Here is a 115,343-nt window from a genome sequence, read left to right as displayed (position 1 = left end):
CTCCTGATTCCCGAGTATAATCACCAATGATCTTTTGCAGGGTAGTGTCAGAGAAAACAATTTGTTTATCCGTCAAGCCATGATCTCGAACTTGCTTAGGGACTAAATAGCGTTTTGAAATCTCAATTTTTTCTTCTTCCGTATAACCAGGAATATTAATAATTTCGATACGATCTAGCAGAGGGCGAGGAATGGTATGCATCACATTCGCCGTTACTACCCATAAAACTCGGGAAAGATCATAAGGCACTTCAACATAATGATCACTAAAAGTATTATTTTGTTCCGGATCTAAAACTTCTAACAAAGCAGCAGACGGATCACCTCTAAAATCTGCACTCATTTTGTCAATTTCATCTAGCAAAAATACTGGATTTTTCGAACCTGCAGTACGGATTCCTTGAATAATTCGACCGGGCAAGGCTCCAACATAAGTACGACGATGACCGCGAATTTCGGCTTCATCTCTTACACCACCTAAAGAAACTCGAACAAATTTTCGATCCATTGCTTTAGCAATCGAACGAGCCAGAGACGTTTTTCCTACTCCGGGAGGTCCCACAAGGCAGAGAATTGGTCCTTTCATCGTTTCTGTCAATTTGCGAATCGATAAATATTCTAATATGCGTTCTTTTACTTTTTCTAGACCATAATGATCTTCATTTAATATTTTTTCAGCGTTATTAACCTCTAGCATATCTTCAGTCTCTTTGGTCCAAGGTAATGCCAATAAGCAATCAAGATAGGTACGGATAACAGCGCTTTCTGCTACCATTGCCGGCATTTTTTCAAGACGTTCAATTTCTTTATTAATTTTTTCTGCAACTTCCTTAGGAAACTCTTGCTCTTTGAGTTTATTTCTATACTCTTCCACCTCAGCTGCACGATCGTCTTTTTCACCTAATTCTTTTTGGATTGCCTTTAATTGTTCGCGCAAATAATATTCTTTTTGCGTTTTCTCCATTTGTTTACGAACACGAACGCTGATCTTCTTTTCCAGTTCAAGAATCTCCATTTCACGCCCGAGAATTTCACATAACTTTTCCAAACGCTCTTTCACATCAACTGCATCAAGTAATGCTTGTTTGTCTTCAATTTTCAAAGATAGATGGCTGGCGATTAGGTCTGTTAAACGACCTGGCTCTTCAACCACTACAACTGAAACCAATGTTTCCGGTGGAATCTTTTTGCTCAGCTTCACCCATTGCTCAAAATGCGCAATGGCTGTACGAGTTAAGGCTTCTATTTCTAAAGTACGTATTTCTGGCTCATCAAATTCCCTTACTTCTACTTGATAAAAGTTCTCCGAATCCGTATACTTTATTATTTCAGCACGGTGTAATCCTTCTACTAGTACTCGAATCGTACCTCCAGGCAGCTTTAATAATTGCTTAACCTCGGCTACTGTTCCAAATGTAAAAATCTCCTCAGGCGTTGGTGCATCATTTTGCGCATCCTTTTGTGTAGCAAGCATAATGAAACGGTCATTTACCATGGCTTCTTCTAATGCGCTAATTGACTTTTCACGCCCCACATCAAGATGGATAATCATATATGGGAAAACTAAGATGCCTCTAAGGGGCAGTAGCGGTATGGTGCGTACTTTATTTAGCATAAAATTAATCTCCTTTAAATTGTCCTTATCCTATTACTATTATTTTCATCCTTAACATTTATAAATATTCTTATTTACTCTGCAAAAATCCTTTTTGTAGAAAATAAAAAACGTATAAAATAGTAGAATTTTACCTTTTACACCATTTGTAATCAATAGTATAATATATTATGTTAACTAGATATTCTTTATTCACTAATTTAGCCCAATAGCTAAGTCAGATGCTCGTATCAGAACACAAGGCATGGATTTGAGAGGGGAAAAATATATGAATTGGCAAAAATATAATTGGTCAATTATTATCATCAGTGTCCTCTTCACCTTCGCAGCTGCCAGCAGCAGCTATTATTTTTGGCAGCAGCACACAATGACAAAACCATTAATATTGGCCATAGAAGACATTGAAGGTGTAGAAGCTGTAACCTTAAACAACCAAGACAAATCCCAAAGCATTTTAGAAATTCATGTGACTCTTAGCAATCTCAATAATCTGCAAACAACTTACGAGACTATCAATCACGCCATTAGGACGAATATCGGAGCTAAGCAATATAAACTCATCCTTCATGACCATAAGACTCCCTCCTTAGAGAATTTTTATTATTCTATTCATCATCAAATATTTGAAGGGCTCGCCACAGGAAACTTTAGCAGCATGCATAACAGTATTCAAGAAAAAGCCATTGCTGCTGATATAAAAGCACAGGTATATATAGATACGAATTATCTATATATACAGCTCACCACTGCAACAGGGAATCTCTACCAAGTAATTCCCAGACAATTAGAGGATAAAGAGGTGAGATAGATGTATTTAACGGAGTTGGGTATAGGTGTAACCACAGGTCTTCTCCTTTTTATGCTTTGGCAGGGATATGACAGCATCCTACTATTTTTTATTGTTGTACTCGCTGTTACTGGAATCTACTTTTATTACGCTAATGGTACTAAGAGGTCTTTTGCTGTGAATAAGAAGAAACGATCTGCCTCTACCCTCATTCAATTTGATGATATTGGGGGCCAAGAAGTTGCAAAGCAAGAATTGCGGGAAGCTGTAGAGTTTATAAAAGATTCATCTCGTCTCAGTCATTTAGGCATCCGCCCAATAAAAGGAGTGTTATTAAATGGTCCGCCAGGTACCGGAAAAACTCTTTTAGCAAAGGCAGCTGCTCAATTTACAGATTCTGTTTTTCTTTCGGCTAGCGGCTCTGAATTCGTAGAAATGTATGTCGGAGTTGGTGCTCAGCGTGTTCGTGAATTGTTCCAATCTGCCAAATCTCTCGCTAAGCAGCAACGCAAAGATAGTGCAATTCTTTTCATTGATGAACTGGATATTCTGGGAGGAAAACGGGGGCAGAATGCAGGAAATGCAGAATATGACCAAACCCTAAATGAACTTTTGGTGCAAATGGACGGACTATCTTTTGATGACAGCATTAAGATATTAATTATTGGCGCTACCAATCGTATAGATATTCTAGATTCGGCCTTACTGCGCCCAGGACGTTTCGACAGACACGTAAAAGTAGAACTGCCTGATAAAAAAGGACGTTTGCATATCCTCAGACTGCATACTAAAAATAAGCCCTTAGCATCAGACGTCTCATTAGAAACACTTGCCAGAAATACCTTTGGCTTTTCAGGAGCCCATTTAGAAAGCTTAACGAATGAAGCAGCCATTCTGGCTCTGCGTGAAGAAAAGGTAACCATCACATCTGAACACTTTCAAAGTGCAATTGATAAAGTCATCATGGGTGAAAAATTAGATCGAAGGCCAAACACACTTGAAAAAGAACGTATTGCTATTCATGAAGCAGGACATGCATTAGTAAGCGAAATCACACGGCCTGGTTCTGTAGCGACAATCAACATTGCCTCTCGCAGTAATGCCTTAGGTTATGTAAGGCAAACAACATTAGATGATACGTATTTATACACATTAGATGTAATTAAAAATAAAATTGCAGTAGCACTAGCTGGTGCCATCGCTGAAGAAATAAACTTAGGCAATCGTAGTACAGGCGCATCCAATGATTTTAAGCAGGCAATCGACTTAGCAAAAGAAATTATTCATAATGGCTTGTCAACATTAGGCATCATATCCGCAGAAGATCTCGCAAAAGATCTTTTACATGCTACTATAACAAGCATTTTAAAGGAAGTAGAACGTTATGTTTACACTCTTCTTTTAACTCACCAAGCCACCCTACAAGCTGCAGTCACCTTATTGTTAGAAAAAGAATATCTGGATGGTGATGACTTTAGATTATTATTGGCAACAACATCTTAATTTTAATAGCAAGATAGCCTTCTTTATTTAGAAGGCTATCTTGCTAACTTGCAATATCTTATGCTGACCTTCTACCTCTATTTAAAAAGCTGATGGACCAGATGCCTGATAAGCCTACTAGTACATAGATAATACGACTTAAGAAAGAAGTCTGCCCACCAAAAATCGCAGCTACTAAATCCACTTTAAATAACCCAACTAACAGCCAATTAAGAGCACCTACAATGACCAGTATTAAAGCAATTCTATCCATAACCATCCTAACCACCTTTATAAACTTAAATTTCCATGCCTGCCGCTGCTAAAATTTCGGACTGAGGCATTATGGCATCTTTGTGAAGTCTATCAACTGTTTTTAATAAAGCGTGCTCGATAGCTTCCTCAAGGGATTCAATTGCAATGACTTGGACTGATAACCCCTGATAGGACTCTTGCCAGTTGTCTTTTGGTATTAATACCCTGGATGCTCCGGCCAATTCTGCTGCATAGATCTTGGCACTTACTCCACCCACAGGTCTTACTAATCCTCGAATAGAAAGTTCTCCTGTCATAGCTATTTTGTTATCAACTGGAATCCCTTTAATGGCAGAATAGATTGCAACTGCCATTGTTACTCCTGCTGAAGGACCATCCACAGGACCTCCACCTGGGAAATTCACATGGATATCATAGCTATGTATATCCATTTTAAAACAATTAGAAAGTACAGTCATAACATTTTCCAAAGAACATTTTGCCATACTTTTACGCCGTATGGTACGCCCTGGTACATCTAATTCTTCTTCATCAACTACTCCGGTTATAGTAAGTTTACCCGTCCCTGAAACAGCCGTTACCTCTATTTCTGTAATTGCCCCTATATCAGCCCCATGCACTGCCAATCCATTCACGAATCCCACTTGGGGAGCATCAGGAACTTTCTTTTCTGGTCGTTTGCTATAATGTCCAAAATTTATGACCCATTCCACATCCTTACAAGTGATAGACTCTCGGCACTCATTAATTGCAACACTTGCCGCGATTTGTACAATATTAACACCATCACGCCCATTGGTAGAGTATTGTTTAATTACTTCAACAGCTTTATCCTCAATCGGAAAATTAAGTTTTTTAGCAGCATTGTATACAATTCTACTTATTTCTTCCGCTAGTATTGGACGGAAGAATATTTCTACACATCGAGAGCGGATAGCTGGAGGGATATCCTGAGGCATGCGTGTCGTTGCACCTACTAACCGGAAATCAGCCGGCAAACCATTCTGGAAAATATCATGGATGTGACTTGGAATGTTGGTATCCTCACTATTGTAATAGGAGCTTTCTAAAAATACTTTGCGATCCTCTAGTACTTTTAGCAGCTTGTTCATTTGGATATGATGTAACTCACCAATTTCATCAATAAATAATAATCCGCCATGAGCTTTCGTTACCGCTCCAGCTTTTGGCTGAGGAATGCCAGCAACCCCTAAAGGACCTGCACCTTGATAAATAGGATCATGAACTGTACCAATTAACGGATCTGCAATTCCACGTTCATCAAATCGAGCGGTCGTTGCATCCATTTCAATAAATTTTGCACTAGACGAAAAGGGTGACAGACTGTTGCGCTTGGCCTCTTCTAGTATCAATCTTGCTGCTGCTGTCTTACCAACCCCAGGCGGCCCATACACTAATACATGCTGAGGATTAGGCCCGCATAAAGCTGCTCTTAATGCCTTTAAACCATCTTCTTGCCCAACAATTTCAGCAAAAGTCGTAGGTCGAGTTTTTTCTGATAAAGGTTCCGTTAAAGAGATTGATCTTAATTTCTGCAACTTGTCAATTTCTTTTTTTGATTCTCGTTCAACTGCTACTCGGTTTCCTTGCTGTGATCGCAGTAAATTCCAAAAATACAACCCGATAACAACTGCAAAAAAGAATTGTATCACAGTGACAATGTTTATCGCATAATCCACTGATTCAAAAACCTCCTCCCCAACAATTCTGATTCTAATTTTAGTATAGGCAAACAACCTGATTTTATCCTGTAAAAAACAGTAAATAAAAAAGGAGAGACATTGTCTCCCCTTTGCATTCGCTATCTTTATGCGGACTCTTCTTTTTTCTTAGACTTACGGTCAACCGTAACTAATATCGGCTCTTCTTTATTTAAAACCACTTCTTTTGTTACAGTGCATTTAGCAACATCAGCACGAGACGGTACTTCGTACATCACATTGCACATAATACCTTCAATGATCGCTCTAAGCCCCCGTGCTCCCGTATTACGCTTCAAAGCTTCTTTAGCAATCGCATCTAATGCATCTTCTTTAAATTCAAGCTGCACATTATCAATCTCTAAGAATTTCTGATATTGCTTTACTAGGGCATTTTTAGGCTCTAACAATATACGTACCAGCGCTTGTTCATCTAGAGCATCTAATGTTACCACTACTGGCAAACGGCCAACAAATTCTGGAATAAGACCAAACTTTAAAAGATCTTCCGGTAGAATTTGCTGCAGCAAATCACCGATGTTCTTTTTACCTTTACTTCTTATTTCAGCACCAAAGCCCATATTCTTCTTACCAGTGCGAGCACTGATCAACTTATCAATGCCATCAAATGCACCACCACAAATAAACAGAATATTGGTTGTATCAATTTGAATAAACTCTTGATGAGGATGCTTACGTCCTCCTTGTGGAGGAACACTCGCTACTGTACCTTCAAGAATTTTTAAAAGTGCCTGCTGCACACCTTCTCCAGATACATCACGCGTAATTGACGGATTCTCCGATTTACGGGCAATTTTGTCAATTTCATCAATGTAGACAATTCCTTTTTCTGCTTTCTCCACATCATAATCAGCCGCTTGGATAAGTTTTAATAAAATATTTTCTACATCTTCTCCAACATATCCAGCCTCTGTAAGTGATGTAGCATCAGCAATAGCAAAAGGTACATTTAGTAGTTTAGCTAATGTTTGCGCCAATAGTGTTTTACCACTACCAGTTGGTCCAAGCATTACAATGTTGGATTTTTGTAATTCTACATCGTCCATTTTACTGCCAAAATTGACACGTTTATAATGGTTATACACCGCTACAGCCATCGTTTTTTTAGCAGCATCCTGACCAATTACATACTGATCAAGAATATCTTTTATTTCTTTAGGTTTTGGAACATCACGAAGCTCAATATCAATTTCTCCGCTTAGTTCTTCCTCAATAATCTCATTACACAGTTCAATACATTCATCACAAATGTATACACCAGGACCAGCTACCAATTTTTTAACTTGTTCCTGCAACTTACCGCAAAAAGAACATTTGAGTTGACCTTTGTCATCCCCAAATTTTAACATACTATATCACCTCTTTATTTGGGACTTTCATGACGTTTTTCTCCACGGACAACTACAGCATCAATAAGACCATATTCTTTAGCCTGCTCAGCAGACATAAAGAAATCACGTTCTGTATCATGCTCAATTTTATCTTTTGTCTGTCCAGTGTGTTGAATAAGAATCCCGTTAAGAAGTTCCCTAAGTCGCAATATTTCTCTAGCATGAATTTCAATATCGGTAGCCTGCCCTTGAGTACCACCCAAAGGCTGATGAATCATGATACGGGCATAAGGAAGTGCATAACGCTTTCCTTTTGCACCTGCAGTAAGCAAAAGAGCCCCCATACTTGCCGCTGAACCGAGGCAAATAGTAGAAACGTCTGGTTTAATATACTGCATGGTATCATAGATAGCCAATCCAGCTGTCACTACACCACCTGGACTGTTAATGTACACATGAATGTCCTTTTCAGGATCTTCCGATTCCAAAAACAGTAATTGGGCAATGACAAGATTCGCCACATTATCATCAATGGGACCACCAATAAATATAATTCGATCTTTTAGAAGTCTGGAAAAAATATCATAGGACCTTTCCCCGCGACTTGATTGCTCTACTACTATTGGTACAAAATTCATAGCATAACACCTCTATTGATTTATTATTCTATTACTCTTTTTCTACACTGTCAATAATCAGTTGAGCTGCTTTTTTACGTAATATAGAATCAAATACAGTAGACATCTTTCCTTGTCCGTTGATAATCGCTTTTACATCTTCGATTTCAGCGCCGTATCCTTTAGCAATCGTAGCAATTTCAGCATCAACTTCTTCAACACTTACCTCTAATGCTTCAGCTTTTACAATAGCTTCAAGCAGTAAATCAGTTTTAACATTTGCTACAGCTGATTCATGATAATTTTGACGTAATGCCGCTATATCTGTATTCATGTACTTCATATAATCATCCAGCTTCATTCCGCGACTTTCTAAGTTGGCACCTAAGTCTTCAATCATCTTTGAAATACGGTCTTCTACCATAACGTCAGGAATCTCCACTGTGGCATTTTCCACAGCTTGCTTAATCGCTTCATTACGGAAATCACGATCCGCTTTATCACTAGCAGCCTTTTCTAATTTATTCTTAATATCAGCCTTTAATTCCTCAACTGTATTAAAATCGCTTACATCTTTAACAAATTCATCATCTAATGCTGGCAGTTCTTTGCGTTTTACATCGTGAACTTTTACTTTAAATACAGCTTCTTTGCCTGCCAAATCAGCAGCGTGATACTCCGCAGGGAAGGTTACATTTACATCAATTTCAGAACCGGCTTTTGCACCAATTACTTGTTCTTCAAAGCCAGGAATGAAAGTGTTCGATCCAATTTGCAGCGGATAAGCTTTGCCGTCTCCGCCAGGGAAAGCCACACCATCTACAAACCCTTCAAAATCAATAATAGCAAAATCACCATCTTCAATAACCGCATCTTCTGCTACTACCATTTTTGCATGGCTATTACGCATCGTTTCTACTTCTGCGCTGATTTTTTCTTCTGTAACTTCTTCTACTGCTGCAGCAATCTTCAATCCTTTATATTGTCCCAAAGTAATTTCTGGTTTTGCCACTACAGTAGCTTTAAATAGTAAATCTTTATCTTCAGCTAAAGTAACAACATCAATATGAGGACGGCTTACTGGTTCAATTTTATTATCTTCAAGAGCTTGAGCATACGCAGGGCTAGCCATGATTTCAAAAGCTTCATCCAATAAAGCTTCTTTACCAATATGCATTTCTAAAATGCGACGAGGTGTTTTTCCTTTACGGAACCCCGGAATATTCACTTTATTAGATAATTTACGATATGCCTTTTCAACTGCTTTTGCTACTTCCACTTGAGGTACTTCAATTTCAAAGACCACTTTATGATTGTCTATTTTCTCCATTGTTGCTTTCATTTCGTATTGTATCCTCCCTATGTAATTAGTTGGCGACATTATGTGTAACGCCAAAAATAGTATTACCATTTTTAACATGTTTTCTATGTTAGTTCAAATAAATTCCTTACTTTAGACATAAATCACTACACTTTAGAATGTCATACCCCATATGATACCATAAGTAAATAACAAAAACAAGATATATGCAAAAAACCCAGCAATAACTGCCGAGTTCAAAATTTCTATGGAGCGGAAGACGAGATTCGAACTCGCGACCCTCGCCTTGGCAAGGCGATGCTCTACCACTGAGCTACTTCCGCATATTATATTTAACTTTAATTAACAACGTTGTTAATTATATATGTAATCTTATTCTTTGTCAACATTCGATTGTTTTTTTGAAAGATGGCACACACCAAGATACCGTTTTTTGCATATTATGTAATAAATCCATAAAAGGAGGCTGATCTGTTGTATTATAACTTACAAAAACACTGCAAATTAGTAAAAGGTGCTACTCGTGCTGCAATCTACGACTTTAAAACAGGAAAGGTTCATTCCATTAACCAAAGTGCAGCCGGGCTACTCAGTGCCTGCCAGAACAACGCATTGGAAGATCTTTGGGATATGTCTTCTAGCGAAAGCACTCAATACATGACTTTCTTAAATAAATTAGAACAAAAAGATTTAGGATTCTTTGACGAAACATCTTCCGCATCTTTGCCAGAGCGCTCCTTGCCAGACTCCCCCGTCAAACTTGAGTTTCTGTGGTTAGAACTAACAGCAGCCTGCAACAGCAAGTGTTTGCACTGTTACTCTGAAAGCGGTCCTTCACGCAAGGAATTAGATCTCGTACCTCATCACCGCTGGCTTTCCTTAATAGAAGAGGCAAAAGCAGCAGGAGCTACCGATATTCAATTCATTGGCGGTGAGCCATTACTATATCCAAAATGGCGTGACTTAGTCATCAAAGCTTATGAAATCGGTTATGACTACATCGAAATCTTTACAAATGCTACATTAGTTGATGATGACTGTATCGATTTCTTTAAGCAATATAATGTAAGCATCGCCACAACTATTTATGCTAATAACGCCTCCGTCCATGACAGCGTGACCTTGCATCCTAATAGTTTTACAAAAACCATGAATGCTATCAAGAAACTACTAGAAGCCAAGATTCCTTTGCGCATCGCTTCTATTATTATGAAAGCTAATGAACATGAAGTGCCTAATATCCTTAAGTTATATGAAGAATTGGGTATGCCTGATGCATATCCCGATGTGATTCGCCCCACCGGCAGAGGGGACGATCAGCATTTACTTCCAACTACTTATACCAAGCCGCCTATTAAGCCACCTTTTTACACCGATGAAACTTCTTTTATGGCTTCTCAAACTTACTGCCAATGCCTGGCAGGAAAACTTGCGATTACCTCCACAGGTGATATCATACCTTGCATCTTTGCAAGAAATCAAGTATGCGGCAATATTCTCACACATTCATTAGCTGAGGTACTTACAGATTCGCCATTACAACAATGCTGGCACACGAATAAAAATCAAATTGAAAAATGTAAGGATTGTGAATATCGCTATGCTTGCACGGATTGTCGTCCGTTAGCTCAAGGCAACGATCCTAATAAGTCATGGCTGGCCCCTCCTGCTGCCTGCTCTTATAACCCTTATACCGGCGAGTGGTAACCTAGATATAGCGAATATCATTAATTTAAAAAGGAGAATATGCATATGTATTATGACGATGATGATGATGATTTCTATGATAATGAACAAAGACCTAAATGGGATCGACCAGAAATGTCTGAGTGGGATGATGATGACGATGATGAACGAGTTGTTATTATAGGGTGCGGTCCGTCATCTTCTTGTTGGCCCCGTCAGCAGCAGTGCTGGCCTCGTCAACAATGCTGGCCTCGTCAGCAATGCTGGCCTCGTCAACAATGCTGGCCCCGTCAGCAATGCTGGCCTCGTCAGCAATGCTGGCCCCGTCCTTGCAATCCAAATTCTTGCTGGCCTCGTCGCGATTAGAACTTCTTAGCAAAGCTTTCCCACTCCCTTAAGCATATACACTTTAAAGGCACTGGATACCTCCGGTGCCTTTAAATTTAGATATTTAGAACTTTTTCTACATTTTACTGCCCTATTTGCATCATAATTGTTGTAAATAGAGCTAAACAAAAGAAAATAGTCTTAATCTCAAGGATATTGATGATAGCTATTTTATTTGGTATAAATTATTGTTATTTATTACTAAATGGTTCAAAATCGTCCTTTCCTTTTACTATAACTACTGTATAATTGATTCTATGCCAAATAGCCTATCATCCCTCAGCCAGCTACAATCAAGAATCTTATGGCATTATTATTCGCACTTATCCTTTGGACTTAGCCGCTTTAGCTCCCGTTTATAGAAGACGGGATTCTTAAAGCGGTTTAGTAGTCATCGGATAAAACACATTTCACAATAAATATCGGAGGTAGATTCAACTATGATGCGATTCGTTCGACGAATCCTTATTGGCAAACCATTACACAATCAAGAGATACATAATGAAAAACTTCCAAAATGGAAGGCTCTGTCCATTTTTTCTTCTGATGCCTTATCCTCTGTAGCTTACGGCCCAGAACAAATTATGCTCATGCTAACTCTTCCTGGTATGTTAGCTTACGGCTATTTGGCACCTATATCTCTGGCTATTCTTGCCCTCTTGGCGATCGTTACCATTTCGTATGTACAAGTAGCTAAGGTTAATCCGGGAGGCGGAGGTTCGTATTCTGTTGCCATTACGAATTTAGGAGAAATGCCAGCGCTCACCGCAGCAGCTGCCTTGTTTGCGGATTATACACTTACGGTTGCTGTAAGCGTCTCTGCCGGAACTGCTGCTATTATCTCAGCTTTCCCCAATTTTGCTCAACACGAAGTTGCAATGGATTTATTTATTCTTTTTGGAGTCCTAATGTTAGTAAATTTACGCGGCATCCGCGAATCTTCCACCGCATTTGTATTTCCTACCTACGGTTTCATCCTTGGCATTATCGCATTAATTGGTACAGGAATTTATCAATCACTTACGAATCAAGCACCTATTTTCCCTCCTGCATCACTCGAAAAACAAATGGATTGGACGATTCTGGTTCTTGTTCTTCGAGCCTTTGCAAATGGCTGTAGTTCCATGACAGGACTTGAAGCAATTTCTAATGGTGTTCCCATGTTCCGTTCTCCAGGAGCACGCAATGCTACAATCACTACTTATTGGATGTCAGGAATCCTTGGCATCATGTTTATTGGCACTTCATTTTTAACTATGCATTTTCACATTTTGCCTTTACACGATATAACAGCCTTATCCCAAATTGCCGAACTCACTTTTGGTCGTGGCTGGGCATATTATTATATACAAATTACCACTATGTTAGTCCTCTATCTGGCTGCCAACACTTCTTTCAACGGATTGCCTCTTTTATTATCTATCCTTGCTAGAGACGGCTATATGCCGCGTTATCTGGGAGTAAGAGGAGAACGGTTAAATTTCTCTAATGGAATTGTGCTACTTAGTATTGTTGCTGGTATTTTAATCCTAATTTATCAAGGAAATACAGAACATTTGATCTCATTATATGCTATTGGTGTTTTTCTTTCCTTTACGATTGCGCAAATAGGCATGGTGGTGCATTGGAAAAAAGAAAGAACTCGTGGTTGGCATCTACGCGCTACAGTGAATACCATAGGTGCCACCGTTACCGGAATCGTTGTCTTAATTATTGCTATTACTAAGTTTTTTTATGGCGCGTGGCTTGTCTTAATATTTATTCCCATTATGATTTGTATTTTTAAAAAAATTCGCTCTCATTATAATGATATGGCCGATCAATTACATCTCCCCCTAGAAGATTTCAATCCAAATATTAAAGCTAATCTAAAAACAGGCAGAAATGTAGTAATCGTCCCCATCGCAACCCCCACCAGTGTTGTAGCTGAAACACTTAAGTATGCTAAAAGTATTAGCAACGACGTAGTAGCACTGCACATTGCAACAGACGAGGAAATCGGAAGAAAAGTAGAAGACAAATGGCGCGGCTGGAATCCTGGAATTGAACTTGTAACTGTATATTCTCCTTATCGTTTGGTAATCCAGCCCATACTAGACTACATTATCAATTTGGAACGTCAAAAAAATCCAGAAGATTATATTACAATTCTAATTCCTGAGTTTCAAACAAAAAAATGGTGGCATCGCTTATTACACAACCAAACAGGTTGGATACTTCGCACACTATTAATTTTAAGAGAAAATGTTATCGTAACTACTATTCCATTCCATTTGCAAAAATAAATATAGATCTTAAACAAATAGTACGGCATCAAAACAGATACGCATTATTAAGTACCACAGAGAGTACAACGAATATATATATATTCGTTGTACTCTCTGTGTCTTTTTATAGTTTTCCTTACTTTTTGCAACTATGAATAAAATTGAAGTTTTGAAACAAAATACTAAAAGGAGGTGATATATATGACACTGCAATTAACCCCAAAAGAAAAATCTTTGTTAGAAGATCAAAAGAAGCATGAGCAAATTTGTATAGAAAAATACCAATCCTATGCAAACCAAGCCCAAGACCCTACTCTAAAACAGTTATTTAACTCCTATGCCGGACAAGAACAGCAGCATCTAAACACTGTAAACCAAATGTTAAACGGTCAAATTCCCAACATGACTTCACAACAAAATCAGCAATCCAGCCAAAGTACCTCAACAACAACTCCATCATCCTCACAAGGAGCTGTTGCCAATAAAAACGATAGCACTCTCTGTACGGATATGCTAATGACTGAAAAATTCGTTTCTGGAGCTTATGATACAGCAATCTTCGAATTTGCTGATCCCAATGTACGTCAAGCTCTCAACCACATACAAAAAGAAGAACAAGGACATGGTCAAGGGATCTTCCAATACATGCAAAGCCACGGTATGTATAATACACAATCCTAATACTATACACTACATAAAAGGAGACAAATCATTACCTTACAGTTATGATTTGTCTCCTTTTATGTTAGCAGAAATACGATACAGGCACTCTAAAGGGTGTAGAGGTATAAAATACGCAGATCGTCTACACAAAAAAAGACTCCAGAAAATTCTGAAGCCTTACATCTTTGAATGGTGCGGGAGAGGAGACTTGAACTCCTACACCTTGCGGCGCCAGATCCTAAGTCTGGTGCGTCTGCCATTCCGCCACTCCCGCATAATTAAGTTAAATGGTGGCTCACCCGCGGCTCGAACGCGGGACACCCTGATTAAAAGTCAGGTGCTCTACCAACTGAGCTAGTGAACCATAATGGCAGGGGTAGCTGGACTCGAACCAACGCGTGCGGGAGTCAAAGTCCCGTGCCTTACCAACTTGGCTATACCCCTATATTGTTACTAGAGTTAATGAATGGGGTGGCTGAAGGGGATCGAACCCTCGAATAACGGAACCACAATCCGCCGTGTTGACCGCTTCACCACAGCCACCATATATCTGCGATATTTCCTCTTAACATCCCCTAGCGACAAGATTTATTGTATCATGTCTACCTTGTTATGTCAAGCACTTTTTAAAAGTTTTTTTCTTTTAATCAGTTAACTCGCTTATCGCCTCTCAACAACTTCATTAGTATATCAAATCATTTATAGATATACAATTGTTACATTAGGTTATTTTATTTGATTATATTAATAAATTATCCTATTTCTCTTCTTTTCTCTTTATTTCTCATGTTTACTATATTTTTTTTAAAAAATAAGCTTTATCTTGCAATCTCTTATAAAAAATGGATTAATAAGATAAAGGTACAATGCGACATAATAGAAGCATCGTACCTTGCCAATTTTATACTTTAAATTTATGAACAACTTCTTGCAGTTCACTAGCCATGGTTGCTAAACCAGAAACAGCTGTTACGATTTCATGCACAGAAGCATTTTGTTCTTCACTAGCTGCTGCAACTTCTTGAGAGCTCGCAGCATTCGTTCTTGATGCATCTGCAATACCAGTAATCGATTGACCAACTTGTCCACTTCCAGTTAACTGCGAATCCATTAATGCTAAAATACTGTCTACTTGCCTTCTCATTTCCTTTACATCTACGTAAATTTCCTCAAATGCTACTTTTGAAGCAGAGACCACTTTAACGCCTTCTCCTACCTCTTTACTTCCTTTATCCATTGCATCTACCGCTTGTACTGTCTCACTTTGGATTGCACCGATAATCTCAGCAATTTCTTTTGCTGCTTCCTGCGATTGTTCAGCTAATTTTCGCACTTCATCCGCTACCACTGCAAAACCTCGTCCTTGTTCTCCAGCTCTTGCAGCTTCAATCGCAGCATTTAACGCCAACAGATTCGTTTGTCCTGCAATATTTGTAATTACTTCAACGATTTGTCCAATCTGCCTTGACTTTTCACCAAGAATATTTATTTTTTCTGCTGCATTCCCCACATCTTGACGAATATTATTCATCAACTGTACAGCCTGATTGACTTGTTTTAATCCACCTTCAGCTGACTGTTCACTTCTCTCTGAAACGCCAGCCACTTCACAGGCCGCTTGGACTGCATCCGCAATACCCGCTTGCATTTCTATCATTATAGTAGAGGATTCATCCGACAACCGAACTTGAGTCGTAGCACTTTGCGCCACATCCTGAATTGTGGCCGTAACTTCTTCCGAAGCTCTTCCCACTTCTGTAGCTGATGCCGTTAACTCTTCGGCAGAAGCAGCTACAGATTCAGCAACGGAAGCTGCATGCAGAATAATTTTTCGTAAAGCAACTGTCATTTGATTTACACCTTGCACCAACTGATTTACTTCTAAAACTCCATCGGCAACTAAAGTATGCGATAAGTCTCCTCCGGCTACTAATTCAACAGAATGAACTACTTTCTGCAGCGGAGTAACGATGCTACGAGCTATATAAAATGCTGTAACTGCAGCTAATATCAAAGAAATAAGTAAAATTCCAATTATAATATAGGATGCTGTGATCGCTCCATCATAAACATCTTTAAGCGGTTCATTTACAATAACGCCCCATTGATACTTAGCTACTGGTATAAAAGCACTAATCGTCTTGTCACCACGACTAGAAACAGCTTCTATTGTTCCAGTTTGACCTTCTATTACTTTTTTTACATATTCAACTGCTGCAAAGCTTTCCTTTTTTAGTACCTTTTCATGATCCGGATAAGCAATCACGACACCATTGTGATCAACAATTTCAACATATCCATTTTTACCTACCTTAACATTATCAGCAATTGCCCAGAGGCTTTGCAAGCCAATATCTGCAGCAAATACACCTAGAACTGTTCCTGTAGGACTCTTAATGGGAACAGAAATCGTTATACTTGGAGCATTTGTAAAAGAAGATATGTAAATATCAGTAAAAAAAGTACTTCCCTTCATCGCTTCTTTAAAATAAGGCCTATCTGCACGATTTGCTAACGTACCAGCTGTTCTTGCAACTTGCATACCACTTGCATCCATTACATAGATCAATTCAAATTGAGGGTTTTTTTGTTGGAAATTTATAATCATATCACGTAAGGCAATCCCGTCTAGAGAACGTGCTGTCGGACTTGCGGCCAACCCCTCAGTCATCCCTATAGAGTCATCTAACATAATTTCAATTTGTTTGGCAATTTGGGAAGCGGTATTATTATTGCTATGTATCACTGCCTCTTTCGTCGTTATTACGCTTTTATAAATACTGATTGCTCCACCAATTGCCGCAGGAATAACAGCAAATAATATAAAGAATATAATCAACTTGGTTCTTAAACTATTTCCCTTAAACATAATAATCCCCTCTCTACATTCTACTTATTTAACAATAGCTCTTCTTTCTTCTATGCAATGAGAGCTTTATAACCACTACTACTATTCTAACTTTTTTTCCCATTTCCTGCCTATTCTTATAAAAAAAGAAGATTGCTTACAAAATTTGATATTGCTCGTTATTATAACATACCAACTTCTGTAAAACTACAAAAAGCAACGACAATTATTATTCAATTCACAATTATCACTCATTTTTCTAGTGAATACCATAATTAAAATAAAATCTTAAAGGAAAGTCTTAAGACTAAACTAATTATCTTTCATAAGAATTCCTTATCCTAGCCGAATTCGACCAGTCCACGGCCAAAATAAACCTAATCAAAGAAGCATTCTAATCTCCGCCACACATTTCAGTCGTATAAAACAAAAAAGCTTTACGAAAAATTCGTAAAACCTTCAAATACCTAATGGTGACCCCGGCAGGATTCGAACCTGCGACCTCTTGATTCGTAGTCAAGCGCTCTATCCAGCTGGGCTACGGAGTCATTGTTCAATTACCTTACTTAAATAGTATAATGGTTTTAATCTGTTATGTCAATACTTTTTTATTATCTACAATTTCTGCATAAAATTGTCAAGCTGCAGTTTCATTATCAGCCTATTTTCGCCTGGTCCATATTCATTCTCTCTCAGTTCTATAATTTGAAATCCCAACTTTTTTTCATATATTGCAACAGCTGCAGCATTCTTCGGATCGACTGTTAATTCAATTTCTGTAATATCTTCTCGATACAAACTCTTAAAACTTTCTTCAATCAATCTGGTTCCTAACCCTTTCCCCCGAAAATTTTTATCCGTAGATACACCAACCATATATGCTCTTTGAGGACAATCCCAATCCAGCATATATTGGATCAAACCAACAACCTCCTGATCCTTGCGAATAATAAAAACACGTCCATGCCTTATAAGTGGAACCAAATGCCATTTATTCAACCCACCATCATCAAAAGCGCTTATTTCTAACTCTACTAGCCGCTTAACTAAATCTGGCTCAACATTTTTTACTAATTCAATCATACTATCCCTCTTTTAAATTTCTTTGTTACATAACTAGAATCACTCACCGAAAGCAATCCAGAATAAGATAAGGAAAATTCAACATCGTCTCCTACCTTTATTTCCTTTTCACATTCTGTAATGTCAAGAATTAAATGGTCACTACTTGCCCCTATAATTTTAATACTTTTTTCTACTGGAAATATACCTTCTACATCCACATCTTGTTTTCCTAAAGCTAAAATTGCTCGATTTCGAACTCCTTTATCAATAAATTGAGGTATATTCCCAAATGCGTCTCTACCAATATCTCCAGTCGGTACAGAAGGTTTACATTTTACTTCAATCACCTCAGCTCTAAGAAGAAAAGCATCCTGTAACAGCCAAGGTATTCTGCGATTATGGGTGGTATCCGTACCTAACAAAATTCCCTCACCAATACGCAATTGATTAATTCCCAACGGAACATTGTTCTTCTCTACTAATGATAAACTGGAAGTTCCACCACCAGAAATCACTTCTAGCGCTATTCCGATTTTTTTCTCTATTGCATTAGCTAAAGTAACTAAAACCCCTAAATTCTCCGGACTCGGCAAAATTCCACCAAAACACCCCATATTAGTTCCCAAGCCTAATAAATGTACTCCGCTTAGACTTGAAATTTGTATCACGGCATCAAGAACTTGATCAATCATCAATCCTTCCCTAAGATCTCCTACATCTACCATTAAAATTATATTGTGTTTCTTTCCAACCCTTTTGGCAGTCTCCGATAGAGCTTGGATTACTGCCATTTCCGAATTAATGCTTATATCGGCGTACTGAACAATTGTTTCAATATTACTTAATCTCGGAAGCCTCAATAAGGTTATTTCCTGATTAAAGTTTCGTTTGCGAAGCTCTATGATGTTTTCAAGTCTAGCATCCGCTAATCCATCAACCCCTCCTTCTACCATAGCTGAAACGATCTGATGCATTGCGCTAAATCCTTTAGTTACTCCCAATACTGAGATTCCCAAACGATGGCATCGTGCAACGACTTGAGAGGTATTATATATAATTTTATCTAAATCCACTTCTAGAATTGTAGTATCCATACTATTCCCTCCGTCGCATAACATTACGTGCTTCACAATCAATTACATCATTCATTTATCTATTTAATTTTTTAGATTTTATCTCACCTGCGCAAAATCAAAATAGAAATTATGCTCCCGTTTATCTTTTGTAGTAATTGATAATATAACCGGTTTATCAATTGCTATCTTTTTTTCTAAAAAATATATATAGCATTGTAATCTATATGTAGGTTTCTCAATACTCTTTGCCATTTTTTCTGCCATAGGGGGTATGACAATCTGATACGCCTGAATGGAAGCATCACCTTGTTTTAAACTAGCAATAGCATTCTGCCCAAACTTTTCTTGCGAACCATACAACGTCACACTGAAGGTAAGATAACCATTATAATTTGTTAATATATCTTCACTATCCTCTAACTGAGGGCTTACTCCTCTTAGACTCTTCTCTCTTGCATCTGTAGCCAATAATAAAAACTTTGTATATAGGTACGCTTTCTCAGAAAATTCGTTAAGTCGTGGGGTTTTCTCTTCATAAGAAATCCATGGCATTAAAAACGCTTCCCATTCCATGTTAGCATGCTTCTCACCATATTGCTGCGCTGCTTTAATTTCTTCTCGATTAATAAGGGCTATGGCAAAAGCCTGATTGCATACTAATACCAACAAGACGATAATGGACCCTAGTATTCTCATAATAGTACCTCCTAATGTTTCGATATAATATCTTCCCCTATAAAACCTTGTAAAATCGACATGCTGCCGTCTTTGCTATGCTTCGTTTAAACAAAAAGGCAGAGCCTTCTATACAGACTCCACCTTCCTTTCTTTATCTATATAGATTACTAAGATCTAAAGATATATCTAAGGATAAAATATCAAATTCAACATACATCTCTTGTACTATAAGCTTAATAAATGTACTAACATTATATAGAATATTCAAAATAAAATCAATAGAGTACAATCGAGCAGTATCGCTCATTAATTCTTATTTTTACTTCATTATATTCAGTTGTGAAATTTAAAGCATAACGACTTCTCAACTATTATTCATCACTGCTCTCTTCTAATAACCAAAGTTCATCTTCTGGAACAACAATCAATTTTTTATCATCACCGCATTCAACTAAATATATCCAATTGTAATTAAGAAATCGATAACTAACAATAACCCCTTTCACTAAAGAGCTTCCAAATAATGTTCGCTTCTCAAAAGATACTTTATCATTGTTTTTATATCTATTAATTTTGTTATCCACTACAAGTCCCTCCCTGCTAGCTATTAATCTGCATTTGCATATAAAGCAACTTATTATAAGCATTAAAAAATACTTTTAACAGCATGATCAAACTTTCATTTACAGATATAGTTATTATGACCACTCGATAAAAGAAATATGACCTTCTAATATGGAAGTCTAATTAAATTTAGTTTTTAACTTTACTCTTTTACATCTTGATTTACACATTTATACACTAAAAAAGCTTGCATAAATGTATGCAAGCTTAAACATTTCATGGTGTGCCTGGCACGATTCGAACGTGCGACCCACGGCTTAGAAGTGTGATGGGCGATATTTTTAGACATTTTCACGAACCCTTATATTCCCCATTAGCCATTGATATTACTGGATTAATCACATTTACAGTACAATATTCCACTTGTCGTTGTTATTCATCACACTAGGTTTTCTTGGTTAAATTCGGTGGCGTAGCAGAAACTTTGCAGAAACTTTTTATACTTATTAACCCTTTATTTCCGTAGGTTTTTCCGTGGATTTCTGTAGTAATTCAGATAGTTTTTCAGCGGTTTTCATATCTGTCTCAGGCATTATGTGTGCATAGGTCTGCATTGTGAAGGAATACGAGGAGTGACCTATTCGCTTGGATATATCTTTGGGATTGACGCCCTGTAGAACCATCATAGAAACATTTGTATGACGAAGGTCATGTATCCTTACATGTTTTTCTATGCCAGCCTTCACCAGTAATTTCTCAAAGAATCTATTAAAGTTATGTGGGTCTGGCGTTCCCCTTTTATTATTGCAGAATACATATTCGGTATCACCCATGTATTCCTTATGTTTACTTAAAATCTCAATAACTTCGGATGGTACTGCTATTGTTCGTTTACCTGCGTATGTTTTAGTGTCATCTTCTTGGTAGGCTTTCTTACCAGTAATTTGTAATAACGTTTCTGTAATGGTTAGTATACCATTATCTAAATCAACATACTTCCATTTAAGTCCCATTAGTTCACTACGCCTAAGTCCAGTGTACACAGCGACTACCAATGCAGGATAATAGCTTTGATTCACTTTTTCGTTAATTTCACCGTTCTTCTTGATATTATATAGCCTAGCTGTTTCTAGTAGTTTCACAACCTCTTCGACAGTTAGAATATTAATCTGTGGTTTTACTGCTTTGGGCTTACTACAAGCAGTAGCAGGATTATAGGCTAGTATCCTATGTTTTATAGCATGATTCAGGATATTATGGATTATACGATGGAAATGTATTACTGTATTTGGGCTGATTGGTTCATTCTTCTTTTCTTCAGTTTTGCTATCTCTTTTTCTTTGAGAATTAGTTCCCATCTTTTCACTATAGAAACTATTTAGTTTTTCTGTGGTTATATCCTTCAATGCTATAGAACCCAATGAAGGCAATATATGATTATCCAGGTATAATCTCCAACCTGACAATGTTGTTTCTTTTTTACCTTCAATCTCCTTATCCTTTAGCCATGTATCAGCGAACTCTTTGAATTTCACCTTGTTCGATACTATGTATATTCCTTTGCTGGCTTCTTCACGTTTCTTTTGTAGCCATGCAGAGGCTTCTCTTTTACCTTTGAAGGTCTTGGTGCACCTTTTGTTATTGATCATTATTTGAGCTTCGACATACTTTAGCTCATACTCTTCGCCATTCTTACGTTTCTTCTTGACTACCTTGTCATAGATTGTACCCTCGCCATTCTGCCGGCTTTTGGTTTTCTTCTTTTTGGCTGCTACATCTCCATTATTAACTAAGTCTTCCTTTCTTTTCATAAAATTCCACCGCCTTCCTTAAGGCTATTATATATATTTCTGCAGAAAAAGACAAGGGTCTATATGTTTAAAACTCAGATTACCTTATATTATTAATGTAATCAATAAAATTTTTATAGTCTAGCACTTTAATGGATATTACTTCTTCTACGCTCTGTTTAATGTGATCATTTGTAACTAATATATCAACATCAGCATTTGCAGTTAGTGCAATTATTCGATCTTTTATATCATTTTTAGGATCGCCATCTGGTTTAATGTTCGAGTATAATTTTTCATTCTCAGAAGATATCCACTTAGATTCGTCATAGCCCGATCCTACAACATCATATGCAAAGACTTCTGTTGCAACATTTTCTGTAAACTCATTAAGAAACTTCAATAGCCACTCTTTCTTATCCGTCTTCTCAGGATACCTATTTAAATCTATTGCTTCTAACTCGCCTTCAATAATCTTGTTGCTATATAATTTTATATTCCCTGTTTTGATTTGTTCTATAAGTCTATCTCTGCTAATATCATCCTCAAAGAGTTTATCATAGATATTAGTATCAATCATCATTTTTACGCTTTCCTTATAATTTGTCATAAATATAACTCCTTTTTAAATATAGGCATGACTTTGCTAACAACTAATAATCACTCTGCTCTTACTTCAACTAAATCTCTACCACAATATCTACATACTTTTGCATCAGGCTTGATCATCTCCGCACAAAATGGACACTTCTTCATGCCAGCTTCAAGCATTTCTTTTTCCTTGTGCTCTACTGTAGACTTAATAACAATAGAATGAATCAATGCAACTATGAATAACAGTACTCCATACACGTACCACGAAAAGAAACTACGTCCCTTTGATTTTGCTATGACTCCAGGGATTAGACCAAGGAATAAAGCAGGAATAAATATTTCCATTGTACTGCCTCCAGTTTACATTATTATACAAAGATTACTTAGGCATAAGCTGACATTATTCCTTTATTTTCCCTTTAAATATTTAAAATAATATCTGAACTACAAATAGAAATACGCTAGCCTATACACTTATAACAATGTACAAACTAGCGTTTATATTTAAAGAAAACGATATGAATTGCTTGAAACTAAAATTATTTTTGTCTTATTTCTTAAATTCAGGTGGCATGTACTCTGATGTTATGCTATGGATCTTCTCAACTTCACCACGTTTAATTAAAAACTTCAATGTTGTTTGTCTAGTTTTATCAAAGAATAATCCGTCAATAGCATCGCTATTCCTAGCTTTCTTTAACTTAACATCATTAACAGCAATTAATACATCACCAATCCTTATTCCTTCTTTTTCAAATGCGCCAAATGGTGAAATATCCGTGATTGGAAAACCACCATTTTCTTTTTTGCTACTACAGTTAAAACCAAATAGATACATTCCATTAAAATATCCTTTTACATTTTGCAAATAAGGTATTTCAGTATTTGCAGTACCGACAGGGGTAATAGTAGTCGCTCCATTAGGTGCATGAGAGGTACATGTTTCACTAACAGATAGAATAACATCCTTATCTTTTTGTACAAAAGCAAACCCTAACCTATTTTCGTATGACCAAGTATATTGACCAAATAAACCTGCATTTTGTGTTCTTGTAGCTAATAAAACTAAATTGTTATCACTAGCCTGTTCAATTATCCAATTAGATCCACTGAGTGCCAGTTTTTCAATTATGTAGTTTTTAACTTCCTTTGTTTCCACATCATTAATCACAACATGTGATGCCGCAAAAACCGTTGTATACATACAGCTGAAAACGATACCTAAAATGATAAGTGCTTTTCTAAACATATAATATTCCTCCATTTACAAATCTACCCTTATTACTTAGGCATAAACTGACATTTTCCTTTATTTTCCCTTTGAATATTTCAAATCATCGCTACATCGGAATATAACCACCTATACTTTACTATGGACACACTCTCTAAAATTCAACACAGGCGATTTATGGAGGTCGGATATCCTAAGAACTTAGTAACCCATGGCACACAGTGATAATGCCACAGCTACCTGAGAAACAGTTCCCTCATTAGGCTCAGAATTATCACCGTACCCTATTACAAGGGCATACTAAAACAGTGCATCATATATGCAGGAAAATCAAAAAGGCTTCAAGCATATCGCTGAAAGCCTTGTATTTCCTAGATGATGGAGTTAGACCGACTCGAACTGCCTCTTCAATATCAACGATAGTCTTTAAATGCCTAAGTTATATAGACCACTTTGAAACCTTTGATTACGAGGGTTCCCATTTATTTATCCATGGGAAATTGTATTGATATTTTATACAGTATCGTAGTAGTTCCAGGTAGTCCTTTTACCGACACTGTATGTTTTACTGTATTTTTTGAGGCTTATTAGTACTTTAAATAACTCTTTTCATACGCAGCTAATTCATTGCACAATACCATTCTTTCTTCGAACCATTCTGTAAATTTTTCTTCATCTTCCTTGGATAGATATCTCTCTATTAAGCAATGGTAAATATCACAAAGTAATATCATCGCAAAATTAGTGGTACTAGCAAAACTGTTTGGATGTCTTAACTGAGTCATTTCATATTGATCCCCTACTACTTCTAGTTTATTAAAAGCTGTAAAACCATGAGCACTCATAGACAAATATCCGTAAACAATTCTGCACGTTTCATCATCATTAATAGCCTCCAAGAGTGCATTTATACTCTTACGAGGTTTTTCAATAATATTATACCAATTAGGATGATAACCCTTTTTCTTATACAGCTTTATCCATCTACTATCAATCTCTTTATATTCTGAGCTATGTAGCACCTTAAGCAAATTCTTAATTATTTCTGCATCTTCTTCCTTCTCGCTCACTCCTTCATTGTCAGGTTTCTGAAAAGTATCTATTTGTAAATGAATATGGCAAACCATGTACGCCCTCGCGTTGTTCTCAGAATTTCCTTCTATTATGAGTTTCATTTGAGCGTATAATTCTAATAGTGTTCTAACTAAAGGTTTTGAAGCCACAACACAACTAGATTTTAATAAGATGTTGATTCCATCAACAACTTCTAAAACTTCACGGAACATAAGTCCCAATACCATATCGGCAACCCTAGTTCTACTGTGGTTGCTTTCATAGATTATTTCATATAAATATACTCCATATCTAAGTCCTTCATCAAGTATTTTACTTCCATCAGTGAGTAACTTGGCAATTTCAGGAGTAATCGGCTGCACAACATCTTCAAATTCTTTCATATAAAATTCCCCTACTCTTTATCTTTAAACTGCTACAAATTGTTTTTATTTTTATCAATATATACTTTAAGCTAAAAAGTATGCGTCAAACTCTCCACCTGTAAATGTAAGTAACCTTATTAATTCTTTTCTATGTTCCAGATCTAATTTATTGAACTCGTCGTCCAAATAATCAAAAATTTCTGGGGTTATTTCATAACCATGAATTTGAATCTTCGTAAGAACACCATTATTTAATAATTTTCGAAATTGAGGATTATCCTCCAATTCCTGATGGTAACTTTTTCTTCCTTTTATACTATTTTTTACTTTAAACCAAAATAGCCCCTCATAACATGAAAGGTCTTCTTTTTTCAACCAATCTAACCCCGTGGGTGGCGTACTATTTATTTGATTCTTAATATTACTTGACTCTTGAATTAGATTTGTATTTTGGATATTCAAACTATCTACTTGTATATTGAGCTTGTCCACCTGCCTCAATAAATTAGCATTCTCTTCTTTTACCGACTTAACTTGTTTTTTTAGTGACTTGTTTTTTATACTTAGAAATATGATAAGAACTACTGCGATACTAATTGTAGGGATATACCAATTTTCACGAAGCCACGGAACAGTTATGCTTATTATAGTTACTGTAATTGTAACTAAAGCTCCTTTATTCTCCCAAATAGCAGTAGCAATTATTTTCGACCAAACCGCATCCTTCCAAAACTTGACGATTTTCTCCATATATTTATCTCCATTTAAAAAGTTCTACATCTATCATTTATACATTGTTTTACAAAAAACCTTTATTTTCTAAGACATGTCTATGAATCGTTTCCAAAATTATCCGCAACCAGCCGAGACTCTATTGTGGTTTCATCGTTAGCAACGTTTACGAGGCTACTCATTGACATTCGTTAATGCCATTTGTTTATACATGGATAATTCGCTATGCAACTTTATTACCGTTCATTGTCTTTGTATGTATCCTCTCCCTTGTTAAGGATATCACCGAAACTTTGCCCTCGTCCTATCGTTGCATACCTCCTTTAATAATTTCTGATAAATTTTGATAATTATTGTTATTTAGTATAAACTATTGCAATCATGATTTTCTTAGGCTAAAATTCAAATATGCACCTATGCATTACTATGTAAATCAAAATAAAGCCTCGCTATGAAGCTGCTGCGAGGAGTTCGTCGTTTATAATCATAGAAAATGAAAGGGAGTGATATTATGGAAGTAAAGCCTAAATATGTAAAAGCTATACACATCGCAGAAATCACTGGAATAAAAAAAGCAAGCATACTAAGACTCGCAGGTTGTCATTTAATCCCTGCCTTAAGAATTGGAAGCATAATACGGTTCGATGAAATCAAAGTTCTTAAATGTCTAGAGGAACGGTATTTTACAAATTATATCAGCATGGATGAAACACCTGTTTTAAAAGACAATCTTTACAAAGAAGCTACCTTTATTTATACCAACGCACGACGCATTGCAGACCTTTTATCAACTTCTATAGCTAGCGTCATAAAACTAGCAAATGAAGACCAAATCCCTGCTTTAAAGATTGGCGGTGCTTGGAGATTCAACGAATCAGAAGTGATAGAGTATATCGAGAAAGTTTTTAGTAATTATTATGATAGTACAAGTGGATATACACATAAAATAAATGACCGTCGTTTTCTACACAATCGCCAAAGGAAAAGCAATACATAAGAATTAACATTTAGGAATTTAATAATCACATCATACATAGGAGGAGAATGATGACTACGCAAACTAGAAAGCAACCAATTTATGTAAATGCACAACGCATTGCCGACCTTTTATCCCTTACTCCAAGTTGCATCACTAGACTTGCAAGAAATGGCAAGATCCCTGCAATTAAAATAAAGAACTCTTGGAGATTCGATGAAGCCAAAGTACTAAGATACATAGAAAAGCGTTATAGCAATGCCTACCCCCAAATATAGAATACCTCCAATGTAAAAGGCATATCGAAAAATCACCCAGGGGGGTCTATGTGTGGCATAGGATTCCAGTGATATTTTGGCGTTCACAGTAGGCTGAGGTAATACCGCGCCCCGTACCTTATATAAAAGGGCACTTTGGCGGTGAAATATCACCGTACCCCATCACAGTGTACATATATACTATACATCGAGCACACAGTACACCTATGAGAGCAGAGGACACCAAGTAGAACAGTGCATATCATAGATGTTGCATAGCCTAAACAGTGTACATGCCATAGTATACGAGGCAAGGCATAGCTATTACATAATAAAAGAGTACTACAGTATTAGCCTTTGCTAACCTTTAGTACTCTACGTTTATCTATGATATGCTTATGCTTTTTGTTGTCTCTTCTCACGTATGAGTGTAGATTTACTAATACCAGTTAACTTCTCCACCTGCGTATATGAGTGATCTTCTAATAACTTCATAGCGTTCTGAAGTTGGTACTCTGTATACTTGGGAGGTCTACCGTCTCTGAACCCTGCTTTAGTCTTAGCAATTTCTTTGCCTGCCTGTGTGCGCTCAGCGATCATACTTCTCTCAAGCTCTGCAACTGCTAACAATGTCGTTAAAAAGAAGTTACCCATTGCAGTGTCTTCGAGTAAACCAACGTTTAACACATGAACCTTAACACCTTTGCTAAACAATTGACGTACAACCTCTATACCTTCAGTGACGTTTCTAGCAAAGCGATCTAGCTTAGTAACGACCAACTTGTCACCTGTCTGTAGTTTGTTGACTAGCTCCGAAAACTTAGGTCTGTCTGTAGTCTTGCCAGTGTATTGTTCTTGAATGATAACTTCACAGTTCTCACGTTGTAATTGTTCGACCTGTCCTTCTAATGAATTACCATTGTTCGCTTGATGAACTGTTGATACCCTCGCATATCCATATATCATATCAAAAACCTCCACATCGTTTTGACTATAAGTTTTGACACCGTTCTATATCCTTATTTTACTACAGTGTTTTATCGGTGTCAATAGTCAAGACTTGTGAATATGACGGAGTTTCTTTCTATAAATAGAATTGCATTTCAAAGAATCTTTTATAATTAACATTGGCTTGACTATCCATTTAATATCGAAAATCTAACAATCCTAAAGCAAATACAAAGACGGCTATAGTTGCAATAGTATGTAGCATGATTCGCACCTTCTTTCTTTGTATTTATTATAAAGTAAATATATGACAATGATATGACAACTCATAGAATAAGTGAGGTAATCTTTATGCCAATCAAAAGTCCATTTCTTAATGTCAAAGAAACTGCGGAATATTTGAATATACCATTATCTAGAGCTGCATGGGCAGTTGGAGGTATCAAGTTCCCTGCGATTCAATTTGGTAGTCACTGGAGAATCCATAAAGAAAAACTTGATGAATGGGTAAAAGAAAATCCAGAATTTTTGGCGGAACTTCGAGCCCCACTAAGAGGGAGGGAACAACATGGAGACTAAACAAAGTCCTCTCATGACCGTAAAAGAAACAGCAGAGTATCTTAGATTCTCCAAAGAAACCATATATAGGCTAATTGCTTCTAATGATATCCCTGCGTTAAAGATTGGGCGCTCATGGAAAATACATAAATTTGAACTAGAAGAATTGATCGAATGGGAACTAAAGAATAAGACTATAAAACAATGCTATTAATGGAGGCTAAGATTATGCCATTTGAAAGTCCAGTATTTACCATGAAAGAAGCTGCGGAGTACTTAAAGTCAAATGAATCTACTATGTATTCTCTTGCAAAATCCAAAGGGTTTCCTGCATTCAAAGTAGGTGGACGCTGGAAAATACACAAAGATAAACTCGATAAATGGATACTTGATCAAATTAAGAATAGGAATTACTAATAGGTACTTTGTTAGTTTGGGAATCCCTAGAAACAAAAATAAGCACCAGCCTACCATAGAAAAAAATCTATGATAAACCAGTGCTATTTTATAAAGCTTAGATTCTACTATAACATAAAATAAACTTCTCCTCACTAAAAGGAAAAGTCTTTTGATTGTTCTAAATTATCAGGAGTAATAACAAACTTATACATTGGAATACAATCAATGGTATCAGTTGGCTCATACACTGAATATGAACCACAAATTTCATTGAAACCTTGACGTTTATAGAAAGATAAAGCTTTAGCATCATCTACAGAATACAAAATAATTCCCGATATACCTGCGAACGTTTCACGAATTATTATAATAAAATCCATTATGTTATCAAATAAATAATCGGAAAAATTTAATTCTTCGTAACCTACAATAGGACATTTCTTTCCTTGATAATTTTTATCTATGGCAAAACGGGAAATTTCAATAGCTGGAAGAGCATCTTTAACTTCTTTATTGGTAAATTCATCTTCGTATTCCCATTGTAAGCTAGAACACTTCAATGTAAAATAACCTACTATACAGTCTTTTTCTGTGTCAACTAGAACCTTTGTAATGGCTTCGCCTTTTTTGTGGTGCTTATATGCATAGTTCGTATCTATAAAGAAATCCGTCATAGTAGACTTAGGACTATTACAATCAAATATTTGGATAAGAGATTGTCCAACGTCTGTAATATCACAAATTTGATATGTATTCTGTGTATTCATTTATTAGTTTTTAATGCATTAGCCCTGCGTAGTCGAAGAGCTCTCATATACGTGTCTTCATGATTTCTTTTCTGGTCTGGGGTTGGATTTATAAATTCATCTCTTAGCTTCTTTGCTGCATCTCCACGAATTATTGGAAAGTTACAAATTGAAACTGCCATCGTGGCACCTCCTTTTTCTGTTGTAGATCTCTTATCCTCTTTGTTATCCATATTATATCATTTCCTTTCATATATACAAGCATTATTATGCAAACCATAACTTAATTGCCTGTATTTGATATTTACCCATATACTATAAATATTATACTTTTTTTAAAATATACACCCGTAGTTCAATACTATCTTAATAATTACCACCTTCGTAACTCGCAGTTACTTTAAGGTTCCCTTGATATACGCCTCCGTTTACAATGTAGTGGTATAGATTGCCAAAGCCTTCAGTGATTTCATAGGCTCTAAGAATCTGTGATAATTCATTGATTGTCGGTGGATGCCAAGAGTCATAGACTTCTTTTTTCCCAATGTATATCTTACGCTCTGTATCTCCTACGAATACAATTTTAATCATTCACTTTGCCTCCTGTATTTCACATATAATATTCTGTTCACCATTGCAGTAACATTGACCACAATAAATAACTTTGCATTTGTATTTGAAATAATCTTCTAGGACTGCTTCGGGGAAAGTCTGGCTATACCCACACTTGGGACAAACAACGTTTTTCATCGATCATCCTTTCAAGACAAAGAAAAGAGCACTAGATTTTACACTAGTACTCTTCAGTCTTATGCAGTTTATATAGTAAAACCCTTGATGTACAAGGCTCCAATGATTACTCAATTTACCCAGTGAACACTTAGTATTCAAAGCCTCTTCATATTCGACACAGACGATTTATGATACCTGTGGCAAACCATAGTAGCACCTAATAGCCTTCTGAATAAACTCTGCATCAACGAACTTCAATAGCTTTTTCTCTGTATAACGTTTGTTCAATGCTAAGTACACGATTTTTATCATAGCCTCATAGGATTCTTTATCATGGTTCTCCAGCATATTAAAGACATTGACTTTTTCCAAGAGCTCCATTGCGACTTGAAAGTCTTTAATAAGGTAACTATATGCAATATGTGAATCTCCGTTCCTATCGATAATAGGTGTCCCTGTAGTAATCTCTTTTTCCATAGTTGCCACGTCTCCTTTGTTTGCCTTTATAATCTTATCTAATGCACCTGCTCTATCCAGGGATGCAAGGATAGGCAATGGTGGCATAGGTGGCTTATCCAGACCTAGAACGTGCAATATAACCTTTCTTGCCATGCTTATGTCAAAGGCTTCAACATTGCTACCTTTGGTAACTATACTTAGCATCTCGACCAATGCTGAATATTGTTCATCTAATGTATAAGTACGGCTGCCATAGGAAATCCCTTTATCCTCTAATTGCTGGGTTACCGCTAGCATATCAATAACTTTAGGAAGTAACTGTGTAATTGCCATACTATCCTTTACTATTGGTGGTGTAACTTCGTATGTCACAGAGTTTCTATCAATGATCTTCATTTATCGTTGCCTCCTTCGTTTATCTTAGAAATACTAAAGAGAGCCAAGTAAGGCTCTCTTTTCTACGTATATCCATTGGCTTTCATTCGTTGCATCTGAGCAAACAAGGCTTCATCGGACTGTGCCTGTGGCATAATAATTGGCTGCGTCACAGTACCTTTGCTGTTGCCACTCTGGTTTGCCATGTATGTCATGACTTGCAACTGTTTCTGCATGAGTACGTTGGACTTTTGTAGTTCCGTGACGTGCTCCCTGCTCACCGCTGCATTTTGTGATATCTGCTGCGCTGTATCCATGGTTCTCTGAGAAACGTTGGCAGTTACATGGGTTCCTTGGTGCTGATTAGCATATGCAAGGAGTCCCTTTTGTCTCTTGTCACCTCTTTGGAGTTTTCCAAGGTTAATCACTGCTTCCTTTTCCCCAGTTTCACCAATGAGTGCATTGGTTGGCTTGGATACTACGCCACCATCGGCAAACTTGAATAGCTTAGAGAATTGCCCTATAAGCCCCAAGTAGTCTGTGGTCTTAGGCTTATCTGTGTTGTCTGTGGAAGTTTTCTGAGTAGCACTGGTGCCATAGACTGATGCTGCCATTCCTAGCCAGTCTTTGTTGCTAGGGAATAAGGCTGAGGAAGTGTTGGTTCTGACATTGGAACCGCTGCCAGCACTGGGGGCTTGTGTAATACTCTTTTGTGCATTCAATAGCTGCCCTAGTAGGCTAGTAGGCTGAGACTTTCCATGAGTCGCAATATCTCTCAGTGCATCAACGGCAAGACTACGCCATAACTTTTTCCATATGTTGTTGAATTTCTCGCCTTCAAGCAGTAAGGAATCCAACACATCCACAAAGCTATTGACTATTTTATCTTTGTCTACATTCATGGCTTTTGAAACTTCGTTAGTCAATTCTTGTACGGCAATCTTCTGCTTTTGTAGATCTTCTACTGTGGTAGAAGGCTCATCTTCTAATTCCTTGAGTCTCAGCTTTGCAAGATATAGTTTTTCTGTGACTGCACGAAGTTCTTCCTGTTTCTTGGCGAGTATATCGGGATTGTATCCAAGCTCTGCAATGGCAAGAGTAGAATCACTTTCTACATTAGCCATAGACTTACTATAAGCATCTGCTTTATTCGCCTTGGTATCAGTGATTACCGAAGTACCCAGCTTCGACGCTTCTTTACTGGCAGAGGCTGCATGTTCTCTCAGCTTGTCAACGAGTCCCATGAGTTTACTTATATTTTTCTCATCCTCCACATAACCCTTGTTTTTAGCAAGAAACTCCTTCTGCTCTTCTTTGGTCAAAGAGCTCCACAACACACCTAGATTTTTAAGTTGTTCTTGGAGTTCAGAGTTTCCAGCTATGGTGATATCAATGGTTCTTTGATACTCATTGGCTTGGTCAGTATATTCCATACTTGTCGCTAAGAGGTCTAGGGTTCTCTCATTTTTAAGCTTTAATATAGCATTGTTACGTTCTTCAGTTTTACCAAGAATGGACGACTGTGTATTTAAGAAGTCTAGGGTTTGCTCATACCTATCCCCTGCAACTTTTTGTTCACTAAACATTGCTGCGACTTCCCTGCCTACTTCAAGCCTAAATACCTCATTGGAACTGTCTGGCATTTTAGGTGATGCAATGCCTTTCCCTTTTTTCTTGGTTCCTTCATCGGTATCCACGGTGCCTGTAGATCTCCCAGTATCTATGCCCTTTGTTAACTCTGGGACTATTACGCCTTGTGCCTTGGCTTTCCTGGCGTTCTCTTTATCTATGGCTTCCTGGCGTATTGCATCGGCTTGAGCTTGGGCAGCTTGTGCCTCTTCCTTGGCTTGATCACTGCTGTATATCCCTGTATCCTGTGCCATTTGCTGGTAACCTAACTGTGCATACCAAGGTAAATCCTCGGCTTCTGCGGATTGTAGCATTTCAGCAGTACTATTCATAAGGTCTGCCTTGCCTTGGTAATACTGGTACTTCATTTTACTAAGTCCACCCAATGCTTCTCCAATAGCGTTTATGCATTTTATAGATTCATTGGCTTCGTTGGTCATAGCCTCAATGCGAGCATTTGACATGTCAATCGTATTTTGTGCATTGGCTTTCTGTGCAGCACTAAGATTATCCAGCTCAGTTTGGATAGCTGTGGTTTTATTACCGTGAATCTTCATTTCTTCCTTAAGAGCAGCTTGAATATCATCGGATGCAAGGACTCTGTCTGTTGCTTCTTTACCAATAATGGCAGTAAGCTGTTCTACGACTGTTTTCATTGTCTTTTTTATCTCAGTGACCTTGGCTTCGTCATCGGCATATTCCACTAACTGGTCTTGCAACTGCGCATATGTTTTTCCTAGTGTGCTCATGAATTGCACTTGCTGCCCAATCTGAGAAATCTGTGATTGCTTCTGCGTTATTGCATCTTCCTGAGCTTGACTTAGCTTATCCTGGGCTTCCAATGCCGAACCACTAAAAAAGGCATACGTCGATAATGCAGAGGCAGCAATGAGTACTACTCTAGCAAATGCACCCCACGGATTAGCAGCGGTGGCAACGTTCAATGCTGTCTGTGCTGTTGTGGCTGAAACGATTGTAGTCCTCAGTATTGTATAGGTATTGACTAAGAATCCTACAGAAGACTTCAAAGCCATAAGACCAATGAGCCACTTTGTGGTACTGCCTGTAATCGCTGAGATACTAGGATCAAGGTTATTGAATCCCTTAATGACTTGGTTTATTACATCGAGTAAATCCTTGATGCCTGAAGTAAGACCACTGTTTTGCCCACCGATTACGATGAGTTCTTCGAACTGAGTTTTTAATGTAGTAAATTTCCTTGAGATGGTGTTTAATTGGATTTCTAATTGTTTATTTGTGAAGCCAGCAGAATTCACTGCAACGCCCATGAGCCTAATGTATTCTTGAGGATCTCCCAATAGGGCAGAGAGCTTCGAAACCTGGAACTTGCCTCCTGCCAAACTTCGGAACGCTGTTTCTACGTCCTTCCCTGCTACCTTCGATTTTAAGGAAACGTCTAGGAGTACATCAGATATCTTGCGGAATTCTTTTTCTCCATTGGTGCCTATTTGGTATACTGCAACACCCATTTTATCAAGCTCTCCAATGGCTTTGTCAGAGTGGATTGAGTTAAGGATTGACTTTATACCCATCCCTATTGTACTTCCGCTGAGTGCTGTAGATCTTGAGATACTGCCAATCATTGCTGTAAGTTCCTCGTATGACACGCCTACAGTATGAGCAGCACTGGCACTTCTTTGTAATGCTGCGGATAAATCATTGGCACTAATCATACCAGTGTGAGACACGGCAGTCATTGAGTCCATGACATGTTCAGCGAATTGAATGGCATTTGCTTGCTTACCATAGGCTGCTACTGTACTTTCAATGGCTCTCGTGGCTTGTTCCGCAGAGAAATTGTCTGCCACTGCAAGTTTCATCGATATCTCACTTAGCTTTTCCACAGTGGATAAATCTTTATAACCACGCCCCATGAGTCGAAGACTCTCTGTGACTTCCTCGATCTTTTGACCGTATCTCTCAGCAAGGTGAAAACTATCTTCCATGACTCCATTAAAGTTCGTAGTGTTCTCGTGCATGCTAGGGATAACCGTTGCTAGATTATGAAACTCTGTTTCCAAAGATGTCAATGCGTGCACTGCTCCAATGACTCCACCAATGGCAAGGCTAGTGCCTATGAATCCTAAGTGGCTCTTTAAGCTTTGCCCAAAGCTAGACAATGAATTACCTGCGAGTCCAAGAGACCTATTAAAATTCTGATATTGTGCATTCAATGTCTGTATCTTGGGAATGAGTGCTTGATACTGGGAGAGTGCTGTTGTGCTGCCCGTAGTTTGCCATTGCTGATGTAGCCTCTGAGCAGCAAGAGTCATTTGATTAATTTGTTGGACATACCCTTGACTAAGTTTAGAGCTTCCAGAGGCTTCGCTTTGATTCCTTATACCATTGAGCGCAGTCTTCAATTGTTGAATTTCTGCAAGTGCCTGTTTAACATCTACGACAATTCTAGTACTTATTACATTGTTCATATTTTCCATTTATCTATACCCCCCTTATTTGTACATAAGAAAAGAGCGAAGTATTTTACCTTCGCCCTACTCATGTTATTTATTGATTTGCCTTGTTGCCCTCGAACAGCAACGACACTATGAAATTCGCGGTATGCTCAGTAACAAAGTAAAACTCTGTACCGTAGGATTTCTCGAATTGCTTAAGCTTTGCAAGGTAGAACTTCGGTGCCAGTCCATGGGAATAATTACGTCCTGCAATGTCTTCACGATTCCCTATGGTTACTACTGCCATATTCCCTGCACTGCGTTCAAATTCTCGTTTGAATCGTTCAATATTCTTAGGGAGGAAATTCGTTGCCAGTTCATCGTGTCCATACTTCTTTTCTACTGTGAACTTCATGATTTCACCGTTACACTCAAGTCCATAGTCACCATAGTTGAGCTTCTTTTTCTTCCAAGGGATACCTATAGTATCACAGTACTCTTGCATCAATGTTGTTTTCTCTCTGGTGTCAATGATAATTACATAGTCTTCCAGGCGTAACACACCTTTCAATGTTAATTTTGGCATAAAAAATATCCTCAATTATGAGGAGGTCTCAGTGCTTACCAGTCTGGTTATTGACTACCCACTGCGGTATTATATTCTTCTCCACCTACTCGGTATTGGTCAAATATATAGCGGATATCTTTGTGCTTTACTCCTGCCTTAGACATATATCGGTGAATTGCTAGAACTAACTTTGAATACTCTGAAGCGTCGGCCATCTCATAGTCTGCAATGGGCTCAGAGTTATACCCTAGTTCTTCAAGGACTATACGCACAGCCTGAATTGCAATCATTCTGTCTGTGTCGAATTCCATAGCTGCATCGCGTTCAAAGTGTTCGCGCAATGACTGTATGGCAAATTCATCACCTCCGTTTATCACCCTTGCTATTGCTTGCATATATTCAATGCTGTCCATCGTTACACACTCCTTTGACATTTCATATTCTTCCTTGGCATTCCGCTTTGCTTGTATATGATTTCTTAGCTCAGCTTTGCTAATAATGGCTTTTACTCTTTTAATCAAAGTTTCACCCCTGTAGTGAGCCTAACTCTTTGCTTTTGGTATTCTGTGGGCATATCGCCACGGATGATATCAAGCAAAGTATCTTGAGATAACTTTGTAACTGATGCAACTTCAGCAATCGTGAAATCATAGGTTAACATGAATACCTCTAAGGGTGTTGCCGATAAAGGTATTACAAGTTTCTTCCTTCTGGTCTTCTTAGGAGTCAGAATGACTTCGGAACTAAGGTTTTCTTGATCATCGAGATTGTAATCATCGTTTGCAGTGATTTCCTCAGATTCCAGTTCCCTGAGCTCATCTAAAGATTCTTCCATTGAATCGGTAACTTCCTCATCATCAAACTCAGTTTCTTCCATATAAGCATCGACCTCCTAGTAATATACTGAGTCTCTATCATTGACTGTCTTTGCCAGCCTCCCTTTGATGTTCTAGGTATCTTTGCCAGCCTTCTAGAGTCTTCAGATATTCAAATTCCTCAATGAGTTCCTGCCCTTTTTCTCGATATTTCTCTGCAAGCTCATATTCCCTGCTTCCTTCGAGTACGATTTCCATGCACATGCATTCTGATATGAGGTCTTGGTAAATCTTTTCTGTAGCTTCGTTCATTGTTCATCCATCCTTTCCTTGAGTTAATCCTCAACAAACATTTGATAGTGTACAGACCAAAAAAATAGACAGTCCATAAGACTGCCTTAAATTAGCTCTGTAGATTGGCAATTGTAGTATGATGTGAACTTCTTCAATAATTCTCCAGTCATTCTTTCCCTGTTGTTCTCAATAGCAGCTAGGTATGATCTACTGATAGAAATGTTGTCTGCTACCTCTTGTTGTGTTTTGCACATCAAGAGCCTTTTTAGTTTTAATTTGGATAGCACTGGTTTCATTTTATCCCACCTCCTTCAACAATCATTTGATAGTACACATACTAAAAAAAATAGCCTTAGCATTTAAGCTAAGACTAGAAATGTCTTAAAGTTTTCCTTACTAACAGTGGCAAAAAGTTGAATTTTGATAACCAAGACACCTTTGTATCCCATGTATCTCCTTGTCTCGCAGGTTTCAAAGATTACACCATAAAATCAATGAATATCCGCTTGTTAAACTTAAAATATCCCTCAACTACAGTGCAAAAAATGGCATTCCTTAGACAAACCCCAGCAATACTAAGGCTTCACAGTGCATATTTTGGGTCTGGGAATCTATGACCCCATAAGTTACGGTGTCACCCAATGCGTTGTAGGTTCACGTTTACATCATGAAAATCTATAGAAAATATCTTGAAAGTGGCTCGGGATTTTTGCGGAGCGACTTATAAATAATTGGTGGCACAAAATTGAGCTGCCACTTGTGAAATACATCATTACCTATCAAGCAGGTAATAAACAATGTTTACATCTTTTGACTTCCATATTTGTCCTGTGTTGAATTTTAAGCCCTGACCTATAGTTAGTATCAAAGCTTATTCTAGTAATAATTGACACAAGGAAAATCAATGCTTCATAAGGTGTCAATTTGGATTTTCTGGCTTTCCAGTGATTTTCAAAGTTGCCTAGCGTAGCTTTATTCTTCTAATAATAAATAATTATTATTTTACCTCTATTTTTTAAAGGAATTACCTATTATTAAATTGAATTGGTATTATCGTTCTAATATAGAAAAATTTGGAGGTTTTTGCGAAATGAAAGTTCCTAAAATTCTAGTAATTGCTGTACTAATGGTTTTTAGCTGTAATTTGGTCGGTTTTGCCAATGCTCCACAAGTATCTAATCTAATACCAGGTGATGTTTACATTCCCAAAGGAACGCTTTTGAAAACAGAAATCATAACTCCTATTAATTCAGGTAAAAACAAAGTAAATGACATAGTGCTATTTAAGACTACAGAATCAATTGTGATTAATGGTGTTGAAGTTATTCCTAAAGGAACTACTGGAGAAGCAATAGTCACCAAGGCGACCCCAGCAGGTTCTTGGGGTAAAGGTGGAAAGCTTGAATTGGCTGCCAAAAGTATTAAAACTCTTAACGGAATAGAAGTGCCTCTTACCTTAGATGCTCAAAAAAGTGGTGGCGGTGCTAATATGGTACTAGGAGTGATAGCTTTTGGAGTTTTTTCTGGTTTTTTACGTGGTTCAAATCAAAACATTCCTACTGGCACAAAATTTCAGGTAGCTGTGGAAAGTGACACTGATTTACAAGTTACAAATGAAACACTCGCTGAAGTTATGAAGAATAGTAAAATAGTTACTGTTACCGTACAGTAGTTATATATCTAAATTGGACAACTTTGAAACCATAGGCAATCATTGGTGCTAGTGAACATCAACACTGGCTATCTAATGTTAGCTCTATGGTTTCTTTTGTGTCCTTTGGTATAGCTTTTTGTCATTAAAACATTGCACCACTGTTGTAAATATGATATGATACAATGTTAATCAATAATAATTATTTGTTGCCCATAACTCTACGATGGTATACATTCTTTAAAACAGTATTATATTCATAGCTTCCAATGCCACACCGATAACCACAGCATCCAGGCAATTCCTAGTATTCACTGTTATATAGCAACAAAGAATATTCATCAGCTTCACTATATCTACAAAGAATATATCGTGATTTATAACACCTTTATAACACCTTAGAAACTCACTTGTAACACCTATGTTAAAACATCGTGAGTCCTTGTACTGCAAGGGACGGTATTAGTTTAGCTATGATGGCAATGTCACACCTTGTAACAGGGGACTAAGGGTAGACATTCAATGTCGAGCAGGTTCAATGCACTAATCTGAAAATTAAGCTCAGTACTGGTCACTTTGGTATACGCTGAATCTCGTAACGCCTCTAGGTGTCCTTGATTCTAAGGTCAGCTACGAACCAGCTTAAAATTAAGCCCGATAAATCTGCCTGTAATCCTAGCTTCATATTTGCGCTGTATTGAATCTATGCAGCTTTGAATACTAAGTATCCAATGACGTACTTTAGTAATAATTGAAGCTATGTAAATCAAGGGTTCATGCCATGTAAATTCCATAAAATTGACTTTGTACTGCTATGGATTTTAGAGCTTCGAAGATTGACATAGTTGTCTTAGTATACATTGTAATTCCGTGTAAGTGCTTTTCACGGCTTCCAATGTTGGTTAAGTTGTCTATGCATCCTTCATGTATTAGTAAGGGTACAGTGTTATACATAGGTTCTAAGATAGTCATTGGTGAGGTATTCAATGTTAGCCTTAGATAGTTATGTATAGCACTGAGATAAAGATCAAAACAAGGAACGTTGCTTTCGCTCGCTGAGGCGATAAGGGTTTTACATACAATTACAGCCAAACGATTAACATACATAATAGTATTCATTATTTGTATGCTATATCGTAATCTTTATCCTATGCCAATCGTGTTCCTATACCGAAGCATAGCGAGGATATAGGATTATGTTTAGCATAACTATCCTAAGATACCCTAAAGCATCATAGTTACCATATGACACTATGAAATACTGTGATAAATCTTTCCACAGGTAACCATAGATACCATATGAATAGCTATGATAGCTCATATAGTCAGTACTTTGTGTCATGCTATATTCATCCCATAGTAAACTCATAGAATATATATAATAGAGTGTCATTTTTATTATGTTAACAAGTCCTTAGTTTCTCAAACCTCTCCATATAGCAATCATACCTATCATGATTCCATTCAAATCTCCCATGTACCACATATTGAAAAAATTGTGCTAAGCGGTCTTTTGTAACCTTAGAAAATCCATTGCTATTATCATCATAAATGAGGTTCTCAGCATCACACCACCATTGATAATGCTTTGACTTGACCCCTTGCCAACCAAAGCAATACTTCAAAATAGCAATGTCTTTCTTAAGTTGTGAGTCTATAGAGCCCACAGGAAAATAGTAAAGACTGCCTATGCCCTTAATTGTTTTCCCTGCATCCTTTAATAATTCTAAAGCTAACTCATTAGGATTCCGTGTGCCATTGTAAACTCGAAAGACAATATTGAGTTCCTTGAATTTGTTCAAATGACGATATATAGTACTCTCAGATACACCTAAGTCTCTAACACACTGCTCTATGTCTAAATGAAAGTAGCCATCTTTGCTACCCCTAGCTAGATTATATAGATAAATCAATGTATTTCTAAGTTTTCCCTTCACACTATACAATAACTCCTCATTGATATCCGAATCTATTCTCATTTCATCTTCCTTTCATCCATTAATAATTTTAGCTTAGCAATGGCATAACAAAGAAACCTTAGACTCAAATAGGCATTATACCCTTATTACCTATCTAACCAAAACTTAACACCACATTCCTTATAGACCGCCCTTGCCTCTACCTCTGTGCAGTTCTTATGTATCGTTAATACAGAATCGTCAAACACAAAAACATTATAGGTATACTTACTGAAATCTGGGAGTTCTTCATTATCATACGCATAGGCATTATTAACGTTGGCTTGATAAATTGCTATGCAAGAGCTATTAGATATAGGCTCTGATTTTATGAATGAAGTCTGAGGATTAGACATGTCTTGGCCGTCCTGTCCATCCTTATTGATTCCTTTTAAGATAATGCGAATCATTGTTTCATCTGTAATTTTCTCTATTTCTTTTTTCATATTTGCCCACCCTCTTATTAATAATTTGTTTAATATATTGATAATTTTAACTTAAACTAGGTATAATAAATAAGTCTTCAAATGCCCTCACTAAAATCTGTAGACCACTGTTGAAGAGATTTAATATTGATTCTGTAATGTCGCCCGATTCGTTTAACGGGAAATCCCTTGGTCTTAACTAATGCATACACCTGTGACACTGGAACGCCAAGGTATGCCGCAGTTTCTAAAGGTGTATAGAACGCTGTCTCTGCCATGAACTAACCTCCTTTCATTGATAATTTTAACTTACGAAGGATACAAGGAAACAAAGGCAATCCTTGAATACACCTTATTATTTGGCCTTGTCGGTAGCCCATTTCACAAAGGCTTCCTTGACGTACGATGTTGATTCAGGATTCATTAACCATTGTGCAACAACATCGTCAAAGCGATCAATAATAAAGTCATTGACTCCCATTAACGATCCAACCTTAGTTTCCAGTGCAGCAGCCATTTTAGCTAAAGTTGTATCATCGGGCATTACTTTGCCTGCACCTTTTTCGTAATAGGCAACACTGCCTTGCGATTTTCCTATAAGTTTGGCAAATTCAACCTGAGATATACCTCGTTTTGCACGAAGCCATGCTAAGCGAGTACCAAAGTCTTTCATTTTATTCCCTGTGTCCATTGTTGTGCCTCCGTTGTTTGTTATTAATTTCAGTATAATTCAATATTTTATCTTAGTCAATACAAATTTTGATATTTTTAACTTAAATAGTTATAAAGAAAAGGTAGGCGTATTGCCTACCTCATTTCTATCTAGCTTCTAGACCTGCTTTGAATCCATCTAAGTACATTTTTTGTTGCCATTGAAATTGGCGATCACCGTAAACCCCATCAAGATGTGCTAGAACACTCCATAATTCCATTGGAAGAGCTACCCTGAGTATATCATATGTTGTTTGCACCTTAACCTCAGTTTCATAAATTTCTTGGTTTGATTCAAAGTCCTCCATTGCTAATTCTTCGAATTTCTCTTGCGCTGTTTTCATTTCAATAATCTCCTCTCATGTGTTCACACGTTTTCGTGTGTCTCTATATTTGAATCTTATCACACGTTTTCGTGTGTCTCAATGCCGAATAAAGTCTTTACTTCTTTGTTTTAGGTATGTTATATACAAAATTCTCTAAAATGCTTCACTAACCACACGTTTTCGTGATATTATATATTTAAAAATCGTAAAGGTGGAATATTCAATGACTATTAAAGAACGGATTAAACCATTGTTAGATAATCAAGGTATGACTATTGAAGAATTAGCTTTGCGACTCAATTGGAGCGGCAACGCATTGCATAATAAGTTAAGCCGAGATAGCTTAAAATATTATGATGTTGAAAAGATTCTTAATGTATTAGGATATAACATTGATTGGAATCCCAAATAACATATAAACCTTTGACTCACCGTCAGTACTGGTCATTTGGTAACCACAAGTAGTAATCAGTGGAAAAAGGGGTAACTGTATTAAGTACAAAGTTATCCCTGTATACCTATGCCCACTTATGGGCATGCAAGCTCCCATGTTAGGAATAGAAATATCACTGTACCCTTAGAAATTCACCAGCAGAACTATGGGCAGTTTCTGCAATTCATAGGCTATTATCCCTTGTATTCTGTGCCTCCAATTATCACTAAAGAAGCCTTTGATATATTCCTATGGAACACTGCTTAAAATTCAACACAGGCGATTTATGGAAGTCATTGGCTCAGTGCAATATCACTGTCACCTAGTTCTTTTTGAAATGCAGAACTTTCTTCTATTGCAGAAACTTAGCCTATAAACACAGAAAAGACCCTAACGTAAACGCTAGAGCCATTGAATTCAATGGTGTGCCTGGCACGATTCGAACGTGCGACCCACGGCTTAGAAGGCCGTTGCTCTATCCAGCTGAGCTACAAGCACATATTTTTTTGAAATAAATGGAGCGGGTGAAGGGAATCGAACCCTCGTAACTAGCTTGGAAGGCTAGCGCTCTACCATTGAGCTACACCCGCAGATAAATTAAATACTAATTCTAATGGTCGGAGCGGCAGGATTCGAACCTGCGACCCCCTGGTCCCAAGCCAGGTGCTCTACCAAGCTGAGCCACGCCCCGTTAATCACATTATCTATTATAATATATTCCAGTAAAATTGTCAAACACTTTTTTTCAAAGTATTTTTTTATGTTTACTCATAAATCAACTGTAGCCGAGCAATTTCCTCGGCTACAGCCAACTCACAAATACTATAATAACATAATTAGTTTATTATGTCAATAACATTTTTAAAAGATCTGCAAATATCTTAAGGGTAAATTAATTACTTTGTAGAAATATGAGATCTTCCTATGACGTCTATACTGGCTTACTTATTAAACAAGTTTCTAAGTGCTTGTTTATTCGTGTCACGATTTAATTTCGCAATATACTCAGTCAACTTAATTTCTTTAGGGCATGCTTGTACGCAATTTTGGCTATTACCGCAGCTTGCTAATCCGCCCTTTTCCATTAAAGCATCTAGACGCTCTTCTTTCTGATATTCACCAATTGGGTGCAAATTAAAGAGATGTGCTTGCGCCATAGGAGCAGGTCCGATAAATTCAGAACTCTGATTTACATTTGGGCAAGCATCCATGCAGCAACCGCAAGTCATGCAACGAGAAATTTCATAAGCAATCGTTGCAGTCTTTGGATTTTGACGCGGAGCATCATTATGAACTTCCCAGGTTCCATCTACATCTACCCATCCGTGTATCTTTTTTAGACTTTCAAACATTACCGAACGGTCAATCATAAGGTCACGGACAACAGGGAAGGTTCTAGCAGCAGTTAAACGAATTGGTTGCTCCAGATGATCAATTAGAGCAGCACAAGCCTGTTGAGCTTTACCATTGATCACCATCATGCAAGCGCCACAAACTTTTTCCAGACAGTTACATTCCCAAACAACAGCAGTTGTCTTTTTGCCATCTTTTGTTACTGGGTTCTTTTGAATTTCCATAAGAGATGCAACAACATTTAGCGCAGGGCGATAGTCAACTTCAAACTCTTCTGTATAGGGTTGTGAATTAGGACCATCTTGTCTTTCTATGATAAAATGTACTTTTTTCTTTGTTTCTGCCATTATTATCTACCTCCTTCTTACTCTTTCTTCGCAACAGCATAGTTACGTGGACGGGGTTTAACCAATGAATGATCAAAATCATCATAACTGATCTTAGGCTCTTCTGTTGCCTGATCATACTCAGCAATTGTTATTTTCATGAAGCGTTCGTCATCACGGGTTGGAAATTCGCGTTTGTAGTGAGCCCCACGGCTTTCATCACGCATACGTGCTGCTTTTGTTACAACTAAAGCGTAAAGAATCATATTGCGAAGCTGTCTTGCGAACATACCTTCTTGGTTTGCCCAGCCTGCTTTATCAACTATACCGATATTATCCCAACGTTTAAGAATTTTCTTTACTTCGTCGAAACAATAATCAAGGTCTTTGTTCACACGCTCAATCGTGACGTACTGGTTCATTAAATCACCAAGTTCATGATGAAGTTCATGCGCATTTTCCGATCCACTCATTTTTAAAATAGCTTCGTACTCATCACGACATTCTTTTGCAGCTTTTGCTAACTCTTCGTCAGTGAGTTCGGAACCTTTTTCGCCTTCTTTAGCCCAGCGCATAGCTTCCGGACCTGAAACAGTACCAGAATAAGCAGCGGATAGAAGTGAGTTTGCACCAAGACGGTTTGCACCGTGGTATTGATAGTCACATTCACCAGATGCCATAAGACCAGGGATATTTGTGTTATGTTTTGCATCTACCCAGATGCCGCCCATAGAGTAGTGAACAGATGGATAAATCTGCATTGGAACTTTACGTGGATCATCGCCAACGAATTCCGTATAAATTTCCAAAATACCGCCTAATTTACGCTCAAGATAATCTGCAGGAATATGGGAAAGATCAAGATATACTTTATTTTCACCATTAATACCAAGTTTTTGATTTACGCATACATCGTAAATAGCACGAGATGCTACGTCACGAGGTACAAGGTTACCATACGCAGGGTACATTTCTTCTAAGAAATACCATGGTTTACCATCTTTATAAACCCAAACACGTCCACCTTCACCACGGCAAGCTTCAGACATTAAACGGTTTTTATCTGAACCAGGGATAGCTGTTGGATGAATCTGAATGAATTCAGGGTTACCAATAAGAGCGCCTTGCTGATATACAGCAGATACTGCTGAACCATTGCAGATTGTCGAAGCAGTACATCTACCGAATACCATGCCAGGACCGCCTGTTGCAAGGATAACCGTGTCAGCACGAAAAGCTCTTACTTCCATAGAATTCATGTCTTGTGCTACGATACCACGGCAAACATTTTCTTTATTTTTAATAATTTTAATGAATTCCCAGAATTCATATTTTTTAACAGCACCTTTTACTTCCCATGCGCGAACTTGTTCATCAAGTGCATAAAGAAGCTGCTGACCTGTTGTGGAACCAGAAAATAAAGTACGCTTATTTTTCTGACCACCAAAATTACGAAGATCAAGTAAGCCTTCTGGAGTACGAGTAAATGTAACACCCATACGATCAAACATTTTAATTAATTTCGGAGCGGCTTCACACATGCCTTTTATTGCTGTCTGGTCAGCAAGGAAGTCACCACCATAAACAGTATCATCAAAATGCTCATGGACAGAATCATTTTCCCCCTTAGTATCCATACAAGCATTCATACCGCCTTGTGCACAAAGGGAATGAGAACGTTTTACGGGGCAATACGAGAATAATTCAACTTCTCCGCCAGCTTCACAAATTTTAAGTGTTGCCATAAGGCCGGATAAACCGCCGCCAACAACTATAATTTTCTTTTTCACTAAGCTCTCTCCTTACTTTAAATTATTTCACAAAATGCGTAAGAGCTGTAAGTCCTACACTAGAAATGAGTACAAATAATGCCAAGGTTGCTATACTCACGACACGCTGTCCGCGTGGTCCTGATACGATTCCCCAAGTAATTGAAAAACCAAACAAACCATTGGTAAAATGAAAGACGGAAGATAACAAACCAATTACATAAAATCCAAAAGTTAGAGGGTCGGATAACACCTTGTGCATAAAATCATAGCCAATTAAGTGACCACCCATTGCTTTACCGACAATACGCAATGTCCATACATGCCAGATAATGAAAATAAAGGCAATATAAGCAGTAATGCGTTGTAAGTAGAACATCCAATTGTTCCAGTAACCATAACGAAGTGGATTATTTTTCGCTTTTAAAGCATACACTACACCTAAAATGCCATGAAAAGCAATTGGTAGTCCGATTGCGATTATTTCAATTGGAACCAAAAAAGGCATAGCTGCAAGTGCCGCTACGGATTTATCAAAATTCGCAGGGCCCCCCATTACTGTTGATACAGTAAATATATGCTCCAATAAAAATGCACCCAATGCTATAACACCAGATAGAGAATGAATACGACGAATCCAAAAATCAAAATTCTTCATGCTTTTACCTCCTGTAATATTTACATAGTTGGTATAAAATACATACCAACACACTGTACAAATAAAGCTATTTCGACATTGCATCACTTTTTCCTTTAATAATTTTACATAAATGTGAATTTATTCGCATATGTCGTTTTACGAAGCAGAAAGTTTTATCTTATGGGGCCAAGCAGCCCTAGGCTTCTCCTTTATCAGCAGTACTCCTAAGTGCACCTTGGCCCTTTCTGTTTATAAACACTTTTCAGCTATTTTAGCTTGTCCGACTCAAGAGCGCTCTATAACTCAATTTGACAATTATATTTTACGATAAGGCTTTTGTCCTTCTTCGTAATAATTATTGCCATCACAGTCAATCGCTACAATTGCAGGGAAATCTTCTACTGTAAGCTTAGCCAATGCCTCTGCACCCAATTCAGGATATGCTAATACTTCATAGGCTTTAATGGTTTTCGCAATCAAAGCTGCTGCACCACCAATAGCTACCATGAACACAGTACTATTTTTTTTCATGGCCTCCACTACTTCCGGAGAGCGGTATCCTTTACCAATCATTCCACTAAGACCTTGTTCAATCATTTGGGGTGTATACTTATCCATACGTCCAGCAGTGGTCGGACCAGCTGAACCAATAGGATCTCCTGGTTTTGCAGGCGTAGGTCCCAAATAGTATACGATTTGATTTGTAAAATCTACAGGCAACGTTTCGCCTCGATCAAGAGCTTCTGTCATTACCTTATGAGCCGCATCACGTGCACTAAAGATCGTTCCAGTAATTAACACACTATCACCAGCTTTTAAGGAACGAGCCATTTCTTTTGTTAATGGAGTGGTAATACGTTTTACTTCTGCCATCTTCTCTACACCTCCTAAAGTTCAGCTTCAGCATGCCGTGTGGCATGGCAATTAATATTAACAGCAACAGGTAAACCCGCAATATGGGTAGCAAAATATTCAACATTTACTGCTAAAGCAGTTGTTACTCCGCCTAATCCCTGAGGACCAACACCTGTTTTGTTAACCATCTCTAATAATTCTTCTTCTAACTTTGCATACTCAGGATGATCATTACGTTTGTTAACAGAACGCAAGAGAGCTTTTTTAGCAAGTATAGTAGCCTTTTCCATCGTTCCACCTATACCTACACCAATGACCATCGGAGGACAGGCATTAGGTCCTGCTGTTTTTACTGTATCAAGAACAACTTTTTTTACTCCTTCAACACCATCAGCAGGTACAAGCATTTTTAATGCGCTTTTATTTTCGCTGCCAAAACCTTTAGGTGCTAGTTTAATTTTAACTTTGTCACCAGGCACGATGTTAGTATGTAAAATCGCCGGAGTATTATTGGTGGTATTTTTACGATTAAATAATGGCTCGGCCACTACAGATTTACGCAAATAACCTTCGGTGTAACCTTTGGCAACACCAGCGTTAACTGCCTCTTCTAAGCTACCACCCACAAAATGAACATCTTGTCCTATTTCCATAAAAACTACTGTCATACCTGTATCTTGGCAAATAGGTCTTTGTTCATTTTTAGAAATATTAGCATTTTCTACTAATTTACCAATAATTTCCTTACCTAGGTCCGATTCTTCTTTTCTTCCAGCTGACACTAATGCATCATACACGTCTTCGGACAAATAATAGCAAGCATCCATGCACATCTTTGCTATTGCCTGAGTAATTTGCTCTACCTCAATTGTACGCATGCTCATCCCCCTATTCTAATATTCAAGTGTATTATATCACAAACTTTTCAGGTAAACCACTCACTCTATCACAATAATATAAATTTTATAGAATATTTGCGATATATATTTATTTTTCTCTAAACACTGCTATATATGTAGCAGTCGTATAAGATTTACGGCCAAAAAGAACACTATAAATGTACTTCTTGACCGTAAATTGACCAAATTCATTTCATTTATTTTAAGAATTGTTTGCCAGCAATACCTGGCTGTGTCATTTCACTTGGTGATAAAATAATTTCCAGTTGAGCAGCCGTTAATAAGCCGTTAGCAATAACTAATTCTTTAACAGATGCGCCTGTTTTTAAAGCCTCTTTTGCAATTGCAGAAGATTGTTCATACCCAATATGCGGTAACAACGCCGTAACAATTCCTACACTTTTATCAATCATCTCACGACAGCGGTCTTCATTGGCTTCAATATCTTTCACACATTTATGATTTAATGTATTTACTACGTTTGTTAAGATTGTTAAAGAATTAAAAAGATTATATGCCATAACTGGTTCCATAACATTTAACTCAAACTGCCCGTTCTCTACAGCCAAGCTAATAACCAAATCATTACCAATCACTTGATATGCCACTTGATTGACAACTTCCGGAATGACTGGATTTACTTTACCAGGCATAATTGATGACCCTGGCTGCCTTGCCGGAAGAGAAAGTTCTCCCAAGCCGCACCGTGGTCCGGATGCCATCAGTCGCAAATCACTGGCAATTTTGCAAAATGCTAATGCTGTAACTTTGAGAGCACTGGAAAATTCAGCAATCTGATCTGTATTTTGAGTGGCATCCACTAAATTATCCGCAGAATGAATCTCTTCGCCTGTTAGACGAGAAAGTTCTTCCACTACGAAGGCAATGTATTCTGGCTCAGCATTGAGACCAGTACCAACAGCAGTAGCCCCCATATTTACAAAATGCATATTCTTTACATTTTCTTTAATGCGTTTAATTGCCCGTTTCGTAGCTTCAGCATATGCATAAAACTCTTGCCCGAGCGTAATCGGCACAGCATCCTGCAAATGAGTGCGTCCCATTTTTAAGATATGATTAAAGCTATCTCCTTTAGCAGTAAAAGTCACGGCCATATCTTCTAATGCAGCAATCAGCTTTTTAGCTTTTGTGATCGTACAAATGCGCATAGCTGTTGGCATAACATCGTTAGTAGATTGTGCCATATTTACATGATTATTAGGTGAAATAATCGAATAATTTCCCTTTGCTTCACCCAAAATCTCAAGTGCTCTATTGGCTATGACTTCATTAGCATTCATATTCATCGAAGTCCCTGCACCACCTTGAATACAGTCAACGATAAATTGATCATGCAATTTACCCTCAATAATCTCTTGCGCTGCTTGCACAATTGCATTTCCAATTTTAACTGGCATACGACCAGTTCTCATATTAGCTTTGGCTGCCGCGGCTTTTACAATACCAAAAGATGCAATAAAATCAGTATTCATTCTATGTCCAGTAATAACAAAGTTTTCTAACGCTCTAGTCGTTTGTACTCCATAATAAACTTCATCTTGTATTTGTATTTCTCCTAGAAAATCATGCTCAATGCGCACAAAACAGCACCTCCACTATTCTTTTATTTGATTATAGCACGGCAATTGTATTTTGTATACATTATTCTTTTTCATTTATTGCAAAATTCTTTCTATTTCGCAAACAAAAAATATACCTTTCTATACATAAAATAAGAGTTATTCGCTGCAAAGCAGCCGCGAGAAATAGAATATAGGTAAAGAACCTTCACAAGAAATAATTCAATCCCTATATTCATTCCTGACAGTCTATCTTATACGCTAATGTCTCGATATACTACTTTGTATTTTTTCTATAATAGGAATTGCTGCAGGAGAGCAAAGGAATTGATAGGTCGTATCCGGTACTAATGCACGAATCGCCTCCCATCCTTCCTGGCGAATGAGTTCTCGAACTCTAGATGCACTCACGGCATTTCCGTGAACAGAGATCCTTGGCATTTCCAGCACATCAATCTGATGCTCCGGTAAAATATCGAACATCGCTTGGTTATAAGCCTTTGTCACTAGGCAATAAGGTTCATCCCCCACATACCGGCAAGTAATCCCCATAGCAGGCGCAATATGCTTAGCAAAAATAGTAGCATCTAGCCTTGTCTGAGCCATTACCGTTTCATTTCCCTTGGTGAAATAGCCAGGAAACGTAGCCGCCGACACAATATATTTACCTCCAGGCAATACAACTACGTTATCATAATCTGCTAACCCCTGCTTGACCAGAGAAAGTCGGATGTCAAAAGGGAATACCGATCCTTCTTCACTGACTACCAATACCACCACAGCTGCATTTTCCTTAGATGCTTTAGCAATTACCGCTTGATGTCCCAATGTAAAAGGATTGCAGTTTACTACTAAACCAGCTCTTTTTCCCGAAGGCAGATGCGCTGTCAAAGCAGCCATTTCCTTGCAATACGAATCAATCGACCCGATACCAGCTTCTAAAAGCACCGCATATGGATCTGCCCGCCCAACTTCTTTAAATCCTAATGCACTAAATAAATGCGCCTTGTCAGGCTTGGTGAAAATAAAATAATGATAGATTCCCCGCCTTCCTGCTTCCTGCATTAAATTGCTGACGACTGCTGACGTCAGACCTTCCCCCTGCAGAGACTCATCAATAGCAATGTTACGCAATACTTCTCCAGCAAACGAGCCTGTTGCTACAATAGAATCATCTTTATATAAGGCAATGGTATAGTCTACTTGTTCAGTAAAGGTTAAGGAAAATCTGGAGAGAAACTCTCTCACGGCACTAACCTGTCTAACATTATTCAGATTGATTACCCGCTCTTCCATAGTGCCCCACAACATCTCTAGCCCTCCACTTGGCGCACAACATCAATAATTGTGCCATCACGATATTCTACCACCGCAACAATATTTTCTCCTGTCTTTATCGCCTTAGGAGCACCAGCAATTTTCTCAGCTAATTGCTTTAATTCTTGTATATCTTTAACCGGCAATCCTGCTGCCAAGAATTTTTCTTTTAAATCGCCTCTGAGAGGATTTACGGCTACCCCTCTTTCTGTGACAAGAACATCAATCGTTTCACCTGGAGTCGTTGCCGTCAGCACTTTATTCACAATAATAGGCAAACGTCCACGCAATAAATTAGCTACGATGATTGTAACTTTTGCACCTGCCGCTGCATCTGCATGGCCACCTGAACCGCCCATAATAACACCATCGGAGCCTGTAACTACGTTCACGTTAAAGTCAGTGTCCATTTCTGTAGCCCCTAAAATGACCACATCTAGCTGATTAACGGCACATCCGGCATTAAATGGACTTGCATAAAAATCAGCACCAATTTCCAAGTGATTCGGATTCGTAGATAAAGAACGAATCGCTTCTAAATCAAATCCCTGCACATCCATAAGTTTCTTAAATAGACCACTCTCCAACATGTCTACCATATAGCCTGTAATACCACCAAGAGCAAAACTGCCCACGACACTATCTTTCTCCATCATTTTCCTGACAAAAGCAGCTGTTGCTAATGAAGCGCCACCTGCTCCTGTTTGAAATGCAAAACCATTTTTTATAAGTCCAGTAGCTTGAATTACTTTTGCTGCTGTTTCAGCAATTTTAAGTCCTACCGGATCTTTAGTAATACGAGTTGTACCAGATACAATGCCTTTAGGGTCTCCAACGCACTCTACTTTTACTACATAATCGACCCTCGTCTGAGGTATGGAAATTGGTGATAGAGGATATTCACCTAGATAATCAGTTACAGCCACTACATAATCTGCATACTGAGCATCCGGAAAAGCATAACCGAGTGAGCCGCATGCTGCCGGACCTTCTACACCATTCAGATTACCATATTCATCAGCTGCCGGCGCTGCAATAAACGCAACATCAATTTTAAGCTGACCACATTCGATCGCCCGTCCTCGTCCGCCATGAGTACGCAGGATGACAGGTTTATCAAATAATCCTTTCGATACAGCCTGAGCAACTGGACCGGACATATAATTTGTATCAAGACCCGTTACCACACCATTTTTTACATGGTCAATAATCGGTGCATGTACAGGAAAGACAGAACTTAACGCAACGGTTAGATTTTTTAATCCTAATTGCGCCGCAGTTGCCAGAACCATATTTACAACACCATCACCATTTCGGAAGTGATGATGAAAAGATAAGGTCATTCCATCGGTTACGGGTATTTTTTTAAATACTTCAACTAAACTATCGACCAATTTACGGTCGGTAGGTTTTATGATTTTAACTTTAGGTGCCTGACGTGCCATTTCTGGTACGGCAGTAAAAGCACCAGCAAAAGGCTTTATTGCTGCTATGCCGGAAATAGTTTCAGGTATTTCACGTCCAATTGCATTTTTCATTATTTTTCTCCCCCCATCAAACCTAACAATTCCGCTAAATGTAAGATGCGTTCTGCACGATTTACAATTGGTAAATCTACCATCTTACCATTCAACGACGCAACACCTGAGCCTTCCGCCTCTGCCTTACGAATAGCATGAATGACTTGCTGGGCCCAATCAATATCATTTAAACTAGGATTAAATACAGAATGAATTACATCAATCTGCCTTGGATTGATAGACAATTTTCCCTTGAAGCCCAATCTCTTAGCCAGCTGTGTATCAGCAAGCAAACCTTCTTCGTCATTAGCATCGGTATAAGGAGTGTCAATGGATTGAACATTCGCCGCTGCAGCTGCATTGATAACAATGGTACGTGCAGTAAAAATCTCAGTACCCTCTTTAGTACGCATTGCCCCCAGACCTGCTGTATAATCTTCCGCACCTAAAGCAAGAGCAACTACCCTAGGGTCCGCTTTCGCAATATGATACGCCTCAACAATTCCGCAAGGTGTTTCTAAGAGAGCAATAATCTTCACAGGTGTTTGATCTGGTTTTTCCGCCGCGGCAATCATAGCAACTACTTGATGAATATCAGCTGCACTTTCTACTTTTGGCACCAAAATTGCATCAGGACAACATGGAACAATCGCTTTAATATCCACAGCAGCAAAGGTATCTAAAGGATTAATCCGAACCACCGTTTCACTAGCTCCATAATCCACAGTACGCAGGGCCTGGGCAACCAAAAAACGGGCTGCATCTTTTTCCATAGGTGCCACAGCATCTTCTAAATCCAAAATAACTGAATCTGCGCCAAATACACCGCCATTTTGCAGCATTCCCGGGTTATTACCAGGAATAAATAACATACTTCTTCTTAAATCCATTATATGATTTCCTCCTTTAGCACAGCACCTGCACGACTCAATGCAGCCAGAGTCCGGGCACAAATGGTACAATCCAGCGCCCCCCGGTCTACCGCCTTAATATAAATATCCGTAATCCCCTGATCCTTCACAGTTTTCTCCAATATGATCTTAATATCTTCACCGTACTGAGCCAAAACAATACTTTCTAATTCAATAATAATACCGCTTCCTTGGGTACCAGGAGCTACAGTAATCATAACATCGCTCGATTCTAAGGTTCCTGCTTGAGCAGTTTTTGCAATACTTGCCATTTTTCTAACCTCCTAGTGAAATTTCTTTTATATGTAATCTTTTTGTGCAATCAGGATTTTGATGCTCTTATGGGTACTGCCTTCTCATTAAGAAAACAGTACCCATTTACAGCTAATTATACACTTTTACAATGACGCATGAAAGATCATGCTGGAAAAACCATCAAGATTTTCTTCTAATGGCCCTACCAAGCCAATAATAAGGTAGGTTTTCGTTTTTGGGTCATATTTATATTCATGGAGCAGACGAAAACCTTCAATATCTTCTGTATTATGTACATGGGTCCGGGGTCCCGTACACGCCCATGAAACTTCGCCAATTTCAATATGTCCTTCATCTGAGTAACAAACCTTCAGCCCCTCATCAATGATTCCCTTAACCTTTTTTTCAACTTCCTTTAGATCGGCATCAAGTTCTACTGGATATTCAAGAACAAAACCATGATGTACATCTCTGTGAGCAAAAGGCAAGATCGCACCATAATCTTTTAATAAAATACTTTCTGTCAGATCTTCAGCAGTATGCGCCATTTTACGATACTTTAAAGTCTTTACAACCACGTCAGCAATTTCCTGGGGAAAAGGACCAAAGACATTAGGACGAACAGCGATAACCTCGCCACCTACTCCTAAGAGCACGTCAGCATTTGCCCCCAGAGCAGGATATAACAGATCAAAATGTTCTACAATGACCCGTTTATCATGAGATAATGCTTTCTTAATAGCATCTGCTAATACATGAAGTTGAGTAAATGCTAACTCAAAACGAATATCAATATGATACGTATGACTAGAAAAGAAATCTTTTTCAATATTTTTGAGCAAAGGCAAGGGGCGTACATTTACACCATCATCATCATTTGTTAATTCTAATCCAGGAAACATGCCCTTAATTAAGGAAGATTTACCTGCACCAGGACCACCAACGATGCCAATCAGCCTATCCAGCGGTGACAAATAACGCTCACTAATCTGCTGCCCCAAGACAAACATCCGGTTACGTCCTCTTGGTGCAAAGTAACTAGCATACATTAATTGCTCATGCATTAACATTCTCATAATTACGCCTTACGAGCCTGGCGAACAGCTAAGATACGTTGCATTTCATTATATACAATCATAATGCCCTCATCCACACCCATGCCTGGTTTTGCTAACATCTGCACTGGTTTAGTTGCCATTGCAAGGTGTACACAAACCTGTGCGGAACGATCTGTTTCGTTGCAAGTACCGCCTTGGTATGCACCTACGCCTTTTTCTTTACAATATAAAACAGCTTCGATAGTATTGTTAATTCCGCCTAAATCCGGTGTTTTGATTTGCAGCATATCACCCGCATTATTATCAGCGAAATATTTAATATCTTCCAGTGTATTGCACCATTCATCAGCAACCACTTCTACATTGATTTTTTCTTCGTGCAAACGAGCCGTAATCTCTTTTAACGCTAGCATTTGTTTTTCGCGATCTTCTACGTCCATCGGGCCTTCAATGCGAAGTTTTAAAGGAGCAGCTGCTTTTTCTAGTTCGCGGAAGTAAGACACCATTCTTTCTGTATCCAAGTCAAACGCAGCACCAATTGTGCCATACACATCAATGTGCAGTACAGGATTATAAGAATCGCTGGTACGTAGGCTTAATACACGATTCTTTAACCAAATAATATATTCAATCAGCAATTCACCATTCTTGCCTAATTTTTCTTCTACATTATTAATCAAGGCATGGGGTAATACTTGAGCGCCTTTGATGATCATTTTATCAGCATTTTCATAACGATTGTCACCAGACTGGGTAAAGATATCAATAGCCGTTTCACTAACAGTCGTGTTATATTCTTCTGCAACTACTTCGCACATTAATTTATGTTTTGCTTTGGATACAGCATCTAATATTGCTTGGGTTACACCATAACGCAATGCAGTATGGATCAGTTTACCTGTTTTGGCATCAACCATACTGTCAATTTCTCCTGCCAATTGTCTAAAGGAAGTTAATTCACGACCCACGAGACGTGGTTTAATTTCTTTTTCAATCACAGGAATAAAATCTTCGGCTAAAAATAAAGGGTCACGACCACCTGCTCCGCTGTATTGTACAGCAGCACAATCGCCGTAAGCCACTTGTCCATCTTCTAATACGATCATTACGGATACAGCTTCCCCAGTTTGACGAATGGAATGAAATCCAGGAGTAACCGTTTCTCCTACATAGCTAAAACCATCATGCTGAGCTCCTGCTTTAATAGCCCGTTGATCATCAAAATAAAAACCAGTACGACCTTTTGAACATACAACATTAGCAATTTTCATGAGTTACACTCTCCATTCCTTTTTTATGTAGGGCGGCAAAAGGCAGAATACCTTTTGCCGCCCTGCTGATTTTATAATTTATTTACTAGGTCTGCCTACTAAGCGTCCCTTGGAAATCGCATAAATATCATCAATAACCATTTGGAAACTTGCTTTACGTCCTTCTTCTTTAGCACGCGCATCAATTTTAGCTTTATGGAAATCAATAATATCTTGTGTGAATGGTAGATTTCCTACATCAAATAAGCGTACAGCACCATTATTATCACGGGCTGGCAAAATTTTATTCAAAGAATATTGGCTAGGAGCAAAAGGTACGTCTAGAACACCTGCTTCAAAAGCACGAACACTACCAGATGCAAAGTCTCCATTGCCAAGTTCAAAAACTTTGTCCAAAATACAACGGGTTTCTGCTTTTATCATTTCCACTTCGATATCTACTTCCGCAGTGATCGGGAATGGCTGGTCTGCCAGCATATTGATTAATTGCTTGGTTGCACGAAGTCCCATCGCATTGGCTTCTTTGGTAGGAATCCCCAATGCTTCATGAGGAGTTTTAACAATAACTTTTGTAGCCTTTGCCAAGGCAGCAGCTGCTGCACCCCAAGAAATTACCGCAAATGCCTTTGCTTCATCTTGCGGGAATCCACCCATCCATTGATGGAATACAGTAGTTAACACACAATCATTATATCCATGTTTTACCAAATACTCTTCTGCCAACTGTTCCAAGGCTTTAATTGCTGCAACGTCTTGGAATAGATTGCCACATTGGCCATAACCTAATGTAATATTTTTAACCCCCTGCTCTGCTGCCAAGATACCTTCAATGATGGCTACTGCATGAGAAATACAAGGTGGTACTAGCGTACCTGTTAAGGGTCCAAAAGGTTCTCTGTTAATTTCAATGCCATGTTCAGCATAAATACCTACCAAGCGGTCATTATACTGCCAATCGTAAATTGTTTTTTCCAAAGAAACACTTTTAGCATAAGGAATATTGTAGGAGATACCGCCACCCTCATAGGATGTGAAGCCACCTGCTAGTGTAATTTCTGTTAATAAACGAGCATCTGGCGTACCATGTCGTACTTGCAATGGACCATCTACACTTTCAACCAGCTTACGTACACCATGAACTCCATGATTTACTGCTGGAAAACCATTTAACAATGACCGACCGGCTTTCATACTTTCTTCAATTGCATTTGCACAATTTTCATATTGATTTTGACGCGTATAACTATCAATCGTAGTTGGCAGAAGATCCGCTTCCCCCTCCGTACGTAAAAAGTTCAAAAGATTAATGTGTTCATCCAATAATGCAACCCCAGCTCTAGGTTGAGTTAATGTTTCACCATTTTTCTTCGCCTTTACCAAGCGTTTTGCAAAGTGTTTTCTAGCTGGGATTGTCTCATGATACTTAACAGCTTCCTCAAAATTTACATCTGCACCCGTTGGCCAATGTTTTATTATTTCTTCGCGTACACCATAGAAGTGATCGTGTGTCCACTTTTTATTTTTCAATTCCATTACTGCTACCCCCGCACAATATATTTTTTCATCATTCTTACTGCTACATCAGGATATACTTCGCCCAAAAGACCCATGGATGCCATAATATATTCTTCATCGATCAAGTACTTCGGACACTCTGGTTTTAACATCTCAGGCGTGCTTTCACTGTATGCTGCACCCTTTAAGATTTCTTTCGGCTGTTCATGATGGATAATTACGCCACCAGTACCTACTACTGTCTTGACATCACTCAGATCCTTACCTTTTTGTACAAAAGCAGAACCAAAACATGTGAATATCGTTTCAAGTTGTCCGACATGCCGTTCCACCGCTAAGGAAGTGCAAGCTTTCCCCATGGCGATTTCTACTTTTTCCTCAACCTCATTTTGTGGCAGGTATTCAATATTTGCTTCAACCTTTTCCACATATGCCTCCACATCTTCTGCAGAAAGATTGGCATAATCTGCAATCCTCTTAGCACCAGCTGCTTTAAATAGAGCTGTCGCACTATACCTCATTCCCAAATCGCCTTCTACTGTACGTTTCGCAAAGGGCTCTGGGAGTCCTCGCAAGGCAACATTGGTTTTAGTAGGATCACCTTTGGCAATGGAATATACATCTGTGGTTGCACCACCAATATCCACTACCATTAAGTCGCCTAAACCAGACTCATATTCGGTACCTTTGCTTAAAAGTTCTGCAGCCTTTAATACTGCCGCCGGCGTAGGCATAACAACATCATCGACAAATTGATTGGCTTTATTGAGACCTTTCGCTTCAACAATCCGCCTTAAGAATACACTACGAATGGTTTCACGTGCAGGCTCAATATTCAGTTCGTTTAACTTCGGCATTACATTTTCAGTATGTACTACCTCCGTCATTGCTTCCAATAAGATCTTTACTGCTTGAGGTGCTACCGATTTATTACCTGCCACAATAACAGGTATATCTTTACCAAGAGTGGTAAGCATTCTAGCGTTATGCAAAATTACTTCTTTATTACCGCCATTGGTACCACCAGCTAACAGAATAATTTCCGGTTGCAACTGAGCTATTTCTTCTATTTCATATTCATTTAATTCGTTACCATATACACCCATAATCTTGGCACCGGCCCCTAGAGCCGCACGTTTGGCAGCTTCTGCTGTAAGTTCAGGCACCAATCCAACGGCTACCATTTTCAATCCACCGGCCGCACTAGAGCAGCCTAATACTTTTGAAAATTTTAATTTACCCGTTTTAAGAAACAAGGCTTCGATCGCCTGATTCAATCCATTCATAATATCAGTTTCTACAGTAGTTATACCACGAGCAGTGCCTAATACTATTTCTTTTTCAATATCCACTGCAGTAATTTTGGTATAAGTACTCCCAAAATCAATCAGTAAAATATGATTCATTATCAAGACTCCCTTATAAACCTAAATCATTTTTTAAATCAATGACCACTTGATCAGGAAGTATACCTGGCTCATAGACTCTGTCATAACCCATTTCAATAAACTTGCTGTGCACTTCTGCAAAATCAGTTTTGCCAACTACCAAATTTCCGCCAACATACAATAAAATGTCACCTAGACCGGATTCACGGCAGCGTTCTCTCAAACCCCGACAATCAATTTCTCCATGTCCATATAAGGAAGCGACGAGAATAGCTTTTGCATCTGTTTCAATAGCTGCATTTACAAACTCTTCTTGAGGAACCAAAACCCCTAAATTAACTACTTCAAATCCTGCAGAAGTAAAGGCATAGTTTAATATTTTGTTACCTACTGCATGACAGTCAGCGCCAATAACCCCCAAAACTACTTTTACTTTATTGTTTTCCATCCTAACTACTCCTTTGCTATTAAAATCTATATCTAGTATTTCTACTATCTAAAGTGCTTGACTGACTAACTTCATCAGAACCTGATTTAAGGAACCGCGGTCAATTTCATAATAGAATGTAATCACTTCTTGACTTTCATTCACCATTTGGCGCACAAGCATTTCACGCTCTTCACTGACAATTACTACTTTATAATTCGCAATCATCCTATTAACTTCTGAGAAATCACTTGATTGCACAATTCTAAATTTCAATTGATTAATTGATGTCTTCTCCAGTAAATTTTGCAGGTTAGTTACAAATGCATCACTCTTTGCCACAATTGCTACTTGCGTATTTGCGGGCAAACGAGCTAATTTAATAACCGCATCAAGATTTGGAACCGTTGCCACACCAATTACTTTACTTGCCTTTCCCAATAGACTAACAACTGCAGCCTGGTGCCCCAGCGTCGTAACAACTAAGTCACAAGCCTGCAATAATTCAACGGGAGTTCGACCTTCCATTAGATCTGCTAACATTACCGTTTCAAATCGCACGTTAGCAATTTGTCCAATTTGGTTAATAAAGCGTTGAATAAATTCAGAGGCACAATCAACAACAGCTACTCGCAATTCTTTAACAGCTTGGTTCTTTTCAATAGCCCTGATACTGGCAATTGCAGCAAATTGATCTACTGTGAAGCCTAGCTCTACTACTTTTGCCATAGCATCATCAATAATTTTAACCAATCGCTCCCGTCTTCCACCGATGACTTGCTCTTCCGCATCATCCGTAGCCGTTTTTACAAACGTCCCTCTACCTTGCTGCGCTTCGAGCACGCCCTCCAATAAAAGTTCTTTGTAAGCAGCACTGACAGTATTGCGACTCACACCTAATTCAGTAGACAACTCTCTTTCTGTAGGTATTTTAGCACCCGATACATACTCTCCAGACTTTATTTTGTCCAAAATGTATGTTTTAATTTGCAAATAGATCGGAATACCGACTCGCTGTAAAATCATGATTGCACCCCACAATTGGCTTAATCCATTAATCCAATTTATTAACCATGATTAATTATGTCATATTTTTCGCAAAAATGCAACCCACCTCACAGCATCATACAGAAAGTATTATAAATATTCAAAAAACTACTGCTACCTTTTTTTTAAATAAACCGCATGGATTTTAGCGGTGCTAACGTGCTCACAGACACATAGCACCATCTATCCCTGCGGTTCATTGCATTTATCAAATTCAATACAATAATATTTTAATACTTCCAGAACATTTGTTGAATTTCATTTACATCAGAAGTTTTGGTAAGAGCCAGCATTAGTAAAACGCGTGCCTTTTGGGGATTCAAGTTATCGCTGGCAATAAAACCATACTTGTCATCATTCGCTTCCCCATTACGAGCGATAATCCCACTGCCAACACGGGCACTCCTTACAATAACTACACCATTTTTAAGAGCATTTTCAACTGCAGGATATTCCGCTTTTCCAATACTGCCGTTACCAGTTCCTGCATGAACAATCCCTTTTGCACCAGCATTTACAGCAGCATCAATCATGGTTCCAGCATTGCCGGCATAATGATACACAATATCGACACGAGGCAATGACGTCAGGTTAGTGACATCAAATTCCGTCGCCACCGTATTTTTGCGTAACGATTGACGATAGAATACAGGTTTATCACCAGTAAATACACCTATTGCACCGATGATTGGCGCTTGAAACGTATCAACACGATCAGTTATAGTTTTTGTTACCTCACGCCCGGAATGAATCGTATCATTGAGCATTACCATGACACCACTGCCGGCAGCTTCTTTCGTGCCAGCCAGAATAACAGCACGATATAAATTCAGAGGCCCATCAGCACTCATTGCTGTACCAGGACGCATGGAACCAACAAGTACAACAGGTTTTTCACTTTTTACTACCAGATCAAGAAAATATGCGGTTTCTTCTAATGTATCAGTCCCATGAGTAATAACGATGCCGTCTACATTATCTTGAGCAAGAAGCTGATTGACACGTTTGGCCAGCGTTAACCAATTGTCCATGGTTATACTTTCACTGGCAATTTGAAAAACTTGTTCTCCGCGTACATTTGCAACCTTAGCCAATTCGGGAACATTCGAAATAAGTTTGTCTACAGCAGTAACAGCAGCTGTATACCCGACGGTTGTAGTACTGCTAACACCTGCACCGGCAATAGTTCCTCCTGTTGCAAGAATGACAACATTAGGTTTTTCTGGAGTTTCTGCCGCAAAAACAACCACTTGTAAAGACAGCACCAAGAGACAAAGAGTTACAAAAATACCGTAAATACGTTTCTTCATAATACCACCTCTTATAAAATTTAATTGTCATAGGACAATCAAGATGCTACTTCGTACAACGCTATCCAAAATCCTTTTAAAAAACCACAACATACTCAAAAAATTAAGAATATTCAATAAACTACTAATTTAAGTATATTCTTTTTGACAAATAGCCTAAGGGGACTACAACCGGCATGTTGTAGTCCCCCACTTAACCATCTTATCCATCAGACTTCTGCAATAAATAATAGCCCTTCAATAAACTTTTTAACATTAATTTTTCCGCGGTATTGGCTTTTTCCTAAAATGTAATTCATTTCTTGACGCACTTCTTTAAAATCAAACAGAGAAGAACTATGGGATTGAAAGATTTCGTTGTAATAATCATCAATCCCCAAATTGGCAAGATTGTGTAAGCTTTTCGTTGTGGCACGACGTACTCGCTGCTCAATTGCTTTCGCATCTTGCTCCATTCCTTCTGACATTTGCTGATAAATATCACATAACTGATAGGACTTACTTTCTATACCTTTTTTCAGGATTAGCTGTACCATTCGATAAATATCTTTTACACCCGCCTCACCAATAATCCCCAAATCAGAAAAGACTTTGTAAATGCGAGTCTTTTGCATATTTTTCGTCCCATCCTCAGATGCAGGACGAATATTAGGATATTGAGAAATGGTTTGATGCATCAAAGACATAATCTGTTTTAACTTACGATGCTCTTGCACTTTATTAATCACAGATACCGTTTCTAAGACATTAATGGGTTTATGAATAAAAAACTCAATCCCAGCTTCATAAGCTTTCGTAATTAATTGTTCGCTCGTGGCTTGGGAAACCATGATAAACGAAGTATTGGTCGCTGCAGCAGACACCTTTTCAATGAGTTCCACTCCATCTTGGCCTGGCAGCAATAAATCAACCAATGCAATATCCGGCTGGTATTCTCGAATGATCCTCTCACCCTTTAAGCCGTCATTGCATTGCTCAACAACAGTACCTAATTGATTTTGCTCAATAATTTTTTGTAGAATTCTACAAATCACAAGATCATCATCAACAATCACAAAACGTAACGACATATTCGCACCACTTTCTTATAAAAATACTTTATTATGAATCGTTTACTCCAATATATGAGGTTAAGAGTAAGGTACAGAAAAATCAGTACCCTTATTAGAAATCAGTACACCCAAGCGAGGTAACGCAATTAAAAACCGAGTACATACATCAGGCTGCGATTCCACCCGAATGGTTCCACCTAATAGCTCAATGTAATTTTTCACATGGGCCAAGCCTAGTCCTGTTGAAATTTTACCAGTGCGCGGCGAAAATTTTGTAGAATAACCAGGATTAAAAATGAGTTCAAATTCTTGTTCATCAATACCAACTCCATTGTCTTCCACACAAAAATAGATAATGTCATTGGAACTGGTTTCAATTACCTTAATAATTCCGTCATCACCACAGGCCTCAATTGAGTTCATAATGAGATTATCTAATATGGAAACTAAAGTATAATGCTTGTCTGTAAGAAAATCATCCGCTAACTCATAGGTGATATCAATCTTTTTATCGATTACATTCAAATACCGTATTGTATTTTGTTCAATGATAAACAATATTTCTGATAGTTTTATCTTCTGAGCCCTGCTTGAGGGTCTAAGAATATTTTCAATTCCAGTTATGACTCGATAGTAATCTTTCTTTATCTCGTGAATTTCTCTTGCCACTGCAAGAGCATTCTCTGCAGGCAAATGTTCTTGCTCTCTATCAAATTGTACCTTAGAGTTTAATTGCTTATAAAGCCAATAGGCTTTCTCCATAACATTTTCAATATCTTGAGATGATTTTTCTAGATAAAATAGCTCGCTTTTCAATTTAGCAACCATGAGAGTTTGCTCGATATAGCGCTTTGCCTGATCATTAGCTAGAATAAAGGATTGATATTGCTTTAACGCATAATACCCAACAAAGGCTAAACTAGCCCGCACAATAGCCACAACTACAATACTTGGAAAAACCACTGCAAATTTTGCACCAATCAATTCAGAACGACAAAAAAGTTCGACCATATTACTGAGGATATCAACCACGCTCAATAAGAGAATAAGGACCAAGATGTGATCTTTGTACTTTCGAATGGAAAATAAGTAAAATAGTACGGCAAAAGAGATATAGTATGCCAGGGAAGGTAAGTTATACATGATAGCAGTCTTATAATCATGACCGGTTATTAAAAAATCCGTTGTCGTACGAAAAAATACAATCACTGCTCCTGTCAAGATTGTACCAGATAAAATGGGAAACTGCTCAAAATATAATAAAAAGACGATTAACAATACAATCGCTAGGGTAAAACGAAAATAGCTGCCAAAAGGGTAAATATATACAATACCAGTTAAGGAAACAAGCAATATCGTATTGATAAGGGATTTATATTTATGAAATAAATCTTGTATACCTCCAAAGACATCATGCACTTTTTTTAGCAAAGTAGATAACAGAAAACTCCCTCCTTTAGTGAACAATTTAGCCACTCATTGTAAATGCAAAATTCGACATACAACATTATAATCCTCATCGTCCTAAAAAGCTATTCTTATATAATTCTGAATTGCATAATAATTTTTTTCAGTTGTTTTCTGTAGTTTAGCAGATGGTTACATTCTATACTAGGAGAAGAAAGTATTTCATCATTAAAAATATTTTCTCTTTACTGTGCAGTGCAGTAAAGGTAATCAAGGCAATCCCCTTGATTACTTTATCTCTTGGTGTTTCCAAGTAATCAAAATTTATAGGAGGATTCGTTTATGGAAAAAGAAAAAAAAGGAATAGGCCTAACAACTCAAATTTTTATTGCTCTTATTCTAGGTGTTGTGTTCGGTTATATCTTCCCTGTCTATGGACAAGCATTAAAGCCTGTCGGTGACACGTTTATCCGTATGATTAAAATGATTGTGGTACCTTTAATTTTCAGTTCATTAATTATGGGTATTGCAGGTACTGGTGACTTTAAGAAACTAGGTCGTTTAGGCGCAAAATCAATTATTTGGTTTGAAGTCGCTACAACCTTGGCTCTCTTCGTTGGACTGGCTGTCGCAAATGTATTCCAGCCTGGTGCAGGTGTCGCAATTGCAACTGGTGCTGATGTGAGTTCTGCAGCAGCTGCAGCAAAAAAGACCATTGATATGACGCAAATGATCGTTAACATTGTACCTACCAATGTGGTAGATGCCATGGGACGCGGCGACATGCTGCAAATCATTTTATTCTCTACTTTCTTCGGTGTAGCAGCTGCCGCTATGGGAGAAAAGGGCAAACCAACCGTTACATTAGCAATCAGCGTTGCTGAGATTATGTTCAAATTCACTTGGTATGTCATGAAATTGGCTCCTATTGGTGTTTTTGCTCTAATTTCTTATACAGTAGGTAAATTCGGCTTGGGTATGCTAATTCCTTTAGCGAAGTTGATCGGTTCCTTATATTTTGCTCTAGTACTTTTTATTGTTTTGTTATTAGCCTGTGCTTCACTAATTATCCGTATGAATTTCTTCCAGCTCTTAAGAGCTATAAAAGAGCCTATCTTGATTGCTTTCTCCACTGCCTCCAGCGAAGCAGCATTGCCAATTGCAATGGAAAAATTAGAGCAATTTGGCGTTCCAAAGCATATTGTTACCTTCGTGCTGCCGACAGGTTATACATTTAACTTAGATGGTTCAACCTTGTATAGTGCATTAGCTGTCATTTTTATCGCTCAAGTTTATAATATCCCCTTCCCAATCGAAACTCAACTAATTATGCTTGTAACATTGATGATGTCTACAAAAGGCATTGCAGCAGTGCCCGGTGCTTCTTTGATCGTTATTGCCGGTACCGCAGCAGCTTTTGGTTTGCCAGTAGAAGGTATTGGTATTATTCTTGGAGTTGACCGTATACTTGATATGGCTCGTACGGCTTGCAATCTAATTGGTAACTGCGTAGCTGCTGTAGTAGTAGCGCGTTGGGAAAATGAACTGCCAGATGAAGTATTACAAGTAGCTTATACCAAGAATTATGATTGAGTAAATCATTAAACTAAGCACCTTTTATCGTAATGAGGGTCTGTTCTACACAAGATGTAGAACAGACCCTCATTCTATATTCATTTTACTTTCTTACCCACTGTAAGAATCTCCCCTGCTATTTTCCCTTCATGATCAATCGTTAAAATACCACAAGTACCATATCCAGAGCGAGGTTCAGCAGCACTGCCAGGATTGAAAACCAGTAAATTTTCTTCCCAGTGGCTATCTGGGATATGAGTATGTCCATAAATTACAATGTCCACCTCATAATGCCTGCCCCATTCTACCAATTGACTAACACCTTGCTTTACACCATAGCGATGCCCATGGGTTATCCATATTTTCTTACCAGCCACTTCTACAAATTCATCAATTTTGGCTGCTGCCTGCCCATCACAATTTCCTCTCGCTGCAAATACAGGAACATTGACTAACTTAGCTAAATAGTTTGCATCTTGGCTATAATCTCCTGCATGCAGCCACATATCCATAGAACCTGCTGCTTTTATCCCTTGCCTGACAGCCGCCTGGTCACCATGGGTATCACTCATGACCCCTATTTTCATTTTAAATACTCTCCCAGTATCTTGGTCATAATCTTCAGCGCTTGTCCTCTATGGCTAATATCGTTTTTTTCACTCTTTGAACATTCAGCCATGGTTTTCTCCATTTCAGGCATATAAAACAATGGATCGTATCCAAATCCGCCTAAACCACGCAAGTCTTGACCAATAATTCCTTCTCTTACTCCATCGGCAGTCATGATCGTCCCATCAATGTCAGCAAGAGCCAAAACACAACGAAATCTAGCAGTCCGCTTTTCAGGGACAACACCAATTAATTCTGCTAACAATTTTTGATTATTTGCAGCATCATTAGCATCCTCCCCGGCAAAGCGTGCAGAATAAATGCCTGGTGCGCCTCCTAATGCATCCACTTCTAGTCCAGAATCATCTGCTAAGCAGGCCTTTCCCGTATGGTGGGCATAATGCTTAGCTTTTAGCTGGGCATTTGCCATAAAGCTATCACCATCTTCCACAGCCTCAGGAATATCACTAAAATCACTTAGATCTAACACTTTGACAGGCAAGTTAGCCAAAGCTAAGGCAATCTCGGCAACTTTCCCTTTATTCGTAGTTGCTACCACTACTTCTTTCATGGCTCACGTCCGATTTTCCACGATAAAGGTCCTAGAATATCTTTTTGATAATCAATTAATTCCCCTACCATCTTTTCGGCAACGGCCAGCATTTCATTTAGCTCCTGCCTACTAAAAGGACGTTTTTCACCTGTTCCCTGCACTTCTACAAATTGGCCGCTCCCAGTCATTACAACGTTCATATCCACTATCGCTGCTGAATCTTCTTCATAACACAAATCAGCAACCACTGCATCTTTTACAACACCGATGCTAACCGCTGCTAAGAACTCTTTAACAGGGAAAGGTTTCTCATGATTGGTATAAATACTATTGACTGCATCAACCAAAGCGACAAACGATCCTGTAATCGCTGCTGTTCGAGTACCGCCATCTGCTTGTATAACATCACAATCAATCCAAATTGTTTTTTCTCCTAAAGCTTTTAAATCAACCACACTTCGCAATGCTCTGCCAATTAGCCGTTGTATTTCATGAGTTCTTCCTGTTATTTTCCCTTTAGCAGACTCACGAATATTACGCACCTGCGTAGAACGAGGCAGTAAAGAATATTCAGCCGTGATCCATCCTTCACCTGAACCCTTCATAAAATGTGGTACTTTATCCTCAATTGTGGCAGCGCATATTACCTTTGTATTGCCTACCTCTATCAGCACCGATCCTTCCGGGTATTTTAAATAATTACGAGTTATTTTTAATGGACGCATTTTATCAGCCTTTCGGCCATCTGGTCGGTTCATCTATTTGACTCCTCCTACAATATATAGTACTGCATCTGCATTTAAATTCTGCTACTTCAGCAGTCTTTTTTCCGAATTACTTCGTTGTGCCACCTTACAAGTCAAAAACTCCTCACTAACTCTATAGTTTAGCACAGATAAGGTATTAGTTCTATTTTATACACATTGTTACAATCTTTCCAGCCGATCTTCCTGTTTATTTTGCACCATATAGTGCTGATATTCTCCTTTTTTCTTTGCTGTATGTACCTCATTGTAAGCTGCTTTTAGACAAGCTGGGCAAGCTTTCTGAGGAATCATACCAATATAAGCTGTTTTATAATGAAGACTGCTGCGCGCCTTCGTTTCAATTGTTACATATCCAGAACAATGAGAGCATAAGCGTATTCTTTCTTTCTGCTGTTCGTTAATACCTTCATCATCATAATAGATACTGCGTTCTGTCTGCCAGAATTCACCATGCTTCATAATTGCTTCACGCTTCAGTTTCTCTTTTCTCCCCCACATATCTTGGCGTTCCTTGATGATTTCTTTTATATAATGAGTGACAGAAGAGGCTTGAGAAGGACAATCTACAATATTAGGTTCAATGACTCTGCTATAATCCATTCCTGCCATAGCTAATACAATCCCTACATTTACATAAGGCAAAGCATCTTCAATCGAATAACCGCCTTCCAATACGGCAATATCAGCTTTTAATGTATCGGCTAATCGCGCATACCCCTGCGCTGTAATTGCCATATTCGCTAAAGGATCACTAAAATGATTATCCTGACCGGCGGAATTAATAATTATTTCAGGTTTAAATTCTCCTAGAATAGGCATAATCAGGTGATCTAGCACTTCATGAAGACCGCAGTCACCTGTTCCTGGCGGCAAAGGTATGTTCACTGTAGTACCAAGAGCATTAGGACTCCCCATTTCATTGGTAAAACCAGTCCCCGGATATAAGGTCCGCCCATCCTGATGAAAGGAAATAAATAGGGTGTCAGGGTCATGATAAAAAATATCTTGAGTGCCATCACCATGATGTACATCTGTATCAACGATGGCAACTTTACCAATACCATAGGTCTTCCGTAAATATTCTATCATAATTGCTTCCATATTAATGGTACAAAATCCACGAGTCCCATGAACAATGCGCATGGCATGATGTCCTGGCGGACGTACTAAAGCAAAAGCTCGCTGCACTTCCTTCTTTATTACCGCATCAGCAGCTGCAATCGCTCCACCTGCTGACACTAAATGAGCATTGGTAATTAAAGAAAATATGTCAGGAACTCCCACATGCACTCTTTCAATATCCTGAAGGTTAGCGATTTTAGGCTTATATTCCCGTATCGATGGCATATCCAGAAGTCCTTCTTCTACAATCTGGTCACGGGTATATAACAAACGTTCCTCCCTCTCAGGATGAGTTGGGCTAATCGCCCAGTCAAAAGCTGGAAAAAATACCAGTCCTAACTTTTGAGCATTCAACATAACTCCTCCTCACCATACTGCAGCACGCCAGGTTTTATCTGCAAGCGGCAGGTCATAATTTTTCCCACTGAAGTAAAACCACGAACCATATTAAATTCCTCTGATTGTACGATTTGCGTTTCACCAGCAAAAATACTATTTCTCTGGGCTAATTCTGCCAAATGTTTTTCTGCTAACTCATACATATTTTGTAAGGAAGAATTCCCTCGAGGCAGTCTATTTTTGATCCCTAATTCTGGAACGGTATAATATCCTTCTGCGGTATCAGCACGAAGAGTAATAGCAATAGTTGGCCTTGCTACCGCCGCACCAAAGGCATTAGCAACCTTCCCATTCTCAGGAAGTGTATAGCTAATTCCCAGCTTTTTAGCAATCAGAGGTACAAGACCAGCCGCTCCGCCACCTACACCAATTATAGTTTCTAAGACGAATTTTCTTTCATAAACAATTTCTTCTACATGATATAAAGGTTCAGCAGCTTGCTCATCTAACAAATCTGCTATCGCCTGACAAATATCATTCACTGCCTTATCTACTACTTGACTCGCCATCTCTTCTGGGCTTTGTCCTTGTAAAGCAAGCTGTTTCATTGCCTTTACTGCTAAGGCACGATCGCCAAAATCAATGAACCCCGCCGCTACCATAGCATCAGTCACAGTTGGCTTAGGACCTCCTGCCGCCATAGCAGGGCCATGACGCATTGGTCCTACTTTCAATACATGATTCTCCCAGAAGACCAAACTATCACCGCCGATTCCGGCAGACTTAAGGCGAAATCCTTGAACTCCAGTTCTATGTCCAGCAACAGCTGCCCCTTCTTTTGCTAAAGCAGGTCTTCCCTTTTGCCACAATGCAATATCGGTAGTAGTACCCCCAATATCAAGAGAAATTCCAGAAACGGCAGCATCCCCATTCATACCCATAACACCGATGGTACTGGCAGCGGGTCCAGTAAAAATAGCCTCTATAGGACAGTTTCTGGCTACTGATAAAGGTAGTGTGCCTCCGTCAGCTTTTAACACAAAAACAGGACTGTAAACCCCACGAATCGTTAATGCTTCCTCTACTGCCGTAGCAAAAGCATTAAAGCGCCGCCATACCGCTGCATTATAATAGGCTGAGTTAGTACGTCTTAAAAAATTGAGTGTTCCTGAAACCTTTCCTCCTCTGCTTATATGCATAGGGCTAACTTTTTCTTGTATCCAATCCGCTACTGCGGACTCAAAATTAGGATTACGAACAGCAAATTTGCCAGAAACAACAAATACATCACAAGAAGCAAAATGGCGACAAGCACTCAGCACTTCTTCTTTGCTCGGCTGAGCCATTTCTCGGCCACGATGGTCAATATAACCAGATAAGATATAAGGCTCAACTGGTAGAATATCAGCTATGTTCATCCCTGGTCCTGGCATAATACATAAGGCAACCTGGTCAATCTTTCCTTCCACTATCGCATTGGTTACAATTGTTGTGGATAATACAATCCGTTCAAACGCCTTACTACCAATATCCTCCACCATTTTATCTACTACTGTCAATATACATCGCAATAGATTTTCATTAGTAGTAGGAGCTTTAACCATACTGACTATCTTCCCATCTGCTACTACCACACCATCCGTAAATGTTCCACCTACATCAAGCCCTAAGAACATATTATCCCCTCTTTTCCCAGGAATAAACCCCACAACCGATTGCTCCATTAAGTTGTGGATATTTGGGTACAACAACCTCTACACCAAGTTCCGAAGATATGGTTTGTCCAATGGCTTTTCCTAAAGCCACACCTCCTGTAAAAACAATCACTTCACTTGCAAGAGAATGAAGCATCGGCTTGATTCTCTTAAAAATCGTATAATTAACGCCAGCTGCCAATTGTGGAACGCTATACCCTTCCACAATGCGTCCAATAAGCTCAGATTCTCCAAAAATAGCACAAGTTGCAGACAACTCTACAGGATTTTCCTTATAACTGCTAAGCTCTGCTAAACTAATCCCGAGAACCGTTGCCATATTTTCTAAATATCGTCCTGTGCTGGCAGCGCATTTATCATTTGTCGCAAAATCCACCATTTTACGATTACGGACTTTTATTACTTTACTATCCTGCCCACCCAAATCCAATAAGGTAAAATCAGTAAGTCCCGTCTGCCATATAGCTCCTATCACGTGTGCTTTTAATTCAGCAATAACAGTAGCTCCTACAATATTGATGGTATTGCGCCCATAACCAGTAGCAACCACCTTGTCAAATTCCCCTACCCCCACAGAGGCAAAGTTAACAACTAATCCATTTTCCCCAGGCTGTCCATAGTTTCGATAAAACTGCACCGTTTCAAAAATTTCAGAATGATTGACACCGTCTTGATCCATTACAACTAACTTTACACTACGACTGCCTAAATCGATACCACAAAACATATCTTTCACCTCATCGCAGCATTTCCAAAAAACTATCGATTCGAAGTTTCGTTCTCGCATCCAGCTTACCCGGCTTATCTCCTTCGATGGTTAGTATAGGAATATCTAATTTTTCCCTAAAGATCATATCTTCAATCTGCCTGAAGCAGAAGCTTTGGACATAATGCACAATACCATCCAAATTACGTTTTTCAATTTCTCCCTTAATATCTTCAATTCTCTGGAATACACCATAAGGATAGGTATATAGTCTATATTGTTCTACTAAATCCTCAACTTGATAAGGCATGGCGAACTGCCGCTGCACTTCATTGAAGACAATCCGCGCTCCCATTTTTTCAAAATGATCATATAAATCATTAAAAATAGGCGGAACACCAATATATCCCAAACGGATATCTTCTGTAAATTCATTTGCAGATTTTGTTTTTAGTAGAAACTGATCAATATCCTGCTCAAATTCGTCCACATTCCCATTAAAATCACTGCAGCTCACTTGGAATAAGTGGTTATCCCAGCCGCTAACCAAATTTTCCTGCCAGGTAAGGCGATCCATTTCAGCAATTTTACTTCTGACCCCATCTAAACGTTTTTTTACAGCCATAACCTGATTCCAATCTGTCTTTAAAGCTGCAATTAATTTATCCATCTGCAATTTCAAAAGATCATAATCCCGATCAAAAGGATATGCAAAGGGAATGGTCTCTACACCTACCAATTGCAAGGTTTCCATTAAGGCATGCGTATTACTGCAGTCTCCTTGGGTAACTGCAAGTACCGTATCGATATTCCCCCTCTCTACGACTACAGAATATAAGCCTTTAATCCAGCCGCATATATTCCGCGGGTAACCTGCATCTTCGGCTCCTTCTACTAATCGATTGGCCTCTTTATCAGTAATAAATACATTATTTAAATCTACTGGTACATTACCGGCTGCTAAAATAATCTCCACAGGTACGGTTGTAGTAATACCAATACTAGCCATGTCATTCCTCCAAAACATAAATTGCATAATTTGCAGACTCATTAGTTAATTTTACAGCAAAAATAATAAAGAGGATAGCTGTATTCTATCCTCTTTGCTAATCAATTACTCCATAGAAAGAAGATTTTCTGTCCTTCTCTCTACTGCTGCATAATTTTTAATAATAACGATTGGTGTCCGCTGAGAAGCATTACCAAAAGGATTATCAATTAAAATATGTGCTAACTTCTTAGGATCAAGACCTGTTGAAGCACCTACTACTAATGCTCGCTTTAAATCATTTACATCTGCTACAGCTGCACCATAGCAGCCCAATCGTCGTTTTATTTCTTCTGCTACCCTATTTGCCTCCAAAGGCCCGTATACCAAACATTTATCAAAAGGCGGCATCGTACCTGTCACATCATCAACCAGAGCAGCATGCGAACCTGCTAACTCATAAAACACACCATTCTTCCCAACAATTTTAGCAAACATACCGATTATCATAGCAAATAAAACACGCCATTTCCCTTCAGCATCCATTAAAGACTGCATGCCGTAGACACTAGATAAACTCCCCTTTTGAGGTACAAAGCGGCATAATATCTTCGCCAAAAAACATACTTTAAAATCTTCAGGCCTTGCCACACGTCCCTGGGTAATCGCAACGACACTCTCAGCTACCGATACTACATCATCTGGACCAATATCCTCTTTGGCATACTTTTCGATCATATCTACAATATTATCTTTATCTGTTAAAATACGCGTACCTACTGGTTTGAGTTCAAGTTCTGCCATTACTAGTCCTCCCTTTTCGCAGTACCTTTTGCCTGCATAGCCCTATTGATTTCATCGCAAGTCATAATCATACGCGCTTTGTGAATATACCACGGGGTACGAGCCACAATCTGATACACAATATCAATTGGCATATCTACTGACAAGTCATATAAATTTTGTAAAGCATCTTTTATATTGCCTGTCTTTGCTGTAAATGTAACCGTAACAATAACGGTTCCACCCGTTCCTTTAGGAATAATCACCGCTTCAAAATAATTATCGGTTCGGAGTGCTGTAGCAAGCTCCATTCGAGAATTTACCTCAACCTCATCAAATTGCTCATAAGGCAGCAAATGACGAGGAAAAGCATCCATTATCGTACCATCCTGTGAACCCTTATTGACAAATGCTACTTCACAAGAAAAAGTAGCTGTTTTTTCGGTTTCTGCAATTACTATAAATTCCGTTCGCTCATTCACCATAAATTCAAAGTCGGCATCACCTTGTTTGGCAATAAACAACCACACAGCTACTGCCATAATTATAGCTACTATTACTATCGTCACCAAGATTTCCACACCAAGGCCCCCATCTCTAGAAGTTTTTTCCTTAACTAGTATACCAAATTTTCCTCAAAAGTGCATCACACAGGAACAAATCACTCTAACGTTACTAATTCAAAATTTATTTTTTCAGTATTAAACATGATCTCTGCCATTCTTTTTGCTCTTTCCACATCTGCAGAAAAACACAAGCGAACTTTTCCTTCACATTCTTCAGATACTTGGCCCTTCTGAAAGAGTATCTTCTGCGCCTCTTTTGCAGTCTCTTTTGCCGGATCGATAATCTCAATTTCCTTACCTGCGATTTTTTGTATCACCGAACTTATAAACGGATAATGAGTACAGCCTAAAATAATGACATTTACTGCCAGCTTTTTCATAGGCAGCACATACTCAGCAGTTGCCTGTTCGATCTCTATTCCTTGCACCTGCTCACGCTCTATCAATGGTACCAATTTAGGACATGCCTGAGGATAAACGAGTACTGTTGTATCTTTACTGCGAATTGCCCGACTATGACTTCCACTAGCAATCGTAGCTTGTGTAGCAAGGATTCCTGCCTTTTTACATTTGCCAGCAGCAAATGCTAACTCCACTCCAGTGTTCACACCAACTAAAGGAAATGAATATTGAGTTTTCATCCATTCTAATCCCAGGGCAGTCATGGTGTTACAAGCAACTACTGCCATTTTGACCTTCTGCGCTGCAAAAAAAGCTAATATTTGCTGCATAAATTCAAGAATTTCCGCTTCTGGACGAGATCCATAAGGAGTTCGTGCTGTATCTCCAAAATAAATCAAATTCTCCCTTGGCATCATATCCATCATTTCTTTCACTACAGTAAGTCCGCCAATTCCCGAATCAAAAATGCCAATTGGTGCATTATCATTCACGTGACTGCACCTCCTAACAAAATATTCTATCTAAATCTATTTTCTTATATGCATTCACTGTCCTGCATTTTCAAAATACTCTTTTAGTTTATTAAAATATGTACTGGGCAAACGGATAATTTTCCCCTGCTTATTGGTAAACAAATTTTGAGTATTACCTGTCGCTAATAACACTCCATCAGCCTCACGAACCACTTTATAAGTAAAAATCATCTTTACAGGTGTTACTTCTGTCATTGATGTTTCTATGAGAATAATATCATCAAATTTTGCAGAAGAGCGATATTGGCAGTCCACACTGGTAATTGGAAAAACAATGTCATCATCCATCATTTTAAGCAACGAGATGCCTGCTTGCCTTAAGTATTCTACACGCCCCATTTCAAACCAGCGAAAATAATTGGCATGGTGTACCACAGCCATCATATCCGTCTCGACAAAGCGAACCTTTTCTCGAACTGTAATCATATTTCTCAACCTCACTTCTTCATAATTTACTACAAAATAATAAGTCGTATTCCATGAAACTCAAACGCTCACAAGCATTTATTTATTGTACTTTTCTTTTTTATGTTTGTCAAAAGTTTTACCTGTTTTTATTAGGTCTTACTCCACTTATTCTATTACGATTCCAATTTAAACAGACTACTTTAAAATAGCTGCAGACTGATTATCCTCTGGCGATATAATTAATGATTTGCTTAAATAGACACTCTTAAAATCTGGAATTGTTTCTGCCCTTACATAATATGCGACACATTGTAGCTAATAAATACATAGTATATCAAGAACCAATATTTATACCAAAGGAGGTCAATATCAATATGTCCTTTTACGATAATTCAATATTTAGATTCTCACCTACAGTACCTACATTTCCATTATGCTCATCTTCAGCAAACTGCTGTAATAATGGCTGGTCTACAGGACCTACCGGACCTACCGGACCTACCGGGCCGACCGGACCTACGGGGCCGACTGGCGAATATGGAGAAGGACCTACGGGGCCCACGGGGCCGACTGGACCTACGGGACCTCAAGGTGAATATGGAGAAGGAGGGACTGGACCTACCGGACCTACCGGGCCGACTGGACCTACGGGACCTCAAGGTGAATATGGAGAGGGAGGGACTGGACCTACGGGACCTACTGGGCCAACTGGACCTACGGGACCTACTGGCGAATATGGAGAGGGACCTACAGGACCGACGGGGGCTACTGGGCCTACCGGTCCTACTGGACCTACGGGACCCTCGGGTGGACCGATTGGACCAACTGGAGTAACAGGTGCTACCGGAGCTACTGGCTCTACCGGCGACACAGGACCTACGGGTGCTACTGGCACCACTGGCGATATCGGCGATACAGGAGCCACTGGACCTACTGGTTCCACTGGGGCTACCGGTGCTACTGGACCAACTGGACCGACGGGTGACACTGGACCTACAGGCGATGTAGGAGATACCGGAGCTACTGGGCCTACCGGTTCCACGGGGGCTACCGGTGCTACTGGACCAACTGGACCGACGGGCGATACGGGACCTACGGGTGATGTGGGCGATACAGGTGCTACCGGTCCTACTGGGCCTACTGGAGCTGCTGGAGCTACTGGACCTACTGGACCTACAGGTGATACAGGACCGACGGGAGACGTAGGTGAAACTGGTGCCACTGGACCTACAGGACCTACAGGGGCTGCCGGAGTTACTGGACCTACTGGGCCTACTGGAGAAACTGGACCTACTGGCGACGTAGGCGATACAGGCGCTACCGGTCCTACTGGTTCTACTGGCGCTACTGGCGCTACTGGGCCTACTGGACCTACGGGTGATACGGGTCCTACAGGCGATATTGGTGATACAGGCGCCACTGGTCCTACTGGAGCGACTGGATCTACTGGAGCTACGGGATCCACTGGAGCGACTGGTGCTACGGGACCTACAGGCGATGCAGGACCTACTGGTGATGTCGGTGACACGGGTGCTACCGGACCTACTGGCTCAACTGGAGCGACTGGTGCTACCGGACCCACTGGCTCCACTGGAGATACTGGACCAACAGGCGATGTCGGTGATACCGGTGCTACCGGACCTACTGGCTCAACTGGTGCCACGGGAGCTACAGGTCCTACCGGGCCTACGGGCGCTACTGGACCTACGGGAGACATTGGCGATACCGGTGCTACTGGACCTACGGGACCCACAGGAGCTGCCGGAGCTACAGGTCCTACCGGGCCGACTGGTGCTACTGGACCTACGGGAGATGTGGGCGATACTGGTGCTACTGGACCTACTGGTTCTACGGGTGCCACGGGAGCTACAGGTCCAACTGGACCAACAGGCGATACAGGACCTACTGGTGATATCGGTGAAACAGGTGCTACCGGACCTACTGGCTCAACGGGAGCAACAGGGGCAGGATTAGCTGCTTTTGGATATGCTTATCAACTTGCTACTCTTCTAGATGCTACCATTCTCGGCGGTGCCGACATTCCCTTTAGCAATAATGGCCCTCTTGCAAATGTTACACATACTCCAGCTGCCACAGCCATAACTGTAACCACTACTGGTATTTACCAGATTGCCTACAATGCATTTATAACTGCTGGAATTGGTGCCCAAATAGCAATCGCAATAAATGGAATAGTGAATGCTTCTACACCTATTTCTGCTTTAGTTGCTGTGGGCGAAATCTCCGGGCAGGCAATTTTATCCCTAACAGCTGGTGACGTCATTACATTACGAAACAACTCTCTCATTAGCATTACAACAGCATTGTCACCTTCTCTAGCAGCACAAGTTACTATTACACGTTTAAATTAAAAAATTATAAAACTGCCTTACAATATCACTACAAGATAGAGGAATGGAAAACGGCGCATTCTTCCATTCCTCTATCTATATTTGATGTCTTTCATCATATTTCATTAACATACTCGTTATTGTTGCTTTCAATATAGCATACAATCTAACTTAATCTATCGTGATATCATTCAGATTAAAAATTGAATAGTTAGTTTAAATGAAACAATTCTTATTAACATAATCACACTTTTTTAAAATTTTGCATAAGATATAGCAGGTTAGCATTTTCCCTTCTATTAGGGCATACAATTATTCGGAGGTGTTCTATTTATATGAAAAGTCCTGATTTTGATATGCTTCTTCGTCAAGAGGTTGGTCCAACTGGACCAACAGGTCCTACAGGTCCTACGGGACCAACAGGAGCCACCGGACGTACTGGCGCTACTGGTACTACCGGAGCAACAGGCCCAACTGGCACTACCGGTCTTACGGGCGGTACCGGACCAATCGGACCAACAGGTGCTACTGGACGCACAGGAGCTACGGGCAGCACTGGAGATACCGGGCCTACTGGTGCTACGGGCATTACAGGTCCTACAGGTTCCATTGGTCCTACTGGAGCCACCGGACGTACCGGGGCAACTGGTGCTACTGAAATTGGACCTACAGGAGTCACTGGATCTACTGGTCCTACAGGCGCTACTGGAGCTACTGGCGCTACTGGACGCACTGGTGCTACTGGTGCTACTGAAATCGGACCATCCGGTCCTACAGGAGTTACAGGTCCCACTGGCGCTACTGGATCCACAGGGGCTACTGGGCGTACTGGCGCTACCGGTGCTACAGGAGCAACAGGTCCTACAGGATCTACTGGAAGCACGGGTGATACTGGACCGATTGGACCAACGGGTGCTACTGGCCGCACAGGTGCCACAGGGTCTACAGGTGCCAATGGTATAACGGGAGCGACAGGTTCTACTGGCGAAACTGGTGCAGCCGGGGCAACTGGAGCTACTGGAGCTACTGGCGCCACGGGCACTGCTGGAGAGGCAGGTGCCACTGGTTCGACTGGTCCGACTGGTGCTACCGGAACTGCTGGGACAACTGGAGCGACTGGTGCTACTGGCGCTACTGGAACTGCTGGAGAGGCAGGTGCCACCGGTCCTACTGGTCCGACTGGCGCTACCGGAACTGCTGGGGCAACTGGAGCGACTGGTGCTACTGGCGCTACTGGAACTGCTGGAGAGGCAGGTGCCACTGGTCCTACTGGTCCCACGGGGCCAACTGGAGCTACTGGAGTTAATGGCATTACTGGAGCAACAGGTCCAACTGGAGCAACGGGTGACATTGGCGATACAGGAGCTACTGGTGCTACTGGCGCGACCGGGCCTACCGGCTCTACAGGCGCTACAGGTGACACTGGTCCTACTGGCGACATTGGCGATACAGGAGCTACTGGTGCTACTGGTTCGACTGGTGCTACTGGTCCGACTGGCCCTACTGGCGGTACTGGCGCTACTGGCGCTACTGGCGAAATTGGTGACACAGGAGCCACTGGACCTACTGGCTCAACGGGTGCAACTGGTGCAACCGGACCTACTGGACCTACTGGAGGCACTGGTGCCACTGGTGCCACTGGTGATACAGGAGCTACTGGTGCAACTGGATCAACGGGCGCAACCGGACCTACGGGCTCAACTGGTTTAGGTGCAATCATTCCTTTTGCCTCAGGCGGCCCTGCTATATTGACTACAATTGCAGGTGGATTAGTTGGTACAACAAGTCTTATTGGCTTTGGCTCTTCAGCAACTGGCATTAGCCTTGTCGGCGGAGCAATTGATCTTACGGGTACGGCTTTAGGTCCTATTATTGATTTTTCCTTCTCTGTTCCTCGTGCTGGAACAATTACTTCACTTACTGCCTATTTTAGCAACACAGTAGCGTTAGCATTAGTAGGCTCTACCATAACGATTACGGCACAATTATTCCAATCCACTACTCCAGACAACACCTTTACGGCAGTCCCAGGGGCTGTTGTAGCATTAGCTCCTGCTCTAACAGGTACTGTGGCTCTTGGCACGATTAGTAATGGTATTACTACAGGTCTATCTATACCTGTAACCGCGCAAACTCGCTTGTTATTGGTATTTTCAGCAACAGCTACAGGATTGACTTTAGTTAATACTGTTACGGGATATGCAAGCGCAGGTCTTAATATCACGTAAGGTCAATTGCATGTCATAACAAGGCAGGCCTCGATTTTGGTCGTAGGCCTGCTTTCTCTATGCAATTTTCACTATTAACATAATCACGCTTTCTCCGCAATTAACATAGTATACTACTAGCTAGTTTTACGATAGCTGTTTCTATCATTCTACTACAGAGCGGAGGTGTAACATCTAAGATGGAAGTTTCTTTATTAGATTCTATTCAAGTACCGTTTCGTGCAGATGGGCCAACTGGGCCAACCGGACCCACTGGTGCTACTGGTGCTACGGGACCAACCGGAGCGACTGGACGTACTGGTAGTACTGGAACTACAGGACCAACTGGGACTACAGGCATTACTGGGGCCACTGGCTCCATTGGACCGACTGGTGCCACTGGACGTACTGGCGCTGCAGGTCCTGCAGGAGATACGGGCACTGCAGGCATTGCCGGCGCCACTGGTGCTACTGGATCTACTGGAACAACAGGTTCTACGGGCCGTACAGGTGCTACCGGTACGACAGGAGCTACTGGCCCAACAGGTACGACGGGAGCCACCGGGGATACGGGTATTATAGGCACGACAGGGGCTACAGGCCGCACAGGAGCTACCGGTACGACAGGAGCCACTGGGCCAACAGGTACGACAGGAGCTACTGGAGCAACCGGACCCATCGGCATTGGAGTAACTGGTCCTACTGGCAGTACAGGTTTAGGTATCACTGGAGCCTCTGGACCTACCGGTATCACTGGTCCAACCGGTCCTATTGGCGACGTAGGTATTACAGGCCCTAGCGGGACAACGGGTGCTACAGGTCCCACGGGATCTACCGGAATCGCTGGCCCTACTGGCTCAATTGGCCCTACTGGTGCTACAGGCCGTACGGGCGCCACTGGTACAACTGGTGACACCGGTCCTACAGGCTCTACTGGCACCGCAGGTAATACCGGAGCAATCGGCCCCACTGGTGCCACTGGACGTACAGGTGCTACAGGCACTACAGGCAGTACTGGCCCTACTGGAGCCACAGGTGCTGATGGTGCTATAGGTCCTACTGGATCTACCGGACCGACAGGGTCTACCGGCACTACTGGAGTTACCGGACCCACTGGTGCTACCGGAAATGATGGCTCTATCGGACCGACAGGGCCTACCGGCATCACTGGAGTTACCGGACCTACTGGTGCTACCGGAAATGATGGCTCTATCGGACCGACAGGGCCTACCGGCATCACTGGAGTTACCGGACCTACTGGTGCTACCGGAAATGATGGCTCTATCGGACCGACAGGGCCTACCGGCATCACTGGAGCTACTGGTCCCACTGGAACAGATGGTGCTACCGGTCCTACCGGCACTAGTACTACTGCAACTTCTGGTTTCGCAGCTAATACCGGAGGCGGATCGATTTCAGTAATCCTTCTTGGTACGTCAGTTCCTCTTCCTAATAGTCAAAATCTCTCAGCTGACATTGCAGTAAATGCAGCAAATACAATTTTTACTGTTACGCCGGCAGGAAGGTATTATCTATCATATCAACTGAATATGACTGCCGGCTTAGCATTAAGCAGCAGGCTAATTATAAATGGTACTAATAATTTACCCTCTACAGTAAATTCAGGTCTAGTTTCCACATCCTATAATAATAGTATTATAACAACCTTAACAGCCAATTCAACGATTACTCTGCAATTATTCGGTCTTGTTGGCACAGCTGCTCTGATCACTGGTGCAGGTGCCACTCTTTCTATTATACGTTTAAGCTAAACAGCTTTGTTTCAACATTTCTTTTATATAAAAGCACTAATTCCTATGGAATACAATTGACTCAATATTTTATATCATTAACATAATCACATATCTACTGCACTTATCATATTATAACATTGGTTAGCCATATTATAAGATTCAAGCAATCCACACAATGACTTGGAGGTGTCTTTTTTTAATGAAAGATTTATTCGATTCTGATCAAATACTGCTTCGTGCAGATGGTGCAACTGGCCCTACAGGCCCAACTGGAGCAACGGGAGCTACAGGAGCAAATGGAGCTACAGGGCGCACCGGTGCAACTGGCGCTACTGGCGCTACCGGTCCTACTGGCATCACAGGCGCAACTGGATCAATTGGACCGACTGGTGCCACTGGCCGCACCGGCACTACTGGTGCCACTGGAGATAGCGGTCCTGCTGGTACTGCAGGAACTGCAGGAGCAACCGGAGCAACTGGCGCAACTGGGGCTACTGGACGTACAGGCGCTACTGGCACTACGGGTTCTACTGGTCCTACTGGAACTACTGGCGATACGGGTGATACGGGTCCGATTGGTCCTACTGGAGCAACTGGACGTACCGGTGCTACGGGTATTACCGGATCTACAGGACCTACGGGAACTACTGGTGCTACTGGCGCCACGGGTATCGGAGCTACGGGAGCTACTGGTCCTACTGGTGCTACTGGCATTGGAGCAACTGGAGCTACTGGTGCTACTGGCGTTGGACCTACTGGAGCGACCGGACCTACTGGAGATATTGGCGAAAACGGAGCTACTGGAGCTACTGGCACTACTGGCGCTACTGGACCTACAGGCCCTACTGGACCCACCGGCACTGACGGAGCGATTGGCAACACTGGCCCTACAGGACCTACGGGATTAGCCGGAACCGCTGGTGCAACAGGGGCAACCGGTTCTACTGGCGCTACTGGTACTACCGGCAGTATTGGCATAACAGGCGTAACTGGCCCTACCGGCACGACTGGAGCTACCGGCGCTACTGGCACTATCGGTCCTACTGGAGCTACAGGCGTTGCTGGCGCTGCAGGCGTTACTGGCGAAACTGGAGCTACGGGTACAACTGGCGCTACCGGTCCTACTGGAGCTGCAGGGCTTGCAGGCGAAACTGGAGCTGCCGGCACAACTGGCGCTACCGGTCCTACTGGCATTACAGGCGCTACTGGTGCTACTGGCGATACTGGTATTACTGGTGCTACGGGAGCTACGGGAGCTACGGGTGATGTCGGAATTGATGGGGCTACTGGTGCCACGGGCGCTACGGGTGCTACGGGAGCTACTGGTGCCACTGGTGATACTGGACCTACTGGCGATATTGGCGATACGGGAGCTACTGGAGCCACTGGAGCTACTGGAGCTACTGGAGCTACTGGCGTGACTGGTCTTACAGGTGATACTGGGCCTACTGGCGATATTGGTGACACAGGAGCAACAGGTCCTACTGGCAGCACTGGTGCTACTGGAGCTACAGGTGCACCGGGTGCTGCTGGGGCCACTGGAGCTACTGGTGATGTTGGCGATACAGGCCCAACCGGTCCTACAGGTGCAACTGGTCCTGGAAGTACCTTTAATTTCGTGCAGTCCGTTACCCCAGCTGCGCTTACACTTACAACAGAAACATCAGTACTTTCTCTTGGGCTCACAACGACTGCCGGTCAATCTTTAAAACTAGATTCCATGGTAGAAGTAGAAGTAACGACAGATGCCGCTACCCCTTACCAATATACCATCACTTATAGTTTATTTTTGGATGGAGCTGCTATATCCACGATCACTGTCGAAAAAGCAGAAGATAACGTACCAGCAACAGCACGTGTACTGAGCGAAATTCCCAACCTCACTTGGATTGATGCTCCTACTGCAGGTGTGCACACTTATGAAATCCGTATTACTGTTACTGGTACTAACATCGCTAGTGCGCAAGCTCTGACTAGGGCACTTAATACTGTCATCTTCGGGTAAAAGATGACATACACTTTATAAAGGAATTTATTAGCCATAATCAACTTAAGAACATTGACAGAGAATGTTACTCTGTCAATGTTCTAATCTATTAAATGTGAGAAGGTGATAACTTTTGATTACTATCAGCTTATGCCTTATTGTGAAAAATGAAGAAGAAACCTTAGCTCGCTGCCTTGAATCAGTCAAACCTGGATTGGATGAAATCATTATTGTAGATACAGGATCTACTGATTCAACTAAAAAAATTGCATTGCAATATACCGATAAGGTATACGACTTTGTATGGATTGACAACTTTGGCGCAGCGCGCAACTTTGCTTTCAGCCATGCCACACAGGATTATATTATGTGGCTGGATGCCGACGATGTCCTTCTTGAAAATGATTTACAAAAGCTTTTACTTTTAAAGCATGATTTGGATTTAGCCGTAGATTCCGTGACAATGAATTATAACTTAGCCTCTGATGAAAATGGCAATATCGTCTCTAGTTTGCGAAGAAATAGATTAGTCAAGAGAACACGAAATTTCCAATGGATCGGAGCTGTACATGAATATCTAGCCATAAATGGCAAAGTTATCAATTCTGAGATCACTGTGACACACAAGAAAGAAAGATGTGATACTGCTGATCGTAATTTAAAAATCTATGAGAATCGATTAGCAAATGGCGAAGTATTCTCACCTAGAGATCTTTTTTATTACGGGAATGAATTGGTAGATCATCAAATGTATGAAAAAGCAGCCCAATATTACCAAGATTTTCTGAATACTCAATTGGGCTGGATCGAAGATAATATTTCTGCCTGTGGCAAACTTGCCGATTGCTTCAGTCATATTGGTGATGAGCAACAAAAATTAAAATATATCTATAAGTCTTTTGAATATGATACGCCACGACCTGATTTCTGCTGCCGACTTGGCTACCATTTTCTCAATACCCAAAAATATTCAAATTCCATATTTTGGTATAATCTAGCACTTGATCTCAAAGAGTCAAATGATCATTCTTCTCTAAAAAACTACGCATGTTCAACTTGGCTCCCTCACCTCCAATTATGTGTCTGCTATTCCAAACTTGGCGAAAACAGTTTAGCATTAGAACATAATAAGAAGGCAGAATCATATGTTCCTAATCATCCTAGCGTACTCTATAATAAAGAGTATTTCAAAAAATTATTCAATTCTTAATCACTTATTCTAAAAAGACAATCTACGAAATTATTACCTGCATCATACTATAGCAATATAAATAGTAACTCGCTCTAAAAGGAGGTCTCGCTATGGGGTTTGGATGCGGTAGACATGGTGGCAACAACTGGTCCGTGATTATTATCATTATCATCCTATTATTTGCCTTTTGTGGAGATGACTCATCAGCATGCTACTAATAGTCTCAGCCACCCATTTTAGCAATGGTTCTACTACATAGTCATCTAGTACTTCTATTAAAGCGAAAAAAGAACCACTCAAACAGAGGGGTTCTTTTTTTGTAAGTTATTTTATTTTGTCAATATCCACATTCTCGCCAAGACGCCATAGGCTAATGTGATTTACACCTTGCTCTTTCGCAATCGTTATCCAGTAATTTAACGTTTTCACATCTGCATACCAGACTTGATAGGTCACACCCTTGCTTTTGTAATCAAAAACAATACATTGGCTTTCTTCATCTCTTCTGGTTTCACAATCATATATCGCAGCAAGCGTTTTTGCCTCTATTTCTGTCAAAAACTTTTTTTCACCGTTTTCGCCCCATAAACATCCGCCAGTTGAAAATGCTACCGATTTTTCTCCCGGTAAAGCTTCCATTCGCGCTATTGTTTTTTGAATAAATTCCTTATTGGCTTTAGGTCCAGGAGTACTATGCAATCCATAAAGATTATAGAGCATGACTACATATTCTGGTCCTTTGATAAAATTAACTGAAGAAAATGGTGTACTCGGTTCCAAAACAACCCTTAGCTTTAAGTTATTTTTCTGAGATTTTGCGTACAGCTTATTTGTAAAGTGCAAAAAAGACTGTCCTATGGTTTCGTCTTTCCATATTTTTTCATAATCAATTTCAATACCTTCATATCCGCCCCGCAGCGTCAGTGCAATAATTTCATCAATATGTTTTTCCACGGACGCATCATCAGAAAATAACCTGCGAAGAACTTCTGTATCTTTCATCACAGTCGAGCCATCAAAATTTTGCTTATCATTGACAAAAGTAAGGTACGTTTCATAGTTTCCTTTTTTCTTCTGTAATTCACTTCTTTTATCACTAAGATCTTGAGGGATAAAAAGCCGATCATTGCTATCAAAATATGCGCCAAAATAAGAAAGTTTCTCTAGCTTTTTTCCTAGCTTTTTCATATCCTTTTCCCCTGCATTTAAATCCCAATAGGCTAACCATGCTGATACTTTCGTTGGTTCTTTTGCGACTGCATTAACAGCAGATTGATGATCATAATTGCAGCCAATCAAGATAATAAAAACTGATACAAAAATAACTGTTTTGATAATTTTATAACCTACGCTGCTCATGCATTCACTTCCTCTTATTGATTACAATTTTGTAATAAACCAATTGATAAGCGCTTCCCAAAGCTTCCCTATTTTAAATTTAACAGCATCAAATCCTTGAAGTCGGCTGTCAAATAAAGTTTTTTCGGTTTCTGCTCCTGTATTTTCGGTGATTATTAACTTTTCAAATACACCATCATACACATCATCCGCCAAATTTCTTTGACTCCAGCCATAACCGCCCCATGCTGTTTCCAGATAAATAGAACCCGCCTTTGATTCAGATATGGGTAAATCAATAACAGCATCTTTTCCATCGATCATAATGCTGATTTGATTTTTCTTGAGAGATAATGCCAGCATACGGTCGCCTTTTGCATTAACACTAAGGTCAGGTATATATTCCCCGGCACCTTCTGTCACGCCAGGCACCTTCTCTATGTTTTTATCCTTTAAACGCTCTGCATAAATCTTTGCTTTTTCAGCAGAATCAGCGTATTTTGCAAACATCTCCAATTCCCGAATTTCAGCTGCTTTCTTATCTTCCGGAACGGATATCCATTCTTTACCGTCATGTTTATCCAAGTTCAATTTAAACAATTCTTTTTCGGCACCGCTATTTTTTTCTGTAACATATAGAAAATTATTGAGAATATATACAGACAAGAATCGATTTAAGCTTTCATCTGCCCTGAGATATACTTTCTGCAGGCCAAGTTTATTTCCCTTCATCCTCACGGAAAGTTTCAGGTCTCCAAAATCATTACTATTTTTTAAACGTAGCAATCCTTTGTCTTTTGGTAAAGAGGTTACAATCATCGTTTCCTCTTGAATTTCTAAAGCCCCTTTAAGGGTTTCCCATGCTTTTTGTTTATTCATATCACCTTTGACAAATTCTAACTCTTGATTGATATCGTATTTGATACGCATCAGCAAATGATTCGTGTACCAATAAGCCTGTGGCTGCATCCTGCTTAAATCATAAAGGCTACTGTTTCTCTGGTTAAATGAAAAACCCTCTCTGTTAAAGTTCATTTTAAATAATGTTTTAATCCAATATTCATTCACAGCACTTACTTTATCATTATTGCCAAAGCTTCCTGTATTGGAGTGCATCAATATGTACATTTCAGGTACATACCCTATGGATTTTGTATAACTATCTCTTATAGCTTCATAATCATAAGAGATACGCTCTTTCATCCTGTTATAACTTTCTTTCGGAATACCATATTCATCACGAATATAATCCATCAAATAGTGATTATATTTTCGTCCTAAATAAGGCGCAACGCTAGCATGTTTTAATGGATCCAATTCGCCAAGGTAATTATCGTACCTATCAAACACATTAATGAATGCTAGTCGGTATCCATTGGTTCCCATTTCCCAAAAAGTTGATTTTTCAAGTTCTTTTAGTTCGTTCGGCATTAAGAATTTAGGATCTTTTTTTGCGAAGTTTTCCGGATATGTTAGCATGGTTGCCTTAAAATTCAAATCTTCTAAAACTTTCTGCGAAAAAATAGCTGAATCTCTGCTGCCGTCCTCAAATATCAAGAAAAGAGATTTTTCCGGTAGTTGTTTACCTGCTTGATAATAATTTAAAACGTCCTCTTGCGTGACTGTCACATAACCCAAATCTTTTAGTGCTTGCAGGTGCCCACGCAAACGCTCCACACCAATTAGATTTTGATTGCCAATCCGGTCTACCCCAAAATAAGCAAGGGTAACGAACCCCTTATCCCCTGAAAATTTTGTATTCTGATGTGTATACGGCTGATATGCTTTTAAAGTAAATAATGCATTTATACAAATAGCAACTAATGCAAGAAGAATTATAATTTGCACCACTACACGTATTCTTTTTTTTCTATCTTTTTGGGCAGTAAAAATTTCATTTGATATCATCATTGTCTTATGCCCTCTCTTGCTTTTTGCGATTCTTTTTTAACAATTCCGCAAGATCTGCCGGAGTCATGCGTGTTCCCCATGTAGTTTTCCAAAAGGTAACCCAAGCAATCGGCATCTGCCATAACAGTACGGCTTCATAATATAAACAAAACCACAATCCATAAACCCATGTTGAGCTTCTTCTTAGAAATAATTGAGCCATACTCATGAGCAAAGCCATTAAAAAAATACCAATCATAAAGGTAAGAGGAAATACACGATGTGTTATCGGAATGTAAATTAAATTATAAATTACGATAATCGGTGCCAATAGCGGTACAAGTACCCCCATATAAAAAGATAAGGCCATAAAAGGTTCTTTTTTCCACATAAATCCGGCTGCAATAAGGGATTCTCGAAGCCATGATCGTTTCCAACGCATTTGCTGTTTCAAAAAAACAGTATAGGTATTAGGAACAATAGTATTACATATTGCAGTATCCTGATAACTCGTACGATTCTCTCTTAGTATAAGATTTGTCATGCTTCGGTCATCGCCAAATGTAGCCTTCTCTCCCAAAAATCGTTGATTAAGCCACTCATCCATATATTTAACAAGCAAATCTTTTCTGTAACATGAGAGAGGACCAGATAGACAAGTGACTGCATCAAAATAGCTCTCTGCTGCCTTCATGATACGAAAGGCAATGTAATAACGAACAGACTGCATTTTCGTAAGTGCATTTGTATAGGTATTGGCAACGTCAGTTCTGCCGGAAACGCCACCCATTTTTGAATCTTTAAAAGGCTGAACAATATTTCGAATGGCAAAAGGATCTAAGAAGCTGTCAGAATCAACAAATACAATTAATTCATGCTGTGCCATCAGTGCTCCTTTTGCCAATGCCTCCCGTTTACCTGCATTTGTTGACTGAACAATATAGCGAAGCCTGTTTTCAACATCATAGCGTTGTTCTTTAACCTTCAGTTCTTCTACGATTTCTTTAATTTTTTCAACGGATTTATCATTAGAACAATCATCTACAACAATCACTTCGAGTTTATTGATGGGATAATCTTGATTAATGCAGCCTAAGATCGTTCTTTGTATCCACTGTTCTTCATTAAAACAAGGAACAATAATTGTGACCCCTGGTGTAAAATCTTTGTCAATAGGAACAGATCGATAAAAAGAACCAAACAGGTATCGAGTTAACAAAAAACTAGCCGCAATAATACTGTACATATATAATATTTTATTATATTTAAAATAAAGTACGCTTTCTGCCCTCATAAGAAAAATGCATGCAGTAATAACGAATAGGAAAAACGAAGCTGCTGAAAGCATATACCAATTTTTCTTCTTTACTGCGTATTGTGCAAGTGATTCCAAAAATTCTACTCCGCACAAGGTTTTGCCTTCAGAACTTGTGCCAAACCGGATATAGCGAGCAGCAATATCAACCTTCATTTCATATCCCTCTGGCATTGTGCCAGGAGTTATGACAAACTTCAGTTTGATTTTCGATGCCTGACTCAAATCCTCAGCCACTTCCTGAGGAACATCAAGTAACATACCGGTAGTTGATATATCTACCCCTTTTCCAAAGCAAGTGACTTCTTTACCAGCAGAAACATATTGGATCGAGACATCATAATTAACCAAATAGCGTCTGCCCATTTTTTCATTTTCTACAAGAGTTGAGATATCATTGAGATCACCATTCCCTTTTACACGGCGCCTGTCTATATTTGTACGCAATTTTTCTTTATCAGGTACTTTAGAAATTAGCCTGCGATCAGGTTTGGCAATAAGTAAAATATCCTCTTCTGTTTTTATCTTATCCATCATCCACTTCCTTGCCATTTCTACGCTGCTACCCTAAGCAACATATAATAAATCGCTCTCGTCATTTCATTTATAGATGATTTAGACCTATACTACCTGTTAAACATATCACAGTGATTTTCGATTGGATTGTGAATATCCATCGATTAAATAATCCGATAACCTGCCGACTGTAAATTTAGAAGGATCCGAATCTGCCTTGGCTTCATTTGCAGTCAGAAGTATATCTAAAGCCGTTGGAGTGTATATACAACTATCGCCCATATGCATCGTCAAGATAGCTCCTTTTTTTATTTCACCGTTTTTTGTATATACTCCTTCTTTGATTGTCTCTACAAGTTCTGGAACATTTTGCGCTTTATAATCATATGTGCTACAAGAACCGTTAATGATGTATTCATAACCAGATTCAAACAGCGTTTCAATCCCCATTTTGCTGATTGCCAGTGTTGGAGGACGAAAGAATCTGGTCAAAGCTGGCTTACCATTGACAATTACATCACCAGTTACATTTCTTAATTTTTGATAGGCTGTGGTAAGATCTTGAAAATATTCGACTTTATCCTGTACTTTGACCTGCCTGCCGGTTTTAGGATCACGAACTGCCATAGGCTTATGCTTATCAGAATGGCTCCCAATATCATGCCCCTGCATAGCAATGGATCGAAGTAAATTAGGATTATTTAGTACATTATTTGTGAGAACAAAGAACGTCGCTGAGGCATTATGCTTATGCAAGACATATAGTATTTTATTGACTGCCGCATCTGTCCCCCAATCGTCAAAAGTAAGAAAAATAACATTGTCTTTGGTGTGAACTAATCCGCTGGTATCAAAACGGCGAGTCTCCATTCTGGAGAATCCTAGCATACGATCTTCATAGGTTACGTCTGCATTTCCAAGATAACGCTTAGAGGTCTCAGCCAAGAAATTATGCCGATCAATTAACAGAGCTGGCCCATCATGTTTCAAGTGCGCAGGAATCTTTGAAGCATCTATTGGATATTGATACGTAAATTTGGAATTATTAAGAATTTGACCTATCGTCTTAATGGTATACTGAGAGTCATTTGCCAAGTTACTGGCAGGATTATCGTAAAATGTTGTATAAGCAATATTATCAATTTTATGCTGTTTAATTTTTTCTAACAAGTCGCCAACTAACCTCGCATCAGTATAATAATCCATTCTAAAATGTATAATCTGTCCTCGCGATAAAGAAAATATCGATTTGCCAAAAATTTCTCCCATTACTTGATCTGCTGAAGTGTAATCCTTATGTTTGCTTTGAACAACATTGACAGATTGACCAATCAATTTATAACCTAAGCTAGAAATAACTTCTTTTGTTGTATCCGATACTCCCCCCCAAGGCTGTTTTACCAAGTTTGTTGTCACACCAAAAGTCTCTTGCAGGTTCTTAGTATCACGCATAATTGTACTACGAGTCTCATCAGCGGTTTCCCCATCTTTCGGTCTGATCGCAATACCAATTTCATGTCCATTTCTAATGATCCTTCGCAGTGTTTCAGGATACTTCTTCATCTCTACTTCCGCTACAAAAAAAGTCGCTTTAATACCTAAATCATGTAATCTTGTGAGTACATCATTCACGACCGTTTCGTTTGCTAATCCTCCAAAGGTATAAGAAAGAGCCGGCTCTGTGGTTGAAATCACTTTGATTTCTTGTGCCTGGTTATCTACATTCTCTGCAGCATAAGCTGTTCGATAAGTAAATAAATCCATAACTTCTGCTTGGAGGAAAGTAACAAGAAGAGAGACATTAAGATTCTTTTTAACATTGTTAATACTATTTTGAATAGAAGTCGTTTTCACTGGCTTTTGAATACTATTGTTATTTGCGAAATCTTCTACATAAACAGTAGTGTAGTTTGCCTTACTAAGAGCTATTAATAGTCTTTCTACCGCATCGATCGTTTCTTTTTCTCCTAATTCTACTTCTTGCGGCAATTCTTTTAATCCAGGCTGTTTGTCAACTGCCGGTCGTAAATCCGTTTTTCCAGGTTCATTTACAATCAGTTCAATATTGGGTTTTAGTTTAACGGAAACAATACTTCCCGGTTTAAGCTTACTGACAAAAACATCCGCTGCAAAAAGAGAATTCATTTGTTTCACATTCAAAAAAACATCATTTTTCACAACACTATTGAAGCCACAGGCCTTTGCTGCCTGCAGTAAAAGATCTGTATATTGGGTCTCATTACATTTTAAAAGATTTGGCCCTTGATCGGTAGTCACCTTAATAATTTTTTGTGCCCGACTGAAATCTTTCACTACTCTTTCCACAGGTAGAGTTTCCATTTTACTCATGCCTGAAAGTGAATAGTTTTCTATTTTATGCCCTGCTTTTTTAATATTTACAACAGTTTGCGGGTCTTCGGCTGTCTGCATCCCATCTACAAAAAATGTTGCTTTCATATTATGTTTTTTTAATAGGTCTAAGATCTGCTGCACGCTAGTACGATCTGTTAGTCCATCAAAAGTCAGAGCAACCTGACGCTGAACACTATTGCTACGCATAATAACATTTGCCTTTTCTTGACTACTTTTCATCCTCGCTAAGGCTTGTGCAACCTCTTCCTCGGCATCATAAGAACTTTCTAAATCTGTAATATTTCGATAGTCGCCACCAGTAGGCGTTGTAAAAAAATCTTTAAAGAAAAGCAATCCTAAAAGACAAACACCGATAAATAAAACCAGTGATGATACCATTTTCTTATTTTTCACGTATATCACCCCTTATGATTAAAGACTCCAGTAAGAATAACCCTCTTCTTCTACAGCTCTTTGTTCAAATATATTTTTAATATCAATAAAAACATATTTTGTTTGTGACTTTTGCTGTTTAAACAACTTTTTCAAATCTGCCATCCGCAAATTTTTAAATTGCTGATGAGCCACTAAAAATACTAGACAGTCAGCATTTCGGACATCATTTATATCTATCAATTCCATATCGAACTCTTGTTTAAATTCCATTTTATCAACAACAGGGTCTACTACCTTTACTTTTATTCCATAAGTAGCAAGATGTTTACAAACCTCTACAGCTTTTGAATTGCGCATATCCGGACAATTCTCTTTAAAAGTGATGCCCATAATATAAATGTTAGATTTTTTTACATTTATATTAGATTGAATCATTTTTTTTATGATGTTATCAGTGACAAAGATCCCCATATTATCATTGACTTTTCTGCCTGCAGCAATAATTTGCGAGTGGTACCCCAGCAATTCTGCTTGATAAATAAAGTAATACGGATCGACACCAATACAATGACCACCTACCAATCCTGGATAAAATCGTAGAGCATTCCATTTGGTATTCATGGCATCAATGACCTCTTTCGTATTGATTCCCATTCGGTCAAAGGCCATTGACAATTCATTCATAAAGGCAATGTTAATATCTCTTTGAGCATTTTCAGCCAATTTTGTCGCTTCCGCTACCTTAATGCTAGGTGCTCGATAGACACCTGCATGAATAACCAACTCATAGACAGCCGCAATATTTTCAACAGTTTCTTCATCCATACCCGCAACAATCTTTTGAATATTTTCAAGCGTATGCACTCGATCTCCAGGATTAATTCGTTCCGGTGAATAGGCGATTTTAAAATCTTTTCCACATATTAGACCTGACTCATTTTCTAAAATAGGTGCACAAACATCTTCAGTAACTCCCGGATACACTGTGGATTCAAAAACCACAATGCTGCCTTTAGCTAAGTTCGCCCCTATTATTTTGCTTGCATTGATAATTGGTGACAAATTAGGTGTCTTATCACCATTGACGGGCGTAGGAACAGCAACAATGATAACTTTAGCTTCCATTAGTCTTGTTGGATCTGTTGTAAATTCTAACGCTGTACTTTGAATTTTCTCATCACCAATTTCTTTGGTAGGATCAATTCCTTTTTTATACGTATCAATCTTATCTTGATTAATATCAAATCCCAAGGTTTTAACTTTCTCAGCAAAGGCAACCGCAATCGGTAGTCCCACATAACCAAGACCGACAACTGCTAAAAAATCTTTTTGGGTTCGAATTCTTTCAAATATTTCCATCCCTATTTCCTCTCACCTATTTATCGATTTAAAAATACTGAGTTAACTGGCTCCACCAAGTATCGCCTTTGTCTCCGTTAATTTTATCTGCTAAACTATAATATTCAATTCCTGCAACAAAATTTTCAGCAACGGTATAGCTCATACCTATACCATAACCCCTAAAGCCTCCCATCTTGCTACCAGAACCATTCATACCATGAGAAATATAAGTATATTGAGGCTGATTATAATATTTAGCAAAGACGCCATAAGTACCTGGTCTCCATGTTTTGAGATCACCATAGTTAAAACTAAACACATATCCATTGCGGTTACCTTTTGTATCTTTCAGACTAGAGTTCAAAACCATAGCTCCTAAACTAAAATTACTGAAATTATAGTTGCCGCCAAGGGTACGAATGGTGTTTCGGCTATTACTGCTGTCATTCAGCTGATTGCGATAAACACCAGCTTCTAGATTATAATCAAAATCATTATAAAGTGCAGTTGCAATATATGTTTTTTGAGTATCATTAGTGGATCCATAACTCACTGTGTATTTGATTGGTCGACCGAAATCAGCCCGAACACCATCATAATCACTATCATAAATATTTCCTTCTGCCATGAGATAGCCAAAAGAACCAGCTTTTACCATGGATTGTCCTAATTTGCCAGCTATATATAAGCGGGAAAACTCAAAACCATTATCATAATTCACTATATTTTTCTTGCCTTCCAAACCTCCGTAAACACGCCAATCTTTATTAAATTCCGTATCAATAGCAAGACGTGCCCGAAAACCCGAAGAATCCTTGCCTATTTGTCCAAGACCACTGTTTAATGCGTAGTGATAACGAATTTCACCATCAATATTTATCTTATTATCCAAGTTACTTCTGTGGTCTCCCACATGCTTCAATTCATTTAAAAGACTTGTATATGTCTCCGGAGTAACATCACTTGTCTGAATCATTGGTTTTGGACTAGCAGAAATCGTATTTGCTTTCCCTACTAATTTTTGCTCAATATCAGCATTATTCCTAAGCAACGTCGTTGTATTTGTAGTTGCAGTTGCAGTTGTATTACCTACGGTAATCGGCTCTGTGCTTGCTATGATTTTGCTTGTAAGTTGCGCAGTTTTGTACGCAAATTCAACTTTGGCTTTTTCAACATTCAAGTTTGGATCATTTATTATCTTTGTTGTAATTTGTGCCATTTCATAGGAAAAGTCCTTCTTTTGGGAGTCAGGTATAAATTGCATTACTTTTGCTGTTACCTTAGCAGTTGCATATGCAAACTCACTCTTAAAACTTTCAACATTTGTATTTTGAGAAGATACGATTGTGGATGTAATTTGAGACATTTCATAGGCAAAGTCAACTTTGAACTTTTCTGAATTAGCAGTAGAAACATTATCAAGCTGGTTTGAAGCAGCATAAGCCACATTTCCCATCCACTCACCCCCAAAGGGATACCCAGTCGATGTACCTATTATTGCTGTCATTGCAAAGCATAGTATTAAATTTTTTTTCACTCAATAATTCACCACCCGATAAAATATACATGATCAATTGCAAACAGTACCTATTTCTTCCACTGTGCAGGCATTAATATTCGTTGTATTATTTTACCATTTATTCTTTTTTATGGTAACCCTACTTTTAAAATTTTTAAATAATAACTATTTTTATTCACAACAAAAAATGCCAGATTGCAATTGCAACCTGGCAGCCGTATACAAAAGTATGTAGACCCATGGCTTTGCGTCCTTACCTTTCAATAAGTTTGCATGTTTCATTATTATTTTACTTATCAAACTGATTTCCAAGGATATGCTAATATATTACCATAAGTATATTATTGTTGCCAAGCATTATTATTGCAGAATTAATGGTAATAAATTTGAAATATTCACTAGTATTTTATGAGTAGCCAACAAAACACTTCCAAGGATACTATCCTTATTTTTTATTTTAAAAAACCTTCAAGGAAAGCGGCTGGAAGGCAGCACTGATCAAATTTTTCAGAATGATGACCAGTAATTCTTCATCCTTAGTCCCCCCTTCGCATGAGGTCGATATTAATTCCTCACATTTTGTCGTTACGCCATAATAAGTAACTTGTATTTTAATTGATACCTTGTGAAATCGCAATCTTCCTTATAATATAAATATCCAAGCCATAAATCCTCCCACATCTTTGGGATTATAAATTATCAACTATTTTCTTTGCTATAAGTTAATTGGGTCCCATTCATTTATTACTTTCTCATACTTAAGACTATTGATTCACCCCTATTCTTGATGCTTCTTAGAAATATACTTCATTAAAAACCTTTATCTATCATTAATCTTAGAAAGCCATTTTTGCTGACCATATGCTTTAATCTGTTGCTGCCTAATCCAATCCCCTATCTCTTTCCCTTGCAACTCACTCGGTGCATCATTGCCCTTTACCGTCTTAATTGCAGTAATATATTTCTCGAAATTCAGCAAGCAATCTGGCAGACTTCCATTGTCAACGAGCAAAACATCACTAAATCCTTTATCACCAATTGGATTTTTATGTAACGCAAGGATAAAATCAACGATTTTACCTTTTTGTTTTAATTTATTGACACGCATATGGTGCTGGATGACAAACTCTGCACATGCTATCCACTTATTAGGTAATCCAATATGCTTATCGAACGCCTTTAGGGCATCAAGCCCCAGCACATCATGCAGATGATGCGTTGGCAATTTCTCCTTTGGCGTCAGTCCCTTGCCAAGATCATGTACTAATGCTGCAAATCGCACCTCAATTCTGGGGTTGAGCTCCGAGACCCGATCTACAACATCCATGGTATGGTTAAAGGCATCTCCCTCTGGGTGATACTGGACGGGTTGTGTCTGTCCAATTAATGCATGAATTGGAGGATACGTGATATCCAACAAATTAGCCTGTTGTAATGCTAAGAAAAATAGCGATGGCTTATTCGATTGTAAAGCCTTGTCCAGTTCATTAAATAATCGTTCTTTAGGCTCGCTCGTTAATTCTTCCCGGCATTCCTTCATCAACGCAATTGTTGATTCATCAATGGAAAAATCAAACTGTGCTGATTGTCTCGCTGCTCGCAGCGCCCGAATTGGATCATCTTTGAAATGATGTGAAGTGGGGAATATCTTTCGTTCAGCAATGTGCTGCTTACCTTGAAATGGATCTATCAGTTCAAGCGTTTGTAAATCAAAGGCAATACTATTCATCGTTGTATCTCTACGATATAGATCATCCGTAATACGGATACTTTTATCAAAGGAAACCTCAAACCCCTTATAACCTACACCCGTTTTACGTTCCTGCCTGGCAAATGCAATTTCACAAGACTCGCCATTGATTTCTAGCAAATATACAGGGAAGGACTTGCCTATTTTAATTGTTTGTGGAAACAATTCATTAAAATCCTCTTCAAGCACACCAGTAATCACATAATCTTTATCTTTAGGGATAACTCCTCTAATCCAATCTCTAACCCATCCACCAACAACATATGCCGCACCATGAATCCTATTGATTTTTCTTACAAACTCTTTTTCTAGCATATGTATCCATACCTTTCCTGGTTAATTATCTCATGAATTACCTTCTACATATCTTTCATCTAGCATTGTAAGCAATTGTTTCTGTCTTGCTATGCGCCCGATTAATTGCTCCTTGAAGTGGTCGGGACCAATCACTTTGACAACCGGTCCAAAAGAAAGAAGGGTTATGAGTAGTTCCATCTCATCGACCTCATAATAATAAATTTTCATTAGACATCTTTTAGTATTTTCATCGTATTCTGAAACACGCTCAAAGTTGGATAACTGGGTAAAGATTCGTTCAAAACCGTTACGCTCATTTGTAATCTCTATTTCTACTGGTAGTGGCATACGAAGGCTTTTAATATAGCTAGCAAGATTTTCTGGTCTATTATATTCCATGACTTCCACCGAACTGATTCGGGAAAGGTTTAGTTTATAGAGGCTTCTCATTCTACCTTGCCTAACTCGTATCCCGCATAGTCTAAATTTGTCATCCTTAATAGAATACTCTAGCTTATAAGGAGCAAAGTATGCGGAAAGGCGGTTACCTTTACCACTTTCATATGTAATGAGAATAATTTTGTTATCTTGTATACCCTGCATTATTGATTTAAAAATCCCTCTGTATTCCTTGCTTTCGTAGTCATCACCATCATTGGCCATGTCAACCGTTATAAAGTGCTGACTATCATACAAAGGTTCAACGCCGGAAAGCAGTTCTTCATAAAGCTGATATTGACTTTCATCTATAAATAGGGAAAAGCGTTTATCCTTTACAATTGTTCGAATCCACCGTTTTTGATACTCCGTTAATAAAAGGGGTGGATCGCCTTTTAAGACTGGCGTATATCTGGAAGACTCTTCTTTCAGTACAAAATAGCCTTCCCCATTCGCATTTACTAATTTTTCGGGCAGGGTCACTGCGGTTTCGGCAAAACCTAACTTAGCAACTATCCTAGCAATATCCTTACTATGTAGGCTACTTAAGGAAGCAGCTTTTAGAATTTCACTTATAATATAAAAATATCGACTATGTATTTCATTAAAAATCTCCAAAATAAAAACCTCTCCCTTTCGCCTAATCGCATATACCATACAATTTGTTATCTACTCCACCACTCTCACTGCTCTTCGTCGTACAAGTTTGCCATGCGGTCAATATCATCAATAAACCGCTGAATGACTGGTTTATTCGATCCTTTGACAGATATAATTCGCCCAATAAAGGTTCGAAGCCAAGGAACCATTTCCATAGTGTCAAACACTTCATTCCGGTAAGCAAAGGTATGATATCCTATTTTTTCAACTGTGCCATTTTTTCCTTCTCTTTTCAGTCTTATAAGAACATATCCTTCCCTTATCTCATCAATATGAAGAATTACTTCAACTTTCTCCATCTGCGTTTTTTTGCCAAGGGCTACTCCCCATGAAAAAGGCAATCGGTTTTCAAGTTCTGCCAATTTTGCTTCATAGATATCACTTACCTCTAAAATTTCAAGGTTTTTAATATAGTCCAAGCGATAGGAAAACGGCCTGCGCATCCTAAGATTATAAGCTAGCAAAAATCTTCGTCCATGCCTTACATTGGTAGCAATTTTTAGCGGAAGTACAGTTTCCACTGAATGGGTCTTAGACCGAGAACTGTAGTTTGCAAAGCGTATGCTTTTTTTACAATCCATTGCATTAGCAATCGTAATCAATACCTCATCATCCAGTGTGTGTGACATGAAGATATGACGAAAGGAAAATATATCTTCTCTTTTGCCTCTATCCCGTCGAATAAAGTAGCCCAAAACCCCAGCGGGAACAACATTCTCAAAAAGCTGCAAAGCAGATAGAAGGTTGTTTATTACAGAAGGATCGGCTTGATCGAATAGGCTTTGATTTATGGAATAGTGCAAAGTTTTACCTTTTTTTTCTGTGCTGAATAAACCAGCAACTGTATATTCATTGAGCTTATTACGAACTGTCATGACATCCAACATATCATAATCATTAAAACAAAACAGGTATTGCTCACTCAAAATACCTGCCACATCTTTTGCTGTTAAACCAGGATTTTCCCTTAGTATATCAGGCAGGCAAAAATGCAACAGGCAATCATTCTTAGTAAAAGATTTTGCCTCCCACATGGAAAAGAGAGGATTACTAGAAAGATCCGACGTATCCGTGCTGATAAATATATTTTTCCCCCGGGAATTAGTTTCCCATTTGATGTATCCAGAAAGATAGCTCTCTATTCTTCGTCTTTCATTATCGTAGCTTCTACCGCTCTTTCTGGTGTAATCATTTCTACACTTATAACCGTACACAAAAAAATCTCTAGTATAGTCTCTTATTTTATCGAAGTTCTTTATTAATTCCGTAAATCCGGCCATGTCTATCACCCTTACATTTTGGTTGTTTTAATCATATCATCCTAGCAATAATTGTCAACGACTCCTTGAAGTTCGCAAACTTTTTTTAATGATGCCTGATCAATCCTATGGTAAATTATAGCCAAGGAGATGATTTCATGTATACAATTTATGACAAACAAAAAAACAGCCACCCAATAAAGGTCTGGCTAAGTGATAAGGATATTCTAGAAGAAGGATGCTTAGAGCAAGCTACTAATCTATCCAATCTTCCTTTTATACATAAATGGGTTGCCCTAATGCCAGATACACATACTGGCAAAGGGATGCCGATCGGCGGTGTGATTGCCACAGATGGCGTAGTCATTCCCAACGCTGTCGGCGTGGATATCGGATGCGGGATGGCTTATATGCAAACCAATATTGAAGCAGCATTTCTCAAAAATACAACTACACCTAACGGTTCATTGCTGCAAGGCATCGTTGGCGACATTTTACGAAATATTCCTTTAGGATTCAGATCTCATAAGAAGCAGCAAACCTCATCCACAATAGATACAGCACTATCCAATATAGATACATACTCTTTTGCAAAAGAATTGATTCCCGAAATAGAAAAGAGCTACTACCAAATAGGTACCTTAGGTGGCGGCAATCATTTCATTGAACTGCAGGAGGATGCAGATGGTATGGTAGCTATTATGCTACACTCTGGCAGCAGACATCTGGGACACCAAATCTGTAAATTTTTCCACTCTGTGGCAAGAGAACATAACCAACAATGGTTCTCTCTTGTACCAGACAACTACCAACTTGCCTTTTTACCTGTGAATAGTGTTGAAGGCCAATCCTATATTGATTGGATGAATTTAGCATTATCATTTGCTCGGGAAAACAGGGACCGAATGATGAGTGATATAACAAGAATGATAGACGGATGGGTCATCCGTTCCGGAGGTGTACAACCAGAGTATTCCAGTTATATTAACTGCCATCATAATTACGCCGCTATTGAAAATCACTACGACAAAAATGTCTGGGTTCACAGAAAAGGTGCCATTAGGGCACGTGAAGGCGATACTGGCATTATACCTGGTGCCATGGGCTCCTATAGTTATCTTGTCGAAGGCAAAGGTAATGCGGAAAGTTTTACTTCATGCTCCCATGGTGCAGGACGCCGTATGTCAAGAACCAAAGCCAGAGAAAGCTTCTCTGTTGAAGAAGTAATAACAGATTTAAAAAGCGGTGGTGTTGTTCTCGGTAAGAACAGTAAAACTGATATCGCAGAAGAATCACGCTATTCCTATAAAGATATTGATACTGTTATTGCAAATGAGCTTGATCTTATCACACCGGTAAAAAAACTTCGTACGATCGGTGTAGTTAAAGGTTGAAGCCCTTACTATTGGAAGTATATTTTACGATATATTTTACCGTTTACTTTTCATGCTAAGGTTTCAAAAGCCTGGCGGTGCCCACAGCTCTGCTGCAGGGTATACCAAAGGAACGGTCTGAACTGAAGTGTCGGAGGTTCGATTCCTCCACCGTAGCTGCTACGGTTAACTCAGAGGTAGAGTCTTCATTGGTAAATTCCCTTTGGGAATGGGGTTCGACTCCCCACATGAAAAAGACCTTTCAAGTCTTTCCTTTTTAAACACCTGAATCAAAGGAATTCCCTGCGTATTTCGCGGCTAACCGCCAAACACGCAGCAGGCTTTGGCTCTGTGATTTTGAGGATACCGCATAAGTCAACTGCACTCAAGACCGTCAAGAGATCAGGCATATGCCTATACCCTTTGCAGTCTTCAGTACAGTAAATCTTGATGCTGAATCAAAGTTCCGCTAAAAAGTCTGTGGGATTCCTAAGAGAAAGGTATAACAATGAATATTCATAAATTTTTCATATTTTTTATTCGGAGGAGGATACATTATGCGAATAACAATTAGAGACCATGAACGCGGCATACTCTTTAAAGATGGTAACTATAGAGGCAATTTAAAACCTGGGAAACATTTTATAATACCCTTTTCTCAAACTAAAGTAGAGATTCTAGATATAACCAAACCATTTTACATTGCTGGTTATCATTTAGATATGTTCTTGCAAGACGCTGATCTATGCAGCGAGCTTGCTATTATCGATGTAGCAGACAAGGAAATTGCCTTCCATTATGTCAATGATAAATTTCAAGTGGTTCTTAACACTGGAAAGTATGCCTTTTGGACACCTTTAGAAAAGCATACTTTTACAGTTGTTACGATAAGCGATCCAGAAATCCATGATCATATAGACAAGGATCTGCTTGCTATACCACAACTTAAACCTTACTGCGGGGTATATGATATTGAGCCACATATGAAAGGCATACTATTTTTCAATAACATTCTGCAGCGTACTCTTGAGCCAGGCAGACATTATTTCTGGCTTGGTTTCAGCAAGATCGATATTACTAAGGTGGATATGCGCAAACGCGAGATCGAAATTAACGGCCAGGAAATTATGACAGAAGACAAAATACCAATACGGTTTAATTTCGTCTGTCAATATAAAATAACCGATGCCTTAAAAGTAGTAGTAGAAGTGAAAGATTACGAGCAACAACTATACATCCTGCTGCAGCTTATTCTGCGCGAATATGTGGGAACACGTAAGCTTGACGACCTTTTAAAGATGAAACAGGAGATTGCTGCCTATGTATTAAAAGCCCTTCAAGAAAAAGGACCGAATTACGGTGTAGAATTTCTGTTTGCTGGTGTGAAAGATATTATCCTTCCTGGTGAAATTAAGGATATTTTAAATACAGTCCTTATTGCTGAAAAAAAAGCCCTTGCTAACGTGATTACACGCCGGGAAGAAACGGCATCAACCAGGAGTCTGTTAAATACCGCCAAGCTAATGGAAGAAAATCAAACCCTCTTCCGTCTTAAGGAACTCGAATTCTTAGAAAAGATCTGCGATAAAATTGGTCATATTTCTTTAACTGGCAATAGCAGTCTGCTTGAACAATTGAATTCACTCCTTGCCATTAAGAATTCATGAACTACATAAACAATCATATCCATATAAACCTCCTGTAATTTCAATGCGAAATGGTACAGGAGGTTTCCTTATTAGATAGGATATTTATTTCCCTGCTTAAATCGTCAAAGCATTTTTTCATAAATACAGATGAGAAGCTCCTCTGCTGCCTTATGGTTAGGTTCATCTGGTAGAACCGTATTTTGCGCCGCATATTTGAATTCAGCTTCTAATTTATCAACGGCTGCAAAAATCTCTTCATAGGTAAATTTCCCACTTCTAATCTCTAAAAGATAATCCCTCTCAGCAGCTCTATAGGTATGTATCCCCTTACCCTGAAGTATCTCTGAACCTGTAATCAGAAGCCGAATCAGATGCATCGCATGTTTATTCAATTTCAATGCATCTTTCTTTTTATTGCGGTGATTCAATTGGGAATAATCCTTAACTACATTGCTCATCTCTGAGTAAATCGATTTAAAATCTCTCAAAGGATAATGTTTCAAGTTGATATCCATAAAAATCTCTGCTTCATAATCCTCTTTGTTAGACTTGTCGATATACAGGTTAATTTCTTCATTCATAAATTGATGGTATTTTTGCTTAAAATGATGCATCTGTCCCTGTATACTATTTAACATATGCTGTTCCTTTACTGCTTGGGGATAACTGTCCCGGGCCAGTGCATTTTGGAGCCGTCTTAGCTGAGCAGTGGCATAATTCCCAAAGCTCTGAATTACTCTCTTTGATAGAAATAGATCTGCATGATCCCGTAAACATTTGCCTTCGTCGGTTAAAATCAACAGGTGATCTTCGCGAGTGCCCAGCATCTCTAAAATATTAGGATTTCCAGCCAGGGCAAGGTTTACGGTCTTGCGGAGACCATAAATTACCGTATCTGTAATACGGTCTTCAAACTGCTCAAAGTTTGACAGCCCTAACAGTTCTTCTTTTCGTTCTGCAGCAATCCCTCGAATATCAGTATCGCTGGTTTCCACATGAGTGCCATAGGCATATGAACCTCCTGTGGTCAGTAGAATCATTCTATCACCAAGATTCCTGTTTTTCCGTAGGAAATCATATTCTGTGCTATTTATTTTCTCTTTGATCTTTTGAATATCCATAACGTCTTTAGCTAGATGTACTTTCTCCAGCCCAGGCCTCCTTTACTATCTTGCAAAATAATGCATCTAATGCTGCTTTTTCTGGATGATCTTTTCTGGGTAAAAGACGAATTTTATCCTCATAATAAGCAATGGTTTCGCTAAAATACTGATATAACTGCTGATTGATTGGCTCAATATCGGATTCTATGCTGATAAGCTTGCGCTCCATCAGACTGTCTATTCCCGCCCGAATATCCTCTTCAATCCTTAGACCAGCCATTAACTTATGAAAATCCATAGGTGCCATCGTTTGGTATGTATCAATCCATCTGCAGGCCATAAGGGGTCTTAACACATAAAAATACTTCTTAATTCTAACCTGCTTTGTTATAAGCATTTCCTGAAATGTCTTTTTTGCCAAGTTTAAATAATGATGCAGCGAAGGCACTGGCAAAAAATATTCCACGCTCAATGTTCTAAGCTTCTCAGCCAAGGAATGTTCATCTCTATATACAATAGGTGAACTCAGCCATTCCATAAGTGGTGGATTGGATTTTCGATATAATCTCAAAGCTTTTCGAATATCCCAACCATTAATATCTAAAAGGCTATTGATGGGTACCTCTATAAAATCCTTGTGGTCCTCAATACTAAGATAGTCTGCCAACGGACGAATATATATAAACCGCACATCATAGTCGCTATCCTTTGAAGCAAAGCCCCAACCCCGGCTGCCAGATTCAACAGCATATAAAATCTTAACTCCGTTTTCTGATTCAATCCGTGTTAATTCACTGGTTATTTCGTTAATCATCTCTTCACCTCAACTGAATATTATTCTACGAAAACTATGACTCTATATTGGATTCTTATTACTACAATATATCTTTAAGACCTTGTTTCTACTAATCACTGCCACTCTTCGTTCCGTTCAACAACATATAATATATTCTACTTATCCCTTCTAAAATAGTCATTTCTTTCCTCTACCTCTAACTACTACAAATTTTACTACTAATTACTTTTGATATAGCATCTATGTAACAATAGGACTGCCTCCCATGCTTTTGCATTTGAGACAGTCCCTTTTATACTTATTATTTTAAAGTCTGCAATGAGAGAATATAGAATGTCACACCCATCCCTAAAAGAGTTAATAAAAGGCAGATATACACGTCAGACAATAAACTCATTGAAAGCCCCAGCGATCCCCACAAAAAACATATCGCCATAATCTTCGTTTTTCGCTTAATGGCCCGGTAAGTTTGGTAATCATAAATATAGCTGCCAAATGTTTTATGGTGAATCAGCCAATTATACAGTCGCCTAGAACTGCGAGCAAAGCAATACGCAGTGAGTAAAAGAAAAGGCACAGTTGGCAGCAGGGGAAGAAATATACCTAGAATGCCAAGGAATAATGAAAGACAGCCCACTGCCATCAAAATATATTTTTTAATGATTTTACCAGGATACATTAATCTAGCACCTCATAATCGTTGATCAGGATCTATTTTCCTCTATCAGACAGAGAAATTGCCGGATGCCCCGGAGGCATAACTTTACCTCCCGGAAGCTGCGCCTTTCCATTCTGTGCAGCGATTCCCTGCACTGCAATGTTGTGTGTTTGCAGCAAAATAAACTCTACACATTCCACGGTAGTTTGGGCAATGTTAACCTGCCAGAACTGACCAGCAACAGTCAAGGAATAGACACCGTCATAATGCACAAGCCCTCTTTGTTCCCAAAGATCATAGAGCCATTTTAATTCAGCCAGCCGATCATTCGCTTTAATCAATCGTTGCAAATCTAAAAAACCGCGTTCCAATTGTTCCAATATGCTATTGATAATAGACTGCACCGGTGTCTGTTCCATCATAGCCATGAATGGCTTTATTCCTTCCATAACCATACTTTGGTACGGCTTTAGACTTCGGTGAAGCATAGTCGAATAACCACCTACATTGCCGCCTGCACCGCAGCCAAAGGAGAACATGGTGCTCCCCCTCTTCGCCAACGTATTATAAAGGCTCCGTTCCCTATTGCTTCGCCGCCAATGACAAATACTAAGACGTGAAAAACCACGTTTTTCTACAAATTCCTGAGCATAGGCATACATTTGGGCCTGCTGAGAAGTACTGGCCGCAGGAGACATTTTTCCTGCCAATATCTGTTTTTCCAGCTCACTGTCGTAAAATACATTGAGCTGGTATAAATCCATACCGTCAACCACAGAATCTGTTAAAATCTGCAAATCTTCCTCCCATGCCTTCATATCCTGATTAGGCAAGCCATAGATAAGGTCAACAATAACAGAACATTGGTGATACGCTTTCAACCCAGCCAACCGCTTCAGTAAAGTTTCCTGATCATCTACCCGTCCTAATTGACGGCGAATTTTCGTATGAAATGATTGCACGCCAATCGATACACGATTGACACCGTTCTCCATCCAAACATCCATTTTTTCCGGTATTAGATCGCTGCTTCTGCCTTCCAGAGTCAATTCATAATCGCCAGCCAGCGGCAAACAGCGATGAATTGTCTTCAGCAACCTGCGAGCATTATGCGGAGACAATGAGGTAGGAGTTCCACCGCCGATAAAGACGGCATGGATCAGCCCATCCTTTAGTTGAGGAAAATCGGCATCGTTTTCTAACTCTCGAATCAGACAGTCAATATAGTAGTCCTCTGCTGTTTGATTGACTGCATTTTGAAAAAAGTTGCAATACAAACATTTGGTCTGGCAAAACGGAATATGAATATAAGCTGCTCGCTCCGTTTTTTCTGCCGGCGTCTGCTCCATAACCTGACACCACAACACTTGCGCTTGACCGGGTGACACTGGACGACCCTGCGTACCTGCATGCACTACCCTTTTTTGAGAAAAAGCTCCCGTCAGAGGATCTGCCTTTTCAAATCCCAGCTGCAGGGCTTTATCTTCCGCCGATAGTGTTTGAAATAAGTCTTGTAGTTTCATCATCACATGTTCTCCACTCGCTTAATGGTCTCCGCGGCAAAGGCTTTAGCAGCTGCCACATCTGCTTCATTGGGGTGCTTTTTCGCCTCCTCATGAGTGGCTTCTCGTTTTTCATCCACCGCATGAGGATGTCCGGGAGGAAACATTCTTTTCATTTGTTCAATCAGCTGCGGATCAACTTTTCCCTGACAGATAAAACTATGTACCAGAGGATTTTCGCTAGGACAAAGAGCCGTCGCATTACATAAGCTGTCAGCGGCGTGTTGAGAACACGGATCAGCCCCTAAAGTGGCAAACAATGCAATATGAGGATGACTTAATTGCTTCAGAAACTGCTGCGTCTGTTGATCGGCTGTCCCCCTGTCAACCCAGAATCCGATAAATAAACAATCATAACCATTCAAATCAGCCGACGCTTCGCCAATCGACTGGCAGGGAGTACCTGCAGGCAAGGCACTGCAAATAGCTTCTGCTATCTTTTTTGTATTTCCAGTCCGGGATGAGTACAAAACTATATATTTTTTCATACACGATCATTCCTTTCATCTTATCAATATAACCAACACAAAGTTCACAAATGAAAACTTATTATTCTGTTCTACCTTTTATAAAGAAAATCAGCCAAAATATTCATGGCTTCCTCAACCTGCGCACCTGGGTTCACTGCAAACAGGGAAAAAGGAAGAGAGTACACGTAATTTTGCTGAACAGCGTGGAGTCCCTGCCACAGTGAATCGTGCAACAGCTGAATACCCTGATTCGCTTTTTCATCAAAACGATGGTCAATTACTAAAACAACGTCAGGCTGAACTGCAAGAATTCCTTTGTAATCCAATGGTGCATACGCTATTTTTTCATCCATAGGTATTAGCAAATCAGCCACATTTACTCCCCCTAGCCGTTTTACCATATCACCGATGAAACTTGTTGATAATGCTGCATATAATCCATCCGCAATCGCCCATACAATGAGAACCCTTGGTGAAGGCTGCCCGCTAGTTTGTTCGATTAATGCCTGTCGATGTTGTTCAATAGCAGCAATTTTTTGGGCAGCAACGTTTGATTTTCCATTTAGCTCTCCATAAAAATGTAAAGCTTCCAAAACATCTGCATAGCGAGCAAATGTCTGCAGCATTGTTGGAATACCTTTCCTTTCCAGAACAGCTGCCAGCGACTGATGCGCCGGAAAAGCCATCCCGATAACCAAATCCGGCTTTATCGCCAGAATACGGTCTAAATCAGGCTTGCAAGGCAACCCTACAGTAGGAATATCTTGAATTTTATCCCGCAACGCAGCCGGCAATATCTCACAAGTTCCTCTCCCAACCGGCTCACCACCTGTTTCAATAAACAGCCCTAAGTTAGATGAATTTAAAATAATAACACGCTGCGGTTGACTGGGGATTGTTACAAGCCTTCCCATGCTGTCAGTTACCATACGATTCTGCATGCCGCTGATTCTTCTAAGTCCATTCCGTGACAAGTCCCGTTCCTTGATCAAAGATTCGCCATTCCGCTGCACAACTTGAACGGTACCGCATTTAGAGCATTTAATTTCAATTTTTTCTACTGCACCGCGAAATAACATGCTATGGCAAAAGGCACACCGAACGGAGCGCAATGCCGCCGGCGTTTCATTCCATAAATCCTGTACAGTTCCATCATAGCCAAGCATACAACTCACACTCCTTATTTATAAAAAAAACTCCGCGCGTATTTATTTACGCAACGGAGCTCCTGGCTCTCTTTTAAATAAAAAACAAAACATTTTCTCCATTAGAACTAATATATTACTACATTAGTTCTTGTATAATAACAGTATAATACTAAATGATAATAATTGTCAATAACCGGACTTTAAGGCTGAAAATATATTCTTTTAGTAAAATACATTTTCACGTTATGACTTTGGTAGTAAATCGGTGCAAATTGCATTTTCCGCAGGGCTTGTGTTGCGGATTCCTTAAATCCAAGGTTGGGAACAGAGTTTAAGATTTCAACACTTTCCACAGATCCATCCAACCCTACCAATATTTTAGCCTGTACACTTACCACACGATTATAACCAATAGAACGGGCCTCTTCGGGATACCTAGCATCGGCATCTCGAAGAATCGTATAGGATATTCCTTCTGCATTTAACGCAGTATAACTGCCATCGCCATTTGACAAAAAATTGCCGTTGCTAAAAATCCCATTGCCCGCTCCTTGTCCCAAGGATTGATTTGCTGCACCTGCTTGCCCACCGGTATTTAGGCCTGTTACCTCTGATAATCTTGTACTATTTCCAGTCATCTGGCTGCTGTTTGTATTTATTTCTTCCAGCTGAGCTGGTTCCATTCCTTTACTTGATTTGATAAATGGTTTCTTTCTTTCTGGTTCATATACAGAAGTATCCTTTTGCGCTAAAGCACTCTCACCTGCAACTGAAGTTGAAAAGCTTGCTGCATTTTCAGAAAGACTGCCATTGTCCTGCATGTTTCCCTCACTCAAATTGACAAACTGTACACTGAACTCACCGGTGTTGTTCATTTTAGCCGGAGAAGTTTGAAAGCCAAAGCAGGAGATCAATAGAATAACCAAACCATGTATCCCGAATGAAATTAAAAAATATTTATTCCAGTATCCACGCTCTACCATAAACACATCACCTACTCACAATCAGCAGTAATTGAAACTTTTATTATTCCTGCTTTATTTACCAAATCTATTCACGAACAATCTTACCGTAAGAATTTCTTTCATTGCTGCGTTTTTCCAGCATTAAGTTTTTTCTAATTTGCTCCCGTCTATAAAAAGCAGACTCACTATTTCTATTTCTTGCTCTTTTTCTCTATTAAAAAGCATATTTCATGCCAAAGTAATACGTACGTTCAGATCCTGGAATAATCGTTCCAAAAGAATCTCCTACATATTCATAGTGTCTTCTGTTTGTAAGATTTGTTACACCACTGTACAATTCAATCTCTTTATTAAGCTTATATTTCATATCCAGATCAACCAATGAATGGGGCTGCATAACTCCTCCATCAGCTTTATCGGCATCTTCAAGGAAATTGTTATACTTTCCAAAATATGTGTATTTAATACCTACAGTGAACTTATCATTAAATGAATAGTCTGCTTTCAAAATTCCTTTATGCTTGGGAACTTTTTTAAGTCCGCTTTTAGTCCAATCAATAATACTTCCGCTATTTTCTTCAAGGAATTTGCGTCCAAAATTAGTGTAATCACTTTCCCCATGCAAATAAGCATAGCCTTGCTGTAACGTTAGCTTACCAAAATTTTGGCGCAGTGAAAGTTCTAAACCCTTCCGTCTGGTTTTCAACATATTAAGTGTCTGCATCGTCAGAGACCCATTGTTATCAAACAGATATATACGATTCATTTGATTATCCGTATTCGAATTAAATAAAGTTAAATTAACAGTTGATATACCTACCTTATCACGTAAACCAATTTCATAGAGATCAAAGATTTCATCTTTCGCAGATGTTCCAACATATCGTTTGCTTCCATTTACTCTAATTTCGTCCGTAATCTGTATTCCATCCGGAGTAGTATATCCTCTTTCATACCGTGCATAAATTCTTCCCGTATCATTGTAATGATAAGCCAGCGAAAGCTCTTTAGCAGTATTCCAGCGTTCGGATGTTCCAGCACCATTGATGTTATTGCCGACTTTATCAAAACTCCAATCTATCTTTTCTCTCCGTATCCCCTGAGTGAACGTATATTTCCCTCTGGACATATTATTCAATAGATAAACTGCATTTGTTTTTTTATTATAGTTAAATGATAAAGGAACGATCTTATACGTTTTCTGTGCGGAGCTGACAAGCTTATAATCGTTATATCCAATTTCTGCGTCTTGTTCATAAAGATCCAGACCGATCAAAATATTATTTTTTTTACCATATGAGTGGTCAAATTTAAGTTTTACCCCTTTGGTTTCATGATCCATTTTTTTATCTTCATACTTGCTATTCATGAAATAGCCAGTATTATAAAAAAGATCACTGCTAAATTTCCATGTAGTGCTTAATTCCTTTTGATACCCAATGTTGTATGAATCCATTCTCCTGTCAGCAAATAGATACGGTCTTCTTGTTTCTGTTATTTTATGTCCATCTGCATCCAAGCCAACGGTATATGTTTCATAATCAGGCACATAATCTCTTCCTGCCTTCGCCACTTTCGCAGGCTGGATATTAGCAATATATTGACCTTCTTCCTCTAAATGACTCATGCGAAACGTTAATCGTTGACCTTGACCAGCATCATACTGAACTCCAGCAGAAAAATACTCACTCTTTTTATATGTATCTTTAAAATATAAATCTCTGTCCTGCTTGAAATATCCGATTTCTGTTGTTATTTTATTATTGATTTTTTCTCCATAGTTAAAATTAGCACGATAGCCATCTGAATTCCATTCTGTTGAAATTGTCTTGTTCGGCTTATTCATACTACGCAAGTTTGTTGTAATATTGATAATCCCGCCGGAAGCTCCTGAGCCATAAAGAACCGAACCGCCGCCCGGAATGATTTCAATTTTTTCAATTTGTTCAACTGGAACCACATCATAATTTGTACTTAACGGGTGATTGACAAAGGTTGTTATCGGGGCTCCATCCAACAAAACCTGGATGTTTCTTACTGACTGATCCGATCCTTGCCCACGAATATCAATATCGCCCATACCCGTTGCACCTACAGAGATACTTGGAATATCCTTTAAAATATCAGAAACTCCTTTATATCCTTTATTCTGAATATCTTCTTTTGTAATTACAATAATTTGTTTAGTATCTCTTAATCGTTCAATCTCTACATAATCCGGATTTACATACAGATCCTGCAGTTCAATAGTCGTTTCTGCATACGCTGGAGACACTGATCCGCCCATTCCTATCACGATTGCTGTCGAAAGAACAGCGCATGTCATTTTCTTTTTCATAATATGTTCCTCCCGTAAGTTTAACAAATAGTTGAAGCCATACTGCTGCTGCTTGCTGCAATTGAGCAAAATTAGTACTCAATAAAAAAACTCCGTCTCTAAACTAGTTAGTGACGGAGCTCCTGGCCCTCTGTTAAATATGTTATTAGTTAAATGATACATGAAAATGATAATCGTTGTCAATTGTTTTTTTAGAAAAATTTCACACACCATAAATACATACAAAGCTACAAGCACGCATTACTTTACCTTCTGACCAAGGGCATACTACCTCTGTGTTTTCCTTCTATCCACACGGGTTACCCATAAGCAATCTATAAAACTGAATGAACAAAATTTACTGTCAATAAATCTTTGTCCCTAAATTTATAATCTCGTGTAAAATCTTGATTCTTTGATTACTTAAGGCAGTGCATCCAAGAAGACATACTCCAACAATATGAAACTCCTTTGCCAGTTCTCCCAATATATTTGAAAAAATATCAATTCTTAATCCTCCTTCAGCCGGTACCGGCTGATAAGGGAATTCCAACGGATCCATGACATCGACATCGATATGAATATAGATATTCTTTATTTTCTTTGATTTTAATTCTTCAATAATACCATCTCTAATCCAAAAATTCAGCTTGAATTGCTACATGGTACAAACGAAGAAAATGAAGAATGGATTATGCAGGGACGTGTAGATTGTTCTTTCATAAGGATACCTACATGCAAGCAGCTTAAAGCCACATTCCTTAAAAGGGATCCTCTAGTCGCTGTCTTGCCGGAAAAACATATACTCGCTAAAGAAGTGTGTTTTCCTATATCAGCATTATCTGAATATCCCTATATCAAATTAAATGAAGGCGTTGATGATGAGATTTCAGAGATATTTGAAATTCATCAAATTACGCCTACTGTTCATTTTACAGAAAAAGATGATTATGCAATCATCGCTATGGTTGAAAGTGAATTAGGAATCAGTGTTTTACCAAAATTAGTATTAGAAAATACTTCACGAAAAATAATATGCAAAGAATTAGAAATTCCTGCATACAGAGACTTGGGAATTGCAATAAAGGATAAAAGTCTAATTTCTTCTTCAACCGAAAAATTTTTATCTTATGTGCAGCTATGGGTTTCTGAAGAATACGATTTATCACTTTAAAGTCAACTGAATAGAACAAGGATAATAGTAAAGAACTAATTAAAATCATAAACTAGCAAGGCATAGTGACAAATGCCATCTTCTGATATCTTGTAAACAATATATCAGAAGATGATTCAGGGCGTCCATAACCAGTTTCTACTTATCGCTATATTGTCACATTTTTCTTCATGGTTGGTCTTAGTTCACAATTATACATTTCAAAAAAACCTTCACTAAAATTATTAATTATAAGTCCTCTTGTGTGTTAGATATCCGAGAACATAATAAAATCATCCAGAATAAGGTAATATCAACCTTATTCTTTTTTTAACAAATTCTCACAAAACGTTGTAATATTGTTATCATCATTATATTCAATTCTATAGTAACTATAAGCTAAACTATCGTCAAATAAATAGACTTGCTTACCTGATTTTACAAGTATATCTTAGGCCTGTACCCTGTTTGGAACTCACTTAATAATATATCATATTTTCCATAACTAACTTTTCGTTGAATCTTTTTTATTAGATATGAGTAACCTAATCTTAATATGTAATATGGAGGTTAATATATGGATGCAAACTATATGCTTTACCAGATAAGGGCGGATATGTGGGATACGTTACTCGCCCAATGGCAAACTGCCATAACAACCCCGAAGTATTGGGGCCTTGTCGCAATCATCATAATAGCTTATATTGTTTGGTATCATCTTACGGATAAAACGCGGTTAGCTTATTTATTATTTTACGGTTCTCTAGTCACTGTTATGACGAGCCTTGTTGACCTTTACGGAACGACAGCAGGACTATGGTATTATAAGGTTCGACTAGAACCATTTATAACGAGTGTTTTCCTTCGGGACTGGACTTTAGTACCGCTCACCTACATGCTTGTACAACAATATAGTCCTAATTGGCGACAGTTCTTAATCTGGAATACTGTAGGAACATTCTTCCTTACCGTGATCGTTGTACAAATACTTTCTGTACTAGACATCGTACAATTAATAAAATGGACCCACCTAAATGGTTTTATCACTTCATATCTGATAGCAACCCTCTCTCGCGCAGCTTTTCATTTGATCATACAGGTTCAAAATGCAGCTCGAAAACAAAAGCCTAGTCCTTTGGGAAGTACCTTGATGCATCCAGCGTTTAAACAGTTAGATAAACATGAAGACGAAGATGAATAATAAAAAAATACAAATCGCTCTGCCAAAGGTAATGCAGCTTTAATTGGTGGATAGCTTAACTTACTTTTTTACGGCCGTCCCTGGGACGTTTTAAACAGAGTTTTTACTAAATTACGTTGCAGCTCCAGGGGTATGTACCGATCCTCTATGCTGTCTATAGTTAACAGCGCTAATAAAGCAAAAGCCGCCTCACCCGAAGTGATATGCTCCCCTTGTAATAGACAGTTGAAATAATAAAACTGTCTATTGCAAGGAAGGAGCATATTTTTTATGGGAAGCAAATTTACGGTTTCATATGAAGAACGCATTGATGCAGTTGAAAAGTACCTACGGAATGAATACTCCATGAACGATCTGTCAAAGCAATTAAAGGTAGCTAATACAAGCATTAGGCGATGGTTAGCAAGGTATCAGTCTTTAGGACCAGAAGGGCTACAGGAAACCTCGAAAAACCTATCCTATTCTTGGGAGTTGAAAGAAACAGTCGTGATGGATTATCTATCTGGTAGTGGTTCTCATATGGATCTTTGTAAAAAATACGGAGTAAAATCA

At 39.1% G+C, this 115,343-nt stretch carries 105 protein-coding genes, 9 tRNA genes and 1 riboswitch (1 of these 115 running past the window's edge); of the genes, 24 read left to right on the top strand and 90 right to left on the bottom strand.

The features are described from left to right. Positions 1 to 1,615 carry the 5' portion of an endopeptidase La gene (lon, locus tag BMZ99_RS08490; RefSeq protein WP_090935294.1) on the bottom strand. Its footprint begins 707 nt before the window's first position, so the window shows 1,615 of its 2,322 coding nt (coding positions 1-1,615); it begins with the start codon at positions 1,613 to 1,615; its stop codon lies off the left edge, out of view. A gap of 268 nt (positions 1,616 to 1,883) precedes the next feature. Between lon and BMZ99_RS08485 the strand changes: the two genes are divergently transcribed. Together BMZ99_RS08485 and BMZ99_RS08480 are read left to right on the top strand one after the other, a co-directional pair. Next, positions 1,884 to 2,423 carry a hypothetical protein gene (locus BMZ99_RS08485; RefSeq protein ID WP_090935291.1) on the top strand — a complete coding sequence of 180 codons (540 nt, stop codon included), beginning with the start codon at positions 1,884 to 1,886 and terminating at the stop codon, positions 2,421 to 2,423. Next, positions 2,424 to 3,905: an AAA family ATPase gene (locus BMZ99_RS08480; RefSeq protein WP_090935288.1), complete on the top strand. Its 1,482-nt coding sequence runs from the start codon at positions 2,424 to 2,426 to the stop codon at positions 3,903 to 3,905. Positions 3,906 to 3,963: 58 nt separating this feature from the next. Here BMZ99_RS08480 and BMZ99_RS08475 read toward each other — a convergent pair whose 3' ends face one another. From BMZ99_RS08475 to BMZ99_RS08450, 6 genes are all read right to left on the bottom strand, one after another. Next, complete coding sequence (locus tag BMZ99_RS08475; RefSeq protein WP_090935344.1) at positions 3,964 to 4,158, bottom strand: DUF378 domain-containing protein; 195 nt, start codon at positions 4,156 to 4,158, stop codon at positions 3,964 to 3,966. A 25-nt stretch (positions 4,159 to 4,183) separates the two neighbouring features. Further along, on the bottom strand, positions 4,184 to 5,860 hold the full coding sequence (gene lonB, locus BMZ99_RS08470) for an ATP-dependent protease LonB (protein WP_090935286.1): 1,677 nt from the start codon (positions 5,858 to 5,860) through the stop codon (positions 4,184 to 4,186). Positions 5,861 to 5,988: 128 nt separating this feature from the next. Next, entirely contained in the window at positions 5,989 to 7,251 is a 1,263-nt protein-coding gene (gene clpX, locus BMZ99_RS08465) for an ATP-dependent Clp protease ATP-binding subunit ClpX (protein ID WP_090935283.1), read from the bottom strand. Between the two features lie 14 nt (positions 7,252 to 7,265). Continuing rightward, on the bottom strand, positions 7,266 to 7,871 hold the full coding sequence (gene clpP, locus BMZ99_RS08460; protein WP_007930604.1) for an ATP-dependent Clp endopeptidase proteolytic subunit ClpP: 606 nt from the start codon (positions 7,869 to 7,871) through the stop codon (positions 7,266 to 7,268). A gap of 31 nt (positions 7,872 to 7,902) precedes the next feature. Next, positions 7,903 to 9,192 (bottom strand): trigger factor, encoded by a 1,290-nt coding sequence (gene tig / locus BMZ99_RS08455; protein ID WP_090935279.1) that lies wholly within the window; start codon positions 9,190 to 9,192, stop codon positions 7,903 to 7,905. Positions 9,193 to 9,419: 227 nt separating this feature from the next. Next, a tRNA-Gly gene (locus tag BMZ99_RS08450) sits at positions 9,420 to 9,494 on the bottom strand. Positions 9,495 to 9,645: 151 nt separating this feature from the next. On the opposite strand from BMZ99_RS08450, the gene BMZ99_RS08445 reads away from it, so the two are divergent. The 4 genes from BMZ99_RS08445 (at position 9,646) to BMZ99_RS08430 (ending at position 14,192) form a co-directional block, all read left to right on the top strand. Further along, on the top strand, positions 9,646 to 10,878 hold the full coding sequence (locus tag BMZ99_RS08445) for a radical SAM/SPASM domain-containing protein (protein WP_090935276.1): 1,233 nt from the start codon (positions 9,646 to 9,648) through the stop codon (positions 10,876 to 10,878). A gap of 45 nt (positions 10,879 to 10,923) precedes the next feature. Continuing rightward, positions 10,924 to 11,223 (top strand): hypothetical protein, encoded by a 300-nt coding sequence (locus BMZ99_RS26975; protein WP_090935273.1) that lies wholly within the window; start codon positions 10,924 to 10,926, stop codon positions 11,221 to 11,223. A 461-nt stretch (positions 11,224 to 11,684) separates the two neighbouring features. Further along, positions 11,685 to 13,529, top strand: a complete 1,845-nt coding sequence (locus BMZ99_RS08435) for an APC family permease (protein ID WP_090935270.1) — start codon at positions 11,685 to 11,687, stop codon at positions 13,527 to 13,529. A gap of 183 nt (positions 13,530 to 13,712) precedes the next feature. Then, complete coding sequence (locus BMZ99_RS08430) at positions 13,713 to 14,192, top strand: spore coat protein (RefSeq protein WP_090935268.1); 480 nt, start codon at positions 13,713 to 13,715, stop codon at positions 14,190 to 14,192. A gap of 172 nt (positions 14,193 to 14,364) precedes the next feature. Here BMZ99_RS08430 and BMZ99_RS08425 read toward each other — a convergent pair. The 16 genes from BMZ99_RS08425 to BMZ99_RS08350 form a co-directional block, all read right to left on the bottom strand. Then, positions 14,365 to 14,448 (bottom strand) — tRNA-Leu (locus tag BMZ99_RS08425). 14 nt (positions 14,449 to 14,462) lie between these two features. Then, a tRNA-Lys gene (locus tag BMZ99_RS08420) sits at positions 14,463 to 14,538 on the bottom strand. Between the two features lie 4 nt (positions 14,539 to 14,542). Continuing rightward, positions 14,543 to 14,618 (bottom strand) — tRNA-Gln (locus BMZ99_RS08415). A 23-nt stretch (positions 14,619 to 14,641) separates the two neighbouring features. Continuing rightward, positions 14,642 to 14,717 (bottom strand) — tRNA-His (locus BMZ99_RS08410). Between the two features lie 358 nt (positions 14,718 to 15,075). Beyond that, positions 15,076 to 17,043 (bottom strand): methyl-accepting chemotaxis protein, encoded by a 1,968-nt coding sequence (locus BMZ99_RS08405; protein WP_090935265.1) that lies wholly within the window; start codon positions 17,041 to 17,043, stop codon positions 15,076 to 15,078. Between the two features lie 450 nt (positions 17,044 to 17,493). After that, positions 17,494 to 17,570 (bottom strand) — tRNA-Arg (locus BMZ99_RS08400). Positions 17,571 to 17,637: 67 nt separating this feature from the next. Continuing rightward, a complete protein-coding gene (locus tag BMZ99_RS08395; protein WP_090935262.1) occupies positions 17,638 to 18,105 on the bottom strand; it encodes a GNAT family N-acetyltransferase in 468 nt (155 codons plus the stop codon). Continuing rightward, a complete protein-coding gene (locus BMZ99_RS08390) occupies positions 18,102 to 19,181 on the bottom strand; it encodes an alanine/ornithine racemase family PLP-dependent enzyme (protein WP_090935259.1) in 1,080 nt (359 codons plus the stop codon). Before BMZ99_RS08390 ends, BMZ99_RS08395 begins: the two co-directional genes overlap by 4 nt. A 78-nt stretch (positions 19,182 to 19,259) precedes the next feature. Continuing rightward, the gene (locus BMZ99_RS08385) at positions 19,260 to 19,859 is read right to left on the bottom strand and encodes a hypothetical protein (RefSeq protein WP_090935256.1); all 600 of its coding nucleotides are present in this window, start codon (positions 19,857 to 19,859) and stop codon (positions 19,260 to 19,262) included. A gap of 353 nt (positions 19,860 to 20,212) precedes the next feature. Further along, entirely contained in the window at positions 20,213 to 20,425 is a 213-nt protein-coding gene (locus BMZ99_RS08380; protein WP_090935253.1) for a hypothetical protein, read from the bottom strand. A gap of 486 nt (positions 20,426 to 20,911) precedes the next feature. Further along, positions 20,912 to 22,216, bottom strand: coding sequence for a tyrosine-type recombinase/integrase (locus BMZ99_RS08375; RefSeq protein WP_090935250.1), 1,305 nt, complete (start codon positions 22,214 to 22,216; stop codon positions 20,912 to 20,914). A gap of 79 nt (positions 22,217 to 22,295) precedes the next feature. Beyond that, positions 22,296 to 22,805 (bottom strand): hypothetical protein, encoded by a 510-nt coding sequence (locus BMZ99_RS08370; protein ID WP_090935247.1) that lies wholly within the window; start codon positions 22,803 to 22,805, stop codon positions 22,296 to 22,298. A gap of 50 nt (positions 22,806 to 22,855) precedes the next feature. Further along, positions 22,856 to 23,134, bottom strand: coding sequence for a zinc ribbon domain-containing protein (locus BMZ99_RS08365; protein ID WP_090935244.1), 279 nt, complete (start codon positions 23,132 to 23,134; stop codon positions 22,856 to 22,858). A gap of 205 nt (positions 23,135 to 23,339) precedes the next feature. Continuing rightward, positions 23,340 to 24,038, bottom strand: a complete 699-nt coding sequence (locus tag BMZ99_RS08360) for a PDZ domain-containing protein (RefSeq protein WP_175490502.1) — start codon at positions 24,036 to 24,038, stop codon at positions 23,340 to 23,342. A gap of 569 nt (positions 24,039 to 24,607) precedes the next feature. Next, the gene (locus tag BMZ99_RS08355; protein WP_090935237.1) at positions 24,608 to 25,477 is read right to left on the bottom strand and encodes a DUF5677 domain-containing protein; all 870 of its coding nucleotides are present in this window, start codon (positions 25,475 to 25,477) and stop codon (positions 24,608 to 24,610) included. Positions 25,478 to 25,543: 66 nt separating this feature from the next. Further along, positions 25,544 to 26,209: a hypothetical protein gene (locus tag BMZ99_RS08350; protein WP_090935234.1), complete on the bottom strand. Its 666-nt coding sequence runs from the start codon at positions 26,207 to 26,209 to the stop codon at positions 25,544 to 25,546. 493 nt (positions 26,210 to 26,702) lie between these two features. Here BMZ99_RS08350 and BMZ99_RS08345 point away from each other — a divergent pair, with 493 nt between their 5' ends. Together BMZ99_RS08345 and BMZ99_RS27555 are read left to right on the top strand one after the other, a co-directional pair. Beyond that, the gene (locus BMZ99_RS08345; RefSeq protein ID WP_175490501.1) at positions 26,703 to 27,188 is read left to right on the top strand and encodes a helix-turn-helix domain-containing protein; all 486 of its coding nucleotides are present in this window, start codon (positions 26,703 to 26,705) and stop codon (positions 27,186 to 27,188) included. A gap of 47 nt (positions 27,189 to 27,235) precedes the next feature. Further along, positions 27,236 to 27,445 (top strand): helix-turn-helix domain-containing protein, encoded by a 210-nt coding sequence (locus BMZ99_RS27555; protein WP_090935228.1) that lies wholly within the window; start codon positions 27,236 to 27,238, stop codon positions 27,443 to 27,445. 375 nt (positions 27,446 to 27,820) lie between these two features. Here the strand turns inward: BMZ99_RS27555 and BMZ99_RS08335 are convergent, their stop codons facing one another. Further along, positions 27,821 to 28,390 carry a recombinase family protein gene (locus BMZ99_RS08335; RefSeq protein ID WP_090935226.1) on the bottom strand — a complete coding sequence of 190 codons (570 nt, stop codon included), beginning with the start codon at positions 28,388 to 28,390 and terminating at the stop codon, positions 27,821 to 27,823. Positions 28,391 to 28,723: 333 nt separating this feature from the next. Between BMZ99_RS08335 and BMZ99_RS08330 the strand changes: the two genes are divergently transcribed. Genes BMZ99_RS08330 through BMZ99_RS08320 form a run of 3 tightly spaced genes read left to right on the top strand, consistent with a single transcriptional unit; the run spans position 28,724 to position 29,347 of the window. Continuing rightward, positions 28,724 to 28,951, top strand: a complete 228-nt coding sequence (locus BMZ99_RS08330; protein ID WP_175490500.1) for a helix-turn-helix domain-containing protein — start codon at positions 28,724 to 28,726, stop codon at positions 28,949 to 28,951. Beyond that, positions 28,941 to 29,144, top strand: a complete 204-nt coding sequence (locus BMZ99_RS08325) for a helix-turn-helix domain-containing protein (protein WP_090935220.1) — start codon at positions 28,941 to 28,943, stop codon at positions 29,142 to 29,144. The genes BMZ99_RS08330 and BMZ99_RS08325 overlap by 11 nt, the downstream gene beginning before the upstream one ends. Before the next feature lie 14 nt (positions 29,145 to 29,158). Then, the gene (locus tag BMZ99_RS08320; protein WP_090935217.1) at positions 29,159 to 29,347 is read left to right on the top strand and encodes a helix-turn-helix domain-containing protein; all 189 of its coding nucleotides are present in this window, start codon (positions 29,159 to 29,161) and stop codon (positions 29,345 to 29,347) included. Positions 29,348 to 29,481: 134 nt separating this feature from the next. Here BMZ99_RS08320 and BMZ99_RS08315 read toward each other — a convergent pair whose 3' ends face one another. From BMZ99_RS08315 to BMZ99_RS08275, 10 genes are all read right to left on the bottom strand, one after another. After that, positions 29,482 to 30,096, bottom strand: coding sequence for a hypothetical protein (locus BMZ99_RS08315; RefSeq protein WP_090935214.1), 615 nt, complete (start codon positions 30,094 to 30,096; stop codon positions 29,482 to 29,484). Next, the gene (locus BMZ99_RS26250) at positions 30,093 to 30,257 is read right to left on the bottom strand and encodes a hypothetical protein (protein ID WP_175490499.1); all 165 of its coding nucleotides are present in this window, start codon (positions 30,255 to 30,257) and stop codon (positions 30,093 to 30,095) included. The genes BMZ99_RS08315 and BMZ99_RS26250 overlap by 4 nt, the downstream gene beginning before the upstream one ends. Positions 30,258 to 30,441: 184 nt before the next feature. Further along, positions 30,442 to 30,666: a hypothetical protein gene (locus tag BMZ99_RS08310; RefSeq protein WP_090935211.1), complete on the bottom strand. Its 225-nt coding sequence runs from the start codon at positions 30,664 to 30,666 to the stop codon at positions 30,442 to 30,444. Positions 30,667 to 30,993: 327 nt separating this feature from the next. After that, positions 30,994 to 31,662, bottom strand: a complete 669-nt coding sequence (locus tag BMZ99_RS08305) for a hypothetical protein (protein ID WP_090935208.1) — start codon at positions 31,660 to 31,662, stop codon at positions 30,994 to 30,996. Between the two features lie 62 nt (positions 31,663 to 31,724). Continuing rightward, a complete protein-coding gene (locus tag BMZ99_RS08300; RefSeq protein ID WP_090935205.1) occupies positions 31,725 to 35,729 on the bottom strand; it encodes a phage tail tape measure protein in 4,005 nt (1,334 codons plus the stop codon). Between the two features lie 70 nt (positions 35,730 to 35,799). Further along, positions 35,800 to 36,258, bottom strand: a complete 459-nt coding sequence (locus BMZ99_RS08295; protein WP_139214749.1) for a hypothetical protein — start codon at positions 36,256 to 36,258, stop codon at positions 35,800 to 35,802. A 62-nt stretch (positions 36,259 to 36,320) separates the two neighbouring features. Then, complete coding sequence (locus BMZ99_RS08290) at positions 36,321 to 36,776, bottom strand: hypothetical protein (RefSeq protein WP_090935199.1); 456 nt, start codon at positions 36,774 to 36,776, stop codon at positions 36,321 to 36,323. Then, positions 36,773 to 37,132, bottom strand: coding sequence for a hypothetical protein (locus BMZ99_RS08285; RefSeq protein ID WP_090935197.1), 360 nt, complete (start codon positions 37,130 to 37,132; stop codon positions 36,773 to 36,775). Before BMZ99_RS08285 ends, BMZ99_RS08290 begins: the two co-directional genes overlap by 4 nt. A gap of 37 nt (positions 37,133 to 37,169) precedes the next feature. Then, positions 37,170 to 37,382, bottom strand: a complete 213-nt coding sequence (locus BMZ99_RS08280) for a hypothetical protein (RefSeq protein WP_090935194.1) — start codon at positions 37,380 to 37,382, stop codon at positions 37,170 to 37,172. An 86-nt stretch (positions 37,383 to 37,468) separates the two neighbouring features. Further along, complete coding sequence (locus BMZ99_RS08275) at positions 37,469 to 37,660, bottom strand: helix-turn-helix domain-containing protein (protein WP_090935191.1); 192 nt, start codon at positions 37,658 to 37,660, stop codon at positions 37,469 to 37,471. Positions 37,661 to 38,454: 794 nt separating this feature from the next. Between BMZ99_RS08275 and BMZ99_RS08270 the strand changes: the two genes are divergently transcribed. After that, positions 38,455 to 39,036, top strand: coding sequence for a hypothetical protein (locus tag BMZ99_RS08270; protein ID WP_090935186.1), 582 nt, complete (start codon positions 38,455 to 38,457; stop codon positions 39,034 to 39,036). 1,382 nt (positions 39,037 to 40,418) lie between these two features. On the opposite strand, the gene BMZ99_RS08265 is transcribed toward BMZ99_RS08270, so the two are convergent. From BMZ99_RS08265 to BMZ99_RS08245, 5 genes are all read right to left on the bottom strand, one after another. After that, positions 40,419 to 40,994, bottom strand: coding sequence for an ArsR family transcriptional regulator (locus BMZ99_RS08265; RefSeq protein WP_090935183.1), 576 nt, complete (start codon positions 40,992 to 40,994; stop codon positions 40,419 to 40,421). An 86-nt stretch (positions 40,995 to 41,080) separates the two neighbouring features. Next, entirely contained in the window at positions 41,081 to 41,419 is a 339-nt protein-coding gene (locus BMZ99_RS08260) for a hypothetical protein (protein ID WP_090935180.1), read from the bottom strand. Between the two features lie 77 nt (positions 41,420 to 41,496). Then, the gene (locus tag BMZ99_RS08255; protein WP_090935178.1) at positions 41,497 to 41,676 is read right to left on the bottom strand and encodes a helix-turn-helix domain-containing protein; all 180 of its coding nucleotides are present in this window, start codon (positions 41,674 to 41,676) and stop codon (positions 41,497 to 41,499) included. A 77-nt stretch (positions 41,677 to 41,753) separates the two neighbouring features. Then, complete coding sequence (locus BMZ99_RS08250) at positions 41,754 to 42,089, bottom strand: helix-turn-helix domain-containing protein (RefSeq protein WP_090935176.1); 336 nt, start codon at positions 42,087 to 42,089, stop codon at positions 41,754 to 41,756. A gap of 127 nt (positions 42,090 to 42,216) precedes the next feature. Then, on the bottom strand, positions 42,217 to 42,453 hold the full coding sequence (locus BMZ99_RS08245) for a hypothetical protein (protein ID WP_090935173.1): 237 nt from the start codon (positions 42,451 to 42,453) through the stop codon (positions 42,217 to 42,219). 205 nt (positions 42,454 to 42,658) lie between these two features. Between BMZ99_RS08245 and BMZ99_RS08240 the strand changes: the two genes are divergently transcribed. Further along, positions 42,659 to 42,847 (top strand): helix-turn-helix domain-containing protein, encoded by a 189-nt coding sequence (locus tag BMZ99_RS08240; RefSeq protein WP_090935170.1) that lies wholly within the window; start codon positions 42,659 to 42,661, stop codon positions 42,845 to 42,847. A 442-nt stretch (positions 42,848 to 43,289) separates the two neighbouring features. Here the strand turns inward: BMZ99_RS08240 and BMZ99_RS08235 are convergent. From BMZ99_RS08235 to BMZ99_RS08130, 22 genes are all read right to left on the bottom strand, one after another. After that, positions 43,290 to 43,366 (bottom strand) — tRNA-Arg (locus BMZ99_RS08235). A gap of 18 nt (positions 43,367 to 43,384) precedes the next feature. Beyond that, positions 43,385 to 43,458 (bottom strand) — tRNA-Gly (locus tag BMZ99_RS08230). A gap of 24 nt (positions 43,459 to 43,482) precedes the next feature. Next, positions 43,483 to 43,559 (bottom strand) — tRNA-Pro (locus BMZ99_RS08225). Positions 43,560 to 43,809: 250 nt separating this feature from the next. Continuing rightward, positions 43,810 to 44,568, bottom strand: coding sequence for a succinate dehydrogenase iron-sulfur subunit (gene sdhB, locus BMZ99_RS08220; protein ID WP_090935167.1), 759 nt, complete (start codon positions 44,566 to 44,568; stop codon positions 43,810 to 43,812). 17 nt (positions 44,569 to 44,585) lie between these two features. Beyond that, positions 44,586 to 46,292, bottom strand: a complete 1,707-nt coding sequence (gene sdhA / locus BMZ99_RS08215; protein ID WP_245754881.1) for a succinate dehydrogenase flavoprotein subunit — start codon at positions 46,290 to 46,292, stop codon at positions 44,586 to 44,588. 67 nt (positions 46,293 to 46,359) lie between these two features. Continuing rightward, positions 46,360 to 46,974, bottom strand: a complete 615-nt coding sequence (locus tag BMZ99_RS08210; RefSeq protein ID WP_090935160.1) for a succinate dehydrogenase — start codon at positions 46,972 to 46,974, stop codon at positions 46,360 to 46,362. A 297-nt stretch (positions 46,975 to 47,271) separates the two neighbouring features. After that, entirely contained in the window at positions 47,272 to 47,829 is a 558-nt protein-coding gene (locus BMZ99_RS08205) for a Fe-S-containing hydro-lyase (RefSeq protein ID WP_090935157.1), read from the bottom strand. A 14-nt stretch (positions 47,830 to 47,843) separates the two neighbouring features. After that, a complete protein-coding gene (locus BMZ99_RS08200; RefSeq protein WP_090935154.1) occupies positions 47,844 to 48,689 on the bottom strand; it encodes a fumarate hydratase in 846 nt (281 codons plus the stop codon). Between the two features lie 218 nt (positions 48,690 to 48,907). Then, positions 48,908 to 50,311, bottom strand: a complete 1,404-nt coding sequence (locus tag BMZ99_RS08195) for an aspartate ammonia-lyase (RefSeq protein WP_090935151.1) — start codon at positions 50,309 to 50,311, stop codon at positions 48,908 to 48,910. A gap of 240 nt (positions 50,312 to 50,551) precedes the next feature. After that, the gene (gene citC / locus BMZ99_RS08190) at positions 50,552 to 51,601 is read right to left on the bottom strand and encodes a [citrate (pro-3S)-lyase] ligase (RefSeq protein WP_090935149.1); all 1,050 of its coding nucleotides are present in this window, start codon (positions 51,599 to 51,601) and stop codon (positions 50,552 to 50,554) included. Positions 51,602 to 51,603: 2 nt separating this feature from the next. Beyond that, positions 51,604 to 53,145 (bottom strand): citrate lyase subunit alpha, encoded by a 1,542-nt coding sequence (gene citF, locus BMZ99_RS08185; protein ID WP_090935146.1) that lies wholly within the window; start codon positions 53,143 to 53,145, stop codon positions 51,604 to 51,606. Next, positions 53,145 to 54,017 (bottom strand): HpcH/HpaI aldolase/citrate lyase family protein, encoded by an 873-nt coding sequence (locus BMZ99_RS08180; protein ID WP_090935143.1) that lies wholly within the window; start codon positions 54,015 to 54,017, stop codon positions 53,145 to 53,147. The genes citF and BMZ99_RS08180 overlap by 1 nt, the downstream gene beginning before the upstream one ends. Then, positions 54,017 to 54,310: a citrate lyase acyl carrier protein gene (gene citD, locus BMZ99_RS08175; protein WP_090935140.1), complete on the bottom strand. Its 294-nt coding sequence runs from the start codon at positions 54,308 to 54,310 to the stop codon at positions 54,017 to 54,019. Before citD ends, BMZ99_RS08180 begins: the two co-directional genes overlap by 1 nt. A 126-nt stretch (positions 54,311 to 54,436) precedes the next feature. After that, the gene (locus BMZ99_RS08170; RefSeq protein WP_090935341.1) at positions 54,437 to 55,342 is read right to left on the bottom strand and encodes a lantibiotic ABC transporter; all 906 of its coding nucleotides are present in this window, start codon (positions 55,340 to 55,342) and stop codon (positions 54,437 to 54,439) included. 29 nt (positions 55,343 to 55,371) lie between these two features. Continuing rightward, positions 55,372 to 56,622, bottom strand: a complete 1,251-nt coding sequence (locus tag BMZ99_RS08165; protein ID WP_090935138.1) for a methylaspartate ammonia-lyase — start codon at positions 56,620 to 56,622, stop codon at positions 55,372 to 55,374. Between the two features lie 78 nt (positions 56,623 to 56,700). Further along, complete coding sequence (locus BMZ99_RS08160) at positions 56,701 to 58,155, bottom strand: methylaspartate mutase subunit E (protein WP_090935135.1); 1,455 nt, start codon at positions 58,153 to 58,155, stop codon at positions 56,701 to 56,703. Between the two features lie 5 nt (positions 58,156 to 58,160). After that, positions 58,161 to 59,543 (bottom strand): methylaspartate mutase accessory protein GlmL, encoded by a 1,383-nt coding sequence (glmL, locus tag BMZ99_RS08155; RefSeq protein ID WP_090935132.1) that lies wholly within the window; start codon positions 59,541 to 59,543, stop codon positions 58,161 to 58,163. 13 nt (positions 59,544 to 59,556) lie between these two features. Continuing rightward, a complete protein-coding gene (glmS, locus tag BMZ99_RS08150; RefSeq protein WP_090935129.1) occupies positions 59,557 to 59,973 on the bottom strand; it encodes a methylaspartate mutase subunit S in 417 nt (138 codons plus the stop codon). 48 nt (positions 59,974 to 60,021) lie between these two features. Beyond that, a complete protein-coding gene (locus BMZ99_RS08145; RefSeq protein ID WP_090935126.1) occupies positions 60,022 to 60,978 on the bottom strand; it encodes a GntR family transcriptional regulator in 957 nt (318 codons plus the stop codon). Between the two features lie 251 nt (positions 60,979 to 61,229). Next, entirely contained in the window at positions 61,230 to 62,309 is a 1,080-nt protein-coding gene (locus tag BMZ99_RS08140; RefSeq protein ID WP_090935123.1) for a type II asparaginase, read from the bottom strand. Between the two features lie 209 nt (positions 62,310 to 62,518). Then, positions 62,519 to 63,379, bottom strand: a complete 861-nt coding sequence (locus BMZ99_RS08135) for a response regulator (RefSeq protein ID WP_090935120.1) — start codon at positions 63,377 to 63,379, stop codon at positions 62,519 to 62,521. A 60-nt stretch (positions 63,380 to 63,439) separates the two neighbouring features. Then, positions 63,440 to 64,780 (bottom strand): ATP-binding protein, encoded by a 1,341-nt coding sequence (locus BMZ99_RS08130; protein WP_090935119.1) that lies wholly within the window; start codon positions 64,778 to 64,780, stop codon positions 63,440 to 63,442. A gap of 330 nt (positions 64,781 to 65,110) precedes the next feature. On the opposite strand from BMZ99_RS08130, the gene BMZ99_RS08125 reads away from it, so the two are divergent. Beyond that, on the top strand, positions 65,111 to 66,361 hold the full coding sequence (locus tag BMZ99_RS08125; protein WP_090935116.1) for a dicarboxylate/amino acid:cation symporter: 1,251 nt from the start codon (positions 65,111 to 65,113) through the stop codon (positions 66,359 to 66,361). Positions 66,362 to 66,441: 80 nt separating this feature from the next. On the opposite strand, the gene BMZ99_RS08120 is transcribed toward BMZ99_RS08125, so the two are convergent. The 11 genes from BMZ99_RS08120 to BMZ99_RS08070 all read right to left on the bottom strand — a co-directional run bounded on the left by BMZ99_RS08120 (position 66,442) and on the right by BMZ99_RS08070 (position 75,852). Then, on the bottom strand, positions 66,442 to 66,930 hold the full coding sequence (locus tag BMZ99_RS08120) for a metallophosphoesterase (RefSeq protein WP_090935113.1): 489 nt from the start codon (positions 66,928 to 66,930) through the stop codon (positions 66,442 to 66,444). Beyond that, positions 66,927 to 67,523: an XTP/dITP diphosphatase gene (locus BMZ99_RS08115; protein ID WP_090935110.1), complete on the bottom strand. Its 597-nt coding sequence runs from the start codon at positions 67,521 to 67,523 to the stop codon at positions 66,927 to 66,929. Before BMZ99_RS08115 ends, BMZ99_RS08120 begins: the two co-directional genes overlap by 4 nt. Further along, the gene (gene rph / locus BMZ99_RS08110) at positions 67,520 to 68,263 is read right to left on the bottom strand and encodes a ribonuclease PH (RefSeq protein WP_090935107.1); all 744 of its coding nucleotides are present in this window, start codon (positions 68,261 to 68,263) and stop codon (positions 67,520 to 67,522) included. Before rph ends, BMZ99_RS08115 begins: the two co-directional genes overlap by 4 nt. Before the next feature lie 168 nt (positions 68,264 to 68,431). Beyond that, complete coding sequence (locus BMZ99_RS08105; protein WP_090935104.1) at positions 68,432 to 69,751, bottom strand: histone deacetylase family protein; 1,320 nt, start codon at positions 69,749 to 69,751, stop codon at positions 68,432 to 68,434. Continuing rightward, entirely contained in the window at positions 69,745 to 71,457 is a 1,713-nt protein-coding gene (locus BMZ99_RS08100; protein WP_245754878.1) for a hydantoinase/oxoprolinase family protein, read from the bottom strand. Before BMZ99_RS08100 ends, BMZ99_RS08105 begins: the two co-directional genes overlap by 7 nt. Continuing rightward, entirely contained in the window at positions 71,411 to 72,175 is a 765-nt protein-coding gene (locus tag BMZ99_RS08095) for an acyl-CoA dehydratase activase (RefSeq protein WP_090935098.1), read from the bottom strand. The genes BMZ99_RS08100 and BMZ99_RS08095 overlap by 47 nt, the downstream gene beginning before the upstream one ends. Positions 72,176 to 72,185: 10 nt before the next feature. Continuing rightward, entirely contained in the window at positions 72,186 to 73,163 is a 978-nt protein-coding gene (locus BMZ99_RS08090; protein ID WP_090935095.1) for a 2-hydroxyacyl-CoA dehydratase family protein, read from the bottom strand. A gap of 105 nt (positions 73,164 to 73,268) precedes the next feature. After that, on the bottom strand, positions 73,269 to 73,946 hold the full coding sequence (locus BMZ99_RS08085) for a coenzyme F420-0:L-glutamate ligase (protein WP_090935092.1): 678 nt from the start codon (positions 73,944 to 73,946) through the stop codon (positions 73,269 to 73,271). 2 nt (positions 73,947 to 73,948) lie between these two features. Beyond that, on the bottom strand, positions 73,949 to 74,506 hold the full coding sequence (locus BMZ99_RS08080; protein WP_090935089.1) for a hypothetical protein: 558 nt from the start codon (positions 74,504 to 74,506) through the stop codon (positions 73,949 to 73,951). An 80-nt stretch (positions 74,507 to 74,586) separates the two neighbouring features. Next, on the bottom strand, positions 74,587 to 75,384 hold the full coding sequence (gene murI, locus BMZ99_RS08075) for a glutamate racemase (protein WP_090935086.1): 798 nt from the start codon (positions 75,382 to 75,384) through the stop codon (positions 74,587 to 74,589). Between the two features lie 54 nt (positions 75,385 to 75,438). Beyond that, positions 75,439 to 75,852 (bottom strand): acyl-CoA thioesterase, encoded by a 414-nt coding sequence (locus BMZ99_RS08070; RefSeq protein ID WP_090935083.1) that lies wholly within the window; start codon positions 75,850 to 75,852, stop codon positions 75,439 to 75,441. A 356-nt stretch (positions 75,853 to 76,208) separates the two neighbouring features. Here BMZ99_RS08070 and BMZ99_RS08065 point away from each other — a divergent pair, with 356 nt between their 5' ends. The 5 genes from BMZ99_RS08065 to BMZ99_RS08045 all read left to right on the top strand — a co-directional run bounded on the left by BMZ99_RS08065 (position 76,209) and on the right by BMZ99_RS08045 (position 85,343). Next, entirely contained in the window at positions 76,209 to 78,206 is a 1,998-nt protein-coding gene (locus tag BMZ99_RS08065; protein ID WP_139214747.1) for a BclA C-terminal domain-containing protein, read from the top strand. A 314-nt stretch (positions 78,207 to 78,520) separates the two neighbouring features. Further along, the gene (locus BMZ99_RS08060) at positions 78,521 to 80,413 is read left to right on the top strand and encodes an exosporium glycoprotein BclB-related protein (protein WP_090935077.1); all 1,893 of its coding nucleotides are present in this window, start codon (positions 78,521 to 78,523) and stop codon (positions 80,411 to 80,413) included. Positions 80,414 to 80,592: 179 nt separating this feature from the next. Continuing rightward, positions 80,593 to 82,164 (top strand): BclA C-terminal domain-containing protein, encoded by a 1,572-nt coding sequence (locus BMZ99_RS08055; protein WP_090935074.1) that lies wholly within the window; start codon positions 80,593 to 80,595, stop codon positions 82,162 to 82,164. 181 nt (positions 82,165 to 82,345) lie between these two features. Then, positions 82,346 to 84,151, top strand: coding sequence for a collagen-like protein (locus tag BMZ99_RS26970; RefSeq protein WP_139214746.1), 1,806 nt, complete (start codon positions 82,346 to 82,348; stop codon positions 84,149 to 84,151). A 115-nt stretch (positions 84,152 to 84,266) separates the two neighbouring features. Further along, on the top strand, positions 84,267 to 85,343 hold the full coding sequence (locus BMZ99_RS08045) for a glycosyltransferase family 2 protein (RefSeq protein WP_090935069.1): 1,077 nt from the start codon (positions 84,267 to 84,269) through the stop codon (positions 85,341 to 85,343). 306 nt (positions 85,344 to 85,649) lie between these two features. Here BMZ99_RS08045 and BMZ99_RS08040 read toward each other — a convergent pair whose 3' ends face one another. From BMZ99_RS08040 to BMZ99_RS08000, 9 genes are all read right to left on the bottom strand, one after another. Continuing rightward, entirely contained in the window at positions 85,650 to 86,684 is a 1,035-nt protein-coding gene (locus BMZ99_RS08040; protein ID WP_090935066.1) for a glycoside hydrolase family 18 protein, read from the bottom strand. A gap of 21 nt (positions 86,685 to 86,705) precedes the next feature. Beyond that, positions 86,706 to 88,571 carry a glycoside hydrolase gene (locus BMZ99_RS08035; protein WP_456107087.1) on the bottom strand — a complete coding sequence of 622 codons (1,866 nt, stop codon included), beginning with the start codon at positions 88,569 to 88,571 and terminating at the stop codon, positions 86,706 to 86,708. Positions 88,572 to 88,578: 7 nt separating this feature from the next. Beyond that, positions 88,579 to 90,402, bottom strand: coding sequence for a glycosyltransferase family 2 protein (locus BMZ99_RS08030; protein WP_090935060.1), 1,824 nt, complete (start codon positions 90,400 to 90,402; stop codon positions 88,579 to 88,581). Between the two features lie 108 nt (positions 90,403 to 90,510). After that, positions 90,511 to 93,150: a polysaccharide deacetylase family protein gene (locus BMZ99_RS08025; RefSeq protein ID WP_090935056.1), complete on the bottom strand. Its 2,640-nt coding sequence runs from the start codon at positions 93,148 to 93,150 to the stop codon at positions 90,511 to 90,513. An 18-nt stretch (positions 93,151 to 93,168) separates the two neighbouring features. Continuing rightward, on the bottom strand, positions 93,169 to 94,491 hold the full coding sequence (locus BMZ99_RS08020) for a nucleotide sugar dehydrogenase (protein WP_090935054.1): 1,323 nt from the start codon (positions 94,489 to 94,491) through the stop codon (positions 93,169 to 93,171). Between the two features lie 28 nt (positions 94,492 to 94,519). Further along, entirely contained in the window at positions 94,520 to 95,929 is a 1,410-nt protein-coding gene (locus BMZ99_RS26245) for a hypothetical protein (protein WP_090935051.1), read from the bottom strand. Positions 95,930 to 96,191: 262 nt separating this feature from the next. Then, a riboswitch (cyclic di-GMP riboswitch) is annotated at positions 96,192 to 96,276 on the bottom strand. A 536-nt stretch (positions 96,277 to 96,812) separates the two neighbouring features. Next, on the bottom strand, positions 96,813 to 98,057 hold the full coding sequence (locus tag BMZ99_RS08010; RefSeq protein ID WP_090935049.1) for an HD domain-containing protein: 1,245 nt from the start codon (positions 98,055 to 98,057) through the stop codon (positions 96,813 to 96,815). 30 nt (positions 98,058 to 98,087) lie between these two features. After that, complete coding sequence (locus BMZ99_RS08005; protein ID WP_175490498.1) at positions 98,088 to 99,095, bottom strand: WYL domain-containing protein; 1,008 nt, start codon at positions 99,093 to 99,095, stop codon at positions 98,088 to 98,090. 65 nt (positions 99,096 to 99,160) lie between these two features. After that, the gene (locus BMZ99_RS08000) at positions 99,161 to 100,417 is read right to left on the bottom strand and encodes a helix-turn-helix transcriptional regulator (RefSeq protein WP_090935043.1); all 1,257 of its coding nucleotides are present in this window, start codon (positions 100,415 to 100,417) and stop codon (positions 99,161 to 99,163) included. Between the two features lie 137 nt (positions 100,418 to 100,554). Here BMZ99_RS08000 and BMZ99_RS07995 point away from each other — a divergent pair, with 137 nt between their 5' ends. Then, complete coding sequence (locus BMZ99_RS07995; RefSeq protein WP_090935040.1) at positions 100,555 to 101,790, top strand: RtcB family protein; 1,236 nt, start codon at positions 100,555 to 100,557, stop codon at positions 101,788 to 101,790. Between the two features lie 536 nt (positions 101,791 to 102,326). Further along, positions 102,327 to 103,436 carry a slipin family protein gene (locus BMZ99_RS07990; protein ID WP_090935038.1) on the top strand — a complete coding sequence of 370 codons (1,110 nt, stop codon included), beginning with the start codon at positions 102,327 to 102,329 and terminating at the stop codon, positions 103,434 to 103,436. 104 nt (positions 103,437 to 103,540) lie between these two features. Here the strand turns inward: BMZ99_RS07990 and BMZ99_RS07985 are convergent, their stop codons facing one another. From BMZ99_RS07985 to BMZ99_RS27550, 9 genes are all read right to left on the bottom strand, one after another. Next, a complete protein-coding gene (locus BMZ99_RS07985; RefSeq protein WP_090935035.1) occupies positions 103,541 to 104,539 on the bottom strand; it encodes a nucleotidyltransferase domain-containing protein in 999 nt (332 codons plus the stop codon). A 7-nt stretch (positions 104,540 to 104,546) separates the two neighbouring features. Next, the gene (locus BMZ99_RS07980; RefSeq protein ID WP_090935032.1) at positions 104,547 to 105,335 is read right to left on the bottom strand and encodes a nucleotidyltransferase domain-containing protein; all 789 of its coding nucleotides are present in this window, start codon (positions 105,333 to 105,335) and stop codon (positions 104,547 to 104,549) included. A gap of 283 nt (positions 105,336 to 105,618) precedes the next feature. Next, positions 105,619 to 105,996, bottom strand: coding sequence for a YbaN family protein (locus BMZ99_RS07975; protein ID WP_090935029.1), 378 nt, complete (start codon positions 105,994 to 105,996; stop codon positions 105,619 to 105,621). Between the two features lie 32 nt (positions 105,997 to 106,028). Beyond that, positions 106,029 to 107,501 carry a heme anaerobic degradation radical SAM methyltransferase ChuW/HutW gene (gene hutW, locus BMZ99_RS07970; protein WP_217645062.1) on the bottom strand — a complete coding sequence of 491 codons (1,473 nt, stop codon included), beginning with the start codon at positions 107,499 to 107,501 and terminating at the stop codon, positions 106,029 to 106,031. Next, on the bottom strand, positions 107,501 to 108,025 hold the full coding sequence (locus BMZ99_RS07965; protein WP_090935026.1) for a flavodoxin family protein: 525 nt from the start codon (positions 108,023 to 108,025) through the stop codon (positions 107,501 to 107,503). Before BMZ99_RS07965 ends, hutW begins: the two co-directional genes overlap by 1 nt. A gap of 71 nt (positions 108,026 to 108,096) precedes the next feature. Then, complete coding sequence (locus BMZ99_RS07960; protein WP_090935023.1) at positions 108,097 to 109,173, bottom strand: ABC transporter substrate-binding protein; 1,077 nt, start codon at positions 109,171 to 109,173, stop codon at positions 108,097 to 108,099. Between the two features lie 182 nt (positions 109,174 to 109,355). After that, a complete protein-coding gene (locus BMZ99_RS07955) occupies positions 109,356 to 110,138 on the bottom strand; it encodes an energy transducer TonB (RefSeq protein ID WP_090935020.1) in 783 nt (260 codons plus the stop codon). Positions 110,139 to 110,334: 196 nt separating this feature from the next. Then, on the bottom strand, positions 110,335 to 112,458 hold the full coding sequence (locus BMZ99_RS07950) for a TonB-dependent receptor (RefSeq protein WP_217645061.1): 2,124 nt from the start codon (positions 112,456 to 112,458) through the stop codon (positions 110,335 to 110,337). Positions 112,459 to 112,801: 343 nt separating this feature from the next. After that, the gene (locus BMZ99_RS27550) at positions 112,802 to 113,059 is read right to left on the bottom strand and encodes an arginase family protein (RefSeq protein WP_407670186.1); all 258 of its coding nucleotides are present in this window, start codon (positions 113,057 to 113,059) and stop codon (positions 112,802 to 112,804) included. A 6-nt stretch (positions 113,060 to 113,065) separates the two neighbouring features. On the opposite strand from BMZ99_RS27550, the gene BMZ99_RS07940 reads away from it, so the two are divergent. The 3 genes from BMZ99_RS07940 to BMZ99_RS07930 all read left to right on the top strand — a co-directional run. Next, positions 113,066 to 113,611, top strand: coding sequence for a LysR family transcriptional regulator substrate-binding protein (locus BMZ99_RS07940; protein ID WP_090935013.1), 546 nt, complete (start codon positions 113,066 to 113,068; stop codon positions 113,609 to 113,611). A 571-nt stretch (positions 113,612 to 114,182) separates the two neighbouring features. Next, complete coding sequence (locus BMZ99_RS07935; protein ID WP_139214745.1) at positions 114,183 to 114,791, top strand: CBO0543 family protein; 609 nt, start codon at positions 114,183 to 114,185, stop codon at positions 114,789 to 114,791. 270 nt (positions 114,792 to 115,061) lie between these two features. Then, positions 115,062 to 115,343: helix-turn-helix domain-containing protein (locus tag BMZ99_RS07930; RefSeq protein ID WP_139214744.1), on the top strand; the 282-nt coding region annotated here is incomplete at its 3' end.

Origin of the sequence: Pelosinus propionicus DSM 13327 (assembly GCF_900114615.1) — a bacterium.
In the GTDB taxonomy this organism is placed as follows: domain Bacteria; phylum Bacillota; class Negativicutes; order DSM-13327; family DSM-13327; genus Pelosinus; species Pelosinus propionicus.
The sequence above is the reverse complement of the archived record's forward strand: the minus strand, read 5'-3'. Positions and strand labels throughout refer to the sequence as shown.

Bases quoted from the DNA above. Each gene is read 5' to 3' on its own strand.
- BMZ99_RS08375 (WP_090935250.1), bottom strand. From the start codon at position 22,216: ATGAAAAGAAAGGAAGACTTAGTTAATAATGGAGATGTAGCAGCCAAA.
- BMZ99_RS08315 (WP_090935214.1), bottom strand. From the start codon at position 30,096: ATGAATACACAGAATACATATCAAATTTGTGATATTACAGACGTTGGA.
- citC (WP_090935149.1), bottom strand. From the start codon at position 51,601: ATGTTGTGGGGCACTATGGAAGAGCGGGTAATCAATCTGAATAATGTT.
- clpP (WP_007930604.1), bottom strand. From the start codon at position 7,871: ATGAATTTTGTACCAATAGTAGTAGAGCAATCAAGTCGCGGGGAAAGG.
- BMZ99_RS08485 (WP_090935291.1), top strand. From the start codon at position 1,884: ATGAATTGGCAAAAATATAATTGGTCAATTATTATCATCAGTGTCCTC.
- BMZ99_RS08345 (WP_175490501.1), top strand. From the start codon at position 26,703: ATGGAAGTAAAGCCTAAATATGTAAAAGCTATACACATCGCAGAAATC.
- BMZ99_RS07975 (WP_090935029.1), bottom strand. From the start codon at position 105,996: ATGTATCCTGGTAAAATCATTAAAAAATATATTTTGATGGCAGTGGGC.
- BMZ99_RS08035 (WP_456107087.1), bottom strand. From the start codon at position 88,571: ATGATATCAAATGAAATTTTTACTGCCCAAAAAGATAGAAAAAAAAGA.
- BMZ99_RS07955 (WP_090935020.1), bottom strand. From the start codon at position 110,138: ATGGTAGAGCGTGGATACTGGAATAAATATTTTTTAATTTCATTCGGG.
- BMZ99_RS08125 (WP_090935116.1), top strand. From the start codon at position 65,111: ATGGAAAAAGAAAAAAAAGGAATAGGCCTAACAACTCAAATTTTTATT.
- BMZ99_RS08055 (WP_090935074.1), top strand. From the start codon at position 80,593: ATGGAAGTTTCTTTATTAGATTCTATTCAAGTACCGTTTCGTGCAGAT.
- BMZ99_RS08260 (WP_090935180.1), bottom strand. From the start codon at position 41,419: ATGAAAAAAGAAATAGAGAAAATTACAGATGAAACAATGATTCGCATT.
- BMZ99_RS08335 (WP_090935226.1), bottom strand. From the start codon at position 28,390: ATGATATATGGATATGCGAGGGTATCAACAGTTCATCAAGCGAACAAT.
- BMZ99_RS26245 (WP_090935051.1), bottom strand. From the start codon at position 95,929: ATGGGAAATGTGGCTTATGCTGCTTCAAACCAGCTTGATAATGTTTCT.
- BMZ99_RS08065 (WP_139214747.1), top strand. From the start codon at position 76,209: ATGTCCTTTTACGATAATTCAATATTTAGATTCTCACCTACAGTACCT.
- BMZ99_RS08095 (WP_090935098.1), bottom strand. From the start codon at position 72,175: ATGTTTTGTGGTATCGATTTAGGCAGTCGTAGTGTAAAGTTAGTTGTA.
- BMZ99_RS08475 (WP_090935344.1), bottom strand. From the start codon at position 4,158: ATGGATAGAATTGCTTTAATACTGGTCATTGTAGGTGCTCTTAATTGG.
- BMZ99_RS08370 (WP_090935247.1), bottom strand. From the start codon at position 22,805: ATGACAAATTATAAGGAAAGCGTAAAAATGATGATTGATACTAATATC.
- BMZ99_RS08265 (WP_090935183.1), bottom strand. From the start codon at position 40,994: ATGAGAATAGATTCGGATATCAATGAGGAGTTATTGTATAGTGTGAAG.
- BMZ99_RS08430 (WP_090935268.1), top strand. From the start codon at position 13,713: ATGACACTGCAATTAACCCCAAAAGAAAAATCTTTGTTAGAAGATCAA.
- BMZ99_RS08365 (WP_090935244.1), bottom strand. From the start codon at position 23,134: ATGGAAATATTTATTCCTGCTTTATTCCTTGGTCTAATCCCTGGAGTC.
- BMZ99_RS08165 (WP_090935138.1), bottom strand. From the start codon at position 56,622: ATGAAAATTGCTAATGTTGTATGTTCAAAAGGTCGTACTGGTTTTTAT.
- BMZ99_RS08000 (WP_090935043.1), bottom strand. From the start codon at position 100,417: ATGGCCGGATTTACGGAATTAATAAAGAACTTCGATAAAATAAGAGAC.
- citF (WP_090935146.1), bottom strand. From the start codon at position 53,145: ATGAAAAATGCAATTGGACGTGAAATACCTGAAACTATTTCCGGCATA.
- BMZ99_RS07950 (WP_217645061.1), bottom strand. From the start codon at position 112,458: ATGAAAAAGAAAATGACATGCGCTGTTCTTTCGACAGCAATCGTGATA.
- BMZ99_RS08270 (WP_090935186.1), top strand. From the start codon at position 38,455: ATGAAAGTTCCTAAAATTCTAGTAATTGCTGTACTAATGGTTTTTAGC.
- BMZ99_RS08385 (WP_090935256.1), bottom strand. From the start codon at position 19,859: ATGAGAATACTAGGGTCCATTATCGTCTTGTTGGTATTAGTATGCAAT.
- BMZ99_RS08355 (WP_090935237.1), bottom strand. From the start codon at position 25,477: ATGAAAGAATTTGAAGATGTTGTGCAGCCGATTACTCCTGAAATTGCC.
- glmL (WP_090935132.1), bottom strand. From the start codon at position 59,543: ATGAATCATATTTTACTGATTGATTTTGGGAGTACTTATACCAAAATT.
- BMZ99_RS08210 (WP_090935160.1), bottom strand. From the start codon at position 46,974: ATGAAGAATTTTGATTTTTGGATTCGTCGTATTCATTCTCTATCTGGT.
- BMZ99_RS26250 (WP_175490499.1), bottom strand. From the start codon at position 30,257: ATGGCAGTTTCAATTTGTAACTTTCCAATAATTCGTGGAGATGCAGCA.
- BMZ99_RS08100 (WP_245754878.1), bottom strand. From the start codon at position 71,457: ATGGAGCAATCGGTTGTGGGGTTTATTCCTGGGAAAAGAGGGGATAAT.
- BMZ99_RS08010 (WP_090935049.1), bottom strand. From the start codon at position 98,057: ATGCTAGAAAAAGAGTTTGTAAGAAAAATCAATAGGATTCATGGTGCG.
- BMZ99_RS07965 (WP_090935026.1), bottom strand. From the start codon at position 108,025: ATGAAAAAATATATAGTTTTGTACTCATCCCGGACTGGAAATACAAAA.
- BMZ99_RS07995 (WP_090935040.1), top strand. From the start codon at position 100,555: ATGTATACAATTTATGACAAACAAAAAAACAGCCACCCAATAAAGGTC.
- clpX (WP_090935283.1), bottom strand. From the start codon at position 7,251: ATGTTAAAATTTGGGGATGACAAAGGTCAACTCAAATGTTCTTTTTGC.
- BMZ99_RS08350 (WP_090935234.1), bottom strand. From the start codon at position 26,209: ATGGAGAAAATCGTCAAGTTTTGGAAGGATGCGGTTTGGTCGAAAATA.
- tig (WP_090935279.1), bottom strand. From the start codon at position 9,192: ATGAAAGCAACAATGGAGAAAATAGACAATCATAAAGTGGTCTTTGAA.
- BMZ99_RS07985 (WP_090935035.1), bottom strand. From the start codon at position 104,539: ATGGATATTCAAAAGATCAAAGAGAAAATAAATAGCACAGAATATGAT.
- sdhB (WP_090935167.1), bottom strand. From the start codon at position 44,568: ATGGCAGAAACAAAGAAAAAAGTACATTTTATCATAGAAAGACAAGAT.
- BMZ99_RS08285 (WP_090935197.1), bottom strand. From the start codon at position 37,132: ATGGAAGAAACTGAGTTTGATGATGAGGAAGTTACCGATTCAATGGAA.
- BMZ99_RS08360 (WP_175490502.1), bottom strand. From the start codon at position 24,038: ATGTTTAGAAAAGCACTTATCATTTTAGGTATCGTTTTCAGCTGTATG.
- rph (WP_090935107.1), bottom strand. From the start codon at position 68,263: ATGAACCGACCAGATGGCCGAAAGGCTGATAAAATGCGTCCATTAAAA.
- BMZ99_RS27555 (WP_090935228.1), top strand. From the start codon at position 27,236: ATGATGACTACGCAAACTAGAAAGCAACCAATTTATGTAAATGCACAA.
- BMZ99_RS08040 (WP_090935066.1), bottom strand. From the start codon at position 86,684: ATGAGCAGCGTAGGTTATAAAATTATCAAAACAGTTATTTTTGTATCA.
- BMZ99_RS07960 (WP_090935023.1), bottom strand. From the start codon at position 109,173: ATGCTTGGCTATGATGGAACTGTACAGGATTTATGGAATGAAACGCCG.
- BMZ99_RS08085 (WP_090935092.1), bottom strand. From the start codon at position 73,946: ATGGCAGAACTTGAACTCAAACCAGTAGGTACGCGTATTTTAACAGAT.
- BMZ99_RS08435 (WP_090935270.1), top strand. From the start codon at position 11,685: ATGATGCGATTCGTTCGACGAATCCTTATTGGCAAACCATTACACAAT.
- BMZ99_RS08030 (WP_090935060.1), bottom strand. From the start codon at position 90,402: ATGGATAAGATAAAAACAGAAGAGGATATTTTACTTATTGCCAAACCT.
- BMZ99_RS08180 (WP_090935143.1), bottom strand. From the start codon at position 54,017: ATGGATTTAAGAAGAAGTATGTTATTTATTCCTGGTAATAACCCGGGA.
- BMZ99_RS08135 (WP_090935120.1), bottom strand. From the start codon at position 63,379: ATGTCGTTACGTTTTGTGATTGTTGATGATGATCTTGTGATTTGTAGA.
- BMZ99_RS08480 (WP_090935288.1), top strand. From the start codon at position 2,424: ATGTATTTAACGGAGTTGGGTATAGGTGTAACCACAGGTCTTCTCCTT.
- hutW (WP_217645062.1), bottom strand. From the start codon at position 107,501: ATGATGAAACTACAAGACTTATTTCAAACACTATCGGCGGAAGATAAA.
- BMZ99_RS08405 (WP_090935265.1), bottom strand. From the start codon at position 17,043: ATGTTTAAGGGAAATAGTTTAAGAACCAAGTTGATTATATTCTTTATA.
- BMZ99_RS26970 (WP_139214746.1), top strand. From the start codon at position 82,346: ATGAAAGATTTATTCGATTCTGATCAAATACTGCTTCGTGCAGATGGT.
- citD (WP_090935140.1), bottom strand. From the start codon at position 54,310: ATGGCAAGTATTGCAAAAACTGCTCAAGCAGGAACCTTAGAATCGAGC.
- BMZ99_RS08060 (WP_090935077.1), top strand. From the start codon at position 78,521: ATGAAAAGTCCTGATTTTGATATGCTTCTTCGTCAAGAGGTTGGTCCA.
- BMZ99_RS08105 (WP_090935104.1), bottom strand. From the start codon at position 69,751: ATGTTGAATGCTCAAAAGTTAGGACTGGTATTTTTTCCAGCTTTTGAC.
- BMZ99_RS08275 (WP_090935191.1), bottom strand. From the start codon at position 37,660: ATGAAACCAGTGCTATCCAAATTAAAACTAAAAAGGCTCTTGATGTGC.
- BMZ99_RS08020 (WP_090935054.1), bottom strand. From the start codon at position 94,491: ATGGAAATATTTGAAAGAATTCGAACCCAAAAAGATTTTTTAGCAGTT.
- BMZ99_RS08145 (WP_090935126.1), bottom strand. From the start codon at position 60,978: ATGATTTTACAGCGAGTCGGTATTCCGATCTATTTGCAAATTAAAACA.
- BMZ99_RS08170 (WP_090935341.1), bottom strand. From the start codon at position 55,342: ATGTATGCTAGTTACTTTGCACCAAGAGGACGTAACCGGATGTTTGTC.
- BMZ99_RS08205 (WP_090935157.1), bottom strand. From the start codon at position 47,829: ATGGCAGAAGTAAAACGTATTACCACTCCATTAACAAAAGAAATGGCT.
- BMZ99_RS08300 (WP_090935205.1), bottom strand. From the start codon at position 35,729: ATGGAAAATATGAACAATGTAATAAGTACTAGAATTGTCGTAGATGTT.
- BMZ99_RS08255 (WP_090935178.1), bottom strand. From the start codon at position 41,676: ATGGCAGAGACAGCGTTCTATACACCTTTAGAAACTGCGGCATACCTT.
- BMZ99_RS08250 (WP_090935176.1), bottom strand. From the start codon at position 42,089: ATGGACACAGGGAATAAAATGAAAGACTTTGGTACTCGCTTAGCATGG.
- BMZ99_RS07990 (WP_090935038.1), top strand. From the start codon at position 102,327: ATGCGAATAACAATTAGAGACCATGAACGCGGCATACTCTTTAAAGAT.
- BMZ99_RS07935 (WP_139214745.1), top strand. From the start codon at position 114,183: ATGCTTTACCAGATAAGGGCGGATATGTGGGATACGTTACTCGCCCAA.
- BMZ99_RS08280 (WP_090935194.1), bottom strand. From the start codon at position 37,382: ATGAACGAAGCTACAGAAAAGATTTACCAAGACCTCATATCAGAATGC.
- BMZ99_RS26975 (WP_090935273.1), top strand. From the start codon at position 10,924: ATGTATTATGACGATGATGATGATGATTTCTATGATAATGAACAAAGA.
- BMZ99_RS08160 (WP_090935135.1), bottom strand. From the start codon at position 58,155: ATGGAATTGAAAAATAAAAAGTGGACACACGATCACTTCTATGGTGTA.
- sdhA (WP_245754881.1), bottom strand. From the start codon at position 46,292: ATGGCAACACTTAAAATTTGTGAAGCTGGCGGAGAAGTTGAATTATTC.
- BMZ99_RS08310 (WP_090935211.1), bottom strand. From the start codon at position 30,666: ATGATTAAAATTGTATTCGTAGGAGATACAGAGCGTAAGATATACATT.
- BMZ99_RS08395 (WP_090935262.1), bottom strand. From the start codon at position 18,105: ATGATTGAATTAGTAAAAAATGTTGAGCCAGATTTAGTTAAGCGGCTA.
- BMZ99_RS08320 (WP_090935217.1), top strand. From the start codon at position 29,159: ATGCCATTTGAAAGTCCAGTATTTACCATGAAAGAAGCTGCGGAGTAC.
- BMZ99_RS08325 (WP_090935220.1), top strand. From the start codon at position 28,941: ATGGAGACTAAACAAAGTCCTCTCATGACCGTAAAAGAAACAGCAGAG.
- BMZ99_RS08140 (WP_090935123.1), bottom strand. From the start codon at position 62,309: ATGAAGAAACGTATTTACGGTATTTTTGTAACTCTTTGTCTCTTGGTG.
- BMZ99_RS08390 (WP_090935259.1), bottom strand. From the start codon at position 19,181: ATGGATACTACAATTCTAGAAGTGGATTTAGATAAAATTATATATAAT.
- BMZ99_RS08305 (WP_090935208.1), bottom strand. From the start codon at position 31,662: ATGAAGATCATTGATAGAAACTCTGTGACATACGAAGTTACACCACCA.
- BMZ99_RS08245 (WP_090935173.1), bottom strand. From the start codon at position 42,453: ATGAAAACAGCGCAAGAGAAATTCGAAGAATTAGCAATGGAGGACTTT.
- BMZ99_RS08070 (WP_090935083.1), bottom strand. From the start codon at position 75,852: ATGATTACAGTTCGAGAAAAGGTTCGCTTTGTCGAGACGGATATGATG.
- BMZ99_RS08330 (WP_175490500.1), top strand. From the start codon at position 28,724: ATGCCAATCAAAAGTCCATTTCTTAATGTCAAAGAAACTGCGGAATAT.
- BMZ99_RS08115 (WP_090935110.1), bottom strand. From the start codon at position 67,523: ATGAAAGAAGTAGTGGTAGCAACTACGAATAAAGGGAAAGTTGCCGAG.
- BMZ99_RS08090 (WP_090935095.1), bottom strand. From the start codon at position 73,163: ATGGCTAGTATTGGTATTACTACAACCGTACCTGTGGAGATTATTTTA.
- BMZ99_RS07980 (WP_090935032.1), bottom strand. From the start codon at position 105,335: ATGATTAACGAAATAACCAGTGAATTAACACGGATTGAATCAGAAAAC.
- BMZ99_RS08120 (WP_090935113.1), bottom strand. From the start codon at position 66,930: ATGAAAATAGGGGTCATGAGTGATACCCATGGTGACCAGGCGGCTGTC.
- BMZ99_RS08200 (WP_090935154.1), bottom strand. From the start codon at position 48,689: ATGCGTACAATTGAGGTAGAGCAAATTACTCAGGCAATAGCAAAGATG.
- BMZ99_RS08240 (WP_090935170.1), top strand. From the start codon at position 42,659: ATGACTATTAAAGAACGGATTAAACCATTGTTAGATAATCAAGGTATG.
- glmS (WP_090935129.1), bottom strand. From the start codon at position 59,973: ATGGAAAACAATAAAGTAAAAGTAGTTTTGGGGGTTATTGGCGCTGAC.